We start from the raw sequence: 115,343 nt of genomic DNA, 5'->3' as shown, positions 1-115,343 counted from the left end.
ATAATATCTTTCGGTTCAATAATTACTTTATTTCCATCCAGCTTAAAAACTCTCGTTATTGTTTCTTCTGCATAATTGCTAAAAGGTACTTGTTCAACCGTAAAACCTTCATCATTCAACTTTATCGACGAGAAGTTATTTTCATCGTCTGCATTTTGATGACTTACCAAGATCAAACTGTGCAAACACCTGCTCAGCAAAAACTTATTTAACAGGCGACAGATTTCCCCATAAAAGTGAGACCTCTGGCACCGCTAAGAACAACGCCACCATGAGATATTTCATCTCCTACGCGAACGACGCTTTGCATCATTAATCTCTCTATATCTAAAAAAATTCCCCAACGCCCAAACCGCATGAAAACTAAAACGACCTGCTATAAAGAAAAAACGACGGGTGTGATTATATTAAATATATCAAATATGGTGTCATCGTCATCAGTATAAAGAACAGTAACCTTTCCTGAGTAGTTCATTTGAGTTTGCATACTTGAAAAGCCTGATGTGAACTCATGCCTTACGCCTTTATCGTCAACATACTCAACCACAGGCTTATATTGAGTACATCGTGATACCCCTGAATTAGTATGGTGATATATAGCCGGACAGATTCTTTTACTATCAACCACATAACCAGTCGTGCGTTTATATACAAATATATATTGATAATCACGATATATAAAGTACGGTAAAAAAACAGCAGATAGAGTCAGCACTATTACAAAAAAAGCCAGCATGCATTTCTCAGCAATAAGATTATCTGCTTCGATAACTCTGCGCCTTCTTCTTTTTTTATGTTTCATTTTTTAATTAAATTTATTTTACTGGCTCAGGACTATTCACCACGCAACGAACCGTTTTATCCAATGGGATATAATTTTTAGTATTTGGATCTGCATGATATCGAATAACCGTTAATCCACGCCCTGGACCAGAAAAATCCTGACCTCGCATGACTTTCTCATAATCACCACTGCTACCTTTAAATATCGGTTTATTAGGACCTTGAGGATTATTTATTGGAGAGTACGAATAATAATCAGGATCGTACCAGTCTTTTATCCACTCCCAGCCATTTCCTGCCATATCGTAAATACCCAATGGATTAGGCGGACGAAAATCACCGGGCATCGGCGATAATATTCCTAAACTTGAGCCTATTTTACGGGAGTAGTCTTCCCTATCAACTTCACTAGCAACATTAATTCCTTTTCTATTCTCAATCTGTATTGTTCCGTCATTTGTGGGCGCTATTACATACTGTCCGCGGTTACGCGCAGCATATTCCCACTGTGCTTCCGTGAGCAGTGAAAATGGTAGCTTTGTTACTTTGGCTAACCACTGACAGTATGCATCGGCCTCATGCCAATCAACGTGCGCAGGTGTATTATCCATACTACTATACTCTTCCCACATTTCTTTCAGACCTGAGGATTCTGGGATTTCCCTACCACCAGAGCCAATAAAGCTAAGGTAGATCTTATACTCACTATTATTCACTTTGAATTTGCTTATTGAATAACTGTTCAATTCAACCTTATGAAGTGGTTTGCTATCTGGTTTAGCATCATAGGGCAAATGCTCTTTGCCATATTGCTCACCAAAATCCCCCATATTAAACTCGCCACCTTTAACATAAACCAGTTCTGATTTTACTTTATTAATAATAGTATTCAGCTCTGCTTCACGGCTATTGTCCGCCTTCGTGTTGGCTGCTGTTTGATCGCAGCCACTGAGGATGACGATGGCAAAAGATAAGAAACCTGCTATCCTTATTTTTTTCATTTCACTAATCCTTACTCAGCCTTTATTTTATCGGCTCAGGGCTATTCACCACACAGCGGGCGGTTTTATCGCTAGGTAAATAATCTCTGCTTTTAGGATCTGCTTTATACCGAACAACGGTTAACCCGCGTCCAGGTCCTGAATAATCATAGCTACGCATTGACTTATAAAAATAGCCATCATCATCATCTTTATATACTGGCTTATCTGGACCTTGAGGATCTTTCACTGGCGATGATTTATAATAGTCAGGGTCGTACCAATCTTTTACCCACTCCCAACCATTTCCGGCCATATCGTAAATACCCAATGGATTAGGCGGACGAAAATCACCTGGCATCGGTGATAATATTCCTAAACTTGAGCCTATTTTACGGGAGTAGTCTTCCCGATCATCTTCACTAGCAACATTAATTCCTTTTCTATTCTCAATCTGTATTGTTCCGTCATTTGTAGGCGCTATTACATACTGTCCGCGGTTACGTGCGGCGTATTCCCACTGTGCTTCCGTTGGCAATGAAAATGGTAGCTTAGTTACCTTAGCTATCCATTGGCAATAAGATTCGGCCTCATACCAGTCAACGTGTGCAGGTCCGTTGGCTATACCGTTCTTCTCTTCCCAACGAGTCTTAGTTCTCACTCCACCATTAACCACTCTTCCCGGAAGATTATTGTAGTCCAAGTAAAACTTATATTCTGTATTATCCACTTTGAATTTGCTGATCGAGTAGCCCGTTAGCTCCACTTTATGCAGTGGTTTACTGTCTGGATTCGCGTCATAGGGCAAATGCTCTTTACCATATTGCTCACCAAAATCCCCCATCAAAAACTCACCGCCTTTAACGTAAACCAGCTCTGATTTTACTTTATTAATAATAGTATTCAGCTCTGCTTCACGGCTATTATCGGCCTCAGTATTGGCTGCTGTTTGATCGCAGCCACTGAGGATGACGACGGCAAAAGATAAGAAACCTGTTATCCCTATTTTTTTCATTACGCATATCCGTGTACGGCATAGATTTATAAAAATATCCATCATAGTCATGTTTATAAACGGGTTTGTATGGACCTTGCAGGCCCTTCACCAGAGATAGTTAACAATAGTCAGGGTCTTACCAATATTTCCCCAAAAACATATCGTAAAAATCCAGAAGACTAGATGGATGAAAATAATCTGACATCAGCAATAAAATTTCTAACCTTGTTCCTATTCGATTTTACGTGAGTAGTCTTCTCTATCATCTTCACGAGCTGTATTTATTCTTTTTCTATTCTCCACCTGACAAACACCATCCTAAATTACTCCTCCCCCAACACGCTGTTATTACTGACCATCGCATCTGACGCGCCCGCGTTCACCACAAAAATTTTGCTCGGCAAACTGAACCCACGCAGTTTAAGCAATGCCAGCGGGCCGCTGCCCAGTTGAGTGCGCAGGATCCACGACAGCGTGAGGCCGTCCGGCGTATCCAGCGCTAAGCGGTAGCTGCTTTCATCCAGCTTGGTGACTTTGGCTTTTTCTAGCCAATGGATTAGCCCCCAACTGCCCTGATAGTCGCCGAACAGGCGAGCGCCGCCGTTAACGCTGGTCCACGTCAGCATCACGCCCGGCTGGTAGGTGGCGCCCGGCCAATTGAAGCTCTGCCAGCTTTCCATTTGGTTGAAATAGCGCAGACGTTGGCCGTCAATAGCCAGATTGGTTTCCACCACGTTGCGGGCAGGCTGGGCGCGCAGCTCAAAGTGCACGCCTTGGCTGCCGTCGGTGAACAGCACGTCTGCCAGCTGGCTTAGCTGGTTGATGGCCTGTAAAAACTCAGGATTAAACTGAAGCCCCTGACTGTTGATTTGATCCGGCACCCACGTGTTGCCCTCTTTGTGCAGCACGCCCGCCAGCTGACGCGTGAGGAACTGTTCGATTCGCCCAGAGTTCGCGCGAATAAACTGGCCAAGCATCGGCAGAGAAGCGTCGTTACCGCTATTGGCAAACGGATAGCGTCCAGCAAAGGCGCTGTTCCAATTCGCCACAATCGAGGTTTGCCATTGGGTATTTAGGCTGGCGGCAGAAGGTTGCAGCACCGTTTGCCAAGCCTGAGTCAGCGGCTGCACAAACATTTCACGGCCAAAACCGCTCCATTCTTCGCCCAGACTGGCCGCCATCAGGCTGCCGTAATCCTGCGTTTCCGTCAGATCGACCGTTTTACCTTGAAACACCGTCTGCGCCATTTGCTGCGTCATCTGCTGCGGATCGGACGCGTTCGCCACCTGTTGCAGCTTCAGCCGCACCCGCGTAACGCGAGTTAAAAAGGTTTGTAGGCTCAGCGAACTATCAGCATTCATCACGCCGTTCGTGGTAGCGCCCTTGCCCATCAACGAAAGCAAAGGCCCGAAGGTGCTATCCAGCGGCCCCGTTGGCCCGCTGACGCGCTGATCGATCACCGGCGCTTTCTCTTTATGCAGCAGGTTTTGCGCCGATTTCATTAACGAATCCGATAGCGCTTCGCCGCGCTGTCCGGTTTGTCCCTGATAGGCCAACGTATTTAACAAAGCGATCAGCGGAGACTGGCGCACATCGCTCATCAGGGTAAGTTGGTCGGTCACATCAGATAAATTCTGCGCTTTCTTCCAGTGCAGGCTGTTTAAGAAATCCAGCCACGCGCCGCTGAAATCGGTGAAGTAACGCTCGGTGAGGCGCGCTTTGAGCGCGTCAGGAGAGACATCCGCCGAAGCGGGATGTTTGTTATCGCTCAGCACCCAGTCGATCTCTTCACGCCGCGACGACACCGCATCGTCGATGGCTTTCTGCACCTGACCGTCCCACGCCTGGCGCGTAAACATCCCCGGCACCACCTGATCGGTGGTAAACAGCGACTGCGCATCGGTATCACCCACCATCTGCGCCAGCCCCATATCCGCGTAGTTTTGCGCGACGGACTGCAACATGTTTTGATACAGCGTGGCTTCGGCGTTACGCTGCCCAATCTGATTGAGCAACACCTGCCGAACCTGCGCCACCAGCGCGGTATCAGGCTTAATCCGCCACTCAGGATGAGCGGGTAGATTTTCGGCATAAAACGTCCACAGGCTTGGCGCAATTCCCCGCCACAGGCCAGGGGCAACGCCGGTGCGCGTTGGCTCATTGGCGCTCAGCACGCGTGTAAGAAATTCGGCATCGGCTTTGTCTGGATTCGCCATCATCAAATAGGCTTTCAGGCTGTCGTATCCGGCGCGTGCCAGCTTGGCGCGCTTAGGGCTATCGGGCGGCAGCGCGGCCATTTCACTCAGGTTACGATGCAGCTCGGCGGCGGCCTGCTCGCGAATCAACCGCAGACTGGCCGCGTCGTAATGTGGCCACAGCGCGCCTTCTAGCGCGTCATTTTGGCTTAATCCAAACTGTTGATACCACGGCACCGTATGCGCGGCCCGATACTGCAGCTGACCGAGCGTATTGCCAAACAGCTGTAGCGCAACCAGCTGTTCCATCGGTTTAGCATTGGATTTATTCAACAAATCAACCTGATCGCGCACCGTGGCAATCTGTGAACGGTTGGTGAAAAACGACAGAATACTGCCCGCGAACCACAGCAGCGCCAGCGCCATCACGGCATAATAAGCGCTCTGCTCCCAAGAGACCCCCACCCGACGGCCACGCACTGCGCGATCGTTCAACACGCCCTGCCACGCCGCATCCGGCAGCCAGCCGTGCTGAGCAACGCCGGATTTGGCCGCCAGCGGCAAACTGAACATTAGCCCACGCAGCGACAGCGCCGACGCATATTCGCGCAGCATCGGCGTTAGCGCCTGCTGCCAATGAGCGATGCCCTTACGCTCTAAACGATTTGCCAAACGTAATAAAAAGTCATGGCTGTTTTTCAACAACACCTGCGTCATACCGCGCTGACGCAGCGGCGCGACCAGCTTCTGTAAACTGGCGGCCAGTTTCTCCGGCGAGTTTTTCTCGGGGAACAAACACCCCACCGGCTGGGTAATCCGGTCGTCCTGCTGCCACGCGCTGTCACACACCTGCCACAGATAAACCGGTGCCTGCTGCTTTAAAATCTGCCCACGTTTTTGCAGCTGACGGCAGCCCTGATCGATAACGCCAGCCTGCGCGCTCTGCTGCTCATTCATCACCCACACCACGCCATCCAACGGACGGCGACGGCGCAGCTTACGCAGCCCCAACAGCCACGCCTCATCCGGCTCCGCCTGCACACCACCGCCCCACAGCAATAATGTGCCCTGCCCCTCCAGCCATTGCTGGGTGGTTAACCCCGGCGCGATAGCTTCCGCCGCCGTGTTTTCGCCAACGACTAGCAGGATGCGAATTTTATTGCGCCATAGGAGGCCGTGGCGGGCGCGGAGGTGGGTGATGAGTTGCACCCAATCACCCTCTTTTTTTGTCTCTACACTTTTTTTCGTTTTTATATCTGACAAAACACGCGAACGGGCAAGCTTATCCCAAATAAAAATAAACAAGGGACAAAACCAACTCAGTATAAACCAGCACCCTACACCCCATAATAATAACGTTGGCAAAGATAATTCTGGAAATTTAAAATAGGGTCCAACAAATAAATATAGAAAGATGCCAATAACCACTAATAGGAAAATAACGATTAAATAACCTATAACTAAACGCACCAACGAGCTCGGATTATCTTTTTTATCGGTTGCCATAAGGAACGGTCACTCCAATAACCATTTTATTTTCTGTACACTGACTCATCCAGCCACAAGGCTGCTGTATATCTAGCGTGTGAAGAAGCGACATTGATATCGCTATATAAGGAGATATTTCACCTAGCGCCCCCCAATAAGGGGTAAGAATATGTTCAATGGCCGACCATCCTCCAGGCTGAAATTCAGCCATACTTTTCTGGTCCATAGCGAGGCAACATTCTGGCATATCATCCAAATGGGCATAGCGTTCTAGGTGACGAGCAGCTATACCAGCCTCTACATCCGATGCAACATCCATTTCCTCAGCACGATGTAATAGGGCTTTACCTGCTTGGCTCGCTATCCAAGCAAAACCAGCCTCTCCCGCAGGAATAGCGTCAGCAGATTGAGATAAACTATAAGTGCCTGCACAAAGCATCCATTTATTAGCATCGACACTCTGCTGGAAAACATCAATAACGTGGTCTATATCATCAATGCACTTTAAATCTAATCGTACAAATGAAATATTATTGACCGCAGACTTTATTGTCTCAATAAATACCTGAAAACTTGCCTCATCGCCGAACCAACTAACATAAGCAAGGCTTTGCCATCGTGATTTTATTTCTGGACTATTAATCAACTGCTGAGCCAAATGGCGTGCTAAACCCTGTTCTCGTACCATTGGCATATTTAATAACAGTGGATAACGTAGAGATAACAACGTTGGATTATTGGGAGGAGGTGTTCCCCCTGTCATTATTCCAGAATATAACGATTGCTCGTCACCTAATGGGCCTATTAAGTAAACCTTTTCAATGGCAATACCTAGAGAACGTTCTTGCCACCAATCATTTTGCTCTTGTTCAACAACCTGCTGATAGCTGCTGCGATTCTTCAATCCAATCTGTAGCAGTAGGTAGCGGATAGCAAGTGCAAGTGCCCAAAATAAAGTAGGAAAACCTATGATGAAGAACCAAAAGGCCAAACCGGAGGGAGCTTGCTCTGTTGAGCGTAGAAGTAGTGCCAGAAACGAACCGATTAACCAAATAGCAGCGAGCAATATGCCCCATCGTCGCCAACCAATAGGCCCAGGAGTGATATAATCGGGGTATTCTGGCGGGAATTTCATGGTGCAATATCCATCTGAGCCAACGAGCTAACCAGCGTACAACCACATTCGCAACGGTGGCCGTCCAACGCTACGGCCTTTCCATTAATCGTGCTGCCCGATGCGCCTTGAGCAATGCGGGTTGCGCCATGTTTATTACATACTGCGCTGTCACCCACGCAGGATATCGGCTTGCCAAAGGCGTTATAACTGCCGCCCGTCACTTTGCCACCATATTCTTTCAAGGTGTCACCCACACGAATCACCTTTTTCATTTCACCCCCCTATGCCACTTTAGTCACATCACTGGGTTCATCAATGCCGAGGTAGCTGCTCAGATAATCCATTCTCTGATTGTGCTGAGCGCCTATCGCCTGCTGTTTTTGGCTGCTGGCAAGTGCACCAATATCTTTGGTCGGCGCAAGCAGTTCCATCGCATTCGGGAGCAGTGGCACATCCAATCCGGTTGCTAAATCGACAATTTTATACTCTGCCGACATCACACCGATGGTTCCCGCCACGCCACCGAGCACGTTCTGTACGTTTTTCTGCTTCACCGTATAAATCACGCCACCGACCAACGTTGCCGTACCAACAACTTTGCCTGCAACGGCTATCAGCGACAGATCTTTATTACCTTCACTACCGCTGTAGATCATGCGATAGCGAAAATAGCCTGCCCACATTTCACGTGAATCTAATTCATAGTGCATAAACCACGCGCGTGAGTCGTGAATTTGCTCATCATATAGCGCACAAACCAAGGCCATTTGCGGATCTTTAGTCACGCTTCCCAGTCGATCGATAAACAGTTTGGAATACAGGCTGTTACCAGCCGCTTTCATCTCGTTGTATTCAACTTGCACATCATCGCTATTAATGAGGTATATGGCATATTTTGGGATCGTATCGAGGATCACCTGTGCCACGCTATTTTGCTCACGATTCCAATCGTAATAATCGTGTTCAAACTCACGGGCGGCTTCGCGTAGCTGCTGTTTATCCAGAGTGGGTTCAAAACTTGGAATACCTTGCTTATCTTTATCACCCTGAAACTCAGGGTTATCTGGATATTTTCTGGCCATTTCTCGGTCGTTTTTAATACCCTTGACATCAGCTATATACTTTTTCTTTGCGGCTTTCTGCTTCTCATCATCCCACTGCGTGGCATTTGTATAAAAGCCCTGCACCTGATAGCTACCGCGTGCATAACGCCCAATACGCCACGCGGTGATCCACCCCATCTGCTCCGCAATCTTGGTTTCAAGCGAATGGCTTAATAGATGAGGCTCATAGCCCAATACAGTTTTGGTTTCACCACTCTGCTGCGTTTCTTGTTCGGCAAGGATAGTTTCACGCCATGCGTTGAACCGCTTAATCGTTGTTTGGCTAAAATCGAATTCATTTTTAACTTCATTGGGGATATTTCTACTAGGCTGCATAGATTTAAGCGCATCGGGTACCACTTCCTCAGGGACTAATAAAGGTGCCCCTGCCTCAAAAGCGGCCGCATACATATCATGTAATATGATTTGCGATAGTAATTCACCATCTCCCCCCAGAGACTTACCCTGATCTCCCTTAGGATACCCACCGCCGATATCCGAGTGCATACCCGGGTATATAACCTCTTTTGCATAGCTCGGGTATGTGCCATTTGGCCTGCGAATAGTATCGAGGGGGAAGCTTAAGCGCTGCTCATGGGCGGCCACGAAGTGTTGGCAGCATTTCACATACCCAGGATATTTTTTTTCATCAGGCAGTTGCTGGGTACCATCCGCCCAGCCCATATGCCCTGCGGCAAAAGGCGCAACGTGTGCAATACCCACTGAGGGTACGGTATCCAAAATACCGAGAAACTCGATGCTAAGCGGCAATCCTAAAATAGTTTGCTCCGGCAGCTCAGCGCCCTTCGGAGTTGTAAATATTTCGCTTAGCCAATTTACAAATGTGCGTGCTTCCGCCGCCCCGCGAGAAAAGCCATAGACGAACAGTTTAACCTCCAATATTTTAGGGGTTGCTGTATTGATTTCACTTCGAAGTGACTCTAACAAATTATTAAGCACGTTGCGGCGATTCACCTCGCCGGTAAGCGGCCAATGTGCACGCATATCAGCAATTTTCTGCTTAGCAATGGAGTCATCGAATCTTTGCTTAGTAGCTGCAAATGTGAGGGCATCAACTAACATCATCAATGCCCAGTTAATTCTATCTTCTCCCCCGGATGCGAATGCCAATCCTGAACTTGAATAATCTAGTTCACCAATTTTGGGAAATGGCGTTCCAACTCCGGGCATATAATACGAGTGGTATCCTTCTGCCGCACCAGCTTGTATTGAGGCATGATACAACTTAGCAATATTAGTCGGGTGCACTGGATTAGCTTTTGAATCATTTTCGTCATTATTTCCTGTGCCATCAAAAAACAGACTGATATGCAAACTATGCTTACAGGAAAAGCCATTTTTTTTATCTGATGACTGATTGCACTCAAGCAAATATTTTTTCTCTTCTTTTTTTTGCTTAAGATAATTATCTTCAACCTGAAGTTTAGTTACAGGTAGTCGTCCTGTAACCGGAAATAATGGTGGAGCCCACGCTGCACTTTTATTTATCTCGGACATGTTTTCGGCTCCGGCATATTCAATGGTTCTTTTATTGGATACTCAGGACTACCATATCCCCAGCATGATGTTGTGACTTTAACGTTATTGCAGGGCAAAAAATGCACTGTTAGCCCACACCTTTTTTCGCCATATTTCGGTATCTGAACCATCGCACTATGACTTGTATAACGCGATGCATGCTCCGCATAAGCCTTCCTATACTCGTCCGTTCCTAAAGGCGGTAATCGTTCATATGGTTTTGGATCTACACTCCATTTAACCACCGCACTCATACCCGGATTCCATTTATTAGGTAACAAAACACAACATGTATTTCCTCCAACAAAACCGCCGTAACCATTTACTGAAAATCGAGTTATTCCCTGTTTTGTATGATTTACCCCCCTTAAATTTCCACCGGTCATATCATCGTCACTGGCGAATGAGCAGCCCGTTGTCAACAGCGCCAGAAGCACCAGTACACCACCGCAATTCCTTAATGTTTTATTCATTACCCTCTCCTGTTTGGATTAGCACCATTATGGTTATTTACTCCACATTTTAATAAATAGTCATAATGGTACGCATGATATTTATCTCGGACATGTTTTTGGCTCCGGCATATTCAGTGGTTCTTTTATTGGATATTCGGGGCTACCATATCCCCAGCATGACGTTGTGACTTTAACTGTGTCACAAGGTAAAAAATGGACTGTTAAACCGCATCGTTTAGCGCCATATTGAGGGACATCAACTACAGCTAATTTATTGACGGAGTGAGCAGAAATTTTCTGTTTCCATTCTTGAAACTTTTTCTCATCACCATAACCAGGGAAATCAATATTCTTAGTATCAACTGATTTCCATTTTACTTGAACCTTCATTCCAGGACGCCATTTATCTGGTAATAAAATACAGCAAGTATTTCCTCCCACTAAACCTCCATATCCATTTACTGAAAACCGAGAAACTTCCTGTCTAGTATGATTTACACCTCTTAAATTCCCACCGGTCACATCATCGTCACTGGCGAATGAGCAGCCCGTTGTCAACTGCGCCAGAAGCACCAGTACACCACCGCAATTCCTTAATGTTTTATTCATTACCCTCTCCTGTTTGGATTAGCACCATTATGGTTATTTACTCCACATTTTAATAAATAGTCATAATGGTACGCATGATATTTATCTCGGACATGTTTTCGGCTCCGGCATATTCAGTGGTTCTTTTATTGGATATTCGGGGCTACCATATCCCCAGCATGATGTTGTGACTTTAACTTTGTCACAAGGTAAAAAATGGACTGTTAAACCGCATCGTTTAGCGCCATATTGAGGGACATCAACTACAGCTAATTTATTGACGGAGTGAGCAGAAATTTTCTGTTTCCATTCTTGAAACTTTTTCTCATCGCCATAACCAGGGAAATCAATATTCTTAGTATCAACTGATTTCCATTTTACTTGAATCTTCATTCCAGGACGCCATTTATCTGGCAATAAGATACAACACGTGTTCCCTCCTACTAAGCCTCCATATCCATTTACTGAAAACCGAGAAACTTCTTGCCTAGTATGATTCATCCCTCTTAAGTCCCCACCGGTCATATCATCGTCACTGGCGAATGAGCAACCGGTCGTCAATAGCGTCAACAGCACCAGCATGCCACCGCAATTCCTTAATGTTTTATTCATCACCCTCTCCTATTTGGATTAGCACCATTATGGTTATTTACTCCACATTTTAATAAATAGTCATAATGGTACGCATGATATTTATCTCGGACATTTTTTCGGCTCCGGCATATTCAATGGTTCTTTTATTGGGTAGTCCTCTCTACCATATACGGAACATATCGCCGTTGCTTTAACTTGATCGCAAGGTAAAAAATGAATAACTAAATCACATGCTTGGTTATATTTAGGTATATCTATTACCTCACTATGATTTTTATAGTTAGCAGCATGTTTCGCGTAAGAGGTTCTGTATTCATCAGTACCCAGTGGTGGTAGTTTCTCGTTGGGATTGGGGTCTGACATCCATTTAACTTCTACTTTTAGACCCGGCCGCCATTGATCAGGAAGCATTACACAACAGCTATACCCGCCCATTTGCCCCCTATAATCATTGACCATAAAACTGCTAATTCCCTTTTGGGTATGGTTCACTCCGGTTAAATTTGCGCCACTGGAGCTTTCACCAGAAACCACCGTCCCTGAGGTTAATAATGTGGCAAGCATGACCATATTTCTTACCACTATCGTTTTTTTCATTTTATAACGTCCTTGTTGTAAAGATGAGTGAGTATTAGCACTCTAAATGGTGCTGCTCGATAAAATCAGCAATATCGCCAAGAAAACCTTGTTCGGTTATGCGCACTGCCACACGATAGTAATGGGAGAAATTATGTTCCTTGGAAAAGGCGTTATTGCGAAACCGTTCTGAGCTGGCAATATTTTCGGCATCACTCATACAGGCAATTCTCTCAAACTGATTATCATCCAGAGATATCTCAAAATCACTCATGACAAAATTCACTTCTGGATTAAAACTGCCAGCCAGCCAAACAGGTGATTTATCCCTATCCATCCAGCTCCAAAAAAGGGCAATATCCGTTAGCCGTTTCTTTTGTTCAAGATTAAAAACATCCGTTACTAAAAGAGGAAATACGCGGGTATCATAAAAACGCAACAGGCCAAATTGTTCCCCCCATTTAGCGACGGATATTTTTTTCAAATGCTCGCACAACAGATCAAAAGAGAGTGGTGAAACCAGCATTAACAGTCTTGGGGTTCCAGAGAAATGTTCCATTAGCTCAGACAGCCATGCTTTATGCTGCCATATATCCAGTTGAACGCGCATAAGCAAAGGGGCTTGTTCAAGCAGCCCCTCTTCGGGCGTATCATCGAATAACGAAAACCATTTTATTTCTGGTTGCATACGCTGCAAGGACGAGACTATGGGCTGCTGCCAAGCAGCCTGATCGACAAGAATATCGATATAGTTTAAATCCGTCGTCGTACACACTTTTTCGATTTGAGACAGCCAAAGCTGGCGTTTTTCACTCACGTTTTCGTTCCTTCTATTGACGCAATACAAATCCGGCAGCTTCTTCCTGCGCCTTTTTCAAACACTCTTTGCACACCGATTGAGGGAGCTCAGGCAGAGGAAAATCCTCACTCGCAGGCGTATCCCAAACGTGTGTGCCTTTCAAACTTAAACGGCTTGGCCCGTGAATCTCAATCTCACCCTGTGGCGTTAAACGAATATAAGCCCCGCCGCAGCCAATGGTGATACCGTTTTTTGCAGTCAACTGTAGATGCCCTTGCACCGACTGTATGGTAACGTCTTTCAGTGCGGTTAAGGCCATCGTATCAGCATGGGATTCAATGGTTAATGCGCCTTTACCTGAAACTAAACGCATACCTTCCTGCTGAGCCAATAGCGATATTGCCTGACTTGAATTTGCAGAAATACGCTGTGCGCTCGCTAAGTTTATCTCTCCTTGGCTTTGCAGATAGAGCGCTTTGCCGCTTTGTAGCATCACGGTTTCTGGACTGACGGCACCTATTCCCTGTGGTGCACTCATCAGAAGTGCCGCACCGGTTAGCTGCGTTGCTTGTGTCAGATAGTTTTTTAAACTCTCGCTTTCAGGCTGTAAATTGTGATGGGACTGGGTGATGGTTCCCCAATCCGTCATTTGGCTTATGGCTCCCTTGATCAAGCTTACCGCCTGATCCATCTCCAACACCTTCCCACCCGCCTTTGGCTGGCCGTCGGCGCTGATGAAAATTCCCTTGCCCGCCCTTATCGCGCCCCAGTCGTCGGTGCGCAGTTCGAAGCCTTCGCCGCGTTGCTGTTTTTGGCTGTCGACCAAATGGCCGAGGTTGAGCTGGGTTTTGCCGCCGTATTCGGTGCTGAGTTTGATGTGCTCTTTACCGCGTTCGTCGTCGAGGCGCAGTTTGTTGTTGGCGGGGGTGCGTAGCACGTTGCGTTTGTAGTTTTGCAGCGTGACGTGGTCGCCGTGTTTGGAGTCGTGCAGCGCGTAGGCGATGTACGGTCGGTCGGGGTTGCCCTCTTCGAACGCAATCGCCACTTCGGTGCCCGCCAGCAGCGGTGCGTGTAGCCCGTAGGTATCACCGGCATACGGGCGCGCTTGGCGCACCCATAGGCTTTCGCAGCCGGCCTGCCATTCGTCGCGGTCAAAATCAAACGACACGCGGTAGCGGCCATCTTTGTCGATGTGGCTGTAGGTGTCATTCACCACGGTGCTGGTGACGCGGGCCGGAATGGTGCCCGCCATCACCGGCTTGGCGCTGGGCTCGGGGCGGAAACAGACGTTTTCAGAATACGGGATGGCGGTGAATTCAACTTCGTAACTTTGGTCACGGCGCGCTTTGCTGCGGATTGCCACGATCACCGCGCCTTGGCGGAACGCCTCGGGCGCATCGCCATCCACTTTGAGCTCTTGCCCTGGCGACAGCGCCGCCGAAGTGGTGAAGCCGTGCAGCAGGGTCTGTTGATTCAGATAGCGTTCATGACGCAGGCGCGCATAGAACGCGCCGCTCTCAGGATCAGACTGCGGGCTGTTTTTGTCGCCCGCCGCCAGATAATTATCCGCGTAGTGATAGGCTTCGCCGTAGGTGGTTGTGTCGCCGCGGGTGACGTCAACGTCGCCATCCATCCACGATTGGGCTTGGCGGTAGTTGTAGTCTCTGGTGGTAACGCGGTTTTCAACCACCTGATGAGCGCTGGTTAATCCCCATACCGATTCAACGCCAACGTCATTCATGCCCGACGGATTACGCAGCGGCAGGCTGGTGCCGAACTGGTAATGCTGTTGATCGTCATAGAATTCCACAACGTCGATATTAAGTTTAGGGTCAGCGGTGAAGCGGAACCAGATGCCGATTTCGGCCAGCAGGCGGCTGATAAATTGCAGATCGTTTTCGCCGTACTGCATCACCAGTTCACGTTTTGGATAGGTGTGCGCCAGCGTGAACAGGAAATCTTGCCCTTTGAAACCGTGGCGATCGCGCAGGATCTTTTCTACGATCTCCGGCACCGAAAGGTTTTGGTAAATCGCGTGCTGATGGCTTTTCGCCAGCAGCGCCAAGCGCGGAACCAAGGTCACTTCGTAGCGGCTTTCGTCACGGGAAGTAGACAGACGCTTGAAGCGCTGGATCACCCCGTGCACCGTGCGCAGCGGCTGCATAACCGGCGGCGTCATCGACAAAGAAGAGGCCAGCACATTCGGCGTGGCGTTCAGGGTGAACGTGGCGTCCTGCATCAGCATCTGCGCGGGCTGGATGTCTTTGGCCGAGCTGGTGAATTCGATGGTGTAGCGATAAGGCTGGCTGAGATGCTCTTCGCCAGTGAACGCCAGCACGTCCAGCGGAGCCGTGTTGTCCCAGACCTTCAGCACATGGTGGCTGTGGTCGAACATCAGTTGAGCCGCAGTATTTAACATGTCACCCTCGCTTCGGCGGTTATCGCGCCGTCTGAGTTAGCGTTCTTTTTGTCAGCGTTCTTTTCGTCAGCGTTCAGTTCATCACCGCGCTCTTCGTCACCAAAGTCCAGCGTAATGCCGTCTTCGTCGCTGTAACCCAACGTCAGGCGGTTCGGTTTTCGCTGCTGCGCTAAACGCTGTAATAGCTGCTGAGAAAGCACCGGTAAGATCTGCTGATTGAGCAGGCTGTCGATATTGCGCGCGCCGGTATCCGGCAGCAGGCAGGCCTCGACCAGCGTGTCCATCAGGCTTTCTTCGATGTGGCAAGTCAGTCCGTAATGACGCTGAAGACGTTTTGCCACCTGCCCTAATTTGATGGCCACAATGCGGCGGAGCGCCACGGCGTCTAGCGGGCGATAAATCAGCGTCTGGAAACGGGCGAGCAAGGCTGGCTGGAAATGATCGCGCAGGATCGGGCGCAGCAGCTCTTGCAGCATACCGTCCGAGGCCTCTGGCTGTTGTTCTAACAGCGCCATCAGCTGATCGCTGCCCAAGTTGGCGGTCATTAAAATCACGGTATTGCGGAAGTCGATCTCGCGCCCTTCGCCGTCGCGCATAAAGCCACGATCGAATACCTGATAGAACAGGTTTAAAACGTCGCGATGCGCCTTCTCAACTTCGTCGAGTAGCACTACGCTGTATGGTCGCTTGCGTACCGCCTCGGTCAAAATCCCGCCCTGACCATAACCCACGTAGCCCGGAGGTGAGCCTTTAAGCTGGGAAACGGTGTGCGCCTCTTGATACTCGGACATATTAATCGTGATCAGCGATTTTTCGCCGCCGAACAGGTCATCGGCCAGCGCCAATGCGCTCTCGGTTTTGCCCACGCCGCTCGGGCCAACCAGCAGGAATACGCCGAGCGGGCCGTTCTCCGAGGTTAAACCGGTTTTAGCGGCGCGTAACCGCTGCGCCAGCGCGCCTAACGCAGCCGGTTGGCCAATAACGCGTTCGCCCAGCTGATCTTCTAACTGAAGCAGGCTGGTTTGTTCATCTTTCAACAGGCTGCCCAGCGGCACGCCCGTCCAGTCGGCGATCACGTTCGCCACGGTGCGCACGTCAACGTCGAGAGAAAGCAGCGGCTGATTGCCCTGAATTGCACTCAGTTGCTGTTGAATAGCGGCACGTTCGGACTGGCGGCTGAGGTCTTGGCGCACCTCCAGCAGCGTTTGGGTGAGCTCACGCTCTTGCTGATATTGGGCATCGAGCTGCGCCTGTTGGCTGAGCAATTCGGCGCTCAGTTTTTCAATCGTGCCAAGTCGTTCGCTGTCGGCGCCGCTGCTGAGCACCAAATCTTGCTCGATAGCCAGTTTCTCCATCTCCAGCGATGCTAACTGAGCGTTAATCTGGGTGAGCTGTTCAGGCACGGTATCCAAGCTCATACGCACGCGGGCGCTGGCGGTATCCAGTAAATCCACGCCTTTGTCCGGCAGTTGTCGTCCGGTGATATAACGGCGCGACAGCGTGACCGCCGCTTTCACCGCCGCATCTTGGATATGCACGCCGTGGTGGGTGGCGTAGCGCTCTTTCAAGCCGCGCAGCATCAGGCACGCCATCTCATCGTCGGGCTCGTCGACTTTGACCATCTGGAAACGGCGTTCTAACGCGGCGTCACGTTCGAAATACTGTTTGTATTCAGACCAGGTGGTAGCCGCAATGGTGCGCAGCTCGCCGCGTGCCAGCGCCGGTTTCAGCAGGTTAGCGGCATCTGCGCCACCGGCCTGATTACCCGCGCCGATAATGGTGTGTGCTTCGTCGATAAACAGCAGAACCGGTTCGGGCGCTTGCTGTACCGCTTCGATGACGTTTTTCAGTCGCTGTTCGAATTCACCTTTCACGCCTGCGCCTGCCTGTAGCAAACCGAGATCCAGCGTGCGTACGCTCACGGTTTTTAAGCTATCGGGCACATTGCCTTCGGCGATACGTAGCGCTAAACCTTCCACCAGCGCGGTTTTGCCCACGCCGGGTTCGCCCACCAGAATCGGGTTATTTTTGCGGCGGCGCGAAAGAATATCGACCATCTGGCGAATTTCCATATCGCGGCCAAATACCGGGTCGATGCTGCCAGAACGCGCTTTTTCGGTGACGTCGAGGGTGAACTTGTTGAGCACCGCCAGATGCGCTTCCTGCATCGGCGAAACGCCGCTGGCGTTGGGTTGACCCGAGGCCGATTCAGCATTAGACGTTAGCTGCGGTTCAGAATGTGGCTGCGGGTGTTGCAGCCCAGTTTGCAGCTCAGGACGTTCTTCCGACTGGGCATCAAGCAGCGGTAGCAAACGGGAGAGCTGCGTGGTGCTGATACTCAGCAGCGGCCACACGGCGTCCGTCGCCAGTAAATTAGGTTTATTAATCAGCGCAGCGAGCAGATGTGCAGAACGCACGGCGTCGGTGTTTTCCTGCAACGACGCGTCTAACCACGCATTTTTGATCAGCTGTTGGAGCTTGTCGGAGAGCTGCGGTTTTCCCTGAATGGTATGCGGAAGACTGTCTAAATGATTCAGCAGCCCCTGCCATAGGCCGTCCATGTCCCATTCGTAGCGGCGAGCGATCACCGTAATGTCACCCTCACCCTGCTCTAACAGCTTGAGCAGCCAGTGTTCTACCGTGATTTCCGCATGGGCGCGGGTTTGGCATAAGGTGGCGGCGGCGGCAAGCGCCTGAGCACAATATGGATTTAACCGACGCAGTAAGCTTGCTGAATTATTTCCCATTACATTCTCTCTCCCGTTTATGCCCATTGCCTTATTAGGCACGCTACCGCCCATAGCCGTTTTCCATACTCGGAAGCCAAGGCCCATAAGGTCATCAAATTAAATTGTGTTAAACCCGTTCGTTGTTGTGCTCAGCGTCCGAACAAGACCGTTTTGGCACTGAGCAGAAAAACGAAAAGGCAGACGATTTCTCGTCTGCCTGTGGTATTACGCTGAAGCGCGCTCATTCCAAGAGTCAGAATGAATGATGTTGCCGTCTTTGAAGGTCCAAGTGATCTTCTCGTAACGGAACTCAATCTCTTCCAGATGGTTGTGTTTTTCTTTCGATGGGTCTTTGATATCCCACATTTTTGGCGCAACTTTCACGACTTTGACGTTTTCGAGCTTGGTGTTGAAGTATTCCACTTCTTGACCCGCGTCATCGATCTTGTACCATTTGATTTCGGCAGACTTCAGGGTCTGGCCAGAAGTCACGGCTTTGTAGAGATAAGGGCTAGACGCGTCCACTTCTTTGGTGAAGACCAGAGGAGTATGGATACGAGTACCGGTCAGTTTGCCGGTGTTGTTGTCGGTAGGGATGTACAGAGAGTGTTCCAGCGCCACCATTTCGATGCTGCCTTCACGTTTTTGTACGTCTACTGAACCTTTAATGTCTGCGCCGCCGTCGTCTTTCAGCCACAGATATGCTGGAATTGCCATGTAAAACTCCTTGTTACTGGGGAGGTACTTATCGGTACTTGGGGTACTGATAAGTACGCTGTTGTAAGCCGCCACACTGGCGGCTGGTTAAAAATCTGATGCCTTGGCGGGCAGCTTGCAGGCTCCCGCCTCTGGCACCAGACGAATATCTACCCGTCGATTAGCCGCACGGCCAGCGTCGGTTTCATTGCTGGCAATGGGCTGACTCGCGCCATATCCCTGCACCGCAAAACAGGTCATCGGAATATCACCCATGCTGCGCATCCAATCGCGTACCGCTTCGGCGCGTGCTTGGGAGAGCGTGACATTGCGCTGTGGATTACCGGTGGAATCGGTATGTCCGGCGATCACAATCAGCCAGCCCGGCTGCGCTTTGATGTCGACTAGCGCACTGACCAACACCTTGGTGGAACCCGCTTTTAGCTTCGCGCTGTTGGTATCAAACAGCGACAGGCTGTCTAAGCGCACCGCTTTGGGGATCACCACCTTGGCTTTTTCCTGCACTTTTTCCGGCGGCGGTGGCAAATAGGTGGCAATCGTTGCCAGTAACGGCTGGCGCAAGCGCTCACCCGGATACAAACCTAGCCCCATGCGCAGCGGAACACCCTGCCGATAGTTGTTATCCAACAGCACTGCGTCTTGGATCAGCACGTCAACCGCGTGTTTTTTCGCCATGTAGTCGGTCATACGAATCGCGCTGTAGCGCTGGATATCGTCACTTACCTGCCGCAAAAGTTGGCGGTTATGCCACGCGGAGCTGCCTAAGGCGGCAACCGCTGCCAGCGTAAAGAGGCCGATGCCCCATGCCTGCGTGCGGCGCAGCGGCGTAAACCCCGACTGCTGAGGTAACAGGCGTAGTAAGCGATCGGGGAAAGCCAATCCGCCGCTCGTTTCAGCGTGGGTCGTTTCGCCCTTCGCGCCATCGCCGAGCGTGGTTTTACTTTCCAGCCACTGCTGCCAAAGTGAGTTATTGCCCAGCGTTACTGGCAGTGCCGCAATCGGCGAGAGTGCGATCGCCACCGGTCGGCAGGCCGGAGCCGAATGCTCCTGACGCTGGCAGTGTGGTAAAACAAATTCAGCCATCCATTCACGCCAGCTTTTTAGCGTAACCGCGCACTGGAAGCGTTCGGCGCGCTGCGTTTCGTCTTCATCGCTACGATTTGCCGCCAGCCAGTCAGCCAGCGCTCGCGGGGCCGAACGGCCAATGCCAACGCTGCTTTCCGCCTGCCCTGCCAGCCACTCAAACCACAGTTCATCGGGCTGATGCGAATTGGCGATCGCCAAATAGCTGGTGAACAGTACCGGCGTGTCTCGGCCACACAGCTTGCTGACGCGTGAAACCTGATAGCAAAACTCGCGCATTTGCCCAGCCAGCACGGCGGCATCGCTTTGCTGCTGTGGGTTAATCACCCGCAAGATGCTGATTTGTTCACTCCAGCCCGCGCGCTGCGCCAGCATAGAATCAACAAAATCCACCAAGCGTAGATCGGGGGGTAAACGCAGATAACAGCCCTGCGGGGTTTCCCGTACGCTAGCGTTGCCAAACAGCGCATCAACGCCGTCGCCGCACACCACCACCACCGGATGACGGAAATGCTCCGGCGGTAAATCAGCGGTAGCTTCCATCACATGAACATCAACACGCCCTGCGCGTCGCCAACCGATAACCACCACCAGCAAGACAATCACGATGGCGATAATTTGTCCCAACAGCGTCAGCGGCAGCCAAACCAGACACAGTAACAGCGCGAGCAATCCGCCCCATGTCCATAAGGCGCGCTTGTAGGTGGTACTCATGTCATCGTCCCTTTATGGCTTAGCGGGTAGCAGCGTGGTAACCAGCGTCGTGAGATAGCTATGGAAGCCCCACCAAACACCGGCCAGAATCACCACCGCAGCAACAACATGAACCCAGCGCGAGTGCAGCCAGCGGTAACGACGCGAAGCCGCGGCGTTGACCAGCAGCGGTGCGCTTTGATCAACGTCCAGCGGCGCTACGCGCTGGCTAAGTTCAGCCACCAGCTGCTGACGCTCCGGCGTATCGTTTTCGCCATAGACGCCGCGAAACCCCAGCATCAACACACGGTGAAAACAGGTCAGCACGGCCATGTTTGGCGCAGGCTCACGCAGCACTTCACGCATGCGTTGATAGAGCAGTTCACCCGCCTGTAGGGTTTGAAAGAAGTGGGCCTGCAGCGGCATCGAGTGCCAGGCAGAGTAGCCATCGTCTTGGGGACGCCCCAGCACCGTTTCATCCAGCAAAGCACACTGGGCGTAACGAATATGATCGATGGCACTCTGATGCATGCCCGCTTCTTTCAAAGTCTGTTCGGTACGTTCGATATTTTTCGTGCAGTGCTGCCAAAGGGTTTGTCCATGCTCGACCGGAACCCCTTGACGCAGTTGGACCACCAGCAGCCAGGTGTCTTGCAGCAGGTCGTCGATATCAATCACACTCTTTTTACTCATGCTCTCAGCACCGCATACAGTTCAAGTTGCACATCCGATAAGGTTCCCGGTACGTAAAACGCGCACACGCCAGAAGCCAACATCGCCGTCGCCGTTGGATGTTTGAGATCCAAAGCGAAATACTGATTTTCCAGACGTAATGGAATGGCCGCAGGAACATGGCTGAGTGGAATAAGCGGAACGCCGTTAAGGGCAACGTTGATCAAGTTATTGACGTCATCCGGCGCGCCCACTTTGCACAGCAGCGGGAACTGGGTTTGCAGCAGATGAGCCGGCAGCGCAGAGCGTACCGAAAGATAGAAATCTGCCTCTTCGCGCAGACGAGCGTCGTTTAACGCGGCCTGCCACTGGTTTGGACGGACCTTTTCCAGTTCGAGGGCGATCACGCGTGACGGCAGGCTGGCTTCCAGCAACGTGCTAATCAGGCTGAACAACGGCGGGAATACTGAGCCTAAACGCGCGTGGTCATAGGCTGGAATAGCATCCATATCGTGCTCTAACGAAAAAGTGAGCAACGCGCCGGCCAGCTTCACCAGTTCGCGGTAAACCAGTTCGGGATGTAACGCCGGATGGGTGAGGAAATCATTCAGCACCGGCTGATAGCTGTTCAGCGCATTGAGCAACCAAAACAGCGACACATCGGCGACGGCAAAATCGGCCATCCGCTGATTACTTTCACGGCGCATGCCCATCAGACGTGTGCGTTTGGCATGTAGCTGGGTTAATAGACGATCCAAGTAGCTGAGCAGCGCAGCGTGCGCGCCGAACTGAAGCAGTGGTGGTACAAACTGTGGATCGACGCCCCAAACGCCCTGCACGTCGCGAACTAACCGCACGGCGGGACACGTTAGGTAGTCACCGTTTTCATCACCATCCAGACGCAGCGTAAGCGCATAACGCACCACCGCCATGGACTCGGTATCGTTACCAAAAATGTCCTGCACTGAAGTCCAATCCTGACGGTAACGAATCGGGCGATCGGCTTTGGCATCCGTCGGTAGGCAGTTACCGCCGTTGGCGTGTTCCAGCGGCAGCGCCAGCAGCAGCGTAGCGCTTTGTGCGTCGGCAGGTAACACCTGCGCTAAATCCAGCGCAGGTGGCAAAAGATCTGCTCGTTCACTGTCTAGCAGCGTACCGTCCTGAAAGCGGACGCTAATGCGATCCGCTTTCAGTTTGCCCAGCCGTAATGCGTCCTTGTCGAACTCAGCAGCCAAGATCCCCCAAGGGTGAACCAGCGCCAGATGAGCAATACACTCATTGGTGTAAGCCTCCCAGCGTGCCTGCTGTTGGAACTGCTGCGGAGACAGTAATGTCCCTGCAGCCCATAACGGACGGTCAATTTTCATCTTTGCGCTCGGTCCCGATTAGGCTTTGGCTTTAGGCATCTGCGAAACCAGAGACAGGTTCACATCCATTCCTTCAACTTGGAAATGCGGAACAGCAAACAGCTTCACGCGGAAGAAACCAGGGTTATCGTCGATATCTTCAACGGTCACTTTGGCATCGCGCAGCGGATGAGAGGCCTGCAAATCATCTGCCGGATCGGTCATTTCAGTCACCAATCCACGGATCCAGTTGTTTAGCTCAAGCTCCAGCAAACGGCGGTCTTTGGTGGTACCGATATTTTCGCGCTGGATCAGTTTCAGATAGTGCGCAATACGCGACAGCAGGAAGATGTATGGCAGACGCGCGTTGATGCGGCTGTTCGCCGTAGCATCGTGGGTTTCATACAACGCCGGTTTCTGGGTGGAGTTCGCCGAGAAGAAGCACGCATAGTCGCGGTTTTTGTAGTACGACAGCGGGATAAAGCCCAAGTTAGCGAATTCAAACTCGCGGGTTTCTGGGATCATCACTTCTGACGGGATTTTCACCTGATTGCCGGTGCCCAAATCGTAGAGATGAATCGGCAGATCGGTGACGGCACCGCCGGCCTGTGGGCCACGGATTTGCACACACCAGCCGTTGTTGATGAAGCTTTTCACCATGTTGGCTGCGAACGCAAACGAGGCGTTGGTCCACAGATATTTCTCGTGATCCGGGCCCTTCACCTCTTCCACGTAGTTAAAACTACGCACAGGGATGGTGTCTGGACCATATGGCAAGCGGCCTAATACGCGCGGCATCGTCAAACCGATGTAGCGCGCATCGTCGCTTTCACGGAAAGATTTCCACTTCAGGTACTCTGCACGGTCGAAGTAGTTACCGATATCTTTGATAGCAGCCACTTCTTCCATAGTGTCTTTGCCGAAGAACGCTGGCCCAACGGAACCAATGAACGGCATATGCGCAGCGGCGGCTACTTTGGAGATATTGCGCAGCAAAGCGATATCCTGCGGGCCACGACCAAACTCATAGTTTGAGATAGTGGCTGCAATCGGCTCACCGCCTGGGGTGTCGTATTCCTGAATGTAGGTATGGGAATACAGGCCGCTTTGCGCAATTTCAGGGGCGTCTTCAAAATCTTGCGCCAGATGATCTTTGCTTACGTCCAGCAGCTCAATACGAACGTTCTGGCGGAAATCAGTTTGGTCAATCAGCGACTTAACACCGCGCCATGTGGATTCCACGCGCTGGAAATCAGGGTGGTGCATCACGGCATCTAGCTGACTGCTAATCTGAGCATCCAATGCGGCAATATGGCCATCCAATAGGGTTTTATCCAGTTTTTCGACTTTTTGCGCCGACTGCTTCAGCAGATCTAAAAACACGCTCACGGCGGCGGTAACACGCTCGTCGGCGGAGGTTTCTGCTAGCCCTTCGTTATTTTGGAAGATTTCAATACCGGTCAGCGATGAGACCGGGCTGAGATTGATTTTTTCAAACAGCGACGCATAAACGCCCTGCATGATAGGCGCTTCATTTTCCAGCACAGCGGTAGCATTACCCTGCGCATTTTTTTCCTGTACAGACATCAGCATTTCCTTCTCTTATCCAACCCGGTGATTAACAGTCTTGCGGCGCTAATGCCGCCAATTCCGCGCGCAGTTCATCGCTCAAAGCGTCGTCTTTGAGAATATTTTCGAGTTCACGGCGGAACGTTGCGTTGTCGAGCAGGTTTGATTTGAGATCGCGTAGCAGGTTGCGCATGGCGAGCAGAGCACGTAGCTGAGGGATCTGGCGAGCTACCTGTTCAGGTTCGAAATCTTTCATATCGTTGAAAGTTAGAGATACCGCGGTATCTGTGCCGTCACCGGCCAAGGTATCTGGAACCGCCATTTTAATACTTGGCTGGAATTCACCCAGTACGCTATTGAAGTTATTTTTATTAATATCGATTTTGCTACGTTCTGAAAGTGGACGTTGTTCTTTACCGTTGCTGTAGTCGCCCATTACCAGTAATTTCAGCGGCAGTTCAACTTTCTTCTGAGCTCCACCGGTATGCAAATCCAATTTGATATTGACGCGAGCCTTGGGTACTTCATTTTGGAAACTTGATGAAGCCATTTACTGTCCCTTACAACTGAAAATTAAGGATAACTGCCAGTCGTGACAAACATTCCCTGCCTTAAATTAAAGCACCGTTGACAGGTGGATTAATTGCGAATAAACGGCGTAGTCAAAACGTTCATCGATTGGCGATATTTAGTATTTCTAGTACATATTTAATTAATAAGGAAAGGTGAGTAAGCAAAATACTCGTGGCTGAGTTTAAGAAGTTTTAGCGTCTATTAAGAAATGGTTAACTGTTACAGGATGTAACGAAAAGATCGTTTTGTGACATAGATCATCTAGTTGAAATGTAAGATATTTCTTACGAGAAAAAGCAATACCCCTTGCGCTGCAAGGGTTTAAGGCATATCGCCTCAGGCTTAATCCTAGTCATTTATTAGAATGTAAAAATAAGATATTTCCTCTATAGCGAGAACGAAGAAATGGTTATCAGGCCACACTAGGAACTTTGCTATGAAAATATAAAAACAGAATAGAATGGGCAAAATCAATAGTGTCAACGGCATTAATGACTTTGTTTAAATTCGATGAAGATAACCAATATGTCCATATAAATCGGCAGATCTGCCACTATTTACAGAACTGTGATAAATAATTACAAACCATTTAGCCTACGTTTAAAAATAGGAGTTTTCATGCTGTCCGTACAGATAATCCGAAATACTCTACTTGAGAGGAGTATTCTCCGTTTATGTCTGATGTATATATCAACCTTATGAATTATCGATAAGTCATTTATATAACCTTTCGCCGTTTGCAGACCCATATAGCGACCTTTTCACTGGGTTTGGCATATTTAGCTTAGAAGTAAATAAAATGCATCAAAGCGCGGGATAAAATAGAGATCAAAAAATAGGCAGATTAAAATTTGAGGCAAAAAAATAGCCCCGCGGTCGGCGAGGCTGATATCTCAGGTTGCTGCGATTGACATAATGCGCAGTGGCTTAGCGTCTAAATGCTTTGACGCAGAGGAGAAGCGGTTTCATTGGGACGATTGGGCTCTTTTAGCATGCCAATCAGAAGATCAATCTCTGTTTTGTTCTTGAGCCCCAGCTTCTTCTTGAGATAAGAGCGTCTGTTTAAAATGTTTTTGTAGTCGTTGCCCTTATGCTTCGCCTGCGAACATGCCGCATCCCAGTCCATCAATAACGCCGCAAATTTATTGGAGATATGCTTTTGCAAGCCAAGATAAATTTGCGAAGACAGCGTATTCACCAAATACCCGTGTGAGCTGCTCTGAATGATGTCAGATAGCGCTTGTAGGTTGCCGATGCACGATATGTTGAGTTCAGGAAAATCTTGCGGGTAGCGGCGCGCTAGCTGAGCGTCTTTATTGTCAACGATCAGAACGATACGGCTGCGATAGCTCTCATCCGCCAAGCGCTGCAGTAGATACTGAATATCACTGTCGCAGGTTAATACCGTATCAACCAGCAGTAGTTTAGGCCGAATGATCAGCACCGCTACGGCAGTTTGGATGGGATTTTGAAACTTGAAGTTGGGGCTGTTTCGAGAAGAAGCTGAACGACATCCTGTGATGTTCGCGATAGCCGACTGCATGATGTGCGAGCGACTGAATAAGAATATGTCATCCATGATGTCCCCCTAGCAGGGTGCTTCAGCGAAGCATTCACTCAACACCGCATTAACAAGATAGAATATTCACCCATTCTATCAATGGGTATTTCGATAATCAATTTCGATCAAATCTGATCTATTGATCGTCAGCATCAATCACAACCAATCAAAATCGCTCAATTGATCGTCATAATCTATCTTTGATTCTTGCCAATAAAATGCATCTAATTGATTTACAATTAAAAAGTTAATAGCCTTATAAATTGCATGCATAAATTGCTCAACATTAACAATGCTAAGCGTTAGGGATTTATTTTTTTCATCCATAAAAAACAAAATTTAATACTATTTAGAAAGTTCTTGGGAATAAACAAAACTATAAGAAAAGTCTAGGCCAAGCAGCTTCAAGGCGGGATAGCAAACCAATCTCTTGCTTTATTGCCGTGCCATACATTGACTATAGTCACTGTGTAGCCAAAGCGGGGAAAATTTGAACATTTCTTTTTGGCGGGGGCGACGCACTACTTTGCCTGCACGGCGAAATCCATTTCAATGGAATAAGATTCTAATAGCCAGCAAAAGGCTACGCCCAGCGGCGTGGCCTTTTACTGACGTTTTCAACGTGCATTACCAATCAATACCTGCCTGTGCCTGAATACCGCTGTCAAAGGCGTGTTTCACCGGCCGCATTTCACTGACCGTATCTGCCAACGCAATGATTTCACGGTGGCAGGCTCTTCCTGTGATCACCACATTTTGTTGAGCAGGTCGATTTTCTAGCGCGGTTAACACCTCATTGAGTGGCAAATAGCCATAGGTCAGCATGTAGGTCAGTTCGTCTAAGATAACCAGCCCATAGGTGGGATCGGCCAGCATGCGCTTGCCTTGTTCCCACGCCGTCACCGCAGCCTGGGTATCCGACAGCTTATCTTGGGTATTCCAGGTAAAACCGGTTGCCATAATATGAAACTCAGCCCCGGCGCGTTCGAGTAGATTTCGCTCGCCGCTCTCCCACTCTCCTTTGATAAATTGCACCACGCCCACCTTCATGCCGTGACCGATTGCCCGTGCCGCTGTACCGAACGCCGCCGAGGTTTTGCCTTTGCCATTACCGGTAAAAACAATCACGATCCCACCGCGTTTCGTGGCTGCCGCAACCCGCTGTTCAACGCGCTCTTTGAGCTGTTGTTGACGTTGTTGATAGCGTTCCTCACTCATGACGATGCTCCTGTTGGCTATTTCTGACAGCCTGCACATGCCTTCATTTGAATCTGGTCGAAGAATGAGTGGCCTTTGTCATCGACCAAAATAAACGCAGGGAAGTTTTTGACGTTCATTTTCCACACCGCTTCCATGCCCAGTTCGGGATACTCAAGGCACTCCAAGCTTTCAATATATTCCTGCGCCAGAATTGCCGCCGAGCCGCCAATACTGCCCAGATAAAAGCCCCCATGCTGGGCGCAGGCGTCGGTTACCTGCTGGCTACGGTTGCCTTTGGCGAGCATCACTAAACTTCCGCCGTGAGATTGGAAAAGTTCAACGTAGCTATCCATTCGCCCACCGGTGGTTGGCCCCATGGAACCTGACACATGCTCGTCCGGTTTTTTTGCCGGCCCCGCATAGTACACGGGGTGATCTTTCATGTATTGCGGCAGCGGTTCACCCCGTTCTAAGCGCTCTTTGAGCTTGGCATGCACGATGTCACGCGCCACAATCAACGGCCCGTTGAGCGACACACGCGTAGAAACCGGATAGCGTGAAAGCTCTAGCTGGATCTCCGCCATCGGGCGGCTGAGGTCAATATTGACCACCTGCCCTTCTTGCTGCTGGCGCATCGCCTGCGGGATCAGGCGTTCGGGATGGCGCTCTAATTTTTCCAGCCAGATCCCCTGTTTATTGATTTTTGCTTTGATATTACGATCGGACGAGCACGATATCGCCATGCCAATCGGGCAAGATCCACCATGACGTGGCAAACGAATCACACGCACATCATGCGCAAAATATTTGCCGCCAAACTGCGCCCCCAAGCCAAACTCGCGTGATGCCTCAAGCAAGCTCTGTTCTAAGTGCGTATCGCGGAATGCCTGACCATATTCATTGCCGCTCACCGGCAGCGCATCGAAATATTTGGTTGAGGCCAACTTGGCGGTTTTTAGCGTTTGTTCCGCCGATAAGCCCCCAATCACAAAGGCTATGTGATACGGCGGGCAGGCTGCCGTGCCCAAACTTTTCATTTTTTCGATCAGAAATGCTTTTAGTTTTTCCGGCTCAAGAATGGCTTTAGTTTCCTGATACAGCGCGGCTTTGTTGGCTGAGCCGCCGCCTTTATTCACGAACAAGAATGAATACTGTGCGCCCGTGGTGGCAAAAATATCAATTTGCCCAGGCAGGTTGGTCGCGGTATTCACTTCGTTGTACATATCCAACGCCGCATTTTGTGAATAGCGCAAATTGTCTTGGCGGAAAGTGTTAAAAATGCCGCGCGACAGCGCTTCAACGTCGTCAGTATCGGTCCAAACATACTGGCCTTTCTTTGCAACAATCGTTGATGTTCCCGTATCTTGGCAGTTGGGCAAAATGCCTTTGGCCGAGATTTCAGAATTACGCAGGAGTTGTAAAGCGACATATTTATCGTTTTCACTGGCCTGTGGATCTTGCAAAATAGCCGCTACCTGCTGCTGATGCGCGGGGCGTAGGAAAAATGATGCATCATGAAACGCCTGTTGAGAAACCAGCGTTAACGCCTCGGGTTCTATTTTAAGCACTTCCTTGCCATTAATCGTGAAGGTAGAAACGTATTTATCGGTAAGTAGGTAATATTCCGTTTCGTCTTCAGAAAGAGGAAATATCTCTTGGTAAAAAAAATCATTTTTATGCATTATTTTTACTCAATAAATTGAAAAAAGTGGCAAAGCGTTCTTGCTAGCCATGGGCGCAACAAAAAAGATTGGTTGAAAATTGAAAATATAAAAGCAGTTCCAATTATTATTTTATTAAATTAAAAATCAAATGTTCAATTTTCAACATATAATGCTTAACCGTGAATACGTGTTTTCTTTAACTCTTCATCCTTTGATTTTTCATGAACCCAGTGGCTAAACTTCTGCAAACTACGTAATCCTCGTTTGCCTTCTTTATAGGTTAAAATAAAGTGATTACCTGTACTCATCGGTAAATCACACGGGATCACCATATCGCCATTTTCAAGATCTTTATGAATCGCAAAGCGCGGCAGCAGCGCCACGCCTAAATTAGAACGCACCGCAGAAATCAGCATAGAGAGCAGATCGAAGCGAGGCCCCATGCGCACCTGCGGGCTACTCACGCCAGATAACGCAAACCAGTCGTGCCACGAATCTAGACGTGTAGTCTGATGTAATAGCCTATACTCATCCAGTAACTGGTCTGCGCGCATCACTTCTTTATCATCACGCCACAGCATTCGGCTACAGACCGGAACTAATTCCTCTTCAAATAAATGTTCATTTTCGGCCCAGGGGCTACAGAAGTCTTCTCGCATAATCACGGCGTCATAGCGTAGATTTAAAAAATCAGCCGGTGTGGTTAACGCAATTAAGTTAAGCACTATCTCTGGATTATTTTCATGAAAGTCACTGAGGTTAGGAATAAGCCAGTGCGTGCTAAACGTCGGCGTCACCGCTAATTCTAAAATCTGCTGGGTAGACTGATAAGACATAATACTTTGTGTATCACGCTCCATCTGCTCTAACGTATCTCTGACGAGGTCGAGATAATAACGGCCTGCGTCGTTAAGAAAAATGCGCTTACGCACATGATGGAATAAAGACACGTTAAGAAATTCTTCTAATGCGGTTATCTGACGGAATACCGCACTCTGTGTTAACGCTAATTTCTCTGCAGCACGCGTGTAGCTTTCATACTGAGCCACGGCTTCAAACGTCACTAATAGATCGGTCTTAGGAATTTTACAGCGCATTTTGATACACCCATTAATTCATAATTTAAAAATCAGTTACGTAACGGCGACGGCGGCAAAGTAAAACCACTGCTCGTTTGCTGGCCCATATCGCAATACATGGCGCAGGCGGCGCTAATCACTGACATAGCCACTGCGGCGCCGCTGCCTTCCCCCAAACGCAGATCCAGATATAAATACGGAACAAGGTCGAGATGCTTCAGCGCCACCCCTGCCCCTTTTTCAGCCGAAAAATGAGAGGGAATGCAGTAATCTCGCACCTGTGGCGCCAGACGGTACGCGGCAAGCGCCGACGCATAAGAGAGAAAACCATCCAGCACCACCGGTACTCCGGCGGCGGCGGCGCCAAGGATCACCCCGGTCATCCCGACTAAATCAAAGCCACCGATTTTAGCCAGCACATCTACGGCATCATCGGCACGCGGTTGATTAACGTCGATGGCCCGCCGCACAACGCTTTCTTTATGTGCCACTCGCGCCAGTGGAAGGTTCGCGCCGATACCGACGACGTCATGAGGGTCGGTGTCGGTCAGCACGCTGATCATGGCCGACGCCGGCGTGGTATTGGCAATGCCCAATTCGCCGACGCCAAAGATCGAGATCCCCTGCGCCACGCGCTCCTGCACCAGATTTGCGCTGGCTATCAACAACTGTTCTGCCTGCTGATAGCTCATTGCTGGCCCGCGAGCGATATTTCCACAGCCGCGCGCCAGCTTCAGCGAACGCAGATCGGCGATAGGATCGGCATCAATACCAATATCGATCGGCAGCACGTGCGTATTGCTACTTTTGGCCAGCGCGCACACCCCGGTAAGCCCCTTTTGCATGTTTCGAGCCTGGATCGCCGTGACATTTTTAGGCGTTACGGCAACCCCTTCCTCAAACACGCCGTGATCGGCGCACATCACGATAATCTCTTTGTTGAGATTGGCTAAATCCGCAATCCCCGACATGCCTGACAGCTGGATCGACAGCTGCTCCAAGCGCCCCAGACTTCCCGGTGGTTTGGCTAACGCATCCACATATCCCGCAGCCTGCGCCATTTTTCCCTGATCTAAGGGACGGATCATTTGAATAATAGAGTCCAATGTGTTCATGCTTTTTCTCGTTATGGTGGCGCATAAGGCGTAATACCGATTCGTTTAAAAGATCGAGATACACGGGTCTACCACACCGCGGGGCGGTTACGGAACACATCCATGTGTTCCTCCCTAAAGGGCAACGCTTCCGCGTTGTTCAACTTTGCTCCAGGCAAAGTTGTCGGCGGCTTACGCCGCTACGACCCCATCGGTGTGTTCCCCCTAAAATCGGGCTTAAGTGAACGACATTACGCATAAGGCGCAGGTTATTATCCGGTGTTGTGGTGGTGCTAAACCCAAAGCAGCGCTAACAGGAAAATCATTTCGCCCATCTCTTCTGCTGCGCCCAGCGTGTCTCCGGTTTGCCCACCGAGGTGATGGCGGAAATAACCCGCCAGCGCGTAAATAGCCACGAAAGTGATCGCCATCGCCGCCAGCGCCTGACGACCGCCCAGTATTGCCACCAGCAAACAGCCGATGACTAACGTCGTCGCTGCCTCAAAACGCGATATTTTACCGATATAAATATTGCCCATGCCGTCGCCTTGGCGGGCGTAGCGCTGCCCATACATCACCAATACCATCGCGGTTCGCCCCGCCACGCAGGCGCAGCTTAAAAAGCCGAATAATACCCATGGCGATGAATCGGAAAGCGACACCACCGCCAGCGTTTTCGTTACCACGCAGAAAATCAGCGCGAGGCCTCCGTAGGTTCCAAGCCGGCTATCTCGCATAATTTCCAGCATTCGCTCGCGTTGGCGGGCAGAGAAAATGCCATCGCAGGTGTCGGCTAATCCATCCAGATGAAAACCGCCGGTCAGCAACGTCAACGCAAACACGTAACCCAACGCGCCAATAAAAATACCGCCGCCTGATTGGCTGATAGCCAGCGAAACCGCAGCGGCTAGCATTCCCACCATCAGCCCCACGATGGGAAATGCTGGAACGCCACGCCCGTATTGCTGAAAATCTACCCCCTGCGCCCAGCGGCTTGGCACCGGCAAACGAGTAATGAATTGCACCGTGGCCCAGAACATCGTTAGCGTCATTAGATGTTGCTCCTGCAAGCCTGACTCATCGCTGTGGTTCCTGATGCTGGCGCATCAAGGCATAGATGCGGTCGATATCCAAATGCACCCGCATGTTGGATGCCAACGCGTCAAACTGCGTCTCTTTGTGATGCGCATAGTCAAAGTTTTCGCTGTCTAGCGGCGTCAGACCTTTTTTCTGCCTTAGCTGATTAAGCAGCGATCGGGTGAACCGATTTTGTTCAAACAGGCCATGCAAATAGCTGCCTGCTACGCTGCCATCGTGATTTAGCGCCCCGTCGAGCCACTGCTGCGCCTGACCATTCTTAACCTGCATATGCGCAAACGGACGGGCATTTTCACCCAGCGTGGAAACCCCCATATGGATTTCGTAGCCCGTCAGGGGTTGGTCACAGCATTGAGCTAACAGACCGTTAAGGTGGGAGCCTGAAACGCCAGCCACCTGCGCGGTTTTTTTACTCGGTTCAAAACAGGTATCCACGTCCAGCAAACCTAAACCGCACATATGGCTTAGGCCCGACTCCACCTCATCGAAAATCTGATTACCCAGCATTTGATAACCACCGCAGATCCCCATAATTGCGGTGCCTGCGCCGTGGGCTTTTTTAATCGCGCGATCCAGCCTTTTCGCTTTTAGCCAACTAAGATCGCCGAGCGTATTTTTGCTGCCCGGCAAGATAATCAGATCCGCGCCCATGATTTCCTGTGGGTCGACGGCGTAGCGCAGGCGCACATCTGGCTGCACCGAGAGCGGATTAAAATCGGTGAAGTTGGCGATGTGCGGAAACTGAATCACCACCACGTCGAGATCGGCTTCTTTGGCGGAGGAATATTTCCCGACCTGCAGCGCCACGCCGTCTTCATCTTCCAGATCCAGCGATAACCAAGGTAGAACGCCGAGAACCGGAACCTGAGTCAGCGCTTCAATTTGCTTAATGCCGGGCTGCAACAGCGTGATATCACCGCGAAATTTATTGATGATGACGCCAATAACTCGCGCCCTTTCTTCCGGTTTGAGCAACGCTAAGGTGCCATAAATAGAAGCAAATACTCCGCCACGGTCGATATCTGCCACCAGCAATACCGGTGCGCCAGCGGCCTCAGCCATGCCCATATTCACAATGTCTCGATCGCGCAGATTGATTTCTGCCGGGCTGCCCGCCCCTTCCAGCACCATGATGTCGGATTCGCTCGCCAGCTGTTGATAGACGGTTCGAATCTGCTGCTGTAGCTGAGGTTTATAGTGGTGGTATTCCACGGCATCCATGTGACAGGCGACTTTTCCCATCACAATAACCTGCGCTTTGCGATCGCTCGTCGGCTTGAGCAGCACCGGATTCATCCGTACATCGGGCGCAACTCCCGCCGCCTGCGCCTGAAAAATCTGCGCTCGGCCCATTTCATCGCCCTGCGCGGTAATCCCTGAATTCAACGCCATATTCTGCGATTTGAACGGTTTACAGCGATAGCCATCCTGCATAAAAATCCGGCAAAATCCGGCAACTAAAACGCTCTTTCCCACGTCGGAGGCGGTACCCTGAACCATGAGTGAAATGCTCATTCTTGTTTCTCCTTCCAGTGCCGCAGCACCGCAATCATTTCCTGTTCGGTTTTGCACAGCGGCAAACCCGCCTCGCAGTGCAGTTTCACCAGCCAAGGCTGTTCTAAACCCGCACTTTCCAGCAGCGTTTTATTCACCAAAACCTCCTGCGGCGAGCCGGAACTCAGCACTTCGCCATCCGATAGTAGGTACAGTCCGTCACAGATTTGATAGATGAGATCGATATCGTGGCTCGAAATAATGATGCGTTTGCCCTGCGCCACGATCTGCTCAATGATCTCCAACATCTTGCGTCGCCCCGACGGATCGAGTCCGGCAGTCGGTTCATCCAAGAGTAAATAGTCCGATTGCATGACCAGCGCTCCGGCAATTGCCACCCTTTTTTTCTGCCCGAAGCTCAAGCATTGAACCGGCGTATGGCGAAAATGTTGAGCGTCAACCAAGCGCAAAGCCCAGTCGGTACGGCGCTTAATCTCCGCTTCCTCAATACCCAGATTGCGCAGGCTGAAGGCAATATCATTTTCTACATCGCTGTAGAAAATCTGCTGGTCAGGATCTTGAAACACCGTCACCACGCTTTGGCGTAGCGCTCGAAGGCCCTTTTTGCTGTAGACCAACGGCTCATCGTCCCACCACACCTCGCCCTCTTGGGGCTGATAAATACCGGAGAGATTCATAAACAGCGTTGATTTTCCACTGCCGTTCGCGCCGATAATGCCGGTGACGTTGAAGTGGCTAAAATCTAACGTTAGGTGCTTTAAAACCGGCTTATCTTGATAGCTAAAACACAGCGTGCGCGTGGCTAATCCACCGTCGATATGAGGTTTGGTGTCCGTTTGCATACTCATAGATGAAAATCACCCTGATAAAGCTTGAGTTCGAGCGCCACAGACATTTGCTGGTAGCGGCTCAGCACGCGAGAAAACAGCATCGAAACCAGCATGGCCAAAGACCGATAGCTGCTTCCCAAAGAGCAGTAACCAAAGCGCAGCGTCTGAGCGTTGTGGATCGCCGCCGCCTCTTCAACAAAAATGAAAATGAACCGCCACGTCAGCAATATTTGTTCAATTAACAGATGCGGCACGCGGCAAAACTTCAGCAGCTTAATCAGCTGTTCAAACGGCATGTTCAACATGAACCAAAAGGTGGCGGCCAATGACGCGAGGCTGCGCCAGAACGTCTGATTAGCGGTCTGTATGCCTAAGGCATCAATTCCCCACCAATAGCCTGCGACCGGATACCCCCACAGCAGCGTTTCTGGATGCTGCGTCCCCGTTAGCACTATCGCGAGAACGCCTACGCACAGAAAACCAATGGGGATCAGCAGCCATTTCAGGTAGCGGAGCACGCTAATATGCAATAAATAGCAGGTCAGAACAGCCAGTCCACACAGCACGCCAATCTGCCCTAACGGCGGTAAAACCATGGCTAGTGCCATAAACACCACGTACATCGCGAACTTGATGCGCGGATCTTTATGGCACCAGCGGCTCTGATAGCTCAGAGTTTCAAGATTCAGCATTTTCGTTGCGGCCACGACGGTAATAGCCCAAGACGTAGAAGATCACCGCCGTTCCCAGACACCCTTGTAAGGTGAAAAGCAGGCTTTCAATCTCGCCGCTTGCCGGTTCATAAATCGACTCAAACCAAGGCTGATAGTGCGGGGCAATCTGTAAGATTTGTGCTTCGGCCTGATCGTCTGAGCCGCCATATTCCCCGCCGTGATCGATAAAAAACGGCATGATAAATAATGCAATCACCAACGCGATCAAGATGTATGTTCTCTTCATTGTGAGAAACTCCATGCGTGGACTAAGCGTCTTTTCACCAACTGGTCATAGATAAGAACGGTTAACAGGCCTTCAGCGATGGCAATCGGAACCTGCGTGAAGCAGAAGATCCCCATAAATTTCAATATCGCCGCCGTCATGCCTAGCTGCGGATCGGGGAACGCTACGCCTAACTGAATCGAAGTCACCGCGTAGGTCACAAGATCGGCAAAGAAGGCACAGAGGAAAACGCCCACGTCTTTGCGCAGCCCCGCTTTGCATGAAATTCGCCAGATGAGATATCCCACCATCGGGCCAATGACCGCCATCGACATGGCGTTTGCGCCCAGCGTGGTGACTCCGCCGTGTGCCAGCATCAGCGCTTGGAACAGCAGAACAATGGCGCCCATCACGGCAACCACCGACGGGCCAAATAGGATCACCGCCAGCGCAACGCCGGTTGGATGTGAGCAGCTGCCTGTAACAGAAGGGATTTTTAGCGCCGACAGCACAAAGATAAAGGCGCAGCACAGCGCCAACAGGACCTTTTGGTTACTGTCTTGTTGCACAATATGGCGTAGCCGAACTATTCCGGCCGCTAAAAATGGCAGGAAAATCAACCACCAGCCAATGGCCCACATCGGCGGTAAGAAGCCTTCCATGATGTGCATCGCGAACGCCTCTTGGGGCGCTAAAATCAACAACACCGCAATGACAAAGCCGGTTAGTGAAAATTTCTCTAAGCTCTTTTGCATGACTTACCTCGAAGCATTCCAATTTTTATTCACTAAGATGGTTGAAAAATAAGGCAGTTCGAGCTGTCGGTCGCACTCATCAAGGTGATACCAGCATTGCTGTGTGGGCAGCGTGGCGTCAGACATCATGATGGCGTGGTCGAGTAACCCCATTCGCCCGAGTAAAGTACGTATCGTGGTGAAGCGGCCATACACCTTCATCAGCACCACGCAGTCATGGGTGCGTAAAGCCTGTTCCAGCTCGTTTTCCGGCGACGTGCACGAGAGTACGGCCAGCGTTTGATTCTCCATCGCCAGCGGCATCGCGCTGCTGGCGGCAATCGCGGCGAAAGACGTCACGCCGGGAATAATCTCCAGCCACGGTTGGTGTCCAATACGCGCCAGCAGTGATACCCAGGTGCTAAAAAGCATGGCGTCGCCCAGCGTGATAAACCCAACCTGTTTGCCCTGCGCGACTTCTCGCTGCATGGCGTCGGCAACCCGATCCCAAACCGCCTCTTTTCGCGCCTGTTCGGCTTTCATCAGGAAGTGATAGGTGCGTATTTCGGTGTTTGGGGAGAGGTACTCGGCCACAATGCGGTGCGCTAAACTCTGCGCATCGGCTTTCCCTGCAGGGGTGTAGAGCACATCAAGCTGCGCAAGCGTGCGCGCCCCGCGAACGGTAATCAGATCGCTTGCGCCGGGGCCGACGCCGATGGCGTATAGCTTGCCGGTCATAACGCCACCGCCGCACAACGTTGCGTCAGTGCAACGGGCTGGTAGCGCCGCGCGTGCATAACCGAACTTATTGGTTTCATAAGAGATGTCCTTTTTTAGCGGGTGTCTGTTCATCTTGATAACAACCTGCGCCGCGCTAGATAACGTACCCGCGCGGCGTAATCATCAATCCATCACTCAGATAGGTTGACTGATTGCCGACGATCACCAGACTGGTCATATCCACCTGTGAGAAATCCATTTGGCTAAAGGTAGTGACCCATTTCTCCTGCTTTTTCCGTCCTGCTGCCTTCACGACCCCCACCGGAGTGGTATCCGTTTTCCACGGCGTCATCAGCTCAAAAGCCTTGGCGAGATGCCCCTCGCGCCCGTGGCTGCGGGGGTTATAGAAACAGATGACGAAATCGGCCTGCGCCGCGGCGATAATTCGTTTCTCAATCACCGGCCACGGGGTGAGTAAATCACTGAGGCTGATATGGCAAAAATCATGCATCAGCGGCGCTCCGAGCAGCGCGGCGCTGGCGATACTGGCCGTGATGCCGGAAACCACGCGCACTTGGACATTCCGGCGTTGTTTGCTGACAAGTTCCAAAATTAGACCCGCCATGCCATAAATGCCGGCATCACCGCTGCATACCATGGCAACATTTTTTCCCTGCTCGGCAAGATCGATAGCTATCTGGCAGCGTTCGATCTCTTTGCACATGCCGGTTTTGATCACCTCTTTGTCGGCGGTCCACTTTTTGACTAAATGGGTGTAGGTTTTGTACCCCACCACGATATCGGCCTCTTGCAAGGCAGCGATAGCTTCTTGGGTCATCATCGCTTCGCTGCCCGGACCTATGCCTATTACGCTCAACATGCCGTTGTTACTCCTGTCATCATGAGGATCATGCTGTTAAGCCTGACGATATTCGTGGCTGAAATCGGCATCGTAGAGTTTTGAATAGTGGAACTGGTCACCGAGAAAAGCGCCGACTAAGATCAGCGCCGTTTTGCCAATCCCGGCGTTATTGACCTTCTCTGAGATATCGGCCAGCGTGCCGCGCACGGTTTGGCTGTCTGCCCAAGTGGCTTTGTAGACCACCGCCACCGGCGTATCGAGGGGATAACCTCCCGCAAACAGCTGGCTGACAACGCCGCTAATGTTTTGCACAGAAAGGAAAATCGCCATCGACGTTTGGTGACGTGCAAAAGCCTGAAGCGTTTCCTTCGGCGGCATCGGCGTGCGCCCTTCAATGCGCGTGATAATCAGACTTTGCGCGATCTCGGGTACGGTATACTCCACGCCAAGCTGAGCGGCGGCGCCTAAAAATGAGCTGACGCCCGGCACTGAGACAAAGCCAACCCCGTGTTGGCTCAGCACCTCGCCCTGTTCACGAATAGATCCATACAAAGAGAGATCGCCGGTCTGTAAACGCACCACCAGCTTTCCGGCGCTAACGCCCGCCAGCATTAGGTTGGTTATTTGTTCTAAGGTGAGCCCTGCGCTGTCATGGCATTGTGCCTCGGCTGGGCAATATTCCAGCAGTTCGGTATTGATCAGAGATCCGGCATAAATCACCACCTGCGCCTGTTGCAACAGTCGGTAGCCTTTGAGGGTTATCAGCGATTTATCACCGGGTCCGGCACCAACAAACCATACTTTTTGGGTATCAAAACGTTCAGGCACAGCCCTTCTCCTTGCGGCAAGAAATGAGGTAAGAGAAATTATTTGGTTTGAAATAGTGACCTTGTCCCAGCGGCGTTAGCGTATTCACCTGAATCTCACGGCAATCGAGGTCTGCGACCGATCGCTGCTGCAGATAGGAAAGTGCCAGTGAGAGGTTTTCTAATAAAATGAAGCTCATCACTAAACGGCCATCCGGCGTTAAGCGCTCCAGCGCCCAGTCAATCAGCTCCCGCAGCATTCCGCCGCTGCCGCCAATGAAGACGGCATCAACCCTCTCGTTTAATGCCATCGGCGCGGTACCGGCCAAAATGCGCAGATTGCCGCAGCCAAAGCGTTGGCTATTTATCGCGATGAGATCCAGCGCATCCACGTTACGTTCAATGGCGATGACGTCTAGATCCGGATAACGTAGAGCGGCCTCTAAACTTATGCTGCCCGTTCCCGCGCCCACGTCGACAAAACGGCGAGCCTCAGCCAGCTCGAGCCTTTCTAGCGCGAGTAATCTCACCGCCTCTTTCGTCATTGGCACACCGCGCTCGCGGATAAATAATTCATCTTTCATCAACACGGCTCCTCATGGGTTCTCATGCCGTTACGTCTGCGGGGAAACGCCGTGAGAAGTCAGCCAAGATGTCATTGACGGGGCGATTTGCACCCAGCATAGGGTTGTCTAAAGAAAATAAGATGGCGTCACATACCGGGCGGTTATGCGAAAACCGCAACATCTCATCGATGCGTTGGCAGATTTTTTTGGCTATTAATTCAAAAACGTTTTGCCAACCGCGCTTGTTAATCAGGTCGATGGCGGCCTCTGTGGTGGCGCACTGCTCTACTGCGTACAGCAATTCAAAAGGCGCACCGAGCAATGCCAAATTGGCGATCAGCACTTCCCTACCGCAATCGGCAACGTGGCTATGGGTATGGAAAATACCCGCGGCTATCTTGACCAGCTTTCCGGCATAACCGACCAGAACCACATGGCGAAATCCCAGCCGCACACACTCTTGCAGCATGTAGCCAACGAAGTTGCTCATCACCACCGCGTGATGCCCACAGGCGGTGAGGTGTTCTGCAATCAAGCACTCTTCGTCATTGCTGGGAACTAAAATGATCTGCTCTAAGCCCTGGGCTCGTTTGGTCTCCAGCTCAATCGCCAGAGCGCGTTTCCAGCTCTCTTCCGACATCGGGTTTACACTATCGCTAGCGCCGATGATGGAAATTCCACCTTCGATCCCCAAATGCACGTTGTAGGTTTTGCACGCGCGCTTTTCCCCCTCTGGGGCAAAAATAACAATATCCGCACCTCGACCAGAGCCAATCACCTCACGAACCGCCAATTCAATCATTTGGCGCGACGTTTTGTGAATGGCCGCGGTTCCCACGTATAGCCCTAGCCCTGCGCGAGTGATGCGCCCAATGCCTTCACCGCCGTCAATCGTAATAACGCCGCTGTTGTTCAAACTGACCCGCGCATAGATCAGCATGTCGTGGGTGGCATCGATATCGTCACCACCGTCGGTGCATATTGCCGCTGTGGCTTGCTGTCCCTCGATCAAAGGATGCTCTACCGATAAGAACAGCGTGACGCCAGCGGATGTGGTAAGCGAAATTTGTTCAATAATCTGCTGACGCAGGATCATCAAAGCCGCGATACGTGCCGCCGCCGTGGCACATGACCCAGTGGTATAGCCTTTGTGCAAGGTTCTTCCTTTATGCCTCTCCATCATTGAATACCCTCGGCTTATCACGGTGCACAAACACCACTGGCTCATTTATATGTTTTATGTTTCGATTTTTTGGTTTCGACGTTTTCGCTTTACACCCTTTATTTTTATTTCGTCAAACACCCTGGTTGTATTTTCCATGTAAATAAAAGGTGGTAACAATTAATTAACTTAACATTTAATTTAACAAATTAGTTAAAAAACACGCTGACACACGCCAATAAAATTGCAGCGTAATATATATAGAAAGCGTATTTTTATTGCATATTAAGAGCCATTTAAATCTCGGTATTTAAAATACACACTTTCATATTTACAAACATAGCAATTGGTTTTTTTTGTGACCAGCATCTTAATAATAATTAAAGTTCATTAATTGCCACAAAAAATCAAAATTTATAAAACAAAAACATAGCCGAGGACATAGCAGATTTAAATACCCAGTTTGCAAAGTAATTACTTTACTCATAAAACCTTAAAAACTAAATGAACAGTAAATAAATTAACTATTAACTTCAACGAGATATAAACAAAAATCAAGAACCTCAAATAATATAAAGAGATCATTCCGTAAAATGATTAAATATTGCGAGCGGCGTCAAACATATATTTTTTTTAGTCATTAATAATAGCGTCGCATCAGTAAGACCCATGAAAATTTATATAATTATAAATCTAGCGGTAATTTTAATTACCCGAAACTTCAGCCATAAGTTTTAGCCATAAAGGTTTGTCTAATGAGGAAAGGAAAAGTTTTACTAGTGGGAGCTGGACCAGGAGATGCATCACTCATCACGGTTAAAGGATTAATCGCTATTCGTGAGGCTGACGTTATTGTCCACGATCGTTTAGTTAATCTTGATCTGATTGCGCAGGCTGCGTCGAATTGTCAAATTATTAACGTTGGGAAAAAACCTAATAATCATCCGATCCCTCAAGAGAATATCAACCAAATCCTCATTGATCATGCCCTCATGGGAAAAAATGTCGTTCGCCTAAAAGGGGGCGACCCGTATGTTTTTGGGCGCGGCGGCGAGGAAGCAGAAAGTCTGGCGCATTGTGGGATCCCTTTCGAGATTATTCCGGGGATCAGCTCGTCTATCGGCGGGTTAGCCTATGCAGGTATCCCCGTAACGCATCGTGACTATGCCTCCAGTTTTCACGTAGTGACGGGTCATATGTGTCAAGGCAACGAACCGCAAAATTGGCAGGCGCTGGCACAGTTGGAAGGCACGCTGATTGTGCTTATGGGGATGACCCGACAAGAGGAGATTTGCCAGTTGCTGATCGATGCCGGTAAATCTCCCGATACGCCTGCGGCGGCCGTTATGTACGCCAGCCAGCAGAAACAGCAGATGGCGAAAGGCACCTTAACCACCCTCAAGGATGAAATTCAGCGTAAAAATCTGCATGCACCTGCGTTACTGGTTATCGGCCAAGTGGTCAATCTCAGCGAAATTCTGTCATTTGCTTCCAGCCAAGTTGATATCAGCCAAGAATTATTGCTGCAGGCGGTATAGCCAACAACATCCGACGTGAAACTGGCAAAATAAAATCTGTTTAGCCTTGCGAACAGACTGTTAACCATCGGCATCAAGGTGTGATTTATGGCTGAAGCATCCTGTCCGGCCTCTTGTGGTGAACTACTGCAGGGGTGGATGGTGGGAGGGGAAAAGCTGATCTCCTGCCCTATCAACTGGTATAGCACCGTTTACGTGAATGAAGGAAAACCGGGTCCGCAAGAGCGCCCGCGAATGCGGCAAATGCTTCAGCAGGTATTGTCCTTTCTCGGTGAATCGCCACGGCTAGCTGAAAGTCTGCGCATTGAGTTTGACTCAACCATTCCAGTAGCCAAAGGTTTAGCGAGCAGCACCGCAGATATCGCCGCCACGGCAGTGGCTACTGCGCGTTTGCTTAACCGTTCGCTAAGCCCCGAACAGCTGGCTGTACTTTGTGTTGCCATTGAGCCAACGGACAGCACCATCTTTAAAAGCCTCACGCTTTTTGACCATCAGACAGCGCAAACCCAGCAGCATTTTCCGTGGCTGCCTACGCTGGATATTGTGCTGCTAGAAAGCCCGCAGCGCGTCATTACCGAAGAGTTTCACCGTAGAGATCGCCAGGCGCTGTTACTCAATCAGGCGCAAAATTTAGAAAATGCCCTGATCCAGTTTCACCTTGCCAACCATCGCCGCTGTTATTATCGCCTTGGCGAAGCAACCACGCTTAGTGCGATTGCCAGTGAATCTTTATTACCCAAACCTGAATTTAACCAGCTGCGCGATTTGGTCGAACATTGGGGACTTTATGGTTTGAATGTGGCCCACAGCGGGAGCATCGTTGGCTTACTCTGCGATCGGCGTAAACATGATATCGACAAAATAGTCAGTGCATTACAGCAGCGAAAAATAGCTGAAAGCTACCCGAGAATTCATGTCGTTAAAACCGTTGCCGGTGGCGTACTTTAGCGACGATATCTAAATAGCAAGTGACTGCATCTCATTTATACCCTTCATTCTTTAAATGAAGTGGTTAAATTTAGGTGTTATTTAAACAGGAATGATCTCTGGTTTAAAATTTCACGCAGTATGGTCTTATCAGTATTGCGAGGTGACGCATTGATAATTATCAATGGTATTTATTCACGGGTGGCAAATTTACGCTTACCTTTTTAATTTTCTTATTTTTTTGAAATTATAAAAACACCCCATAAATATGACAAAGGTCACACTCCACTAAATACTAAGTAGATCACAAAAATGGATAATCATTTAGCACCCTAGCGGGGGGTTATGTATTTTCACAAAAAGCAATAAACACATAACACCATGTTATTGAACGATTTTATTTAATTTTTTTATTTTTAAATAATAATTTATTTATTTTTCAAGAACTCCTGACGAGATATCAATTGTGTTTGATTGGCGCAAAAAGCACATTGTAATGAACAAATATTCAGCGGTTTTTTTTGAATTTTTATCGTCGCGTTATCGCCAACACTTTATATGCAGCATGTCACAAAAAATAACCTCTGGTGAGTTTCAATCATGATTTTGATCATGGCATTAACTTTCCAGTCACCAAGCTAAATATGGACCGTTATCTAAATAGAGGGCTTATTAACATGCAAAATCCAACAATTGTTATTGGCGTCATCGGTGCTGATTGCCATGCTGTTGGTAACAAAGTATTAGATCGCGTATTCACCATGCACGATTTCAACGTCATTAATCTCGGCGTGATGGTTAGCCAAGATGAGTATATTGATGCGGCCATTGAAACCGGCGCGCAGGCTATCGTCGTTTCCTCTATTTATGGGCACGGTGAAGTGGACTGCATCGGCATGCGGGAAAACTGCATCGAGCGCGGCATCGGCGACATTCTGCTCTATGTGGGCGGTAATCTGGTTATCGGTAAACATGACTTTTGCGATATCGAAGCCAAGTTTAAAGGGATGGGCTTTAACCGGGTCTTCGCCCCTGATACGGATCTGGAGCTGGTTTGCTCGCTGATGAGAAAAGACATTGAGCCCGTCATGCAAAACGAACGTGTTGCAGAGGGCGTGCAATGATCAACGTCTCTATCGATATCGGCTCCACGTGGACGAAAGGAGCAGTGTTCGAGGTGGGAGATAATGACCATATTGAAGTCAAGAACTGTGCATTATCTCCAACAACACCGCACCATCTGGCTGAGGGATTTTTTACCGTTCTGAATAAAATCCTCAACGTTGACGATGCACGTCCGCTCTTGGCGTCGGGAAAAATCAAACTCGATTATTCCTCGTCGGCCAAAGGTGGACTGGCCGTTGCCGCCATCGGTCTGGTGCCCAGCATTACGTTAGAGTCGGCGAAGGTCACGGCGCATTCTGCCGGAGCAAAGGTTTCACAGCATTTTGCTTATAACCTGAACAAAGCAGATCTGCGTGCTTTAGAGACCACGCCGCCCGATATTTTGCTGTTTACCGGAGGCACCGACGGCGGTGACTGCGTGCATGGTTTAGCTAACGCCAAGCTGTTGGCCAAATCTAATCTCGAATGCGCCATTATTTATGCGGGTAATCGCGACCTGCAAGATGAGATTCAAGATCTGCTCGGCGATAAGGATTTAACCATCGTCGATAACGTTTTACCAAGCCTGGATAACCCGAGTCCATTGGGTGCTCGCAGCGCTATTTGCGATATTTTCCTGCATAAAATCGTTAAGGGTAAAGGGCTAGACGTCATTGTCGAGCAAACCGGCGAAGAACCTTTACCGACCCCCTACTCCGTTTTCGAACTGGTGGAGCAGATCCGCCGGCACGTCGTGGGATGGGAAACCTTCATGCTTCTCGATATGGGCGGCGCCACGACCGATATTTACTCGGCGAACCAGAACAGTCTGGCACCGGATACCGTTATGCATGGGCTACCAGAGCCCATCGTCAAACGCACGGTAGAAGGCGATCTGGGGATGCGAGTTTCAGCCATCACGGCAGGTGAAACCGGAGCACCGCTGATTGCTCATTATTTTTCTCATCAAGAAAGCAAAATTGCGGCCTTTCATCATTACCTGAAGCATCTGGTGGCTCATCCGGGCTATCTGCCACGTACCGATGAAGAACGCGTCTTTGATCAACTGCTGGCGGGGATCTGTGTGGGTTATGCAGCCGAACGCCACGCGGGCAAAAAAGTACAGGTCTGCACCTGCGCCGGAAATGTCGACCTGCAAGTGGGCCGAGATCTCAATCCGATCAGAAAAGTGATCGGCACCGGTGGCTGGCTCTCGCGCGCCAATGATTTTGATATTCACCACTGGTTGAAATATCGCGATCTGGACGACAACGGCAAGCAAGTGCTGCTGCCTAGTCAGTTTGAATATTACCGAGATACACAGGGTTTACTTCCGCTACTCGCCAATGTCGCTCGTCGCTTTCCTAAAGCTGCCGCCCAGACTAGCGTTCGTATTTTGAACAAGTAAAAATTGGAGTCATGATGGAACTTCGAAACAAAAAAATTACGTTAGACGATTTTATGACCGAGCGTGCCGGTGTTTTACAAACTTGGCATACCGGAAAGGATGTTGAAAAATTTGAGGACTGCGTCAAATACCAGCAAACAATTCCTGAATCCAAAAACTTTGCCAAGGCACTGTTTGAAGCCGACAACCAAGGTATTACGCTCAGCCAGCCACGTGCGGGGGTGGCGTTAATTGAAGAGCATATTGCGCTGCTCAAAACGCTGCAAAAAGACTGCGATCTGCTGCCCACCACGATTGATGCTTATACCCGTCTGAATCGTTATGAAGAAGCCGCCATCGGCATTCAGAAATCCATTGAAGCAGGAACGTCAAAGCTTAACGGTCTGCCGGTCGTCAACCACGGCGTAAAAGCCTGCCGCGGCATTACCGAATCACTCGACAAGCCCCTGCAGATCCGTCATGGCACGCCCGATGCTCGCCTGTTAGCCGAGATTGCGATGGCCAGCGGATTTACCAGCTACGAAGGCGGCGGTATCTCCTACAACATTCCGTACGCTAAGCGCGTCACGCTCGAAAAATCCATCCGTGATTGGCAGTACTGCGACCGCTTGATCGGCGTGTATGAAGAGCACGGTATTCGGATCAACCGAGAGCCTTTCGGCCCACTGACCGGCACGCTGATCCCACCGTTTGTTTCCCATGCGGTGGCCATCATTGAAGGGCTGCTCGCGCTGGAGCAAGGCGTTCGCTCTATTACCGTCGGCTACGGTCAGGTCGGTAACATCGTGCAAGACATTGCCGCCATTAAATCACTGCGCGATCTGTCTCATGAATATTTCCGTGCCAACGGCTATGAGAATTATGAGCTGAGCACCGTTTTCCATCAGTGGATGGGCGGTTTCCCTGAGGATGAGTCCCGCGCATTCGCGGTTATCTCGTGGGGTGCTGCGGTTGCCGGTATGGCTGGCGCCACTAAGGTGATTACCAAGAGCCCGCATGAGGCTTATGGCATTCCAACCGCAGAAGCTAATGGGCAAGGGCTACGCGCCTCTAATCAGATGCTGAATATGGTTCGCGATCAGAAATTCCCGCCGTGCCTAGAAGTCGATCGCGAAGTGGAGCTTATCAAGCGTGAAGTGCGTGCCGTGATGAACAAAGTGCTGGAGCTGGGCAATGGCGACATCGCAATCGGCACCGTACGCGCCTTTGAAGCCGGTGTACTGGATGTGCCGTTTGCGCCAGCCACCTGCAACTCAGGAAAAATGCTGCCGATCCGCGACAACAACGGGGCGATCCGCGTATTCGATCCGGGCTCAGTGCCGTTGCCTAAAGACGTTTTGACGCTGCACCACGACTTTGTTGCCGAACGCGCCAAGGAAGAAGGCCGCGAGCCCTCTTTCCAAATGATCATTGATGATATTAACGCTGTATCCCATAGCAAATTAATAGGAAGACCATAATGAAAATCAAACACGCACTCTTTACCGCTGGCAATTCATCCTTCTATTTTGACGATCAGCAGGCGATTAAAAATGGCGCTCAGTTAGATGGGTTTATCTATAAAGGGAAGCCGGTCACGCCAGGATTTACCTCGATCCGTCAGGCCGGTGAATGCGTTTCTATCCAATTAATTTTAGAAAATGGCGCGGTGGCCGTGGGTGACTGTGCGGCGGTGCAATACTCTGGCGCTGGCGGTCGCGATCCGCTGTTTGTGGCTGCCAACTTTGTTCCGTTCTTGGAAAAACACATTAAGCCGCTGCTTGAAGGCCGCAGCGTAGATGAGTTTTTGCTTAACGCCCGCTTCTTTGACGACGTGACCATTGAAGGCAAACAGCTGCATACGGCGATCCGCTATGGTCTGTCACAGGCGTTACTGGACGCAACCGCGTTAGCCACCGGTCGTTTAAAAGCCGAAGTTGTCTGCGACGAATGGCATCTGCCGGTGATCGCCAAATCTATCCCTCTGTTTGGCCAGAGCGGTGACGATCGCTACATCGCCGTCGACAAAATGATCGTGAAAGGCGTTGACGTGCTGCCTCACGGCCTGATTAACAACGTGGATGAAAAACTGGGCCGCAACGGTGAGAAGCTGCGTGAGTATGTGAGCTGGCTGGCAAAGCGCATTGCCGATCTGCGCGTCGATCCTAACTATAAACCGAATCTGCATATTGACGTTTACGGCACCATCGGTCTGATTTTTGATAAAGATCCGATCCGCTGTGCGGAATATATTGCCAGCCTGCAAGAGCAAGCGGGCGATCTGGAACTGTACATTGAAGGTCCAGTTGACGCCGGTAACAAACCCGATCAGATCCGTCTGTTAACCGAGATCACCCATCACCTTAAAAAGCTGGGCTCTAAGGTCAAAATCGTGGCTGATGAATGGTGCAATACCTATCAGGACATCATCGATTTTACCGACGCCGGCAGCTGCCATATGGTTCAGATTAAAACGCCAGATCTGGGCAGTATCCATAACATCGTCGACGCCGTTCTTTACTGTAATAAAAAAGGCATGGAGGCTTATCAGGGCGGTACCTGTAACGAAACCGACGTTAGCGCCCGCACCTGTGTGCACGTTGCCATCGCCTCGCGCCCAATGCGTATGCTGATCAAGCCGGGGATGGGCTTTGATGAAGGGATGAATATCGTATTTAACGAGATGTCGCGTACTCTCGCTCAGTTGAATACAAAGGCGAACTAACATGTCTAAAACGTTTAAGATCTTGTCGCCAACCGCCATTCTGGGATACGGGTTCCCAGAAGAAAGCTTTATGTTGGCGATGGAGGAATCTCCCGATTTGATCGCCGTTGACGCGGGTTCTTCCGATCCGGGTCCACATTATCTCGGCGCAGGCAAAGCCTTCACCGACCGCGCAGGGGTCAAGCGTGATTTGCGCTATATGATCACCGCCGGTGTTCAGCACAATATTCCGGTGGTGATTGGCACCGCAGGGGGTTCTGGTGCCGCGCCTCACCTTGAGTGGTGTCGCCAAATCATTCTTGAGATTGCCAAAGAAGAAGCGCTCGAGTTTACCATGGCAGTGATCCCTGCCGACGTGGATAAGGCGGTCGTTCACGCAGCACTCGACGCCGGAAAAATTACCGCGCTGGATTTTGTTCCTGAACTGACCCACGAAGCCATCGATGCAACCACCTATATCGTGGCGCAAATGGGTATCGAGCCGTTCCAAGAAGCGCTGGCGGCGGGTGCGCAGGTGGTGCTAGGTGGTCGAGCCTACGATCCTGCCTGCTTTGCAGCCCTGCCTATCATGCAAGGATTCGACGAAGGTTTGGCGTTGCACTGCGGCAAAATACTGGAGTGTGCGGCCATCGCGGCCACGCCGGGATCAGGGTCTGATTGCGCCATGGGCATTTTGGACGAAAGCGGGTTTACCCTGAAAGCGTTCAACAAAAAACGTCAGTTTACCGAGACCTCTGCGGCGGCGCATACGCTGTATGAGAAATCAGATCCTTATTTCTTGCCGGGTCCTGGCGGAGTGTTGAACCTGAAAGCCTGTCAGTTTAAAGATGCTGGCAATGGCCAAGTCCGTGTGACCGGTTCGGTACATGAAGAAACACCTTATACCGTGAAGCTGGAAGGCGCTCGCCCTGTGGGCTATCGCACGCTCAGTATTGCCGGAACCCGTGATCCAATCATGATTGCCAACATTGACGATATCTTGGTGGAAGTGCGTCAAAGCGTAGAGAAGAACTTGAGCATCGCTCCAGACGCGGTGAAGCTGAATTTCAATCTTTACGGCAAAAATGGCGTTATGGGCAAGATGGAGCCCGAGCCGAATACCACCTCTTATGAGCTGGGGATTTTACTCGACGTCGTGGCGCCTACTCAGGCGATGGCCGACAGTATTTGCTCTCTCGCCCGCTCCACCCTGCTGCATTATGGCTATTCAGGCCGAATTGCAACCGCGGGTAATTTAGCGTTCCCATTCTCTCCGTCAGATATTAAAGGCGGCGTGGTGTATGAATTCTCCATTTATCATTTAATGGAATATACGCCTGAGATTAAATTTAAGTTCCGTTTAGAAAACGTGACGCCTGAAGGAGCGATCGCATGAAACAATCAATCCTAGAGTTGGCTCATGTGGTCAGATCTAAAAATGCGGGTCCTTATGAATTAGTGTTGGATATTTTATTTAAGGATAAAAAAACATATTCCCACATCAAAGAATCAGGACAATTTAAAAAAGAGCTGATTGCTCAGATTTATAAAATAGATCCGAAATCAGTTCATCGCATTGTGTGGTTCGACCCGGCGAATGCCGTTAAGGTGGTAATGCCTCGCAGCATTGTGTCTGGTTCCGTAGGCGATACCGACGTCTATGGCGCTCAGCAGCACGCACCGCTGTTAAAACTTGAATTCGCGGTTTAGCTTTTTAAATATCAAACTGAAACACACGGTGCGAAGCGCTCCGTCGTTCGCTGTGCTTTGCACCGTTTTACCCTGAAAGTACTGTTTTTCTTTACGGCATTTTTTAGCAGCATAACTTTACAACACAACTTTGCACCATGACTTGGCAATAAAGAGGAAATATTTAATACACAAATATGCCGTGGGTAAAAATTTCATTCAATGAAGCACAACATCAGCTCCGTTATTAAATAACGTTAGAGAAATGATACTACCCTACTTATAAATGGAATCATTATGAAATCGAAAAACCTAACCACAATGATCATATTGGGTCTGATAATAGGTGTTATTGCTGGTTTTTTAATAAACGAGTTCTGTAGCCAAGAATTCGCCAAATCCTACGCCTCCGAGATCTCTATTTTTACCGATATTTTCCTGCGTTTAATCAAAATGATTATTGCACCGTTAATCATTTCAACGCTGGTGGTCGGGATCGCGAAAATGGGCGATGCCAAAACCTTAGGGCGTGTTTTTTCTAAGACGCTATTTTTGTTTATCTGCGCGGCGTTCATCTCCATTTTACTGGGTCTGGTCGTGGTGAATCTGCTGAGACCTGGTGATGGTATCAACTTTGTCGCCGCGGGCGCAGGTGTCGTTGATGGCATTGAGCCGGTACCGTTCTCGGCGAAAGTGTTCATTGCTCACGCGATCCCAACCAGCATCGTTGACGCGATGGCGCGTAATGAAATCCTTCAGATCGTGGTGTTCTCTATCTTTATGGGGATCAGCCTTTCCGCCATCGGCGATAAAGCCCAGCCGATCGTCTCCGTGCTTGATTCGTTAGCGCATCTGATGCTGAAACTCACGGGCTACGTCATGCTTTTCGCGCCTCTAACCGTATTCGCCGCCATCTCTGCGATGATCTCAGAGCGCGGTCTTGGGGTATTAGTAAGCGCCGGGATCTTCATGGGCGAGTTTTACTTCACGCTGGCCGGCCTGTGGGTGATTCTGATTGGCTGTTCAGTATTGCTGATTGGCCGCTGTACCCTGCGACTGATCAAAGGTATTTCTGAGCCAGCCCTACTGGCATTCACCACCTCAAGTTCTGAAGCGGCCTTCCCTGGTACGTTAGAAGCGTTGGAAAAATTTGGCGTCAGCAACAAAATTGCCAGCTTCGTGTTGCCGATTGGGTATTCATTTAACCTAGTAGGTTCAATGGCCTACTGCTCGTTTGCCGTTATCTTTATTGCCCAAGCCTGCAATATCCATCTTGGCATGGGCGAGCAAATTACGATGCTGCTGATTTTAATGCTGACATCAAAAGGTATGGCGGGTGTTCCAAGAGCCTCGCTGGTGGTTATCGCAGCCACGTTGAGCCAGTTTAATATCCCTGAAGCGGGCTTGATTCTGCTGATGGGCGTCGATCCTTTCCTCGATATGGGACGTTCAGCCACTAACGTGATGAGTAATGCCGTCGGTGCCGCTTTAGTCGGTCGTTGGGAAGGTGAACATTACGGCGAAGGCTGCCACGGAACCGCTAGGAGCCTCGACAGTATGGTGGATGATAGCCAGCCTTCAGAGCAATTCATCATTGAAGCTGAAGCCAAATAACATTTCATTTGTCATTACCTCAAGGGAGACATGCCGCGGTGTATGTTTCCCTTTTCCTGCCTTACCGTCCCGCAGCAGTTCAGCCTGTTAGGAAACTGATATGAAAACGCTTATGAAAACCAAATCACTTATGCAAACCAAAATACTTATGAAAAATAAGGTTATTTCAGCCTTTTTTATCACCGTGTGTTTGATGGGAACTGGCTACGCAAAAACGGCGCCGAATGCCGAACCTTCGACCACCAACTATTCAGCCATAGTGCAGAATGCCTACACGCAATTTAAAAATGACAAACGTGGTGACGTAGCCGACTACATTCCCGCCTTGGCGAAATATAGTCCTGATAATTACGCCATCGTTGTCGCCACCGTGGATGGGCAGATTTTTTCCGCAGGCAATAAAGACGCACTTTTTCCACTCGAATCGCTTACCAAAGTATTTACTCTGGCGCTGGCAATGGAACAGCAAGGGCAAAAGCAGACGCTGAATAAGCTGGGGGCGAATGCGACCGGCCTTCCCTTTAATTCAGGTTTAGCCGTTGAACTGCGTCCAGAACGCCCACAAAATCCGCTGGTGAATGCGGGGGCTATAAGCTCGGTGAGTTTGCTTAACGCCAAGAACGCTGAGGCCAAATGGGAGCAGATTATGGGTAATTTGAATGCCTTTGCCGATAATCAGCTGCACGTTAATCAAGAAGTGTATCAGTCTGAATCAGAAACCAATCAGCATAATCAGGCACTCGCTTTGCTGATGCAGTCGTACGGTAGGCTGTATAGCAATCCACGTGAAGCCGTTGATCTTTATACCCGCCAATGCTCCGTGGATGCCTCTACCCTCGACTTGGCTAAAATGGGCGCGACGCTTGCCAATCATGGGCAGTCACCTTATAGCGGTAAGCGTCTTATCGCCGAGGAGAATGTGCCAAAGATTCTGGCTGAAATGGCGATTGCGGGCCTGTACGACGGCTCGGGCCAGTGGCTGTATAACGTGGGGATCCCAGCAAAAAGCGGCGTTGGCGGCGGAATTTTTGCCGTCGTTCCGGGCAAATATGCGGTTGCGGTCTATTCACCGCCGCTGGATAAAGAAGGAAATAGCGTGCGCGCGCAGGAAGCCATTGAGTACATCGCCCATGCAACCCAGGCGAATGTGTTTCGCTAGGGGGCTTTCCCTCATGAGATAACGCATTTGGGTTAGCAAAATACCAAAGCAAAAAGGCCACGCTTAAAAGCGTGGCCTTCGAATTTTGGCGGAGGAGTAGTCCGCCAAATAATGCTCGAAAATATAAGCAATAGTTAATTTTTTCATTAATAAACAATATGTTATAAAAAACCATTCGGGGATGTCTTGATACCTCCGAAGAAATCCGACACTTTATGCTGTACCGTATGCCCGGAGATAGAATGAAGGCCGGAAAAGAACACCGTATACCACTGTCTGATACTGCTGTTACCCTATTAAAGGATTTACAATGCTTTAAAGACAATAACAGTGTCTTCCCTGCTCCTCGTGGTGGGAAACTATCAGATATGTCATTGCTAGCTGTCTTGAAACGAATGGGTCATTCAGGTTTAACCCAACACGGCTTCAGTTCCACTTTTCGTGACTGGGCTGGTGAAACAACAGATTATTAACGCGAAGTGATTGAACATGCTCAGGCCCATCAACTTGCAGATAAGGCTGAAGTTGCATATCAATGTGGGGCGTTATGGCCTAAGCGTGTGGCGTTGATGGATGACTGGACAAGGTATTAGTATTAACTCAAGGCCCTCATATGAGCATATGTTAATTCACTGCACCAAAAACAGAACATTTCTAGCCATAGAGTAACTATTTTAAACTCCAATCTCGTTTTTTTTGAAAAGAATTAGACCTCTGTAATTGAAGTGTTTTAAAAAACATGCACCCATGTCAACATCCTGTAAAAAACACATGTTTTATTTATATGTAGAGTATAAAATACAAAAACTATAGTTCTACAGAGAACACGTAATGGCTAGATATTTTTCAATTGGTGAAATGTCAAAGCTTCATATGATAAGCGTACAGGCATTAAGATATTATGATAAAATTGAATTATTCAAACCAGCATATGTTGATAAGGAAAGTAATTATCGATATTACACAATAGAACAATTTTCCGTTCTCGACACTATAAAATACTTGAAGTACTTAGATATACCACTTAAAGAAATTAGAAAGCACTTGACCGATAGTGATGATAAAATATTAGAACTTCTCAAGCGAAAAGTAGAATTTGTTGAGAACAAAATAAGACATCTCGAACTCATTAAAAAGGTTTTAACGACTAAGAAAGAAACCATCCAAAATAGTATATATGCTGAAAATGTAGGGGAAATAACTAGAAAACACATTCCTAATAGGAGTGTTTTATCCATAGGATATGAGCCAGGATTAAACTACGAAGATGCAATGGAATTTTCGAGAAGAAAAATTGCTAATATTTTAGAGGAAAATATATCTATATTTTATGGAGGTGTTAGTGGAATACTTTCAATAAAAAACATTACAACCAATAAAAAAGTAACCTACGAAAATAGTTTTGTTGTTGTAGAACGTGATCTTTTCAACGAAAAAGCGAAAAAGAAAATCATTGAAATTCCTGACGGCGATTTTATCTGCATAACTTATCGAGGGCCATATAAAGATAATTATAACAGTTTAAAAAAAATAATTAATTACGTTGAATACAAAAGAATTCCTGTAGAGGATAATGTATATGAGATTCCTATAATAGATCCGCTATCAACAGGTATAAATAAGGGCCTATTAACTGAGATACAAATAAGGGTTCAAAAACGCGAAATTGATCTCAGATGTCTTGTGTAAAGGTACAGGTCTTAGGGATTGCCGGTATTACTAATTCATTTCAATGATGAGTAACATTACTCACACCAACACAACAAAAAAAGGCCACCAGCAACAGTTCGTTAACAGTCGTAGTGCAACGAATGAAATTAAATAAGTGTGATGCAGCTCTATTATGCTTCTATTGACTCTATAGCAACTATAGACTTTATAGTTTACCGCATATCAATGCTATTTATCCTACTGAATATAACAAGTTATATAACCTACACATGACTTATATATAAAAAGTCAGTGTTACTAGGAGATTAGAAATGAATGATGCTGGTCATGATCTTGATACAAAAATAATTCATTGGGGGCAGCAACCTGATCCAACAACTGGCGCACTTGCCACTCCAATTTTTCAAACAGCTACCTTTGCAGCTACATCTGTTGAACATTTTGAAGAGCTATGTCAAAGCTGGGGATATGTATATACACGCGAATGTAATCCAACACTTACAGTATTAGAATCCAAACTAGCCATGCTCGAAGCAGGAGAAAGCGCAATTGTTAGCACTTCTGGCATGGGTGCTATTGCCTCAACTCTACTTGCACTGGTGAAGGCTGGCGATCACATCATCAGTTCCAACGGGGTCTTCTCTCACACAAACATTCTAATGACCCAATTATTACAAAAATTTGGAGTAGATATAACTTTTGTTGATGCAACAAACGCAGCAAACGTTGAAATAGCACTAAAGCCTAATACAAAACTGGTTTATATAGAAAGTCCTTTAAACCCAACGTTAGATTTAGTAGACATAAAAAAAATCTGTGATTATGCACATGCAAACAAAAGTCTAGTCGTCGTAGATAATACATTTGCGACTCCTATTCTACAAAAACCTATCTTATTAGGCGCTGATTTAGTCATCCATAGCCTAACAAAATTTATTAACGGGCATGGTGATACTTTAGGTGGAGCAGTCATTGGTTCGAAAGAACTTATTGAGGTGATTAGATGGCCAAGCCTATGCTGTTTCACTGGAGCATCCTTGCCTCCAATGAGCGCATGGATGATCTTAAGAGGAATGAAGACATTAGATATGCGTGTAAAAAAACACTGCGAAAATGCGGAGGCCTTGGCAGAGTATCTTAGCAATGAGGAGTTCGTTGAAGTTGTTTAATACCCATCACTTATATCACATCCTCAATATGAACTTTGCCAACAACAAATGAATGGTCATGGCGGCGGAGTGGTCTCTTTCAAGCTAAAGGACGGAATAAATGGATATACAAGAGATCAAGCCAGCAGAAAACTTATCAATGCTTTTGAGCTTATCACCATCGCTACCAGTTTAGGCGAAGAGCACACGCTAGTTCAAATGAATGGAGAAAATTTAATTAGAATATCTGTTGGGCTTGAGTCATCAAGAGATATTATTGGTGATATTCATCAAGCGTTAAGTTTTTTTTAACGGGCTTGGATATGCTATAAGAAAATTTTATATCTTATAGCCCCAATAAGTACGCCAATGATTTTTCATATTTAACATATAGAGTTTTAAAAATGAAAATTAAGAATAACTCAAAAAAGCTTATTATTATATTCTTGTTAGCGTTTGGCACAACAGCAATGTATAGCCTTCCATACATGAAGTCATCATTTTATGAACCTATGCAACTAGCTCTTTCACTGTCGCATACTCAAATAGGTAATGCACTCAGTTTGTATGGTTTCATAGGTATGTTTTCATATTTTTTAGGCGGCTGGTTTGCAGATAGATTCTCGGGTCGAAATCTAATTACGTTCTCTTTAGTCTCCTCTGGTGGTCTAGGTTTTTATTACTCAACTTATCCGTCATATAGTATAATATTGTTAATATCAGGTTTATGGGGAATCACAACGATTCTCACTTTTTTTGCAGCATCAATAAAAATTGTCCGAATGCAAGGAACTGAATCAGAGCAGGGCCGCATATTTGGATTTTATGAAGGACTGTCAGGTGTTGCTGGTACATTGATATCTTTTATTGGTTTGTATTTTTTTGGTAAATTCGCTGAAATATCATATGGATTTAAATGTGTAATATGGCTTTACTCATCCGCATCTGTTCTATGTGGCATTTTTCTATTCTTTCTGATTGAAAAAGAAAACTCCACGCAAGATGCCAATGAAAAAAACCGCTTAAGGTCAATATTTAACGTTGTATCAATGCCTAAAGCGTGGCTCATTGGTGCAATCATATTTTCCACTTATATGATCTTCTCCAGCCTAACCTATTTAAGCCCCTATTTATCTGACGTTTATGCTATGCCACTGGCGTTAGTTTCTATAGTTTCAATTATACGAACCTATGTCATCAAGATGGGTGCATCACCCGCTGCTGGTATTGTTACCGACAAAGTTGGTTCTTCCATTAAAGTGTTATTTTTTGGCTTCATTCTCATGTTATTTAGCTGCGCCGCATTTATGCTCATACCTAAACATGAAAGCTTTATGTGGATTGCAGTTGTTAATATGCTTATTCTTAGCATACTTCTATTTGCATTTAGAGGTATCTACTTCGCATCTGTATCCGAGTCTAAGATTCCATTAGAAAAAACTGGTGCTGTTGTTGGCTTCGCTTCCTTCATTGGTTTTTCTCCCGATGCATTCTACTACACTTTGGCAGGAAATTGGCTCGATAAGCATGGTTCTGATGGCTACACTTATATTTTCTTGTTATCAATTGCCTGTACAATACTAGGAATAATTTCTACGTATTTGCTTTATCGAATGAATCAAACACAGAAAAATGATGTTCCAATGAAACTGCAGCAAGCATAAAACGCCAACGCCAGAAAACAGCTTGCCCGTCGTTGGGCTATACAGCAGCGTGGCATAGCGATTGAACCTATACTGCTCAGCAAGGAACAGTTGATTACAATCCTGTAAAGAAGATCTGCAGCAAGGGTGTATCACCCGACTTTACTGTTTAAACGCTATACGGAGCTAATTACCCGTATTGATGGCTACCTTACACGGTAGCCATCAGGTTCACTTGGATAGGTTTTTGATGAAAAACTCAGATTTTAGATACAAAAAAAGCCCGTTATCACGGGCTTTTTTTGTATCACTTCATGCAGGATAAACCAAAAACTCATTGTAAGTTATTGACTTCCCTAAAATCTGGCGGAGGAGTAGAGATTCGAACTCTAGGAGCTGTTACACTCGACGGTTTTCAAGACCGCTGCCTTAAACCACTCAGCCACTCCTCCGCAACGGGACGAACTATAACGGCACAGGAATTTCTTGTAAAGCACGAGAATGTTCGAATGCCGATAAAATCGCCAATTATTAGTTTGTTTGTTTTATTTTTCAGCGCACTGGTGAAAACATCAACGTTATCGCGCTTTTCTTTTGGATAGTTTCCCACTGTAATCAAAGTAAAGAAGGGTAAAACGCCTTTCGTGCGCGCGTGCTCCTCTCTATTATTTTGCTCTAGATCAATAATTTTCCGATCGATTCATTACACAAGAGAAAAATTCTATGGACCGTATTGTTGTTTCCAGCTCATCTTCGCGCGACTCTCTGCTGAGCACGCATAAAGTGTTGCGCAATACTTATTTTCTGCTGGCACTGACGCTAGCGTTCTCCGCATTAACCGCCACGGCTAGCACGGTGCTGATGTTGCCTGCTCCGGGTCTGCTGTTGATGCTGGTTGGTTTCTATGGCCTGATGTTCCTAACCTATCGTTTGGCCGATCGCCCTGCCGGTATTTTGGCGGTGTTCGCGCTGACCGGGTTTATGGGCTATACCCTTGGCCCAATTTTAAGTTCCTTTATCGCCAGCGGCGCAGGCGATCTGATTATGCTGGCGCTGGGCGGTACGGCGGCGGTGTTCTTCTGCTGCTCGGCCTACGTGCTGACCACGCGCAAAAATATGTCATTCCTTTCCGGGATGATGATGGCAGGCTTTGTTATTTTGCTGGTTGCCGTGGTTGCTAACCTGTTCTTACAGATCCCAGCGTTGTCGCTGGCGATTAGCGCGCTGTTTATTCTGTTCTCTACGGGTGCCATCCTGTGGGAAACTAGCAATATTATTCATGGCGGCGAAACCAACTACATCCGTGCCACCGTTGGCCTGTATGTTTCCCTGTATAACCTGTTCATCAGCCTGTTGAGCATTTTGGGTTTCGCACGCAGTAACTAATTCAGCCCAGCTGAATATGTAGCACGGTTTTACCCAACAAGATGTTTTACCCAACAAAATGTGCCCCGCCAAAAGCGGGGCTTTCTTGTTTCTGAGCTGCGCCCTTCTCCTTCCCTTATTGCTCATTTTGCCGCGCTGCCGCTCCATGAGTTACAATAGCCGCTGATTTGTCGATGAGAGATACAATCCCGATGTTAGAATTTGCTGGCCGCCAGATTGAGACGGATGCGCAGGGTTACTTGCTGAACAGTAGCGATTGGAGCGAAGAGCTGGTGCCTTTGCTGGCGATGGAAGAAGGTATTGAGCTGAGCGAAGCCCACTGGGAAGTGGTGCGTTTTGTGCGTGAGTTCTATATGGAGTTCAATACGTCGCCCGCCATTCGCATGCTGGTAAAAGCCATGACACAAAAATATGGCGAGGAGAAAGGAAATAGTCGCTATTTGTATCGTCTATTTCCTAAGGGCCCCGCCAAACAAGCCACCAAGCTTGCGGGTTTGCCAAAGCCGGTGAAATGCATTTAATCAGTATTTGATTTTAAACTGGCTGAAATTCTGTAGCGAACGCGGTTCTGTGAGTACCTGATCGACTCGGGCACCGCGTGGACCGCCCTGCTTTATCCACTCAATCAATTGCTTGACCGCGTCGGCGTCTCCTTCCGCCACCACCTCCACTCGCCCATCATCCATGTTGTAGGCATAGCCGGTAAGATTGAACGCCCGCGCCTGACGCTGCGTGTTATAGCGAAAACCGACGCCCTGAACGCTACCTGCAACATAAGCCGCCATACTGACTTTTGACATATTGCCTCCCTAAGCTCCGAGTGATTTGGGTATTTGCTTTTCTTGTCCCATAACCGGACAATGTCGCACCTTATTTGTCTGATTCATCATAGATCATAGAAAACTAACATGACCGCACGTTTATTTCTTGCCAAAGGACGCGAAAAGTCCTTACTCCACCGCCATCCATGGGTATTCTCCGGTGCAGTGACCCGCGTTGAGGGTAATGCTGCTTCAGGTGAAACCATCGACGTTTGCGATTTTCAGGGAAAATGGCTGGCCCGTGCCGCCTTTTCGCCTCAGTCTCAAATCCGTGCGCGTGTCTGGACATTTGATCAGCAGGAAGCCGTGGATCGTGACTTTTTCATCAATCGTCTGCAAACCGCTCAGCAGTGGCGTACATGGCTGGCCGAGCGTGATGATTTAACAGGCTATCGCCTGATCGCCGGTGAATCTGACGGCATGCCGGGAATTACCATCGACCGATTCCAAAATTTCATCGTCCTGCAGTTGCTTTCAGCAGGCGCTGAATACCAGCGTGCTAATCTGTTAGCCGCGCTGCAGCATTGCCACCCAGAGTGCTCAATTTACGATCGTTCAGACGTTGCGGTACGTAAAAAAGAGGGGTTACCTTTGGCGCAAGGTTTAGTGCTGGGCGACGAACCACCCGCCTTATTGCCTATCCGCGAGCACGGCATGCAGATTTTGGTTGATATTAAAGAAGGCCATAAAACTGGCTTTTATCTCGATCAGCGCGACAGCCGACTCGCCGCGCGTCGTTTTTCCGCCAACGCCAAAGTGCTGAACTGCTTCTCTTACACTGGCGCATTCGCGGTGTCCGCGCTGATGGGCGGCTGTGAGCACGTTATTAGCGTAGACACCTCACAGGCGGCGTTAGATGTGGCTCGCCAAAACGTGGAACTCAACCAGCTAGATTTGAGTAAAGCTGAATTCGTCCGTGCCGACGTTTTCCAACTGCTACGCAAATACCGCGATGAAGGTCGTAAATTTGACCTTATCATCATGGACCCGCCAAAGTTTGTAGAAAACAAAAGTCAGCTGGCGGGTGCGTGCCGTGGTTATAAAGATATCAATATGTTGGCAATGAACTTGCTGAACAGCGGTGGCATTTTGCTGAGTTTCTCTTGCTCAGGATTGATGCCAATCGAATTGTTCCAGAAAATTTTAGCCGACGCCGCCATAGATGCTGGACGTGATGTACAATTTATAGAGCAGTATCGTCAGGCGGCCGACCATCCGGTTATCGCATCTTACCCTGAAGGTCTGTATCTGAAAGGCTTTGCTTGCCGTGTAGTCGGTTAATCAAAAAGCGATCGCCGCTGCCATGAACGGTTTCATGCAGCGGCATATACCATGGATAAGGTTGAAACGTTCGTCTCCGCCCACATATTTATAGGTAAACCCTGTTCGTGCGACCCGCAACGACAGGGGAAAGAGCAACGGTTTCTCAGGAGGTCATTATGATTACCAGCAAATTTGGCATCGGACAGCAGGTACGCCACAAACTGTTAGGCTCATTGGGTGTGGTGGTAGATATTGACCCTGAATATTCACTCGAAGTCGCACCTGACGCCGACGAGTTAGCCGCAAACGAACATTTGCGTCATATGCCGTGGTATCACGTGGTGATGGAGAATGATGATGGTGAGGCGGTGCATACCTATTTAGCGGAGGCGCAGCTTGATGGCGAAAACAGCGACGCCCATCCCGAACAGCCTTCTATGGATGATTTAGCCGAATCAATCCGTCATCAGCTACAAGCACCGCGGCTGAGAAACTAACGTTCTGAATCTTTCTTTAAAAAGCCCAGTATTCTGGGCTTTTTTGTCTGTGTTTTACGCCTTTTCTAACCCGAAGCGCGGAATATCAATTTTAGGGCAGCGATCCATCACAACCTGTAATCCGGCCTCTGTCGCCAACTGTTCAGCCTGTTCGTTGATAACACCAAGCTGGAGCCACAACACTTTAGCGTTAATCGCAATCGCCTCCTCCGCTACGCCATAAGCCGCTTCCGAATTCCTAAATACGTCTACCATATCAATGGGATGTGGTATTTCAGCCAAGGTTGCATACACTTTCTGGCCTAGCAGGTTTTGCCCTGCCAATTTGGGACTGACGGGCGTAACCTGATAGCCTTGCTCTAGCAGATATGCCATTACCCCATAGCTTGCCCGATGCGGTTTATCGCTCGCACCGACTAACGCTATGTGCTTTACCTGTTGCAGAATAGATTTGATCTGTTGTTCGGTCATGCTGGCTCCATAAGTGGCAAATACAAAGAGTAAGCGAAACGGGTCATTCTTATCACTTTGCTTGCCTAATTGAGTCGTGGTTGTGGCTCTATTTGATATTCATCGGCTAACATGTAAATAAGTATTAACAACAAAATACTTTGACACACCATGAAGGCTACTGAACAATGTCCTTCGCACAGTCTATAGTTGAGGGTTTCATGAGATATCGCGTTTTACAGACAGGTGCGTTGCTATTTTTGCTCAGCCAGTCCGTTTTTGCTACTACCTTAAAGTTTAGCTCAGAAGTTGAACTCCTGGCCGTTGATGGCCAGCAGCTGCCTAGTGCCCTATTTAAAAGCGCCGATAGTTTGGAACTCAACGGCGGTGTTCATCAAATATTGTTCCGCGTGGAGAAAATGGTTCCCCCTGCGGGACAGCACCAGCGGATGTTCACCTCGGTACCTTTAGTGGTGGTCTTTGACGTACGCGACTACACCTCAATCAGCATTAAAATTCCCAAGCTGCTTAATGAACATGACGTTCGCGCGTTTGAGAAAAACCTCAGCTTCGATTTATTGAATAACCGTGGTATTCCGGTGGAGTATAAATCCGATGTTTTGCATATCAGCCAGCCGCTGTTAGCCAACTATGAACAAGCTATGCAGCGCTATAACCTCTCCGATGCCTCAGCCGCTCTGCCTGCGCTGATCAAAAAAACACAAAAGTGATGAATTAATCGTCAAGCAGCCTTTTTTTTTGCGTCTTGTCTGATTATGGTGAGCAACCTTATTGTATTGTGTGTGAATTCATATGATTGGCTAAAGGTCTAGACATGGAACTCACCACCCGCACTATTGCTAAGAAAAAACATATCGCGCTTGTTGCTCACGATCACTGTAAACAGGCGCTACTGAGCTGGGTGCAAGCAAACCGCGATCAGCTGGCACAGCATCAACTTTCTGCTACCGGTACCACGGGTAATCTTATCCAGCGCGCAACCGGCATTCCTGTAAACAGCATGCTCAGTGGCCCAATGGGCGGCGATCAGCAGGTGGGTTCTCTGATTTCGGAAGGGAAAATCGATATGCTGATTTTCTTCTGGGATCCTCTTAATGCGGTTCCGCACGATCCCGATGTCAAAGCGTTGCTGCGCTTGGCTACGGTTTGGAATATTCCCGTCGCTAATAACCGTTCAACAGCCGATTTTCTGATTAGCTCCCCGATGTTTAAAGACGAAGTCGAGATCGCGATCCCCGACTACCAGCGCTATTTAGCCGAGCGTTTGAAGTAAATCTGGGAAATAGATACAAAAATGGGGACTTAAGTCCCCATTTTTTATGGCTTGCGCTGTACCGCTGCGCCCAGCCGCTTGAGCTGTTCAACAAATACCGACGGCTTATCGACATCCTGCATCAGCCACACTTGATGGCGTGCTCGCGTTAACGCAACATAAAGCAATCTACGCTCTTCAGCGTCAGGGAAATCTTCACTCTGTGGCAACAGAACCTGTTCAATGACTGACTCGCCCGTTGTCGCTGGGAAGCCATCTTTACCCTCTTGTAAGCCTAAAATAATCACATAGTCAGCCTGCTGTCCTTTGCTGGCGTGAATAGTCGTAAATTCCATATTGAGTTTAGGCCAGCGTGTAGCGGCTTTATCTAATACATCCGGTTTGAGATACCGGTAGCGCGCTAGGATCAGGATCCGCTCTTCAGGTTTTACGTAGCCGCTGAGCTTGTTTAGCAGATCCTCTAACCGTTCTTGCGGCAGAATCGTCACCGCTTTCTTCGGCCCTTCAGACAAGCTATTTAGTGCTTTGCGTAGCTGATGAGGGTTTTGCTGGATAAAACCATTGGCTATCTCACCGATCCGGCGGTTAAAGCGATATGTGGTATCGAGTTCACGCCGGTCGCTGTCACCAAAATGCTGAGTAAACGCAGTGGTGAGCGAAAGTTCAGCACCGCTGAAACGATAGATCGCCTGCCAGTCATCTCCAACGGCAAACAGGTTTGTGCGTGAGTTTTGCTTACGCAGCGCTTCAAGCAACCTTGCGCGCTGCGGTGAGATATCCTGAAATTCATCGACCAAAATATGTTTCCACGGGCTAATAAATCGCCCTTTATCCAGCACCGCAATCGCCTGCTGTATCAAACCAGGGAAATCCACTGCGCCTTCATCTTTCAGTGCCGCTTTCCACGCTTTGAGTAACGGAGCCATCAAGCGAATGCGCTTTTGGAATAAATCGCGGATTTCTTCTGGCGCACCTTCAATCATCTGCGCCTGCGAACCACCATGCTCACGCATCAACCCTACCCAACGCTCCAATTTGGGGGCTAAACGCATCGCCAGCTTTTTGTCTTGCCAGTAGTTTTCCTCTTCGACCTGCCAATCCAGATCTTCGGTTAACCATTGGCGCCAGCCCTTGGCCTGCGCTTTTTTGGCCGCACACTCTTGCTGCCAGGTTTTCACCAACAGCTTTTGCCTAGCCTGCGCGTCGCCCTCAAGCTTACTGATGTTGATGGTTTTCTTGCCGGTATGATTGATAATTTGCAGCGCTAAAGCATGAAAGGTTTTGGCCTGAATATCTGCCGTATGCAAGCGCTCTTTGATACGATCGTTCATCTCTTCTGCGGCTTTACGCCCAAAGGCGAGCAGCAGGATCTGCTCTGGAGTGGCCTCCTTGCGCAGCAATAACCAACCTGCACGCGCCACCAGCACGGATGTTTTTCCACTTCCGGCGCCAGCCAGCACCAGAACGCCATTTTCACCGTTCACCACGGCCTGTGCCTGAGACGGATTTAACGGCTGGCTTTCTACCTGCTCGAAGAAATCGGCGTGCTCTGACAGCATGCGCTTGGTCCATTGTTGATTACGTTCATCAACCATTTTTAAGCCATACTTCAGCCACTTCAGGCAATAGCGGTAGCGTTCACGGCAGCTGTCAAACTCTTCAAGGCGCTGCTGCGGCAAAGGGATGGCTTCGAAACAACCCTTAATCATGGTGCCAATATCGGTGAGTTCACTGCGTTTGAGCCAGCGATCTTGTTGATTGAGCTGTTCTAGCTCGGCGACCTGCGCAGAAAGTACGTCGGCGCTGATCTGCGCCATTTCATCGCTCCACGTCTGCCAGCTTTGCTGGAGGTGGTGATAAAAGCGCTGGGTTTCTTGCCAATCGGTGCCGTGCAGACGCACCACTTTGGCTTCAGGCAGTTCAAACTCTAATTCGCCCCACACAATGCCTCGTTTGCAATGAATGGCGACCAATTGGTTAAACGGAATAAGGTACTCATGGCGATCGCCGCTCACCTCAACGCCCGCATTCAGCAATCTGACGCGGTTATAAGGATGCTGAGCCAGATGTTGGCCCATTTTGGTTGCTCTCAGTTCCATTGTTTCGCCACTGTATTTTCGTTCTTCAGTATCACTATAGTTTACCTGTGATCCTGCAACATACCTAGAACCTGCGTTATAGGGCTTATCTTTATGAATTTTCCCTCTTTTACGCTGTGGGTATAGCAGATGAATATCAGAGAAACTCAAAACAGGGTAAACTGCGCGGTAAAATGCATATTGTTAATGTTGTTATTTAGGTAAAGATCTATGAGAACTGTACTTAATATTCTTAATTTTGTTCTGGGTGGTTTCTTCACGACTTTGGGGTGGTTATTAGCGACGGCAGTCAGCGTTATTTTAATTTTCACTCTGCCACTAACGCGCTCATGCTGGGAAATAACCAAACTTTCTCTGCTGCCGTTTGGCAATGAAGCCGTTCATGTGGATGACTTATATCCAGAACGTAAAAATACGCTGCTTTCTACCGGTGGAACCTTGCTGAATATTGTCTGGTTTATTCTCTTCGGCTGGTGGCTGTGCTTGTCACATATTGCCGCGGGTATTGTGCAGTGCGTTACTATCATTGGAATTCCGGTTGGCATTGCCAACTTTAAAATTGCTGCTATTGCATTATGGCCAGTGGGGCGTCGTGTCGTACCCGTTGAAGTTGCGCAGCAGATGCGTATTGCCAATGCAAGTCGTCGTTTTAAATAAAGGGTCACAACGTGCTCTCTTTTGCACCAGGTTTAAGGCGCTATGCATACAGTAGCGCCCTGCTTTATAACTTTCGTATTTTTATTGCACTTGCAGGAGCCGCTGGCCTGCCGTGGTTCATCGGCGAACCGCGGTTAACCATTCCGCTCACGCTTGGCGTTGTGGCGGCTGCCTTAGCCGATCTTGATGACCGCCTAGTTGGACGACTGCGTAATTTAGCCATTACCCTGACCTGCTTTTTTATTGCATCTGCCTCGATTGAAATTCTTTTCCCTTATCCGTGGCTATTTGCCATTGGGTTGATGGCGTCAACCATCGGATTTATTCTGCTCGGTGCGTTAGGGCAACGCTATGCAACTATCGCATTCGGCGCACTGCTGATCGCGATTTACACCATGCTGGGTACCTCGATGTACCACATTTGGTATCAGCAGCCGTTGCTCTTGGTTGTTGGCGCGGTGTGGTACAACGTCCTGACATTGTTGGGCCATCTAATTTTTCCGATCCGGCCACTGCAAGAAGCCTTGGCTCGTAGCTATGGGCAACTGGCCGTTTATCTCGATGCAAAATCTAATTTGTTCGACCCCGATCAGGAAGGGAACTTCAATCAGCCGCTGATTGACGTCGCAATGGCTAACGGTAATTTGGTCACTACGCTCAACCAGACTAAAGCGTCTCTGCTCACGCGTTTAAAAGGTGACCGAGGTCAGCGCGGCACGCGCCGTACTCTGCATTACTATTTTGTCGCGCAAGATATTCATGAGCGCGCCAGCTCTTCGCATTTTCAATATCAGCAACTGAGTGAGATGTTCCGCTATAGCGATGTTTTGTTTCGCTTCCAGCGGCTTTTGATGCTACAGGCTCAGGCCTGTTCCCAGTTATCACAATCCATTCTGCTTCAGCAGAAATACCAACATGATTTACGCTTCGAACGGGCCTTTACCCATTTAGAGGCAACGCTGCAACGTATCGCCACGCAGCACGGCCATCAGCATATTTTGGTGAAATCGCTGTTTAACCTGTTGCTAAATCTCAAAGCAATAGATGCACAGCTTGCCAATATTGAATCTGAACAGTCTCTAGCTGCCGTGCGAGAAGAGGAAAATACGCTGTCTGACGATCGCATCAGCGGTTGGAATGATATGAAGCTGCGGATCGGTCGGCATCTAACGCCGCAATCGGCCCTCTTTCGCCACGCGGTACGTATGTCGATAGTCTTAGGCGTGGGCTACGGGTTTATTCAATTTACCGGTTTAAATCATGGTTATTGGATCCTGCTGACTAGCTTGTTCGTTTGTCAGCCTAACTACAACGCCACCAAGCGAAGATTAGCGCTGCGTATCATTGGCACGTTGGCTGGCGTGCTATTGGGATTACCAATCCTCTATTTTGTGCCATCACTTGACGGCCAAATGCTGCTAATCGTGATAAGCGGCGTGCTGTTCTTTGCGTTTCGTAATGTGCAATACGCACATGCCACCATGTTTATCACGCTGTTGGTATTGCTATGCTTTAACCTGTTAGGCGAAGGCTTTGAAGTCGCGGGACCGAGAGTTTTCGACACGCTGGTGGGATGTGCTATCGCATGGGCGGCGGTTACCTTTATTTGGCCAGACTGGAAATTCCGCGCATTGCCTGCGGTGGTGCAAAAGACCCTTAACGCAGATTGCCGCTATCTCGACGCTATTCTGGTGCAATACCATCAGGGGAAATCCAACGCGTTGGATTATCGAATCGCGCGACGTGACGCTCATAACTGCGATGCGGAACTGGCGTCAGTGATTTCAAATATGTCCGCAGAGCCGAAAAATGATGCTCAAACGCAAGAGTCCGCTTTCCGCCTGCTGTGCCTAAACCATACGCTGCTTAGCTATATTTCAGCATTAGGCGCACATCGGGAAAAGTTGGATAACGGCGAAGTACTCAGCATGCTTGACGATGCCGCGTGTTATATGGACGATGCGCTCAACTACGATGATAGCATTGCTAAACGTACCGAAGAGGCCATTCAGGGGCTTAAGCAACGTCTGGAAGAATATGCATCTCCCTCTGATAACGCGGAACAGCTGGTTGTACAGCAGATAAGCCTGATGATGGGCGTGTTACCGGAACTAATGCAGCTCAAGCGTGAACTTATTCCGGCCTAATATCTCTATCCTAATTAACTATCTGACGGGAGCCTAGCTATGGCTCCCTGTTGTTGGGCAAACCCCAGTATTATTTCTGCCAGCGATAGGTATTTTGCTTTAGCCATTCATCCAGCGTGGCTCGCACCTGATATGAGAGCGCCGCTTCATGGCATTTTCTCACCGCCCCCGCCAAATCAAAGAGAAGCCGGTTGTGCAGATTGGCATTCATTTTTTTAGTCGAATAAATACTTCTGTCTCACCGATGCTAATCAACTGTTCAGGGCTCGTAATGCCTATTTTTCCCAAGAGGCGCTCCATCGTATTGTTAATGTTTGGCAGCGATCGCAACCCTGTGCTTTCTGCCGCCCGCAGCGATTTTTTAAGCATCACCGATTGCTGTAACGAGGCATTCGCAAGATGCTGCAAGAAAGCCGGGTCATCCCACATGCTATGTTCAACGCGGTAATAGCTTAAACGTACAGGGATCCCTCGTTTGGTATAGATGAACGCCTTCATGCCATAAGTCAGAAATCGAGATTTCAATTCGTTATGCGCCCGTAGATATAGCTCCCCTTCAGAGACCACACCAAACATGGTTTTGTCTAGCCATACACCAAATCCTCCAAACTGCGAGCGCAAAGTCACCGCACCGAGCGAAGAAAAAACTTCATATGCAACGTCGGCCCTTTCAGTCAATAGTCCTTTCATATGTAACTCCCTTAATATGCATTCACAACACTAATAATTACTTTATTTAGCAATAACAGTGAATTAAGAACATAGCGAATTACCGAAAAGCATCCAAACTGAAAGTTAGTTTTCGCTCGTTTTCATCGCAGATTTGCGAAGAGCATTGTAAAAAAGAGGTTGATCTCTGCCGATCACCCATGTACTGTATATTCATACAGTACACACAGCGAGAACATATCATGCGCACACAGTCACTGCATCACTACACCGAACGCTCATCATTTTTAAGCCCGTCAGCGCATCATGAAACTGAAGAGCAAGGGAATGCCTATGCAGGCGTCATCAGTGAATTGGTCTATAGCGAACATCAGCCTATGTTATCTCTCCTTCTGCTGCCGTTACTGCGTCAGCTCGGTAAGCAATCTCGCTGGTTACTCTGGTTAAATCCGCAACATCGGCTGAGCAAACAATGGCTTGCTGACTCCGGCTTACCAGCAAGCAAGGTTATGCAGCTCAATCAGATTGAGCCAATAGAGTCTATCTATGCGATGGAATGCGCACTACGTAGCGGTAACTATAGTGTTGTATTAGGTTGGCTGCCGCCGTTGACCCAAAATGAACGCACAAGATTAAGAAAGGCTGCGCAAGATGGAGAGTGTTTTGGACTGGTTATGCAGCCCGATCTGAATTCGGAACCAGAGCAAGGACAACGAAATCTGCTAAAAATTCAGTCCAAATTGTTTCATTAAGTAAATTTAAGAGAAATCTTATCAGCGCTATTTTTTCACTGCTAATTATTTAATTTTATAGCAGAAACCCGCATTACGCCTGCATTACTGCTCTTTTTTGCGAAAAAAACGACGTTTATTTTTTGAACAAAACGTTAAATGAAGTGTACACGTTAACGGTTTTTTTGTTGAGCTATATCACATCGTACTTGTAAGTTTCTAATCTCGTTGTAGACTTGTTATCGCGAAGGTTGCTCTATAACGCCGAGAAAATTGGCACAGTATTTAATCGAGCGAAAACCTAGCAAAGGATTTTAACCAAGGGCTAATTGTAGCAATCTAGCTCTTTGGCCTATTTGGATGATAACGAGGCGCAAAATGAAAAAGACAGCTATCGCATTAGCAGTGGCACTCGCTGGTTTCGCTACCGTAGCGCAAGCAGCACCTAAAGATGATACTTGGTATGTTGGTGGTAAACTGGGCTGGTCCCACTACTACGACAACAGCATCAACCATTTTGGTAGCACCAACGTACGTCCTGACCAGATGGGTGGCGGTGCGTTCTTCGGTTACCAAGCAAACCCATACCTGGGCTTTGAAATGGGCTACGACTGGTTAGGTCGTATGGAATACCGTGGCGACAACAACGGTGCTTTCAAATCTCAAGGCGTTCAGCTGGCTGCTAAACTGAGCTACCCAATTGCTGACGATCTGGACATCTACACTCGTCTGGGTGGTATGGTATGGCGTGCTGACGGTTCTGCAAACTCTGCAACCAAAGGTCGTTACATCGACAGCAACGACACCGGTGTTTCTCCACTGGCTGCAATCGGTGTTGAATACGCACTGAACAAAGACTGGGCAACCCGTCTTGACTATCAGTTCGTAAGCAACATTGGTGATGCTAACGAAACTGCTGCACGTCCAGACAACACCCTGCTGAGCGTAGGTGTTACCTACCGTTTCGGTCAGGATGAAGCTGCTCCAGTTGTTGCTCCAGCACCAGCTCCAGCTCCAGTTGTTGAAACCAAGCGTTTCACTTTGAAGTCTGACGTTCTGTTCAACTTCAACAAAGCAACTCTGAAACCACAAGGCCAGCAGGCTCTGGATCAGATGTATTCTCAGCTGAGCAACTTGGATCCTAAAGACGGTTCTGTAGTTGTTCTGGGTTACACCGACCGTATCGGTTCTGAACAATACAACCAGAAACTGTCTGAACAGCGCGCACAGAGCGTTGTAGATTACCTGGTATCTAAAGGTATCCCTGCAGACAAAATCTCTGCACGTGGCATGGGCAAAGCTGACCCAGTTACTGGTTCTACCTGTGACAACGTTAAAGCTCGCGCAGCTCTGATCGACTGCCTGGCTCCAGACCGTCGCGTAGAAATCGAAGTTAAAGGCATCAAAGACGTAGTAACTCAGCCACAGGCTTAAGTTAACTCGTTGGTCCTTTAATCAAAAAGCCTCGCATTGCGAGGCTTTTTTTATGCGTTGTTTGTAGGAGTCATTGTTGATACGGGTTCATTGTCACGGTGATTAATGGTAACAAATCAGTGCTATTCTGGGGCCTTACCCAAAAACGACTGCAAATCTTTTTTCAACGATGACATCTTATTCGCATACTGCTCTTTGCGTTCCGCATCCTCAATAAGCTGCACGATAGTTTCAGAAAGCGTACTACCGCGTCGATGCGCCAGCCCTGCCAAACGTTGCCAAACCAGATATTCTAAGTCGATAGACTTCTTACGTGTATGTGTGTGTTCGGCGTTGAAATGACGCTTTCGCCGCGCACGAATGGTTTGTTTCATCTTGTTTTGCAGATCGGGATTCATATGTTCCCTAATCCATTCGTGAACATTAACAGGCTCACTCTCAAGCTTTAACAGCAGATCAACAGCCTGCTGAGCCATACTGGTTTCTAGATAGCGGGTGATCGCTTCCCCTTCTCGGTGTTTCTTCACCAAGTATTTCCACTTCCACCCACTTTCCAGATTTTCAAGCTGTTGGTATTTCATTGAGATATCTGCCAGTGACACGGTAACTTCCCATAAGAATAACAACTTTTTTTAGTTTTGCAGATATTTCATGTTTTATTATTGATTGTTTTTTATTCAGGTCGGCATCGAAATCACTTCCTTTTAACTCTTCTGCCGTTGTTTCCTGTGCAGGGCGGTGGAATCTTGTATAATTGCGGTTTTCCTACTGACAATAAAATTGACGACTTTGAGCAATTATCGACTCGACTGGCAATCGCTACTGCCCGATACGACACCTTATCAGTCTGTTTTCTCTGCGGCGGCACAACAGCCTGCGCTGACGTTCTCAGAATATCAGCCTCGCTTGGAAAACAGCTTGGCCCATTTCTGTCATCCGCAATCGCCTTCACCTTTTATGATCTTGAAGGCAGAGGAGACCTATGAGTATTTGGCAATCCTGCATCGTGCTACCGCAGAGTTATTGCCGGAGCTCAGCCTGCGAGGCAGCCAATATCACATCGATGGTATGCACGTCAGCATCATGCCAGCTGACAATCCTCAGGCGAATTTTGCGGCAACCACAACGTCACTTTTTGCCGACTGGTACGAGGGTGAACAATTGTTTGGCACTGTTCGCCAGTCCAATGGAAAAATCACCCTTGAGCCGGGCATGGTTCATAAGGCAAACGGCGGTGTGTTAATCCTGTCATTGCGTACGATGCTCGCTCAGCCGCTTCTTTGGCTGCGATTGAAACAAATCGTTCTTGGCAGAAAATTCAAATGGTTCTCACCTGATGAGAATAAACCGCTGCCGGTTCATATTCCTGATATGCCGATCGACCTTAAGGTCATTCTGGTCAGCGACCGTGAAGGATTGGCTGATTTTCAGGATATGGAACCTGATTTATGTTTCAACTCAATTTACGGTGAGTTCGAAGCAGACATGTCACTGGTGGATAGCGAGGATATGCAGCGTTGGTGCTCATTGGTAACAACCATTGCCAACGAATACCAACTGCCTCCGATTGCAGAAGATGCATGGCCCATTCTCGTCAATACGGCCATTCGTGCAATTGGTGACCAAGGTACGTTGCCGCTTAGCCCAACGCTCATCGCTCGTACGCTGCGTGAAGCCGCGCTGCACAGCAATGAGGTTATCGATGCTCAAGCTATCAATGAAACACTCGCCTCTCGCCGCTGGCGTGAGGGCTATCTTGCCGAGCGCATGCATGATGAAATTGAGCTAGGCCAAATTCTGATAGAAACCGAAGGTGAGGTCATTGGCCAAATCAATGGCTTGTCGGTATTAGAGTATCCAGGTCATCCGCTGATGTTTGGCGAGCCTTCGCGTATTACCTGCGCGGTGCATTTGGGCGATGGCGAATTTACTGACGTGGAGCGAAAAGCAGAGCTAGGCGGGAATCTGCATGCCAAGGGCATGATGATTATGCAAGCCTTCCTAATCTCTGAATTAGATTTAGAGCAACAGCTTCCCTTCTCTGCCTCAATTGTTTTTGAGCAATCTTATGGCGAAGTTGATGGTGACAGCGCTTCACTTGCTGAGCTTTGTGCGTTGGTCAGCGCGCTTTCTCTCGCGCCAATCAACCAACAGATCGCAGTCACCGGCTCTGTAGACCAATTTGGCCACGTACAGCCTATTGGCGGCGTTAACGAGAAGATTGAAGGCTTCTTTGAGGCCTGTCAGCGTCGTGGCTTAACGGGCTCTCAGGGCGTGATTATCCCGGCAACCAACGCTCGTCATTTATGCTTAAGCACAGACGTTATCGAAGCAGTTAAAGCTGGAACGTTCCATCTTTGGGCCGTCGAGAATGCAGAAGATGCGTTGCCAATTCTGACCGGCGTAGTATACCGTAGTGAGACGGGGCCTAGCCTAATCGGTGCAATTCAAGATCGAATTGCAGCTATCAGTCCACTGGACAAACGTCAATTGCCTTGGCCATTACGCTGGCTAAACTGGTTCAACCATGGCTGATCGGACTTGTTCAGCGTACACGTGTTAGCTAACATGCACCCTTCATTAAAATAAGGCTTACAAGAATTATGGTAGATAAACGCGAATCTTATACTAAAGAAGACCTTGAAGCGTCTGGACGCGGCGAACTGTTCGGTGCTGGTGGACCACCACTGCCGTCTGGCAACATGCTGATGATGGATCGTATCGTTAAAATGACCGAAGACGGCGGTAACTACAACAAAGGCTATGTAGAAGCTGAGCTGGATATCAATCCTGACCTATGGTTCTTTGGTTGCCATTTCGTTGGTGATCCCGTGATGCCCGGATGTTTAGGCTTAGATGCCATGTGGCAGTTGGTTGGTTTCTACCTTGGCTGGTTAGGCGGCGAAGGTAAAGGACGTGCACTTGGCGTTGGTGAAGTGAAATTTACCGGTCAGGTTCTGCCTACTGCGAAAAAAGTCACCTACCGTATTCATTTTAAACGTGTTATCAACCGTCGTTTAATCATGGGTATGGCTGATGGTGAAGTATTAGTTGATGGTCAGGTTATTTATAATGCATCTGATCTGAAAGTAGGTTTGTTCAAAGATACCAGCGCATTCTAATGCGTTAGCGTCTGTGGCTATTGCCATTAACGCATAAGAAAAAGCGCAGCTAGCTGCGCTTTTTCTTTTCTATAGGACCGACACTCCAATATTTACCCTAGCGTAGAACAGAAGTGTTCTGCGTAATAAGAACCTCTTTAACTTTATTCACTAGATCTAATAGCGCCTTATCTTGTTGTGCCTTTTTACTGTAAGACATATAGACTTCATAGGTCCCCAAGTCAGCCTCACAATCTAGGCGCTTAATATTATATATATCTTTAAACTTTTCATACATTGACTCAGGGCAAAAGCCGACATCGTTTGTTTTTTCAATCACGGCTAAAGACGTAATTAATGATGGTGATGCAAAAGACACGGTTCTTTTACCTAAAAGGATATCTATTTTTGTTCTGAACTCATTAATTTTTTTTCTATTTTTGGTAATTGTTGTGTAACGTTCATCCTTTATGCTGCTATTAGTCACTTCACCACTAATTCTTGGGTGGTTTTTAGAACAAACCATCACGATTTTTTCACTATAAATTAGCTCAGACTCAATAGCCGAATTATAGATTGGAACAATATCAAAAATGATGTCCGCTTTATGGTACAGCAGCGCATGCTCTACTTCTATAGGATCCTCAGGCAATAGATTGTGAGCAATTCGACACTTAATCTTTGCCGATGACATAAGGTGACTACAAACATCCGGTATCAATAGCTGTGCTAGATGAGGATCACTCCATATCACCAGATTTCTGATGCTATCCCCCTTATCCGCAAAAATATCAATAATACCGTTTAAGCTTCCCTTTATATTTTCATGCATGCTATCAGCAAAAACCGTAGCAGATATCCCCTTTCCATCCCTAATAAATAGAGGATCAGGAAAATACTGTCTGAGTCTCTGAATACTCTGACTTACCGCTGGAGATGTCATGCCTAAAATATCAGCAGCTTTACTGACGCTTTTATAAAAATAAACAGCTTCAAAAACCGTTAATAAATTTAGATCAAACTTCCTTAATGATTTTAAACTATCCTGATGTTCAAACATCCCTATAACTCCAAATAGCAAACTCCATTTTTGGCGTCATACAATTCATTAAATTAATAATAATTTAAAATATGATAAAGCCAAATTATTCGTCCATGTAATGAATTCACAACACAATAATAATTCATTCAATAATACATTATCTGATAGGTTACAAAAAATAAAGCCCAATTTAACCTAGGATTAAAAACATAAGAAATTGAATTCTACATATATAAATTTTAAATATTTTCTACATATATTCATAACTCAATTAATTCACTGAATAAAAACCTCTGCGTTAACAGAGGTTTTTATTACTAATCCGAATTGATAGCGATGACCATCAGGCCATTACCGACCTGTCTTCCATAGCCTGCCGCCAGCCTCCCAACCAATGTGACCTTGCATCTACCGATTGATATGGGCAAAACTCCTTTGAGCGCCCAATAATACCAGCCTGATACCCACGTGATTGAGCCCGTTCTAGGCGATCGCGTTTTTGTCTCTTCATGCCTCGCTTCCCTCATTTTCAGTTCTGCTGGAAAGAAAACAGTGATGACTTTTTCGCCATCACACATAATCAATAGCCGCTTTTAGCCTGAGGGTCAATGCGCAAAATTCATACCAGTGTCACAAATGTGAGCGACAAGACGCCGCTCTACAGCTGTATTTAACGCGATATCTCACAATCGCCTGTTCTACATAAAGAAAACCCCGGTCAGCAAGATTTGCTCTGACCGGGGTTTATTTAGACAATTTTAGTCTAGGGTATCACTGAACCTGACGTGCGATCTGCTGCGCTTCCTGCTGCCAGCCTTCCGCAAGCGTCTTCACCAGCGCATCATAGCCGTCTTGCGGCACAGGAAGCACCAGATTGAACGCTCGCTTAGTCAGTTGACCATTACGCGTTAAAATCCATTCGCCACTGATAACAGCCTTGCCATCATAGCGGCCATGGAAGCCCGTCACGCTGATATTTAGCGTATCCTGAGCATTACCCAACGGCTGAGATGAAACAATCCAGCCCGGCATTGCCACACTCAGATTCGCGACCATCGTTTGTTGAAGCTGCTGCTCCAACGGGCTTGCCCAAAGATTATTGCCGGCGGTGACAAACTGCACGTCGTTAGTTTGATAAACCACGCCGAGGGCACTCAGAAAATCTGCCACGCTAACACGCTCAAGCCATAGCTGGTGCGTGTCGCTGTTGACAGGCGCTTGCACCACCGCCGTACTAGCCACGGGAACAGGAAGCTGATAGTAACTTTTCTGTGGTTGGCTACTACATGCACTCAGCAGTAACGCAGCCGCTCCCACCATCCAGATTTTCATTATTTTGTCCTCTTAGGCTGCGGATCTTTGCCAGCTGGCGCTTCAAACACCAGTGAATTGCTCTTCTCATTGAGCGTACGTAGTACCGGCTGCAGCTCACGTAACACCTGATCCAAACGCTGCATGTCGCCGACCATATTGTTATAGGCTGGAGACCCCGGCTGGAAGCCTTTCACACTTCGATTCAACTCAGTCAACGTTTTCTGCATATCGCCTGGTAATGCTTGCGCTTCTTTGCTTGAAACCAGTTTATTCAACGCATCCAACGTTTTCTGCGTTTCTGCCATCGTTTTCTGGCTGGCCTTCAAAGTATTAGTCGCTTCATTGATCATTGGCTCAATTGGCAACGAGTTGATTTTATCGAGTGTCGCGGTCAGTTTCTGTTGCAGCTGCGCCAAGCCACCACTTACCGTCGGCACGACCGGCCAACCATCAATTTTGCGAGGACCTTTCCAAGGCTTAGCCTGTGGATAGAAGTCCAAATCAATATACAGTGACCCGGTTAGCAAGTTGGCAGATTTAAGTGATGCACGTAACCCTTCACCCACGCCGGAGAACAGATGTTGCTCAACGTTAAAGTTATCGCCCAATTTTTGCTGAATACGGCCTGGCTCGATATTAACCAAGACCGGGATCTGGTAATCGGAGTCCAACTTCTGGCTTAGGCCAGTCACAAAGTAAGGCGCTTCAGCCACAGTACCTAAGCGAATACCGCGGAATTCAACCGGAGCACCAGCCTGCAAACCACGAATAGAATCACTAAAGAACATCAGCACGCTTTTATGTTCTGTGTATAGCGACTCCTGAATGCTGCGCTGGTTATCAAACAGTGCAAACTGAGACTGATTTGCCGCGGGCTTACCTACTGACCAGCCTTGAGGCACATCAAAGCTTACGCCGCCGCTAAATAGCGTGGTCAATGAGCCCATTTCCACACGCATGCCCTGAGCAGACATATCGAATGAAACACCGCTGTCGATCCAGAAGCGAACGTTTTCCGTCACCAAGGTGTCATACGGCGCAGTGATAAAGATCTGATAGTGGATCTGGCGATTTTTGGGATCAAACTGGCTGGTCTCAACGGAACCAACGCGTAAACCACGGAACAATACGGGATCGCCAGGGCTAAGCTGCCCTGCCTGTTCGCTGTCTAACGTGACGCGGATCCCTTTCGCATCCGGCGGCGCTAGCGGCGGCTGATCAAGCAAATTGAACTCATCATGAGCCTCTTTATTTGAGCCCGGCTGCAGCTCAATATATGCGCCTGAGAGCAAGGTTCCGAGCCCTGAAATACCCTCACGACCAATCTGTGGTTTCACTACCCAGAACACGCTGTCTTTACGCAGAAGCTTTTCCATTCCTGAATTCAAGCGTGCTTTTACGATGACCTGCGTCAAATCCTCATTTAACGTAACGGTTTCAACCATTCCCACGTCAACGCTACGACTTTTGATCGCCGTTTTGCCACCCTCAAGCCCTTCTGCGCTAGAAGTAATCAACGTCACTTCCGGTCCTTGGTGGCTAAAATGATAAAAAATCACCCATGCACCGATCAATGCCGTGACGATAGGGACAATCCAGACAGGGGACCAGCGTTTGATTTTTTCAACCTTAGCTACGCCAGTTTCTTGCTCATTCACTTTGAGGCTCCTTGTACGTTAAGCCACGTTCACGATCCCAGATCAATCTAGGATCAAATGTCATCGCTGAGATCATGGTAATAATCACCACCATCGCAAAAAGTAACGCTCCAATATCAGGGTAAATGCTCATCAATTGCCCCATATTTACCAACGCAGAAAGTACCGCGATAACAAACACGTCAATCATTGACCAGCGCCCAACAAATTCCACAATTTCATAAACAAAATGCATACGCTCACTGTCACCGCGCGTGGCATATTTGGCATCCCAGCATAACCACCCTATCGCTAATATTTTTAGCGTGGGAACCATAATACTGGCGATAAAAATAACCATGGCTACGGGGTAAGAGCCTTCGCCCCAAAGCAAAATAACCCCAGCCATAATCGTTGAGGTGAGCTTGGTGCCAAGTGCTTGCGTTACCATAATCGGCAGAACGTTTGCGGGGATATACAACATGATTGCCGTGACGAGTAAAGACATCGTCCATTGCAAACTATTACGACGTCGCGCGTGGCCTTTGCTATGACAGCGGGGGCACGACAGCTGATCGGCGGGTAAAATAGCAGAACAACATGAACAAGAGCGTAGCCCTTGTTGAAGCCCGGTCAGGCCAACACGTAAATTTTCTGGAAGGTGCGGGGCGGGCGCAATATCACGCCATAGAAGTCGTTTATCGATGACTTGGAATACGCGTACCTGCAGGACGCAAAATAGGCAATAAGGCAGGAAACTGGTCCCCACACCGACATCACCATAGGCCATCAGCTTCACGAAGCTAACCAGAACTCCCGCTAAGAAGATTTCAACCATGCACCACGAGCGACATTTGAAGAGGATCTTCGCCATCATGACCTTGAGTTCTGTCGGCATCGGTATCCGCAAATTAAGCAGAATAATCGAAACCATACAAAATGCAGGCACCAACTGGACGAAAATCATAAACAGCGACGCCATGCTGGCATAGTCTTCTGACACCAGCGTCTGTGGGATCTGAATCAGCGTAATGGCATTGCGGATCCCAGCCACCGACATGTTCACAAAGGGGAAAAGGTTGGCTAAGACCAGCATAAACAACGCGCAAATGGCGTACAACACGGGCTGGCGGCGCGGCTCTCGCCACTTCACCATCAAGGTCGTATGACAACGAGGACAGCTACTTTTAGAGCCCTCTGGCAATACGGGCAGCTCCACCAGCATGTCACATTGCGGGCATAATATTTTGTTTTCTGAATCCTGATGATGTTCAGAACACATGATTTTTTCCCACTATTTGGTTGCTACATAAAATGCACAAAAAAGCCTGACACAACACATCACTCCGCGTTAGTCAGGCTTTATTCCGTCTTAGGCAGATCGATTAAGCATTCTTCATTGCTTCTAGCTCTTCCCAACGCTCAAACGCTGTTTCAAGCTGCTGCTCGACTTCAGCCATCTTTTGCAGAACGTTCTGAGTCTCTTCATGAGATTGGTTGAAGAAATCAGGTTTAGCGACTTTTTCCTGCAAAGTAGTCAGCTCGGTTTCCAACTCTTCAAGGCGTGCAGGAAGCTGCTCTAATTCACGTAGCAAATTATAGCTCATCTTATTGCTGCGCTTTTTCACTTCCGCTTTAGGTGTATTTGCACTCGCCTGAGGTTTAGACGCAGCCTGTTGGCTGAAAGAACGCATGTCGGCTTTTTGCTTGTGCGCGTCATAATAGCCACCCACGTAGCTGTTAATGACGCCGTTACCCTCGAAGATCCAGCAATCAGTCACGGAGTTATCGACGAATTGACGATCGTGGCTAACCAGCATAACCGTGCCTTGATAACCATCAACCAGCTCTTCCAGCAATTCCAATGTTTCGATATCTAAATCGTTGGTTGGTTCATCGAGAATCAATAGATTGCTTGGTTTTAGGAACAACTTCGCGAGCAACAAACGGTTACGTTCACCGCCTGACAAGGCGCGTACCGGCGTCATCGCGCGCTTAGGGTGGAACAGGAAGTCCTGCAAATACCCTAAAACATGGCGTGGACGGCCGTTAACCATAACTTCTTGCTTACCTTCAGCCAGATTATCCATCACGGTTTTGTCTGGATCTAACTCTGCGCGATGCTGATCAAAGTAAGCAATTTCTAGCTTGGTCCCGCAACGCACTTTCCCGCTGTCTGGCGGCAATTGGCCCAACATCAGTTTCAGCAGCGTAGTTTTACCACAGCCGTTTGGCCCAACCAGCGCGATCTTATCGCCGCGGTTAACCTGAACGCTGAAATCACGCACCAGCGTTTTACCTGCGACGCTATAATTGACATTCTCCATCTCGAAGACAATTTTGCCGGAGCGCAGCGATTCTTCAACCTGCATCTTGGCATTACCTTGCACACTACGGCGCTCGGCATGTTCGTTACGCATCGCTTTTAACGCGCGAACGCGGCCTTCGTTACGGGTACGACGCGCTTTGATACCTTGGCGGATCCAGACTTCTTCCTGCGCTAATTTGCGATCGAACTCGGCGTTCTGCATTTCTTCAACGCGCAGCGCTTCTTCTTTTGCAATTAAATAGGCGTCATAGTTGCCAGGCCAAGAAACCAGCTTACCGCGATCCAGATCGACGATACGGGTCGCCATGCTGCGAATAAATGAACGGTCATGGGAAATAAATATGATGCTGCCGGTGAATTCCTTCAGGAAATCTTCCAGCCACGTGATCGTTTCGATATCCAAGTGGTTTGTCGGTTCATCCAGCAACAGCACATCGGGCTCACATACCAGCGCACGGGCCAAAGCCGCTTTACGCAGCCAACCACCCGATAGCGCAGACAGGTCGGTATCCGCGTTCAAGCCCAGCTTAGTCAGCACGTCGCTGATGCGGCTATCAATACGCCATAGGCCTTGATGATCCAAAATCTCCTGCAGCGCAGAAAGCTTATTCAGGTTCTGTTCGCTAGGATCGGATTCGACCTTTTTCAGCAAATCATGATAAGCCTTAAGGTGCTGAGCCTGCTCGGCAACGCCTTCTGAGACAAAATCAAAAACCGTTCCACCGATATTACGCGGCGGATCTTGCTGCAAACGCGAGACCACTAAATCTTGCTCATAGATGATACGTCCATCATCTAGCGGTAACTCTTTGCCCAGTACTTTCAGCAAGGTTGATTTGCCTGCGCCATTACGGCCTACCAGACAAACACGTTCATTTGGCTCGATGTGTAATTCGGTGTTATCGAGCAACGGCGCATCACTAAATGAAATCCATGCACCGGAAAGACTAATTAACGACATATCTTACTTTTCCTCGCCAGCATGACGGATCAGCCAGCAGTTATGGATCTGACGGTTACGGGCAAAGTCCTGAGACAACGTCTGAGCGGTAATTTCTTTCGCTTCCAGACCTAATGCACCGAGCGCTTCAAGATCCATTTTAAATCCACGCTTGTTGTTGGAGAACATAATGGTGCCACGGCGACGCAGCATACGTTTAAGGTTGCGCATAATGTCAATATGATCGCGCTGCACATCAAACGTGGCTTCCATACGTTTTGAATTCGAGAACGTAGGTGGATCAATAAAGATCACATCGTATTGTTCATCGCTGTTATGCAAATAAGATAAACAATCAGCCTGAACCAAACGATGTTGACGTCCGGTTAACCCATTCGCCCGCAGGTTTTTCTCTGCCCACTCAAGGTAAGTGCGTGACATATCCACCGTGGTGGTTGAACGTGCACCGCCTAACCCTGCATGAACGCTCGCCGTTCCGGTATAAGCAAACAGGTTCAGGAAGTCCTTACCGTTGCACATTTCGCCCAACATGCGGCGGGCAATGCGGTGGTCAAGGAACAGACCCGTGTCTAAATAGTCAGTTAAGTTAACCCACAGCTCAGCGTTGTACTCTTTAACCAGCATGAACTCTTCTTTTTGTGCCAGTTTTTCATACTGGCTTTTGCCTTTCTGGCGTTCACGGGTTTTCAAGATCAAGCTGTTAGACGGCAAGTTCATCACCGACTGTGTCGCGTTAATCACGTCAAACAGACGCTGACGTGCTTTTTGCGCATCAACGGTTTTCGGCGGCGCATATTCCTGCACCACCACTTTGTCGGCATAGCGATCGACGGCAACGTTGTATTCTGGCAGATCGGCATCATAAACGCGGTAGCATTCAATGCCTTCTTGCTTCGCCCACTTATCAAGCTTCTTCAGATTCTTACGCAGACGGTTCGCATAATCTTCAGCAATTTGGCCTGCTGGCGCACCCAGCGGGTTCTCTGCGAGCTGATAGTTTTTCTGCACACAGTCCAGCGGGCCGTTTTTCGCCTTAAATTGACGCTCTGCACGGAGCTGTAAACAGCTTAGCAGTTCTGGAGATGCGCTGAATAAAGAGAGCTGCCAGCCGCCAAATGCACCTTTCATGATACGGCCTAACGCATTGTGCAGCGCAATCAGGGCCGGTTCGCTTTCTAAGCGTTCACCGTATGGCGGGTTGCTTAGCACGGTTCCGGTTGGGCCTTCTGGCAGCGGGTTTTTCAGGTTGCTGACGTCAGCCACGTTGAACGTAATCAGTTCGGAAACACCAGCACGACGGGCGTTAGCACGCGCCATTTCAATCACACGGCGATCGTTATCTGAACCGAAGAAACGTGACTGACCTTCCTGTTCTTGCAGACCACGACGGGCACGCACCTGTGCTTCCGCCATCAGTTCACGCCACAATTCAGGGTTATGACCATTCCACGCGGTGAAGCCCCAGTGCTGACGGGTCAGACCCGGCGCGTGATCGGAGGCCATCATTGCGGCTTCAATCAGTAAAGTACCGGAACCACACATTGGGTCGACCATCGGCGTACCCGCTTTCCAGCCCGAACGCAGCACAATAGCCGAGGCCAACGTTTCTTTAAGCGGTGCCGCACCGGTAAGATCGCGGTAGCCACGCTGATGCAGGCCTTCTCCGCTCAGATCCAACGCCACGCTGGCCGTTTCACGCTGTAGGAAAACGTTAATACGAATATCTGGCGTTTGTTTGGCGACGGTGGGACGCGCATCAATTTTGCGCGTGAAGCTATCCACGATCGCATCTTTGACTTTCAACGCGCCATATTGGCTATTGCGAATTTCTTCGTTGGTACCGGTGAAATGCACGGCAAAGGTCTTATCGACGCCAAAAATCGAAGTCCAGTCGATTGCCTGTACACCTAAGTACAGATCCAGATCGCTATAGACTTTAAACTCATTCAGCGGCATCAAAATGCGCGAAGCTAAACGGCTCCAGAGCAGGCTCTGATAGAGCAAACGATCATCCCCTTGAAAATGCACACCGCCTTGAACAATTTGACAGGAGTGCGCACCGAGGGCTTCGAGTTCATTTTTTAACAGTTCTTCTAGACCGCGCGCGGTGCTGGCAAACAGAGATTTCATGTTTTCACTATCACTAAAGAGAATTTACGGAGACTAAAAGCCAGAAAAAGCTTAATAATCAAATGAGTATGCAACTCCATGCATTATAACTAAGCAGCAAGTTGCACCGTTTGCTAGGTTCTGACAAGTGAACATCAGTCAGTTAATTGGCTATTTTAACCTGTAGGACCCTACATTTGATACTTTTCTATGAAAAACCGCCATCCTTCATTTTATCTTTTTGCCATCCCCCTTTTTTGGCCTGTTTTTACGCGATGTCTAATGCATCATTTTTAATCCTTTTTCTTCTGCGAAAAATGTTCAAAATAAACGCCGTTTTAAAATTATAGTTAACGATTTCATAGGGATAAATATTTTTAAAAATTTGATCTAAATCATTTTTTTTGCAAACCGATGATTTTAAAATCTCACACCGAATTCATGATGTACCGATGATATACGATGAAGGAGGAGCTGAAGATGACCCAAGAAAGCGTGACGACATACGATCGCAACCGCAACGCCATTAAAGTTGGCAGCCGCGTCATGGTGAGTGGTACCGGCGAGATTGGTGTAATTACGGCTATTCACGGTGACAACCTACCATCAGCACAAATCCGTCGCTCAAAATGCGTAGATATCGATAATCTCAGCGATCGTTACGTTCCGCTCGACCTTGTTCGCTTAGGGATGAACTAATCCTATCTTGCACGTGAATACTCACCGTTAAGTGCCGGTCGCAGACCTCTTGATCGGCACTGCATCTCTTCCCCACCGCTTCTACACCTACTGATAGCTCTGTACCCATAAAAGAAAACGCCGCGCTATCTGTTCAATATGAAGCAGGTGTCATAAAGTGATCGGCTGAAATTCTTTTAAAACGACGGAACGAGGAAGTGCTGAAATGATCACGTTATCAAAGCTGTATGTTCATCCGATAAAATCCATGCGTGGCTTACAGCTTTCACAGGCTCAGGTTTTGCCAAGTGGTTTAGCATTCGATCGTGCGTTGATGATAACTGAAACTGACGGCACCTTTATTACCGCTCGCCAAAATCCACTGATGGTGACATTCACCCCCTCCTTATTACCGAACGGTATTGCTCTCACCGCGCCCGATGGTGAAAATATTATGGTGTTATGGCAAGACTTTATTAAAGAACAACAGCCTACCGAAGTTTGGGGCAATCACTTTACCGCGCTCATTGCACCTACCCAGATAAACGTATGGCTGAGCCGTTATTTTAAGCGCGACGTTCAGCTTCGTTGGTTAGGTGATGAACTCAGTCGGCGTGTAAAACATCACCCGGAAATTCCGCTGACGTTTGCCGATGGCTACCCTTTTTTATTAATCAATGAAGCTTCGTTTCAAAATTTACAACAGCGCAGCCCAAGCGCTATTCGCATTGAGCAGTTTAGACCGAATATTGTCGTTAGCGGCGCTCAGGCTTTTGATGAAGATAGCTGGCAGGTTATTCGCATCGGCGAGATTATTTTTGATTTAGTCAAACCATGCAGCCGCTGTATTCTGACCACGGTGAGCACCGACCGTGGTCGTAAACACCCTGCAGGTGAACCGTTAAAAACCTTGCAGTCATTCCGCACCGCAGACAATGGCGATGTGGATTTCGGCATGAATATGATCGCGCGCAGCGGTGGGGTTATTCGCCAAGGAGATAACGTTGAAATACTCAGCGTTCGCCCTCCTCGTCTTTATTCGGCTGGAGAAACAAACGAATCTCTATCGGTAGCCAATGTCGGTGAAAAAAGCGTCAAAATTGAATATCAAGGAGAGGTATTTACCGGCAATAACCAACAAATACTGTTAGAACAGCTGGAAGCTCAAGGTATCCGAATTCCCTATTCTTGTCGGGCAGGATTATGCGGTGCTTGCAAATTAACGCTAGACGAAGGGGAAGTTACGCCGTTGAAGAAAAGCGCCGTGGGCCCGAATGGCCGCATTCTTAGCTGTAGCTGCATTCCCAAAAGCGATATTAAATTAGCTTAATGACCGTCGCTCTAGAATAGCTATCGTTCTAATAGTAGAAATATGCGGGATATTCACTACCCGCATATATTAAACGGCGTAGGCTAAAATATCTTGAGCATCACTAGACGGCTGCACCGCAATTAATCTGTCGTGCATCACTTTAATGGCATCGCCAAGCTGCATCGCTTTGCCTGCAAGTTGCAAATAAGGCTGGGCTAAAAGACATAAACTGGCACTATCTCCAGACTCGACCACCAGCAAACGCGCCTGTTCGGCAGTATTAGAAACCTGCACGGCAACCACTTCACCTAACGCCGGATTCACCGAGCAAGACTGCGGGGCAAAATGCCAACTCTTTGGCATCAGCGGTTTAAGAAAACGCTGCGCAACTAACGCATTGAGTATTAACTCTGCACGTTGTTCTTTTTTTAATCCCGTCTGCCGGCTTCGTTCTTCAAACTGATAATAGAGCGCTGCATCATCAACGCAAAATGAGCTCTCTTCAAAAGCATCTGGAGTCAACATTTTGGCTGCAAAGCGGGATCGAAAGATCATTCCGTTGGCTAAATCCAACATCAAACGATCGTGTTCCTCATCAAAATACCAGCGCCAGTTATCGCCCGGTTTTATATTCATAACATCCCTCTTCTGCATCGACCATCAGGATCGTGATTCGACTGTTGCCCATGTCATTAATACGACCAAATCATGCGTTGATTAAATTAGCGTGATTCGTTTGGACAATTAATTGGCAGAACGGTTGAAATATAGACTACCCCGGAGAAGAAATAAACCCCCGGGGCAAATAGGCAGGCAAATAATTAGATGTAGTTAACGATATCTTTAATCAGACCAGGTCCTTTAAAGATAAAACCTGAATAAATTTGAACCAATGAAGCACCGGCATCTATTTTTTCTCTGGCTGCAATGACGGAATCAATCCCGCCCACACCAATTATCGGTAAACGCCCCTGCAACTCGTTAGATAGCCGGCGGACAATTTCCGTACTGTGCAGCTGTAAAGGACGCCCGCTAAGCCCTCCCATTTGATCACAGTAATTAAACCCGTTAACTAATTTGCGATCTAAAGTGGTGTTCGTGGCAATAACCCCATCTATATTATGGCGAACTAAACTATCAGCAACCTGAATCAATTCCTCATGGGAAAGATCCGGCGCGATCTTCACCGCAATAGGAACATATTTATGGTGTTTCTGTTGTAGCTCGATCTGTTTTGCTTTTATCGCGGTTAATAGATCGTCTAATGCTTCACCATATTGCAACGTTCTTAAACCCGGCGTATTTGGTGAGGAGATATTTATCGCAATGTAACCGGCATAGGAGTAAACCTTTTCCATACAGATTAAATAATCGTCTTTTCCCTGCTCAACCGGCGTATCTTTATTCTTGCCAATATTGATCCCTAACACTCCGCCAAAATGAGATTTTTTGACGTTCTCGACCAGATTATCGACCCCATGGTTATTAAACCCCATGCGGTTAATTAAGCCTTCAGCTTCAACAAGGCGGAATAAACGCGGCTTATCATTACCCGATTGAGCGCGAGGCGTTACGGTGCCAACTTCGATAAAACCAAAGCCCATTGCGCCTAGCGCATCGATACATTCACCATCTTTGTCTAAACCCGCGGCAAGGCCAAGCGGATTTTTGAAAGATAATCCCATGCATGTTACCGGCTTAGAAGCCACTGACTGACGAACCAGAAACTCCAATGGAGTACCCGTAATACGGCGAAGCTGCTTAAAGGTGAATTCGTGCGCGCGCTCTGGATCGAGCTGGAAAAGTGCCTTTCTAACGAAGGGGTAAAGCATGGTATCTCCTGAGTCCCGGTGGCAAGTCTGAGCTGTATTCTTCACAACAAATCATATTATCGTATCAATTCAGCGTGTTAGCAGGTTTATCCATCATTTCAATTTCATTATTTCTGTACATTTTTCGACGTTTTAGTATATTTTTTTACTCTCAGCACCCCACACTGCACCCCAAGGTTTTCAAATGGCGTACTTTAGTATTGAGAAAAGAGAGCGAGCCGATGGAACACCACGTTATCGCTGTACTGTTGGTGTTCGGCAAAATGGTAAATATCTTTTCCGAGAAAGTAAAACGTTTGCGCGTCAAGCTCAGGCAAAAAGCTGGGGCGCTCGCATGGTTCAGGAAATTGAAACCAATGGCATACCTGATGCCAGGTCCTCTAAAACAATTGGTGATTTAATCCGTGATTACTTAGAGCACCCCAATATAAAGCAAAAAGTCGGGCGAGATAAATTGGATGTTCTCACTAGACTGCAAAAGTTTGCGATCTCCAACGTACCTCTATCCTCCATCGTTTCAAATACATTTATTGAGCACTGCCGCTTCAGATCAGCTTCCGGCGCATCACCTGCCACTGTTTCTCATGATCTAGCCTATATGGGCTCTGTTTTATCTGCTGCAAAACCTCTCTTTGATATCGACGTGAACCTAGATAGTTTGAGCGTTGCTAGATCAGCTCTTTCGAGCATGGGAATAACTGGACAATCTAAACGGCGCAGTCGTAGGCCGTCAGCTGAAGAGTTCGATAGGCTCTACGATGGAATGCGCGACCGCGCCAAAAGATCTTATAAGGGTATTCCGTACGACGATATCTTTATGTTTTCAATTCTGTCATGTATGCGCGTTGGGGAAGTTTGTGCAATTCGCTGGGATGATATTAGCGAAGAACAGAAGGCGGTACTGGTTCGTGACCGTAAAGATCCACGTAAAAAAGAAGGTAACCACATGATGGTACCTTTACTTGGTGAAGCATGGGAAATTGTTCAGCGGCAACCAAAAAGTGATGACAGAATTTTCCCTTATCCGCCTAAGGGGATCACGCTGGTCTATAGGGATGTTCGAAACGAGTTAGGAATTGAAGATTTGCGCTATCACGACTTACGCAGGGAGGGTGCTAGCCGCCTATTTGAAGCGGGATTTAGCATCGAGGAAGTAGCGCAAGTGACTGGGCATCGAACTCTAAACGTTTTGTGGCAGGTATATACTGAGCTATACCCTAAATCACTCCATGAAAAATTTGCTGCTCTGCAAAAAAAACCGCTTTAATAAAAAACAATCCCTCTCGACAATACTGTATGAATACACATTTACTGTGTAAATCAACAGTGATTAACGAGAGGCGATAACATGGCAGATGTAAAGAAAAAATCCACTAGTGACGTAGCCCAGATCACAAACAAAGACGACAAAGCTAAAGCTCTGGCCGCTGCAATTGGTCAAATTGAAAAAGCATTTGGCAAAGGCTCCATAATGCGTCTGGGTGATAATAAAACTCTTGATATCGAAGCTATCTCTACTGGCTCAATCACTCTAGACGCCGCTCTTGGTATTGGTGGCTTGCCTATGGGCCGTGTTGTTGAAATCTTTGGACCTGAATCATCAGGAAAAACCACGCTTACTCTATCTGTTATCGCTGCGGCGCAAAAAGCAGGGAAGATGTGCGCATTTATCGATGCTGAACATGCCCTCGATCCAATTTATGCGCAAAAACTTGGTGTAAACACAAACGAGCTGCTCATTTCTCAGCCAGATACAGGCGAACAAGCATTAGAAATCTGTGATGCCTTAGTCCGCTCTGGTGCTGTGAACGTGATTATTGTCGATTCAGTTGCGGCATTGACACCTAAAGCAGAGATCGAAGGCGAGATGGGGGACTCTCACGTAGGTCTACAGGCTCGCCTTATGTCTCAAGCTCTGCGTAAAATGACGGGTAACATTAAAAATGCCAATTGCTTGGTGATTTTCATCAACCAAATTCGTTTGAAGATTGGCGTAATGTTTGGGAATCCAGAGACGACCACTGGTGGCAATGCGCTAAAATTCTATTCTTCCGTTCGTCTTGATATTCGACGTATTGGTGCGATTAAAGATGGTGACGAAGTTCTTGGCAATGAAACCCGCGTTAAAGTGGTCAAAAACAAAGTTTCGCCGCCCTTCCGTCAAGCTGAATTCCAGATCCTTTATGGGCAAGGAATATCACATGAAGGCGAGCTCGTTGAGCTTGGCGTAAAGCTTAAACTTATTGGTAAAGCTGGTGCGTGGTATGAGTATAACGGCGGGAAGATTGGGCAAGGTAGAGCTAATGCGATGAAGTATTTAGCGGAGAATTCAGAAGTAGCGCAAGAGATCGAGCAAAAAATCAGAGATCTGGTTCTTGCGAAACCACTCCCTGTCACTAGTGATATTGGTGAGGAGATTGTAGAAAGTACCGCCGAGGAAGAAGTTGAACTTGCCAATATTTAAGGCTGCTTTTCTGAGGTAGATACGGGGAAATCCCGTATCTACACACAATAAAATATCCCATTGATTCTCGTTGATTTCTTAGTTTTACTCCGTACAATCCGCGCCTGACAATATCCATTTGAATCACTTAAACGCATTCACGGTCACGCAATAAATTGCGCTCCCGTTCACCATTTTTGACTGGTTTGGGTGTGAGCTTTAAGTCCTTCGACCTGAGTTCAGACCAAAACCTACCGCCAGTCAGTCTGGTGTATAGTCATGCATGCCGGCTAGAATCGCTGAGCGCGTTTCTGCCGCTTTTTTGCAGGGTAAGCTGCGGCTTTTTTCTTTGTCTTCGCTCTCAAATCGCGCTGAGGGCGTTTTAGCAGTACGGAAAACGGATGTTATGTTCAATGCCATTTTTATCTATGGGTTTATTCACGCACCGTTATAATGTCGTTCTGGATGGATAACAGGCGGTAATCATGGGATTTTTTGACAGGCTTGAGCGGGTTGATGGGACAGTCACCCGGTTTTATGCCCGCCGTAAAGTGTGGATTTGGGGCGTGCTGTCGCTGCCGGTGGTGTTTCTGCTCGGATGGATTGTGTGGGTGATGGTCTGGGCGCCCCCGATGGGCGGCGTGACGCTGATTATTCACAGTAAAATCGATCGGCCTATTCTGGGCTTCAGCGTAAACGGCGTCGCGGGAGGGAATGCCAGTGCCCATAACCCGAATAATAAGTACACAAGTGAAAGTGGCGGAGCAACAACCTGCTGCGGCAGCATCCGCGGGAAGACCGCCGAGGTGATCTGGACGCTCAGCGTCACAGGACCCCAGTACGAGGCGGGGATGCGGCCTGAGCAGCGGCGGGTGGTGATGCCGCTGCCAGAGCGTCAGCGGGGCGAGAATGACCTGCACGTTTACTTTTTACCGGGAGATAAGGTGCTGCTGGGGTGGAGTGATAACGCGTTCTCGCCCTACGATCCGCGTAGCCCGAAGTATACTCCGCCACAACGGCACACAGAGGATAAGTGATCATGGAGATAGATTTAGATGCGGTTATCGCGGCGGCGCACCGGGCGCAGCAGTCCTGTGACTACCGACTCGGTAACTGCTCACGGATACTGCATGTCGGGTTCTTCTTCGACGGTGTGGAGCGCAATATCGAGCAGGATGCGCCGGCAAACCGGCTGAGCAATGTTGCTCGTTTGTTCAGAGCTTACCCAGAAGAAGAAAATAAAACGGACTTAGTGGCATATAAAAAACACTACATATCTGGGCTGGGGACGCCGTTTGACGAGGCAACTGCGGAGCGGCTTCAGGGGATGATGGATAAGTCCCTGGGCTCGCTGCTGGATGACCTGAAGGACAAGCCCGCGGATATGGCGAAAGAGGCCTTTCAGTCGTCGCTGGGCGGCACCAGCGGCAAGGACGTCCTGACGGAGATGAAGGACACGCTGCTGACCCCGAAGGGGCGGCTGGGGCTGCTGAAGGACTCGGCGGTGAACGCGCTGAAGCGGGTGAGTATCGAGGCGACGCCGTGGCTGCGCGACTCGGCCTTTATGGCCTACAATTTTGTGACCGGCGCGGACACGCGCCTGAACAGCACGAAAGCGCGCTTTGTACGGTCATTCGAGGATGCAGTAAAAGACGGGGAGGTTCCCGTGCGGCTGATTTCGGTGTCCGTCTTTGGCTTTGACATGGGTGGCACGCTGGCCCGGCAGTTTATCGATATGCTGCTGGGTGAGATATGTGACAAAAAAACGGGTGGAAACCCTACCTTTCGCGGCGTCCCTGTCGATATCGTGTTTGCCGGGCTGTTTGACTGCTCGCGAGATACGCCGGAGAGCAGCGATGACGGTCTGGACTACGCGGCGTCGGCGGTCAGCTGGCTGCCCGGAGCGGTCGCGAAAACGGCGGGAACGGTGGGGGCGCTGTTTGGGCGTAAATACCTTGAACATATGTCACCCCTGCCGGCAGCCGTCAAAAATTCGCTGCATCTGGTGGCGGCCCATGAGCGGCGGCGCTGGCGGTGCATTTACCGCACCGGTCGGGACGGTTTTGAACATCAGGAATTGCTGATGCCGGGGTGCAGTGAGGATATCGGGGGCGGGCTGAAACCGGATGTACAAAAGCCGAGCGCGGAGCTGTGCAGGGTGTCGCTGCGGAAAATGTACACTGAGGCCATGAAGGCCACCGTACCTTTTCCTGATTTCAGCACGCTGTACAAGACTGACCGGCTAGTATGGGCGTATTTCGACCTGAGTGACGAGGTGGGAAGTCAGTCGGCTGAACAGTGGGTGAAATCGTATCAGAGCGCGGTCAATGCCACCGCGCTGAGTTATGGGGCGATGAACCGGCATCTTGACGGTTATTTTGAGTGGCTGGGGCGGCAGTTTTACGAATACAAGAGCGAGCTTCGGCGGCTGGAGAGTATTCACTCGAGCATTCTGCTGTCTCCGGGCGCCTCGATGGGACTGTCGATTACCCCGCAGGCCAGACAGGCGTCGGGTGAGACGGCAGAAGAGATCCGTATCCTGGAAAAACACTGGGGCTGGCTGTCGGATGTGGCGAATGCGGCCCATCTTTTGCTGACTCAGAAGTACCACTATCCCCCTCAGCTTTATCTGGACAATATCCTTATGCCTGCGCGTGTGCGTGCTAAGTATTTTCTGGAATGCGGTGTCGCTGGACACGATGGAAAATCGCCGCCGATCAGATGGTGTGTAGATTCGTCGGTACTTTATGCGTGGTTTGTGCATGATGTGCAGCGTGCTGAAGGCATCAATGACGGGTATTTTTCCGTGCGCTGGATGGAGCCACGAGGATAACAGAACCGACGCTCTGCGGCGATCCGCTGGTGTTGTCACTGCGCCGGAGTCTTGCATACGCTCCGGCGCAAACTAAACTACTCTTCTGGTTTTTTCAGGCCATTCAACATCCGGCGCTTTACTTACATCCACTCGGCTGGGTAACACAAAGTAGGTTTCCCACACTTTGAGCTTCGCTAATTCTTCATCAGTCGCCATGCCTACGTCTAATGCGGCTTGTAGCGGCGCGATTTTTTGATTCGCCTCCGCCATCAAAGACTCAATTACCATCGAGGCGCTCCATCCTCGCCACTTTCGTGCCACAAACAAATTGACCAAACTGTTCTATATCGTCAAAATACTGATATTCGTCAATGTGATAAATATTTATTTAAAAAATCTTATTTGGGGCTCTATGGGACATTGCAATTATAAATATGATGAAATAATGCTCATCAAGAATAAACTATCGGAAAGCAAAACGCTAAATATTACATTTTGCTTTGATAATAATTTTGCGATGCCATGCGGTGTAGCTATCACATCTGTGATAAAAAACAACCCAAATATAAACCTACATTTCCATCTATTCTCTGAGGATGTTAGCGACGATAGCTTAACCCGATTCTCTAAAATAAAGGGAGATAACGTGTCGCTCACTGTGTATAAGATACATGGTGATATGTACATAAATGAAAAGACATTAACTCAAGGATTATCTAAAGCAACATGCTTAAGATTCCTTGCACCCGAAATTATTGATAGTTCCATTGAAAGAATCCTTTACCTCGATGGTGACATGATATGCTTAGGCATGCTTGATGGATTGTTAGACCTAAATCTTGAGAATAGAATTGCGGCCGTTGTTGAAGATTTAGCGGTAACACAAAAAAAATATGAACTGCAGACTCACTTACCCCCTATAGATAATTATTTCAATGCAGGATTCATGTTTATAAACACTGTTGAGTGGAAAAAAAATAATATCACCGAACATTGCTTTGAAATGATAAACAACGGTACTATCTATAAATTTGCTGATCAAGACGTATTAAATATACTACTTAATGATAAGAAGCTAGTTTTAGCTCGTGAATATAACAGAATTATAACTCTAACACCGTTAAAGTTTTTGGATTCAGAATTTGAATTCAATAGCATTATTATTCACTACACTACCGAAAACAAGCCGTGGTATACAATTTTTGAATCAAGGATTTTTTCAAGATATTTTAATGCATCACCTTGGTCTGATTTCCGTTTAGATGAAGCGCCAACAGCTACTGCCTTTAGACTTAAGGCGAAGAAATATCTAAAGGAAAATAATTATATTTCTTATCTTAAATACTACCTCCGGTATTTAATTAAAAAGCATCAAAGCTGATATAGAACGAGTAAAATGATAGCTAGCCAATTGCTCTGGCTAACTATCATTATAGGCGTCTATGCAATACTAGGTTCTTGTGGCCAATCAACATCCGGCGCTTTGCTTGTGTCCACACGACTTAATAACACGCGGTACTTACGCCAAGCCTTCAAGCTCTCAACCTCAAAATCCGTTGCCATCTCTAAATCAATCGCATCCTGTAAGGTGTTTATACGGTCTGTTGCGAGATTTATCCGCTCTTTATGTTCGCGTACCGCCGCCTCGGTATGAAAGTCTTTCTCTGCCTGTGTATCCCTTACCCACTCTGCACCATCCCACAAATCAAAATCACTGGTCGGTGCTTTTTCAGTAGTATCGATAGGTACATCCCCCAGCGCATATATTTCCTGCACTTGACGGCTTTGGGTGTTCCAGCGAATTTCACCTCGATGATCAGCAATGTATTGCCAAGCGTTTGTATCAGCATCAAACACTAACGCAAAACCCGCTTTTGCCTTTGGCGGTTTAATATTAGTACAGTGGGCAGGTAATCCTGTATTTGCAGGAACAAAGCAATCTCCCACTCCAATCAGTTCGTTGGTATCAGAAGATAAGTTGTAGATAGTTAACGTCTGGTCTTCATTCGAAAATTTGAAAGTAGTCATTACGCAAGCCTCACAATATAGTTATAAGCGATGTTTTTTACGGTGTTCTCTGGGTTGCCTGCGGCATTTACCGTGATGGTGTGACCATGAGCACCTAGGGCAACGGTATGGCTATGTGCGCCAATCGCTACCGTGTGGTTATGTGCACCTATGCCGACCGTATGCGCATGATTACCGGCGTTTTTCGTATTGATATTAAATAACCGGTTATTGATATCACCACCGGCGAAAGCATTATTATCAGCATCTCCAGCCGATCCATTAGTACCGTGAACGTGGTCACCAGTGGTATTAGTCGTCTTTGTGCCATAGTCAAAGGTGCTAACAGTTTTGTTGCCGTAATTAAAACTGCTGGTTGTCTTGGTGCCTAAGTCGGTATTTGAAGCACTGGCGCTGTGGTTATGCGATTTAATGCCGTCTTGCTCTTGCGATAACACGGCACGGCCGCTGGCTGGTTTGCCTTTGATTGTCCAGCCACGCATATCAGGGATAACACCAGCCGGGTAAGCAATTGCTAAAAGTCGATAAACATTTTTATCAAACGTTTGCCCTTGCATCAGTGCATAGAATGGTGGCGCTGAATCTGACGGCCACGGTATAGGCGAACCTACTGGAAAACTATCTTGCGGTGTCCACGCAGTCCACGCACCATCCATATACTGGCTGCGGGTATAAATGCGGCTGCTGTTATACACGAGATATTCTTGTGTGATACCCGCATTCTTGTAGACAAGCAACGTACCAGCCAGCGCTTCAGGATAGTTCAGCGCTAGCGAACTATTAGCGTTTGCCGCTTGGTAATAGATACCCGGTGTTTTGAAATTATTCAGGTTTTGATTAGCGCCAATACCAACAGCCTGAACGTCAAAAATATCCGTTGATGTCACGTTGATGTCAGCACTTAATGCTTTACCATTAACCTTGCGCCCACTCGGTACGCGTCCGTTGGCGTTATCATTAGCAGCTTTAACAGCTTTGGGGGTTGCCGCTTGCGTCTCACTGTCACTATTGGTAGCACTGTTAAGCTGGACAATCCCTTTTCTGGCCGTTGTGGCGTCCTGCGCGGTGTACTTGGCATTCGCTAAATCATAGGTTGCCTTCACCGCTGCCGGTGTTGCAGCCTGAATTTCACTGGTGCTGTTTGTGGCACTATTAAGTTGTACCAGCCCCTTTTGCTTTGTAGACGCATCCACAACCGCCAGCGATTCACGCGCGGTCTTTTGCGCCTGCGCACCGCGTCCGCGGATTTCCGACAAATCCTGATCGATTCGCAAAAACAGTCCATCACCCGTCGCGACATTTAACGTGATATTGGCCGTATCTGACACCGCCAGACGAAACTGCATATTGACGCTGACACCACCTACCGGCTTTTCAATTGCGGCACAGTTCGCCACGGCATACAGCTCACCGGCATCAGTCAGTATCCCGATTTCACGCACGGTAAAGCCGCCCACGTCGGTCGGGAGGACTATTTTTGCCATCATCTGGGTCGACTGATCGGGAGAAACGCTGAGATCCCCAATATCGCCGCGATATTTCTCGTTCACCAGCTTGGTTTGCGTTGGCTTTGGCGGCGTGGCCTGTCCGTTGCCGTCACCGACGACAAATTTCACCAACGTGATTTTAGTTCCACTCGCCAGCGCTTCGGCCTCGAGCTCTTTGCCGCGATTCGTAATAATGCTGTAAAAGTTAGCCATTGGGCTCCCCTGCAAATATATCGATATCAATGTGTGCGGTCGCAGCACCTGAAATGTAAAACGCGCCCTCAGTTCCTACGTCGGTGATCACATCTATTTTGCTCAGGTGGCTGCGGAGGTTCTTTGCGCGATCGGTAAGGTTACGGATCTGCGTGTACAAGGCTTCGGTCACCCCCTGAGTGCTGTAGACCTCAATACGAAAGGTGTACGGGTCTTGCTGGGGTTGGTCTTGCCACCATTCCACCACGGTAGTGGGTAGGCCCACCGCGCTTAGCGATCGCCGCACTGCACCTGCCGTTCCTCTGTGCTGGTGAACATAGGCCGCGTCCGCAATAACCTGCCGCTTTTGTGCCTCGTCCCAATCCGGGTTCCAGTAATCCACTGCATATTCCCATGCCAGCCACGGCAGCAAATGTGCCGGACAGGTCGCGGGATCTTTGACATGACGAATAGGAACCGGCAGCGCAAGAATTTGTTCGCCGTTGGCCTGTTCGAGCGCGCGCTCTTCGGACTTAGCATTAGGCGGAAGTAACGACTTAAACATCATCCGCCTCCAATAAGGTCAACGTGACCGTGCTGCAATACGGCGCGGCGCCTGTTTTGGCTTCAATATCCGCGGTGGGCTGTGCCAAATGAACGCGAGTCACGCCCGGTTGATGCAGGGCGCGGTAAATACCGGAAAGTGGTGCTACGCCGCCAATGCGATGCACCTGCGCCACATAGGTTTCGAGTGCTGCTCTTGCACTCTCCAACACCGTCTGGGCGTCAGGGCCGTCGGGAATATCCAACGTGGCCACCACGGCGTATTCACTCAGGACCGCGCTTTGCACCGTCACGTAATCCGTTAACGGTCGCACTTCATCTTCATTTAATGCGTGACTGACGGCATCGAGCAGCGCTTGGGGCGCGGTACCGCTTTTCGTTCGAGACAACACATACACATCCACTTCACCGGGACGGTTGTGGGTCTGGGGTCCATAGGCTTCCGCATCTAACACATCGGGATCGGCGGATTTGGCGTAAAACCGGTAAGCGTTACGCGCACCGGCGGTGCTGAGCTGTGACCATGACAACTGGATGCGTCCCCGATATGCCTCATCCTCCTCCATCTTGGCTTCAACCGGCGGAATGGCCTCGGGCTGGGCGGGAGTTATTACCTGCCTCGCCACGTTAAATCCGGCGCCAATCTGATCCAAATCCGCACCCAGCGCACTGGCTAGCAGCACGCCACGCACCGCGTCATTGATACGCTGCAATAACAAGACGGTTTGATACGCATTGGCTTCGCCCTGCTTGTAGACCGGATCAGACTCCACCAGCGCGTCATACACCGTATCCAGATCGCGGAGCTTCTCGAGCCAACTGTTAAAAATAGTCGTCGCATCAGGGACAAGAATGGCATCCGGTACCGGGATAGCCGAGAGATCGATAAGGTTAGGACTTGTTGCCATAAATGGTTATCCCTTCAAGCGTGACCGGCTGACCGGTCTCTTTGTTAATGCCCTCGATGGTCAGCTCAAACACACCATCGCCATCACGCACCACCTGTACGCGCTTGACGGTTAACCGCGGTTCCCAGCGTGCCAGCGCAGAGGCCGTCGCCCCCACAATGCGCACCCGCGTGCTTTCATCCTGCGGGTTATCAATCAGGTCAGGTAAATCACTGCCATAATCACGCAGAAGCACACGACTATTTTTAGGCGTACTAAGAATGTCGATAACGGATTGGCGTAGATGCGCATTCCCCGCCAGTCGTTTGCCCGTCTGAGCGTTTACACCCTGCATATCACCTCCATAAAAAAACCCGCCGGAGCGGGTCTAGTTTTTCTGCTTGCCGAAATATTCGGGGCCGGTTTTATCCTTCTTCTCTTTCTTTTTCTTACCGCTTGTCGCCTTGGGTTTGATATCCGTCGCTAAATTAAATGCCACCGAGAGTCCCCCACTGGTTAGGCTGTAGACCATCGACTCAATCAACCATGAGCGATCCTCACGCTGACCAAACCCTTGTGTCGTCACGCGCGCCTCGGCGGTCAACGGTAAGTGTTGAGGACGGCAGGGCGCGGTGATATTCATCCGCTGCTCGTTGCGTTTGGCCTGCGTCTTTTTCGCCTTGGCCTGCTGGTCTGCCTGCGCTTTATGCGATTGGGTATAGGGGTTTTCGAGATCGGGGCCATCATGCTCGGTCTGCGCCACTTTGGTCTGCCCGGTATCCTCATCGTAGTAGTTGACCCCAATCTTACCCTTCTTCTCTTTTCCACCGGACGACGGTTTTCCCGTAGTCGAACCGCGCTGTCCTTCACTGTAAGTCCAGTTCGATACCTCACGCGGGACAAGGGTGACATCAGCAAGCGCCTTGCCGCTGGCGGTTAACGCAGCGCCTTGCTCCAAGAACAACCAATATCCCCCGCTCGGTTTACTCACGGCGTTATGACTCCGAGCCAGCCGCGTCAAGAGATTGGCATCCGACTCCGACGCCTGATCCACATGCGACACCGCAATCGCCGCCAGCGCCGGTGCAACTTTGGGGATCAAACCATTGTCGGTGGCCACCGTTTTCACAATGTCGCCCAGCGTCAAATTATCCCAGCTGCGCGTTTTGTGGCTTTGCACGTTCCCGCTTTGCTTCTGGGCATTCATCGGTGCTGCCGTGGCATAGATCACCACTTTACGCGGTGGACCACTGCTCGAGACACCGCTGACCACAAACCAGCCCTTGTCCACCAGATTGCCGTTAAATCCCAGTCCCAACTGTAACCGCGCCCCATTGCTGGGCAACGGTAAGGTTTCTGATATCAGCGTGATTTGTAGCTCATCGGCTTTGCCTGTGGCCCCGCCGTTGTCGGTGAGTGTCAGTTCTTGCAGGCATTGGCGTAACGCTTTAGAGATGTCTTTACCCTCGGCGGTCACGCTAAACTCAGGCCGGTGCTCTTCTACACTGTTCATGCCTAATCCCACAGTTGAAGGGGTGACGCGGCTACCGGCGTATCCAGATCCGGCAGTGTTATCATCACGCCGGCGCCCTAAACAGCGCCAAGGTCCGCAAGACCCGGATTCGCGTCCAGCACCAGCACTACCGCATCCCCTAAATCAGGCCAGCCATAATGCGCGGCGCAAATCGCATCAAGCATGTCCCCCTCACGGGTTTGATAGATCGTCGGCATAATGTCGTATCCCTATTGAGAAGGTTTTGTGGCGCGGCGTGCCGGCGGGGAGAAACTTCGTGGTGCTGTCGTTAAATTTCTCAATCACCCAATAGCCCAGCACATCACCCGCTCCGCTCACTAACTGCTGCGGGGTAGCCTTATCCGCCAAGTCGTATAAATCATCAATGGCGCCCACCCCCTTGCGGTAAAAAGCATGGGCCTCACCGTGAAGCGTGACCGTTCGTCGCTCTTTGCCGGTAAACTGCAATAAATCCGCCTGCCCGATCCGCTCTTGCGCACTCCAGCGCCAGCTGGCTTCACGCGAAAGTTCGTTGTAGGTCAACGCATCGATAGAGAACTCGAAGCCGCCCAGTATCAGCATCACCCGTGGCGGATCGCTGGCAGCGGACGCACGTTGAACCGATGAGGCGCTTTGTTCAACCGCCGCTAACACTGAAAAACCGCTCATCACCACAGCCCCCCTTTGTCGTACATCGCGTTATTACCGTTAAAATATCGGTCGCTTGCGCTTTGTTGATCACCTCATCAGCAATGGCTGAACCTTCCTGCTCGTTGCTCACATTGATTTCAATCTTGAGCTCCTGCCGACGGCTGTCCGTTATCGCGGTGGGTTTCTGTTCGGTGTCCACACGCTCAATCTGCTGAATGAGTGTTGGCCACGATGATGCTGACTCAGGATCAAGTGTGCCAGAAGGTTCGGCTTTATCATTGCTGTGGATCTGTGGCTCTCGAGGCAACAACGGTGCATCAGGCGTGCGTGGCGCCACATCGAGCAATGTTGTTTGAGGCAATGGCAACTGCAAGCTATTAGCCAGATCGGAGAGTGCTTCTTGAGGCAATGAGAACTGCAGGCCCTGAGTCTGTTCAGGCAGAGGCGTTCCGCGCCCGACATCAGGCGAAGGAAAGGTTAAGCCCAATCCTTTTTCCGGCGGTGTTGTGCCCGTACTTGGGTCGCTCTTCGGCGTGTTTTTGCTCATCTCTGCGGCCCAATCCAACGAGAACGGGCCGTCATTGCTTTTACCGTCCACACTTTCAAGCAGTTGCTGGCGCTCTTTTCCCTCCTGATCTTTATCCCAGAACAACGGGATAGCACCGAGTTTGGACTGTGAGCCCGACCACTGATCACGCAATGATTTTTCCATGCCGGGTTTATTCACATTTTGCGCAAACCAGTCCCCTAAACCGTCCCCCTCGGCTTTGATTTTTGCCACCTCCATCGGCATACCCGAACCGATCGCCGTGAGCACATCGGTTTTGGACTCGTTTTCGTCCGGCAATAGCCATGACAGTTTTTTCGCCGCGGCATAAATAATCTTGCCCACGAAGACCACGCCGTTCCCAAACGTCAGCACGCCGGGGTAAAGCTCGTTCTTCATAAAGTTGACTATCTTGCTAATCCCGCCGTTTTTAAACCACTCCGCTAAATTATTGGTGAGGTCTTTTATCTGAGGAGAAAGCTGTCCGCCGAGTTGCCCCGAGATTTCATCCATCGCAGAAGAGAGTACCGTCTGCAGGTTACTCACCGCGCGATTGCCTTCCACCGCACCCCGCGCACCTTCTTCCGTGACCAGTTGATAGCGTTTCTGTTCGTCCATCAAATCGCGATAGCTTTTGCCGGATTGCTTGAGCAGCATCAGCATTTTGCTCGCCTCGCCCCCAAACAGACTATCGAGGGCAAACGACGCCTTAGACTGATCTTTTAAGGTCAGCGCCCGCTCTACAATTTTGCTGAACTGGTCTATATCACTCAGACCAGCAAGATCACCGGCTTTAAATCCCAGCGTTTCAAACGCATCCTGCAATCCACCCTGCTTGCCGTTCTGTTTGTACTCCCCGGCTTTATGCAGATACTCTTCAAACAGATCGCCAAAGTTCTCGCCGTTCATGCCGTATTGCTTGCCCACCGAGTCCCATGCGTTAAAGGTTTCCACCCCCACGCCATAACTCTTGGCGATCCCCGCTTTCTCGGCGGTTTGTGCATTACGGGCCGCAGGCGCAATCAGTGATCCCAACGCCCCGGCAATCAGCCCGCCGCCACCCAGCGCCAAACCACCGGGAAACATGGACGCGGCGATATTACCCGCTTTAGCAAACGCCCCTTTGCCTAACCCTTGGACGCGTTTAAATTGTTCGGCGCGTTTCAGATCACGATTCAGAGCCTCTTGCGCCGCGCTGGCTTTCTTAATCTCTTTCGTGACACCGGTATAGTCACGTTTAAGCGCGCTGATATCCTTCCCAGCAAGCTTGCTCTTTTTGATTTCACTCGCCAGCGTCTGTTGTTGCTTGGTCAGCTTCTGGGTTTGCTTTTCAACATCTTTAATGCCTTTGTTGATCCCCTGCGTGGAGCGGTTCCAACTGGCATCAAGATTGCCGCCAAAGGTGATGACGGCTTTAAGGTTTTGGTTTAAGGCCACGTTTTACCGCCTCCACTTCATCAAAGAGAAAATCCTTAAACGTGCTAAACGGCATATCGAGGTAGTCACTCATCGCAAAGTGCAATCGACGCCCCAAAAACCTTATGCCTCGTCGGATTTCGCTTTCGGGCGCTTGTCGGGCGGCAGCATAAAAACATTGAATGCCTCCTCAAGCTGCAGGTAATCCGCTGCGGTTAACGCATACACATCCTGCTCATTCATGTTGCACAGCAGCGCCAACATGCGCGCATCTTTTTCCCCTTCGCTGCCACGATCTTTTTCACGCGTGATACGGTCGCGCACCGTGGGCTCACGCATCGCTACCTCGGTCAGCGGCGAACCATTGGCAAGGGTTAACGGGGTATACAAGGTGATCGTTTTTGAATTGGCTGGGTACATAATAGGCTCCATAAAAAAACGGCCCGCAGGCCGTCTGGATAAGAATAATGATTGAGGTTAGAGGCGGATTTTTGCCGCCAGCCCACCCAACTGATCAACACCGTTGATGCGTCGGGTAAAGCGTTCGGTATCGATCTCGATAAGCTCACGGCCCTCTAGCGTCTGCTTGTAATAATTGAGCGCAAGATCGACCGTCACCGACACTTCGGATAAGGATTCGCCCGAGCGAGCATCGCGTGTCACTTTGGACACAAAGCCTTCAAACTCTTCAATCGTGCCGAGCGCGGTGCCGTTGCTCATGTAACCTTCATAGGCCGTAAAGCGTGGCTTTTGCCCCACTACACAGCCCAGCAATGCCAATACGTCGGTATCAATCCCCCAGAACTTCACCTGACAGGTCAACGCCTCCATCCCATCATCCACCGGCGTCGGGGCGTCTTGGGCACCGCTACGTAAATTGGCGACCTGAATACTTAGCTCCGGCGGCGTGTATTCGTGTGCCCCTTGAATGCGCTGGCCTTTGGCAAAAAAGACCAGGCACGCATTGTGCTTTTGTTTCCCATTAGGCGGTCATCTCCTCAACGGCATAATCATTATTGACGCGAACGCGCAGGGTAATGCGCTCGGTTGGCGACTTCGGTCCAAAGTCGTAATCGATATACAACTGACCTGCCGCCAGCGATTCGGCGGTGTTAAGCTCTTCGTCAAGCCATGCTTTGCCCCCGAAAATCGCTTTTAGGCCAACGAGCTGGCGCATATAGGCATTGATGGTGCCGATAATGTCGTCGGCAATATCACGATCGAGCGGTCGGTCGTTATACAACAACACCGTTTCCTGAATGCTGTCTTCGATAACATCCGCCGAGCGGCGTACCGATTCAAAACGCCACTGCGGATCGGTCGTACACAGACGGTTGCCCCAATGCTTAAACCCGTCACGACGCACAATGGTGCTGATATTTTCCATGTTCAGCAGGTTGGCCTGACAGTTCGGCTCACCCAAAATAAACTCGTCAACCTGCTCCACGCCGAGGATGTTGTTAATATCCTGATTGGATTTACTCCACCACCAGCCCTTCTCTACGTCGATACGTGCACGCAGACCCGCTGCGCGTGCCGAATACGGCATATAGACGTTTTCGCCGGAAGCATTAGTGACCAGCACACGAGGACGTAGCAGCTCGACGCGCGCACCGTATTGCTGGCGACGCTGCACCACCTCCTGTGCGGTCGCCATCGATGCACAGTCCACATAGGCCACGCCCCGCAGTTTGTTGGCCTGCGACTCTATGCCTTTGCCCACGGCATCATCTTCACTAAATCCGGTGGCAATCAGCACCCGCGGTTTATAGCCGGTGATTGATTCGCTTTGCGCCCACGCCTGCATCCCCGCAAGTATGGCAGCGCGCTGTTTGGCTTCCTCCGTGACCACCGGCACGCGCACCACGATAATGAGCGCCGCACGCTGATCGTTAATATCGGTGATAGCTTGCTTAAGTGTCCCAGCAGCACCGAGTTTATTCAGTTGGCTCGTTCCCACCATCGCCACTGGCGTATTGATCGGGAAGGGCTCATCTTCGCCGCCGGTGAGAGTGACGCTAAACGGGCTAATAAGGCCCTCCGCCTCGGTAGCCGCCAGCGTGATTTTGCTGTCCGCAATCGCGGCAACTAGCGGGGCCAGCTCGCTGGCTTTTGCCATCACGACGCCACCGGCATCACAGCCGAGCGTCAACGTTAGTACACCGGCGTTATATTCCGCTGACGAGGCCACCGCTTCGGGCGTTTCGGGATCGGGAACGGCGGCAACCGCCACCACCTTGTATTGATTGCCTAAGCGCCCCGGCAGGCTTGCTGCAAATGACAACACGTTATCGAGCAACGCGGTACCGACCGTCGCGGTAGCGTTGGTACCCGCCGAGGCATCTGGGGCCGTTCCGACAAGGCCGATCACGGCGGTCTGGATAGTGGTCACCGCCACCGTCCCCGACGTTAGTTCAATGGTTTCAACGCCATGAAGTTCTGACATAGTTTCTCCTGACATAAAAAAACCCGCCGGAGCGGGTTACATCTTCTGGTTGGGTTCTTTCGTAACGCTGTCGGTTTCCGTGTGCGTATGACCGTTATAGGTCATGCGGATACCACTCATTTTTCCTTTGCCATCCGAGATCTCTTCGGTGGCACCAATATTGCCTTTAACGCTGACACCCGCATTCATCGTGCTTTTTCCCTGCACCGTCAGCGTGTCGGTGATTTCCACCGGTCCGTCGAGCGTCCCTTTGCCGACAATTTTATAGGTACCTCCTTCGGCAATAGTGATGGTCAGCGCATGGGCTTCGCGGTCATAACGCACTTCGGTCCCGTCACCGTAGACCGTAATATGCTCCGACTCACTGCCCTCGGGTACCGGTGCACCACCGGTGGCCCAGCCCGGAAAAACACGCCCGTTGTTCAGGTCGCCCCCTTCTGACAGGACCGTCACCGCATCCCCCACCGCACACGGGTTCACATCAGAGCGAAAGCCCCCAGAGAATCCCTGACACAGCGGTAGCCAATCGGTAACAAGCTCACCAATTGAGACGCGGCATTTAGGGATCTTGCCGTGCTGTGTAGAATGAATCACACCACGCCGCACGATATTGGCAAGACGGCGCTGTAAATCACCTTCCATATCACTCATCGGGCGCCTCATAGATTTTGCGATAATCGGCTACGTGCGCGGCGCCGACTTCTGGCACCTTGCCTAGCCATACCCCTTTCACCGGTACACCGCCGCGCGCAAACGGATCTGCACCAAAGGCGGCGCCCTGCTCAAAGGTGATACGCCACACAAGATACTCATCCATACTGGGGTCGAACGCATCGGGTTCCGCGGAGACAAACACGGCACCATCGATATACGACAAACCAAACTGCTGGCCGTCAATCCACTGAGTTAAATCCGCCGCGGCGGTACATATGTAAATATCCGGTTTGGTGATGGTGGCGCTGGCACGATCGACCACGATATACAGCGATACCGAAAGCGATACGCTCGGCTGTCCGCTGGTATTACTCTTGGGGTCCCAGCCATCCACGGAAAGGTAAACAGCAGGGGTCATCAACTGCGTGGTGTTCTCGGGATAGGTATCTGCGTCCGCCACCCACGGTAGGGCTTTTAAGGTCCCGATCACCGCGTCATGATAAGCCGCCATCGATAAGGGCTCAGCCATTGCGCCTCCTATAGACTGATTTTGGCCTTCACGCGGCCTTTAATATCGGATTGGAAGTGGTGCATAAAAATCGCCATCACATCGGCAAAGGCGTTATCTTCCACGTAATCAAGCATCGGGGCATAAATGTCGATTTCAGCCTCTTTTGCTCGCCGCGTCACCGGATCACGGATAACCACGGTGCGCCGATTTTCACGCCGCGAACGCGCGACTTCGCCGTTGGCAAAGGTGTGTGCTTGCAACATCGTGCCTTTTGGGTCAAACCCCGCCTCGCCGGTAGATTTACGTCGCGCAGCAATATAGCGGCCCGTCGTCGGATCGCGTCGGTCATGATGGGGACGAATACGCCCCCGAACGCGACCTTTCAGATCTTTGACCTTGATGGCGTTTAACCCAAACCAGAGCTTGGCCTCATCGAGCATTGCGCCGCGAGAAATACGAAAAGAGAGCAGACGTTTACGCACCATCGCCAAACTCCGTGGCGCCAAACCGGTTTTTAAATCGGCCAACGCTTGTTTACGCAATGTCACCGCGGTACGTTTCAACGCACGCGAATAAGCATTGCGGTACTGCTTGTGTGTGGCACCGACGGCATCGGCAATTTTCCAGAGTGCGCCGGTATCAATATCCACCAACATGTCACGGCGTAACCGGCTGTCTCTTGCCATCTCATCGACTCCACTGTGTGATATCTTCCGCCGGCTTACCCGGCTCACCCCGCGCCAGTGTTATCGTGCAGGTACCGCCATCATCAGGTCCCACTTTCACGACCCAAAAAGACGATGCCCCCACCCGAACCAGTGCTCTTTTCTTGACCCCCAGTACCAACACCGTTTTTACAAAAAGTGAGGGCGCCACGTCCTGAATCTCACCGGCCTTATGACGTAGACTCACATCCGCGGCAGGCTCATCAAAGACGGCGAGGATAGGTTTCATTTCACTATTAATTTCAATATGAATGGAAGGCGATCCCATGGTGTCCAAAATCACATCGTCAGCACCGCAGAGCGCCTCATCAAAAAGGTTATCGAAAGCCTCGCTCATAGGGACCTCACTGCACCAACGTCACCAGCCCCGCTGTCGCTAATGCATCCGCTTCATCCGCCGCGACGCGCAGCAACTCACCGGTATAAATGAGAGTTTGCACCTCATCACGCTCAGCATGCAGCGCTCGGACATGCAGGGTTTTACACGCTACCGCGCAAACCCATGATGACTTCTCCACGAGGGTGGGCTCATCACTGTTAATCTTTACAGGTAGAACGACGCTAGCCTGTTCATCGCCATCATCGTCATTTAACGCATCTAACTCGTCCTGAGCCTCTCGAATACGCATCTGTAATTCGGCCGCGGTACCACTGATATCAGCATCACGTCCCAGTTGTGCGCTCAGCGCCTGTAGTTGGCCAATCAGCTCATCTTTATTCGGTGTTGCCATACTGCCTCCTAACGCGGGGCGATTGCCCCGCCCTGAATTAAGCCAACGTCACCACAACAAACTCATCCGCATCCGCCAACAGCATTAGCGGCGCCGACTGGGTCATGGTGTACTCGCGTGCAGGGTCACCCGTGGTGATCCAGTTTTTAGGATAGCGACGCGCTTTAGTAATACCTGCCGCCAACGCCTCGGCATCCTGCAAGGCACCATAGGTACGAATACCGCGCGCTTCGGTGTTGCCCAACACCAGTGTGTTATCCGGCAGGAAATTGGTTTTCTTCTGCGTTTTCGGATCGATGTACTGGCCGGAATAGACCACGATGGCCACATCGCCATACATCCCTTTGATGGAAACCACTTTATTGAGGTCTTTCAGCGCGGTTTCCAGATAAGCCACCGAGCCGCGACGGGTATCGAGTTTCTTCTGGACTTTGTCAAAGCTGGTGAACAGCGCCCATGCTTTCGGATCCATCACCATGATATTGATGGCGCCTGCTGCATTGAGAGCATACTGTTCGATATCGGCGGTAGGGTCATAAGTCGCCTTATCTTGCTTACTCCAACCTGCAGCCCCTGCTTGGGTGATATTGTTGGCCGCCGAACGCTGCATATCCACTTCCACCGCGTCAAACTGCTCGCCGTTCATCACGAATTTACCGAACAGCACCCCATCCACCGCCTGTTTTTCTTCCACCTGCTGGATCGCCAACTCCTCATCTTTGAGGTTTTGCATAATCAGGCGTTTACGGCGATAGACCGGATCTTGCAACAGCATCGGATCCTCATCCGGCAGACGGCGCAGCAGCATTTTCGGGTTGATTTCGTGCTTTGGTTTAACGTATCCCGGCTGAAATTGGGTTTGAACACCGCCGCGCGTACGTTCAATTTTTCCGTTGATCGTTGGGGAGATATACACCGCCATCGCGACTTCACCGGGGATTTGGGTTAGGTCCACTTTTTCGGTATCAAACTCGTAGGTTTCACGGAAAAACAGACTTAAAAATAACGGGTCGAACTTGAATTTCTTCTCAGTAACGGCAATCAGTTTACTGGTCGAAAAGAGAGAGACAGGCATGTCTTTTCCTCATAAAAAAACCGCGCTAGGCGCGGCTTGGGAGAATTTAAAATAAACGAGCAGATAATTACGGCGTTACACCACGCTCAATGCGGTACCGGCAAATGCGTTGTATTTCAAGGTATCGCTGACCCCCTCAGGCCACTTCACTACATCAATCCGGAACGTGCCTGATTTGTAATACGTGAGCGTCGTAGCCCCTGCCGCAGCATCAAGCGCCAGCACCCCAATAACTTGGCCTGCATGCGCGCCATCCCAGACCACCAGCGCGTTACTGGTTGCATCCAGCATCAGTGGCGTAAATGCAGGGGTATCCGCGGTCATTGCACCCATACCAACGCCGGTATAGGCAGGGTCATTACTGCCGAGGGGTTGGAAATGCTCAAAATTTTCCTGATTCATCTGTGTGTCCTTATACCGGAATATTGTCTAAGTCATCGGCATCCGACAACGCCGCCGCACTGCCCGTGCCTAACGTCTGTGGCGCACTGGCCATCATGGTGTCGAGCGCGGTATCAGTGCGAGCTTGAGCACTGATAGACGCCGACGCCAGCAAACGCTGCGCATCCGCAACGCTCATCCCCGGCGTATTCGCCAGTTCGGCCGCCAGTCCTTCACGTCCTTTGGCCTCTGTACATCCCAAGATCCCCGTCATACGCTCACGTTCAGCGGTGACCGCGGCGTTTAACTGCTCGGTGGTCAGGGTGGCGCTAGCACTTGATGCTGCCGGCACCACATCATTCGTCGTTTGTGCCACAACCTCGGTGGTTGTCGCATTTGCTTTCTGGGGCATTCTCCCTCCTGTCGGGTAAATTTTAGTGTTTAACGTATCGGCCATCAGATTGAGCGCATCGGCATTAATCACCAACGCATCGGAAAGCCCCACATCGATGGCTTCCTGACCGGTAAATACCTGAGCCTCGGTTTTCATGACGGCCTGCAACGATAATCCGCTGTGCTCAGAGACTTTCTGCGCAAACTGCAAGCGGGTTGCGTCGATACGACGCTGAAAATCTTCTCTTACGGCGTCTGGCAATTTTTGATACGGATTGCCATCCACTTTATGGTTACCGCTATAAATCAACGTAATCTCTATGCCAGCCTGCTCCAACTGACCGGCATAGTTGCTGTGCGCCATGATGACCCCGATAGACCCCACGCGCGCAGTCTGGGTTATCAGGCGATGACTGCACGCACTGGCAATGAGTTGCCCCGCCGAACAGTGCATATCATTGGCTAACGCCCAAATAGGTTTATGCTCTCGAAAGCGCGCAATCATGTCGGCGGCATCAAAGGCCCCCGCCACCATCCCGCCCGGCGTATCCATATCCAGCAAAATGCCCTTAACATCCGGATCGGCTATCGCCATTTCAATCCGGGTGATGAGGCCGTTATAGCCCGTCATTCCCGAATACGGTCGCAACGATCCGGCTTTGCTCACCAACGTGCCCGAGACTGATAGCTGAGCGATACCTTGCTGTACGTCATAACCTCTATCTGTACCGATCGATGAGCTCCCCAAATATCCGGCCGTGACCTCCGGCATCTGGGCGGACTCAATCACAGCGCCGCTGCTGTCAATCAATCGGCCTGCCCCAATTTCCTGCCCGAGCGCGCAAAAGAAAACCCGCGCATAGGCGGGTTCAAGTAACAGCGGCTCATTAAAGGCAAGACTGGCAATATGCGGCAAATTACGCGTTTGCATTTTTCTCCTCTTGTGCTGATGGTTGGGACTGTGCACGCATGACATCGGCAACCCATGCCGGCGGGGTTAAGCCCGCCGCTTTGCGTTCTTCAGACTCTCGGCACTGCTGGCGGAAAATATCCTGATAATCTTCCCCGTATTTGCCGCATTCTTTCTCGTAAGTGCTCAGTCCAGCCTCGATAAGCATGATAGATTCTTGCACCTCCTTCACCCCATCGATCGCCATACGCCCTGCACCAATCCACTCTGCATTTCCCCATGCACAGCGAGCCTCTTGGAAGGAGAAACGGGCATTTTTAGGCATCGTGACCACACGCCGCACTAGCGCTTCTTCTAACCAACATCCAAACATCTGGCTCGCCTGACGTGCAGCAATGAATTTGCGACGCCCTAAGAAATAGCGCCACGACTCGTTAGCCGAGGCTCGCGCACTCGAGTAGCTCACTTGGCTGTAATCACGAGAAAGTTGCTCGTATGACACGCCAAGCCCTGCCGCGATATAACGCAGCAATGACTTTTCAAACACCGAATAACCGTTATCAGCATTCTGGGCGGTTTGTAATTGGAGCTTATCGCCGGGGAACAAATGCGGAATTTTAGCCCCGTTAAATTTGACCTGTGCCGCTTGGTAATACACAAGGTACTGTTCGAGCATTTGATTGAGCGGGGAAGCCGTCCCCGGCCCTTTATCAGCACCGAGGATAAACTCAAAGGCTTTCTCAGAATCTAACTCAGACTCAATGGTTGCCGCATACATGGCTTTTACGATGGCACTTTGCAGTTGGGTGTTTTGCAGCGTATCAAGCATTTTCATTTGCTCCATCACGCTGTAGAACTGATTAGCACCTCGCGTTTGCCCATCCTCCACCGGCTCAAAAATGTGGATCATGCTGGGGCGACCGTTCGGTATCTCACGGGGAATACGGACCCATTTCTGTGTCCCAAAATGAGGATAACTGTCCTCACTCACCCAATAAGCTACCGCGGCACCATGGCGATCAATATCTACCCCTGCACGACGCTGCTGCGTATCGGTTCCGTTGTAAGGATTACTGATACGCTTGGGGCTAACCATCTTAAAACGTGTGCGGAATAAGTCGCCATGGCTCTCACTCCAGCACGGCTGCACGCCCAACTCACCATTAAAAGCATGCATGGCCACGCCTTCGCGGATCATCATGGTAAAGGTGCGTTTGCGCTCAACGTCCAAGCAACAGTTATAGTCTTCGGCATATTCTCGCCATGCGGCTTCAACCTCATCCGAAAACGCGCGTGCATCTTGCTCATCAATCCCGAGATAACGCCAGTTTGGACGATGGCTCAAACGAAAGAACGACCCGACGATATGATCCTGGTGTAGCTGAACGCCATTAGCCGCAAATCCATTATTACGCACCAAATCATCAGCGCGTGCATTGCCGCGTTCTAACGTAGGCAATAATGCGGCATCGACACTTTCAGTTTGTGGGATCCACTTCGCGAGTTGCCCCCCAAAGCCACTACCGCCCCCATGGTATCCGGCATATTCACGTAGCGCCGTGCGGCCATCCGGCCCCAACAGTTCCGGTGCTGATGGATTCATAACACCACCCCAGATGGCGGGCGGCGCCGGGAATATTGCCCCAGTTGGCCTTTTAAGTTGTCGATATAATTTTGTAATTGATCGAGAGAGGCGGAAGTAAAATCGACTTTACGCCCGTCTTTTTGCACGGAAACCACACGTTTCCCAATCAGTAAGTCATGCAGCGCACGCTGTGCCGCTGCCAAATCATTTTCAAGGCTCACATCATCCTCCTAGGCTTGCGGCTAAAGCGGCCAAATCTTTAGACGGGGTCTTTAGTGTTGTCGGCGACTGCTGTGCCTCCCAAAGCGCATTCAGGTCTAATTGCCAACGCGATACGCTGATGCGCAGTGCCGCCAGCGCATAAACAAAACAGTCCAGCGCCTCATTGCGTCGTTTTTTAGCATCCCACATGAGCTTCACCTTGCCGTTTTCGTATTTTTCCACCAGCTCTTCAGCGGTTAATTGCTGTGCTTCAATCAGATCAAAAACATCAGGGTTTTTTGGGAAATGGACCACGCCCGCACCCGATTCACTTTCGGCTGGCGCAATCTTAAAGCGGGAATAAATCACTTCTTTCGCCGTATCGGTGCCGATTTCCGTGAGAAACACGCCATCTTTATTTTTCTTACGTGGCATATTGGCCACTGGCTTGCCATATACGCTTGCTCCCTTGATGGGAATGACGCGAAAGAGACCGAGCCTCTTCGAACGCTTATAGACAATGCTGGGGTCAATACCGCCGGAGTCCCAACAAATACGCCCAATACTGACTAACGAGCCATCTTTTCGCGTGTATTGCCGCGCTATCGCCGCATCCACACGTAACAAGGTTTCCTCTTCGTCATGCCGCCCCATGACAATGATGCGATCGATAAGAAAAGCCTCTTCATCCGGCCCCCATCCCCATACTCGGCACTCGTAACGATCGCGTTGGGAGTCGATCCCCATCGTAAGATAGACTGCACGATCAGCGACCTGTGCAGGATAAAACTCAGCGCGTTCATACAGCACATCGGCATCAAGGCGATCGCCAATATCCTCCGACCACGTCTCCCCCAGCGTCGTATTCACAAAGGTTTTACGCTTTCCCGGATCCCCCAACGTCTTACGAAACTCTTTCACCATTTGTACCCACGTGGTGAATGGGCTGTACGCGGTCCAAATGTGGAAGGACACCGAATCAGGCGGGTCAATCTCCGTCCCTGTGGAGCTAAACCATCGCAAACCGTCCGTTGTGGTCATGCCAGTGGTCTCGCAGATGTACCGTCCATCAGCAAAATTCACTTCGTTCTGATGAATAACGCAAGCATTGTGCTCACACAGGTAATAGACGCTCTTGGGTTGCCCTGCCTCCCATTTGAAGCCAAACGGGGTTTCTTTGTCTCCCCACTTGAGAAACTGTTCACCACCGCAGTGTGGACATTTAATGTGGTAACGCATTAAATGCTCAGACTCTCGCGCCGCGCGCTCTATCTGGCAGATGCCTTTAATTTTGGGCGTTGAGCCACGGATCGATTTAGGCCAAACCGAGCCCTCAATACGCTTATCACCCAGAAAGGTGGGGGAGCCCTCTTTCTCGATGTCTTCATCGAAAGCTGCCAACTCGTCGTAACTAACAAAATCAACTGACTTTTCACGGTAGTTCTTCGCCGCTTTGCCGCCCAAACACCAAAAACCGCGCCCATTAGAAAAACGCTTCATCGACAGCGTATTATCTCGGTTCTTTTTGCCATACCACGGCGCTAGCGCAAGTAGTCCGGGCACATCACGGATCGTCGGTTCAATATGCGATTTCATGAAGTTCTCAGCATCACTATCGGTGGGTTGCCAGATAAGCCCGTTACGCTGTTTATGCTCAATGAAATAGCTGATCACGCCCAGCAGCATCTTGGAGTAACCAACACGTGCTGACTTAATAAGATTCACCTCTCGGATATCATCGCTGCCCATGGCGTTCATGATCGCCACCTGAAACGGTAACGTTTCCCACCGCCCTTCTTGGTAAGAAGACTCTTTGGGGAGGTAATAATTTTCGTTGGCCCACTCCACGGCGCACACCGGCACGGGACGAAACAGAACACGTAATCCCGCAGAGACCGTTTGCTGCAAACTACGAATTTGTTTGCTCGATATATTCATTCAACAGCTCCGGCACTAGCTCCCCTGTTGCCGCGGCTTTATTCATCGCTTTAACCACATCGCGCTTTAAAAACTCGATATGCCTATTCTCTAACTCAGGGAAACGACGCTGCATGGAAAGAGGAATACCATCTAAAATACCGGCGATTTCGGCGGCAACACGGGAAAGGACAAAAACACAAAAGGCAGTCTCTACCACTTCCGCCATATCTTTTGCATTCTTTAGCTCTTGGGCGTCAGCTTGCGCTTTTGTGAGTCGCCAACGCTCAAAATCAATATTGACCGCGGGATCATCTTCAGCAGCCGGTTGTTTTTGGCTCTGATGCTCGAGCCGGTTTTCCAAAACAGTGCGCACATCGTAGAGCACTTCGCGACCACGGCGTTCGGTGGGCGTGACACCCCATTTATCAAATGCCTGAACAGAAATCCCGAGACTCGCCGCCATATCTCGCTTATTGAGGCAGACGGTCATGGATCACCTCCTCAGGTTGGTGTTAGTTGTTATGTTTTTTTACGAAATGCGCGCGGGACAAGGCCTGAGGGGGAACAACGAAACAACAACCAACTCTCCAAAAAAGCTCATAAATAGCGATATTTCGCGCGTCTACCGCCCCTCGGTGTATTTAGATGCTAGAAAGGACCCATAAAAAGCCGCCCGTAGGCGGTTATCAATTACTGAATCTTTTAAAATGATAAATTAAGCTCAAATCGATTAATTTCATATGAGTAAAAAAGCCTTGTTTTAGACCAAAATGCTTTCGCTGCATCATCAAGTGGCTCAGCAAAAATACTAGCGATATTCATTTCCATAGCCAAAGATATGATCTGAGAGACGACCTCCGATCCATACCCCTCACCTCGAAATTTATTAAAAATATAAAGTTTGGAGATTTCTAACATCGTTCCATTGTCGGTATCAATGCCGCAGCAAATAACATAACCAAGCAGATGTTTACTATCTCTACAAATGAAGCTAATAAATTCACTGCTTCCTATCAGTCTCTTATGGACGATGAATGGCGCTATGTTACAGCTTTCAGGCTCTTTCCTAAGCGCTTCATTTATCTCTAAAACTTCACTTTTATAGGATAAAATCTTTAGTACAACCAACTCAAAACCCACCCATTTCCAATCATTACAGGATATGCTGCAAGAACAGAACATATTACAATATATTAACAATTGCATGTAATTTGTTAAACATGTGGCGAGGTATATGTAAAAGGGCTGAACGATATGATAAATGACTCTAACGTGACTGAGCACCCCCATTTCACTTAGCGCTGCTCACATTTGATGATGACATTTCCATTTACACTCCGAATTCGGAAACGGAACCACATAAAGCTTTTAACGTTATCATTTGATAAATAGTTTATTTTTTCATTTTATGATTGAATATTTGACTCACCATTTTTAGAAATAGATGCAACGTTGTAACCTGATTTAGCAACCACACTACTAACAAAAATTTAAATCAACAAGCCTCTTTTGTGGTAATGGACATAAATAGCCACAACAATATAATTAAATAAAATCAAATGGTTAAGGAATTATTTGATATTGCTATAGCCTTAGCCCTGCAGGATTCAACATTCTCTTCTATGCTGAATAAGTCGTTTTTATTTTATAAGGAGGCAATTTATGGGTTTGTTTGAGAAAGCTAAAGGTGTAGCAAATGAAGCGGCCGGTCATGTAGAAGAGTCCTATGGTGAAGCTACCAATTCGCATGAACATAGATTAGAGGGGCAGGCTCGACAAATTTACGGTAAAGGTTTAGGTGCTGCATCTGACGTGGTGGATACAGCGAAACAGCAAGTAGAAACAAACCCTCTTGCTTCGGTAGCTATTTCAGCTGGTATTGGTCTAATTCTAGGCTACTTACTTGGTAGAAAGTAATCTCTGGCCCCTAATTTAGGGGCTCTTGCTCTAAATCTTTGAAAACGAAGATTGAGTTAATCGTATTCATACCATTCATGCTTTCGCTTCATTCTCCGTGTCATAAAATTAGGTAAGCCTGATAGCTGTGCACTCATGCGCAGTCGCCCTCTGTTAATT

110 protein-coding genes, 1 tRNA gene and 2 pseudogenes are annotated in these 115,343 nt (G+C 49.1%); 35 read left to right on the top strand and 78 right to left on the bottom strand.

Annotation, left to right across the window (positions count from 1 at the left end):
• Positions 1 to 376 precede the first annotated feature (376 nt).
• The 25 genes from BN1044_RS01970 to cobT all read right to left on the bottom strand — a co-directional run bounded on the left by BN1044_RS01970 (position 377) and on the right by cobT (position 31,634).
• Positions 377 to 802 (bottom strand): DUF3592 domain-containing protein, encoded by a 426-nt coding sequence (locus tag BN1044_RS01970; RefSeq protein WP_139130871.1) that lies wholly within the window; start codon positions 800 to 802, stop codon positions 377 to 379.
• Positions 803 to 815: 13 nt separating this feature from the next.
• Positions 816 to 1,784, bottom strand: a complete 969-nt coding sequence (locus BN1044_RS01965; protein WP_072307336.1) for a formylglycine-generating enzyme family protein — start codon at positions 1,782 to 1,784, stop codon at positions 816 to 818.
• Between the two features lie 22 nt (positions 1,785 to 1,806).
• Positions 1,807 to 2,778 (bottom strand): formylglycine-generating enzyme family protein, encoded by a 972-nt coding sequence (locus BN1044_RS01960; protein ID WP_072307335.1) that lies wholly within the window; start codon positions 2,776 to 2,778, stop codon positions 1,807 to 1,809.
• Between the two features lie 305 nt (positions 2,779 to 3,083).
• A complete protein-coding gene (locus tag BN1044_RS01955; RefSeq protein WP_072307334.1) occupies positions 3,084 to 6,461 on the bottom strand; it encodes an ImcF-related family protein in 3,378 nt (1,125 codons plus the stop codon).
• The gene (locus tag BN1044_RS01950; RefSeq protein ID WP_072307333.1) at positions 6,448 to 7,578 is read right to left on the bottom strand and encodes an eS19 family ribosomal protein; all 1,131 of its coding nucleotides are present in this window, start codon (positions 7,576 to 7,578) and stop codon (positions 6,448 to 6,450) included. The genes BN1044_RS01955 and BN1044_RS01950 overlap by 14 nt, the downstream gene beginning before the upstream one ends.
• Positions 7,575 to 7,832, bottom strand: a complete 258-nt coding sequence (locus BN1044_RS01945) for a PAAR domain-containing protein (protein ID WP_046457902.1) — start codon at positions 7,830 to 7,832, stop codon at positions 7,575 to 7,577. The genes BN1044_RS01950 and BN1044_RS01945 overlap by 4 nt, the downstream gene beginning before the upstream one ends.
• A gap of 9 nt (positions 7,833 to 7,841) precedes the next feature.
• Positions 7,842 to 10,181: a T6SS phospholipase effector Tle1-like catalytic domain-containing protein gene (locus BN1044_RS01940; protein WP_072307332.1), complete on the bottom strand. Its 2,340-nt coding sequence runs from the start codon at positions 10,179 to 10,181 to the stop codon at positions 7,842 to 7,844.
• Positions 10,169 to 10,675 carry a Tli1a family immunity protein gene (locus BN1044_RS01935; protein WP_072307331.1) on the bottom strand — a complete coding sequence of 169 codons (507 nt, stop codon included), beginning with the start codon at positions 10,673 to 10,675 and terminating at the stop codon, positions 10,169 to 10,171. Before BN1044_RS01935 ends, BN1044_RS01940 begins: the two co-directional genes overlap by 13 nt.
• 81 nt (positions 10,676 to 10,756) lie before the next feature.
• The gene (locus tag BN1044_RS01930) at positions 10,757 to 11,266 is read right to left on the bottom strand and encodes a Tli1a family immunity protein (protein WP_072307330.1); all 510 of its coding nucleotides are present in this window, start codon (positions 11,264 to 11,266) and stop codon (positions 10,757 to 10,759) included.
• An 81-nt stretch (positions 11,267 to 11,347) separates the two neighbouring features.
• Positions 11,348 to 11,857, bottom strand: a complete 510-nt coding sequence (locus tag BN1044_RS01925; protein ID WP_072307329.1) for a Tli1a family immunity protein — start codon at positions 11,855 to 11,857, stop codon at positions 11,348 to 11,350.
• Between the two features lie 81 nt (positions 11,858 to 11,938).
• Positions 11,939 to 12,436, bottom strand: a complete 498-nt coding sequence (locus tag BN1044_RS01920; protein WP_072307328.1) for a Tli1a family immunity protein — start codon at positions 12,434 to 12,436, stop codon at positions 11,939 to 11,941.
• Between the two features lie 34 nt (positions 12,437 to 12,470).
• On the bottom strand, positions 12,471 to 13,232 hold the full coding sequence (locus BN1044_RS01915) for a toxin Tle1 chaperone Tla1 (RefSeq protein ID WP_046450039.1): 762 nt from the start codon (positions 13,230 to 13,232) through the stop codon (positions 12,471 to 12,473).
• A gap of 13 nt (positions 13,233 to 13,245) precedes the next feature.
• Positions 13,246 to 15,633 carry a type VI secretion system Vgr family protein gene (locus BN1044_RS01910; RefSeq protein ID WP_072307327.1) on the bottom strand — a complete coding sequence of 796 codons (2,388 nt, stop codon included), beginning with the start codon at positions 15,631 to 15,633 and terminating at the stop codon, positions 13,246 to 13,248.
• A complete protein-coding gene (gene tssH, locus BN1044_RS01905; protein ID WP_072307326.1) occupies positions 15,627 to 18,380 on the bottom strand; it encodes a type VI secretion system ATPase TssH in 2,754 nt (917 codons plus the stop codon). Before tssH ends, BN1044_RS01910 begins: the two co-directional genes overlap by 7 nt.
• 207 nt (positions 18,381 to 18,587) lie before the next feature.
• Positions 18,588 to 19,079, bottom strand: coding sequence for an Hcp family type VI secretion system effector (locus tag BN1044_RS01900; RefSeq protein ID WP_025802740.1), 492 nt, complete (start codon positions 19,077 to 19,079; stop codon positions 18,588 to 18,590).
• 87 nt (positions 19,080 to 19,166) lie between these two features.
• Complete coding sequence (locus BN1044_RS01895; protein ID WP_072307325.1) at positions 19,167 to 20,876, bottom strand: OmpA family protein; 1,710 nt, start codon at positions 20,874 to 20,876, stop codon at positions 19,167 to 19,169.
• Between the two features lie 12 nt (positions 20,877 to 20,888).
• Positions 20,889 to 21,548 carry a type VI secretion system protein TssL, short form gene (tssL, locus tag BN1044_RS01890; protein ID WP_072307324.1) on the bottom strand — a complete coding sequence of 220 codons (660 nt, stop codon included), beginning with the start codon at positions 21,546 to 21,548 and terminating at the stop codon, positions 20,889 to 20,891.
• The gene (tssK, locus tag BN1044_RS01885; protein WP_072307323.1) at positions 21,545 to 22,894 is read right to left on the bottom strand and encodes a type VI secretion system baseplate subunit TssK; all 1,350 of its coding nucleotides are present in this window, start codon (positions 22,892 to 22,894) and stop codon (positions 21,545 to 21,547) included. The genes tssL and tssK overlap by 4 nt, the downstream gene beginning before the upstream one ends.
• Positions 22,895 to 22,912: 18 nt before the next feature.
• Positions 22,913 to 24,466, bottom strand: coding sequence for a type VI secretion system contractile sheath large subunit (tssC, locus tag BN1044_RS01880; RefSeq protein ID WP_072307322.1), 1,554 nt, complete (start codon positions 24,464 to 24,466; stop codon positions 22,913 to 22,915).
• Between the two features lie 25 nt (positions 24,467 to 24,491).
• A complete protein-coding gene (tssB, locus tag BN1044_RS01875; protein ID WP_025802730.1) occupies positions 24,492 to 24,992 on the bottom strand; it encodes a type VI secretion system contractile sheath small subunit in 501 nt (166 codons plus the stop codon).
• A 957-nt stretch (positions 24,993 to 25,949) separates the two neighbouring features.
• Positions 25,950 to 26,594 carry a hypothetical protein gene (locus tag BN1044_RS01870; RefSeq protein WP_072307321.1) on the bottom strand — a complete coding sequence of 215 codons (645 nt, stop codon included), beginning with the start codon at positions 26,592 to 26,594 and terminating at the stop codon, positions 25,950 to 25,952.
• A gap of 609 nt (positions 26,595 to 27,203) precedes the next feature.
• Entirely contained in the window at positions 27,204 to 27,794 is a 591-nt protein-coding gene (gene cobO, locus BN1044_RS01865) for a cob(I)yrinic acid a,c-diamide adenosyltransferase (protein ID WP_072307320.1), read from the bottom strand.
• Between the two features lie 17 nt (positions 27,795 to 27,811).
• A complete protein-coding gene (locus BN1044_RS01860; protein ID WP_072307319.1) occupies positions 27,812 to 29,458 on the bottom strand; it encodes a fumarate hydratase in 1,647 nt (548 codons plus the stop codon).
• Positions 29,459 to 29,613: 155 nt separating this feature from the next.
• On the bottom strand, positions 29,614 to 30,537 hold the full coding sequence (locus BN1044_RS01855) for a LysR substrate-binding domain-containing protein (protein WP_072307318.1): 924 nt from the start codon (positions 30,535 to 30,537) through the stop codon (positions 29,614 to 29,616).
• A 32-nt stretch (positions 30,538 to 30,569) separates the two neighbouring features.
• Positions 30,570 to 31,634 carry a nicotinate-nucleotide--dimethylbenzimidazole phosphoribosyltransferase gene (cobT, locus tag BN1044_RS01850; RefSeq protein WP_072307317.1) on the bottom strand — a complete coding sequence of 355 codons (1,065 nt, stop codon included), beginning with the start codon at positions 31,632 to 31,634 and terminating at the stop codon, positions 30,570 to 30,572.
• 102 nt (positions 31,635 to 31,736) lie between these two features.
• Here cobT and BN1044_RS23520 point away from each other — a divergent pair, with 102 nt between their 5' ends.
• On the top strand, positions 31,737 to 31,874 hold the full coding sequence (locus BN1044_RS23520) for a hypothetical protein (RefSeq protein ID WP_168780339.1): 138 nt from the start codon (positions 31,737 to 31,739) through the stop codon (positions 31,872 to 31,874).
• A gap of 32 nt (positions 31,875 to 31,906) precedes the next feature.
• Here the strand turns inward: BN1044_RS23520 and cobS are convergent, their stop codons facing one another.
• The 11 genes from cobS to cbiD form a co-directional block, all read right to left on the bottom strand.
• Positions 31,907 to 32,665, bottom strand: coding sequence for an adenosylcobinamide-GDP ribazoletransferase (gene cobS / locus BN1044_RS01845; RefSeq protein ID WP_072307316.1), 759 nt, complete (start codon positions 32,663 to 32,665; stop codon positions 31,907 to 31,909).
• Between the two features lie 25 nt (positions 32,666 to 32,690).
• On the bottom strand, positions 32,691 to 34,226 hold the full coding sequence (locus BN1044_RS01840) for a cobyric acid synthase (protein WP_072307315.1): 1,536 nt from the start codon (positions 34,224 to 34,226) through the stop codon (positions 32,691 to 32,693).
• Positions 34,223 to 35,068, bottom strand: coding sequence for an ATP-binding cassette domain-containing protein (locus BN1044_RS01835; protein ID WP_072307608.1), 846 nt, complete (start codon positions 35,066 to 35,068; stop codon positions 34,223 to 34,225). Before BN1044_RS01835 ends, BN1044_RS01840 begins: the two co-directional genes overlap by 4 nt.
• Positions 35,069 to 35,070: 2 nt before the next feature.
• Positions 35,071 to 35,748: an energy-coupling factor ABC transporter transmembrane protein gene (locus tag BN1044_RS01830; protein WP_072307314.1), complete on the bottom strand. Its 678-nt coding sequence runs from the start codon at positions 35,746 to 35,748 to the stop codon at positions 35,071 to 35,073.
• Positions 35,735 to 36,016: an energy-coupling factor ABC transporter substrate-binding protein gene (locus tag BN1044_RS01825; RefSeq protein WP_072307313.1), complete on the bottom strand. Its 282-nt coding sequence runs from the start codon at positions 36,014 to 36,016 to the stop codon at positions 35,735 to 35,737. The genes BN1044_RS01830 and BN1044_RS01825 overlap by 14 nt, the downstream gene beginning before the upstream one ends.
• On the bottom strand, positions 36,013 to 36,750 hold the full coding sequence (cbiM, locus tag BN1044_RS01820; RefSeq protein WP_072307312.1) for a cobalt ECF transporter S component CbiM: 738 nt from the start codon (positions 36,748 to 36,750) through the stop codon (positions 36,013 to 36,015). Before cbiM ends, BN1044_RS01825 begins: the two co-directional genes overlap by 4 nt.
• A gap of 3 nt (positions 36,751 to 36,753) precedes the next feature.
• Entirely contained in the window at positions 36,754 to 37,467 is a 714-nt protein-coding gene (locus BN1044_RS01815; protein WP_072307607.1) for a cobalt-factor II C(20)-methyltransferase, read from the bottom strand.
• Between the two features lie 136 nt (positions 37,468 to 37,603).
• Positions 37,604 to 38,329 (bottom strand): precorrin-3B C(17)-methyltransferase, encoded by a 726-nt coding sequence (locus BN1044_RS01810; protein WP_072307311.1) that lies wholly within the window; start codon positions 38,327 to 38,329, stop codon positions 37,604 to 37,606.
• Between the two features lie 36 nt (positions 38,330 to 38,365).
• Positions 38,366 to 39,139, bottom strand: coding sequence for a cobalt-precorrin-4 methyltransferase (locus tag BN1044_RS01805; RefSeq protein WP_072307310.1), 774 nt, complete (start codon positions 39,137 to 39,139; stop codon positions 38,366 to 38,368).
• A complete protein-coding gene (locus BN1044_RS01800; protein ID WP_072307309.1) occupies positions 39,132 to 39,701 on the bottom strand; it encodes a decarboxylating cobalt-precorrin-6B (C(15))-methyltransferase in 570 nt (189 codons plus the stop codon). Before BN1044_RS01800 ends, BN1044_RS01805 begins: the two co-directional genes overlap by 8 nt.
• Positions 39,702 to 39,723: 22 nt before the next feature.
• The gene (gene cbiD / locus BN1044_RS01795) at positions 39,724 to 40,866 is read right to left on the bottom strand and encodes a cobalt-precorrin-5B (C(1))-methyltransferase CbiD (protein ID WP_168780340.1); all 1,143 of its coding nucleotides are present in this window, start codon (positions 40,864 to 40,866) and stop codon (positions 39,724 to 39,726) included.
• 734 nt (positions 40,867 to 41,600) lie between these two features.
• On the opposite strand from cbiD, the gene cobA reads away from it, so the two are divergent.
• The 14 genes and pseudogenes from cobA (at position 41,601) to BN1044_RS01725 (ending at position 57,450) form a co-directional block, all read left to right on the top strand.
• Entirely contained in the window at positions 41,601 to 42,383 is a 783-nt protein-coding gene (cobA, locus tag BN1044_RS01790) for a uroporphyrinogen-III C-methyltransferase (RefSeq protein ID WP_072307307.1), read from the top strand.
• Between the two features lie 87 nt (positions 42,384 to 42,470).
• Positions 42,471 to 43,331: a GHMP family kinase ATP-binding protein gene (locus BN1044_RS01785; RefSeq protein ID WP_072307306.1), complete on the top strand. Its 861-nt coding sequence runs from the start codon at positions 42,471 to 42,473 to the stop codon at positions 43,329 to 43,331.
• 656 nt (positions 43,332 to 43,987) lie between these two features.
• Positions 43,988 to 44,434: a methylaspartate mutase subunit S gene (gene glmS / locus BN1044_RS01780; protein WP_046360770.1), complete on the top strand. Its 447-nt coding sequence runs from the start codon at positions 43,988 to 43,990 to the stop codon at positions 44,432 to 44,434.
• Positions 44,431 to 45,822, top strand: a complete 1,392-nt coding sequence (gene glmL, locus BN1044_RS01775) for a methylaspartate mutase accessory protein GlmL (protein ID WP_072307305.1) — start codon at positions 44,431 to 44,433, stop codon at positions 45,820 to 45,822. The genes glmS and glmL overlap by 4 nt, the downstream gene beginning before the upstream one ends.
• Positions 45,823 to 45,836: 14 nt before the next feature.
• Positions 45,837 to 47,282 (top strand): methylaspartate mutase subunit E, encoded by a 1,446-nt coding sequence (locus BN1044_RS01770; protein ID WP_072307304.1) that lies wholly within the window; start codon positions 45,837 to 45,839, stop codon positions 47,280 to 47,282.
• Entirely contained in the window at positions 47,282 to 48,526 is a 1,245-nt protein-coding gene (locus tag BN1044_RS01765) for a methylaspartate ammonia-lyase (protein WP_072307303.1), read from the top strand. The genes BN1044_RS01770 and BN1044_RS01765 overlap by 1 nt, the downstream gene beginning before the upstream one ends.
• A gap of 1 nt (position 48,527) precedes the next feature.
• On the top strand, positions 48,528 to 49,901 hold the full coding sequence (locus tag BN1044_RS01760; RefSeq protein ID WP_072307302.1) for an acyclic terpene utilization AtuA family protein: 1,374 nt from the start codon (positions 48,528 to 48,530) through the stop codon (positions 49,899 to 49,901).
• Positions 49,898 to 50,215, top strand: a complete 318-nt coding sequence (locus BN1044_RS01755) for a DUF4387 domain-containing protein (RefSeq protein ID WP_072307301.1) — start codon at positions 49,898 to 49,900, stop codon at positions 50,213 to 50,215. Before BN1044_RS01760 ends, BN1044_RS01755 begins: the two co-directional genes overlap by 4 nt.
• Positions 50,216 to 50,491: 276 nt before the next feature.
• Complete coding sequence (locus tag BN1044_RS01750; protein ID WP_072307300.1) at positions 50,492 to 51,808, top strand: dicarboxylate/amino acid:cation symporter; 1,317 nt, start codon at positions 50,492 to 50,494, stop codon at positions 51,806 to 51,808.
• A 148-nt stretch (positions 51,809 to 51,956) separates the two neighbouring features.
• Positions 51,957 to 52,967 (top strand): glutaminase A, encoded by a 1,011-nt coding sequence (gene glsA / locus BN1044_RS01745; protein ID WP_072307606.1) that lies wholly within the window; start codon positions 51,957 to 51,959, stop codon positions 52,965 to 52,967.
• A gap of 230 nt (positions 52,968 to 53,197) precedes the next feature.
• Positions 53,198 to 53,560: pseudogene (locus tag BN1044_RS01740) on the top strand (tyrosine-type recombinase/integrase); the annotation flags it as partial.
• Between the two features lie 238 nt (positions 53,561 to 53,798).
• Positions 53,799 to 54,656: a MerR family transcriptional regulator gene (locus tag BN1044_RS01735; RefSeq protein ID WP_072307299.1), complete on the top strand. Its 858-nt coding sequence runs from the start codon at positions 53,799 to 53,801 to the stop codon at positions 54,654 to 54,656.
• Positions 54,657 to 54,949: 293 nt separating this feature from the next.
• A pseudogene (locus BN1044_RS01730) lies at positions 54,950 to 56,098 on the top strand (trans-sulfuration enzyme family protein).
• 92 nt (positions 56,099 to 56,190) lie between these two features.
• Positions 56,191 to 57,450 (top strand): MFS transporter, encoded by a 1,260-nt coding sequence (locus BN1044_RS01725; protein WP_081329515.1) that lies wholly within the window; start codon positions 56,191 to 56,193, stop codon positions 57,448 to 57,450.
• Between the two features lie 343 nt (positions 57,451 to 57,793).
• Here BN1044_RS01725 and BN1044_RS01720 read toward each other — a convergent pair.
• Positions 57,794 to 57,881 (bottom strand) — tRNA-Ser (locus BN1044_RS01720).
• 271 nt (positions 57,882 to 58,152) lie between these two features.
• Between BN1044_RS01720 and yccA the strand changes: the two genes are divergently transcribed.
• The gene (yccA, locus tag BN1044_RS01715) at positions 58,153 to 58,815 is read left to right on the top strand and encodes an FtsH protease modulator YccA (protein WP_072307298.1); all 663 of its coding nucleotides are present in this window, start codon (positions 58,153 to 58,155) and stop codon (positions 58,813 to 58,815) included.
• Between the two features lie 191 nt (positions 58,816 to 59,006).
• On the top strand, positions 59,007 to 59,336 hold the full coding sequence (gene tusE / locus BN1044_RS01710) for a sulfurtransferase TusE (protein WP_046457935.1): 330 nt from the start codon (positions 59,007 to 59,009) through the stop codon (positions 59,334 to 59,336).
• Here the strand turns inward: tusE and yccX are convergent, their stop codons facing one another.
• Positions 59,337 to 59,615 carry an acylphosphatase gene (gene yccX / locus BN1044_RS01705; RefSeq protein ID WP_072307297.1) on the bottom strand — a complete coding sequence of 93 codons (279 nt, stop codon included), beginning with the start codon at positions 59,613 to 59,615 and terminating at the stop codon, positions 59,337 to 59,339.
• A 108-nt stretch (positions 59,616 to 59,723) separates the two neighbouring features.
• Between yccX and rlmI the strand changes: the two genes are divergently transcribed.
• Positions 59,724 to 60,917 carry a 23S rRNA (cytosine(1962)-C(5))-methyltransferase RlmI gene (rlmI, locus tag BN1044_RS01700; RefSeq protein ID WP_072307296.1) on the top strand — a complete coding sequence of 398 codons (1,194 nt, stop codon included), beginning with the start codon at positions 59,724 to 59,726 and terminating at the stop codon, positions 60,915 to 60,917.
• A gap of 158 nt (positions 60,918 to 61,075) precedes the next feature.
• Positions 61,076 to 61,396 (top strand): heat shock protein HspQ, encoded by a 321-nt coding sequence (gene hspQ / locus BN1044_RS01695; protein WP_025801019.1) that lies wholly within the window; start codon positions 61,076 to 61,078, stop codon positions 61,394 to 61,396.
• A gap of 54 nt (positions 61,397 to 61,450) precedes the next feature.
• Here the strand turns inward: hspQ and BN1044_RS01690 are convergent, their stop codons facing one another.
• Positions 61,451 to 61,867, bottom strand: a complete 417-nt coding sequence (locus BN1044_RS01690; RefSeq protein WP_072307295.1) for a CoA-binding protein — start codon at positions 61,865 to 61,867, stop codon at positions 61,451 to 61,453.
• A 200-nt stretch (positions 61,868 to 62,067) separates the two neighbouring features.
• Between BN1044_RS01690 and BN1044_RS01685 the strand changes: the two genes are divergently transcribed.
• Together BN1044_RS01685 and BN1044_RS01680 are read left to right on the top strand one after the other, a co-directional pair.
• Positions 62,068 to 62,577, top strand: coding sequence for a YccT family protein (locus tag BN1044_RS01685; protein WP_072307294.1), 510 nt, complete (start codon positions 62,068 to 62,070; stop codon positions 62,575 to 62,577).
• A 104-nt stretch (positions 62,578 to 62,681) separates the two neighbouring features.
• Positions 62,682 to 63,140, top strand: a complete 459-nt coding sequence (locus BN1044_RS01680) for a methylglyoxal synthase (RefSeq protein ID WP_043492573.1) — start codon at positions 62,682 to 62,684, stop codon at positions 63,138 to 63,140.
• Positions 63,141 to 63,184: 44 nt separating this feature from the next.
• Here BN1044_RS01680 and helD read toward each other — a convergent pair whose 3' ends face one another.
• Positions 63,185 to 65,239, bottom strand: coding sequence for a DNA helicase IV (gene helD, locus BN1044_RS01675; protein ID WP_072307293.1), 2,055 nt, complete (start codon positions 65,237 to 65,239; stop codon positions 63,185 to 63,187).
• A gap of 210 nt (positions 65,240 to 65,449) precedes the next feature.
• On the opposite strand from helD, the gene BN1044_RS01670 reads away from it, so the two are divergent.
• Positions 65,450 to 65,896, top strand: a complete 447-nt coding sequence (locus BN1044_RS01670; protein WP_072307292.1) for a YccF domain-containing protein — start codon at positions 65,450 to 65,452, stop codon at positions 65,894 to 65,896.
• A gap of 11 nt (positions 65,897 to 65,907) precedes the next feature.
• Positions 65,908 to 68,043, top strand: a complete 2,136-nt coding sequence (gene yccS / locus BN1044_RS01665; RefSeq protein WP_072307291.1) for a YccS family putative transporter — start codon at positions 65,908 to 65,910, stop codon at positions 68,041 to 68,043.
• A gap of 70 nt (positions 68,044 to 68,113) precedes the next feature.
• Here yccS and BN1044_RS23785 read toward each other — a convergent pair whose 3' ends face one another.
• Both BN1044_RS23785 and BN1044_RS01660 read right to left on the bottom strand, forming a co-directional pair.
• Positions 68,114 to 68,254 (bottom strand): hypothetical protein, encoded by a 141-nt coding sequence (locus BN1044_RS23785; RefSeq protein ID WP_254663908.1) that lies wholly within the window; start codon positions 68,252 to 68,254, stop codon positions 68,114 to 68,116.
• Entirely contained in the window at positions 68,251 to 68,733 is a 483-nt protein-coding gene (locus BN1044_RS01660) for a TfoX/Sxy family protein (RefSeq protein ID WP_254663907.1), read from the bottom strand. The genes BN1044_RS23785 and BN1044_RS01660 overlap by 4 nt, the downstream gene beginning before the upstream one ends.
• Before the next feature lie 221 nt (positions 68,734 to 68,954).
• Between BN1044_RS01660 and sulA the strand changes: the two genes are divergently transcribed.
• Together sulA and ompA are read left to right on the top strand one after the other, a co-directional pair.
• Positions 68,955 to 69,464, top strand: coding sequence for an SOS-induced cell division inhibitor SulA (gene sulA / locus BN1044_RS01655; RefSeq protein WP_072307290.1), 510 nt, complete (start codon positions 68,955 to 68,957; stop codon positions 69,462 to 69,464).
• A 357-nt stretch (positions 69,465 to 69,821) separates the two neighbouring features.
• Positions 69,822 to 70,877, top strand: coding sequence for a porin OmpA (gene ompA / locus BN1044_RS01650; protein WP_072307289.1), 1,056 nt, complete (start codon positions 69,822 to 69,824; stop codon positions 70,875 to 70,877).
• Positions 70,878 to 70,999: 122 nt separating this feature from the next.
• On the opposite strand, the gene matP is transcribed toward ompA, so the two are convergent.
• Complete coding sequence (gene matP / locus BN1044_RS01645) at positions 71,000 to 71,458, bottom strand: macrodomain Ter protein MatP (RefSeq protein WP_072307604.1); 459 nt, start codon at positions 71,456 to 71,458, stop codon at positions 71,000 to 71,002.
• Positions 71,459 to 71,666: 208 nt separating this feature from the next.
• Here matP and BN1044_RS01640 point away from each other — a divergent pair, with 208 nt between their 5' ends.
• Both BN1044_RS01640 and fabA read left to right on the top strand, forming a co-directional pair.
• Entirely contained in the window at positions 71,667 to 73,412 is a 1,746-nt protein-coding gene (locus tag BN1044_RS01640; protein WP_175421581.1) for an AAA family ATPase, read from the top strand.
• 68 nt (positions 73,413 to 73,480) lie between these two features.
• Positions 73,481 to 73,999, top strand: coding sequence for a bifunctional 3-hydroxydecanoyl-ACP dehydratase/trans-2-decenoyl-ACP isomerase (gene fabA / locus BN1044_RS01635; protein ID WP_072307288.1), 519 nt, complete (start codon positions 73,481 to 73,483; stop codon positions 73,997 to 73,999).
• Between the two features lie 97 nt (positions 74,000 to 74,096).
• Here the strand turns inward: fabA and BN1044_RS01630 are convergent, their stop codons facing one another.
• The 7 genes from BN1044_RS01630 to rlmKL form a co-directional block, all read right to left on the bottom strand.
• The gene (locus tag BN1044_RS01630) at positions 74,097 to 75,038 is read right to left on the bottom strand and encodes a LysR family transcriptional regulator (RefSeq protein WP_072307287.1); all 942 of its coding nucleotides are present in this window, start codon (positions 75,036 to 75,038) and stop codon (positions 74,097 to 74,099) included.
• A gap of 325 nt (positions 75,039 to 75,363) precedes the next feature.
• Positions 75,364 to 75,531, bottom strand: coding sequence for a ribosome modulation factor (gene rmf / locus BN1044_RS01625; RefSeq protein ID WP_004095659.1), 168 nt, complete (start codon positions 75,529 to 75,531; stop codon positions 75,364 to 75,366).
• A 260-nt stretch (positions 75,532 to 75,791) separates the two neighbouring features.
• The gene (gene pqiC, locus BN1044_RS01620; RefSeq protein ID WP_072307286.1) at positions 75,792 to 76,352 is read right to left on the bottom strand and encodes a membrane integrity-associated transporter subunit PqiC; all 561 of its coding nucleotides are present in this window, start codon (positions 76,350 to 76,352) and stop codon (positions 75,792 to 75,794) included.
• Entirely contained in the window at positions 76,352 to 77,992 is a 1,641-nt protein-coding gene (gene pqiB / locus BN1044_RS01615) for an intermembrane transport protein PqiB (RefSeq protein ID WP_072307285.1), read from the bottom strand. Before pqiB ends, pqiC begins: the two co-directional genes overlap by 1 nt.
• Positions 77,985 to 79,253 carry a membrane integrity-associated transporter subunit PqiA gene (gene pqiA, locus BN1044_RS01610; RefSeq protein WP_072307284.1) on the bottom strand — a complete coding sequence of 423 codons (1,269 nt, stop codon included), beginning with the start codon at positions 79,251 to 79,253 and terminating at the stop codon, positions 77,985 to 77,987. Before pqiA ends, pqiB begins: the two co-directional genes overlap by 8 nt.
• Before the next feature lie 103 nt (positions 79,254 to 79,356).
• Entirely contained in the window at positions 79,357 to 81,261 is a 1,905-nt protein-coding gene (locus BN1044_RS01605) for an ABC transporter ATP-binding protein (protein ID WP_072307283.1), read from the bottom strand.
• Positions 81,262 to 81,264: 3 nt separating this feature from the next.
• Entirely contained in the window at positions 81,265 to 83,391 is a 2,127-nt protein-coding gene (gene rlmKL / locus BN1044_RS01600) for a bifunctional 23S rRNA (guanine(2069)-N(7))-methyltransferase RlmK/23S rRNA (guanine(2445)-N(2))-methyltransferase RlmL (RefSeq protein ID WP_072307282.1), read from the bottom strand.
• 459 nt (positions 83,392 to 83,850) lie between these two features.
• Here rlmKL and ydfZ point away from each other — a divergent pair, with 459 nt between their 5' ends.
• Both ydfZ and BN1044_RS01590 read left to right on the top strand, forming a co-directional pair.
• Positions 83,851 to 84,069: a putative selenium delivery protein YdfZ gene (gene ydfZ, locus BN1044_RS01595; RefSeq protein ID WP_211095764.1), complete on the top strand. Its 219-nt coding sequence runs from the start codon at positions 83,851 to 83,853 to the stop codon at positions 84,067 to 84,069.
• A gap of 205 nt (positions 84,070 to 84,274) precedes the next feature.
• Positions 84,275 to 85,378, top strand: coding sequence for a YcbX family protein (locus BN1044_RS01590; protein ID WP_072307281.1), 1,104 nt, complete (start codon positions 84,275 to 84,277; stop codon positions 85,376 to 85,378).
• Positions 85,379 to 85,447: 69 nt separating this feature from the next.
• On the opposite strand, the gene BN1044_RS01585 is transcribed toward BN1044_RS01590, so the two are convergent.
• Positions 85,448 to 85,996, bottom strand: a complete 549-nt coding sequence (locus BN1044_RS01585) for a cell division protein ZapC (RefSeq protein ID WP_072307280.1) — start codon at positions 85,994 to 85,996, stop codon at positions 85,448 to 85,450.
• A gap of 185 nt (positions 85,997 to 86,181) precedes the next feature.
• On the bottom strand, positions 86,182 to 87,192 hold the full coding sequence (pyrD, locus tag BN1044_RS01580; protein WP_072307279.1) for a quinone-dependent dihydroorotate dehydrogenase: 1,011 nt from the start codon (positions 87,190 to 87,192) through the stop codon (positions 86,182 to 86,184).
• A gap of 184 nt (positions 87,193 to 87,376) precedes the next feature.
• Between pyrD and BN1044_RS01575 the strand changes: the two genes are divergently transcribed.
• The 4 genes from BN1044_RS01575 to BN1044_RS01560 all read left to right on the top strand — a co-directional run bounded on the left by BN1044_RS01575 (position 87,377) and on the right by BN1044_RS01560 (position 92,468).
• A complete protein-coding gene (locus BN1044_RS01575) occupies positions 87,377 to 88,459 on the top strand; it encodes a tyrosine-type recombinase/integrase (RefSeq protein ID WP_072307278.1) in 1,083 nt (360 codons plus the stop codon).
• Positions 88,460 to 88,540: 81 nt separating this feature from the next.
• Complete coding sequence (recA, locus tag BN1044_RS01570; protein WP_072307277.1) at positions 88,541 to 89,656, top strand: recombinase RecA; 1,116 nt, start codon at positions 88,541 to 88,543, stop codon at positions 89,654 to 89,656.
• 464 nt (positions 89,657 to 90,120) lie between these two features.
• Positions 90,121 to 90,672, top strand: a complete 552-nt coding sequence (locus tag BN1044_RS01565) for a DUF3304 domain-containing protein (RefSeq protein ID WP_072307276.1) — start codon at positions 90,121 to 90,123, stop codon at positions 90,670 to 90,672.
• Between the two features lie 2 nt (positions 90,673 to 90,674).
• The gene (locus BN1044_RS01560) at positions 90,675 to 92,468 is read left to right on the top strand and encodes a DUF2235 domain-containing protein (protein ID WP_081329514.1); all 1,794 of its coding nucleotides are present in this window, start codon (positions 90,675 to 90,677) and stop codon (positions 92,466 to 92,468) included.
• A 72-nt stretch (positions 92,469 to 92,540) separates the two neighbouring features.
• On the opposite strand, the gene BN1044_RS01555 is transcribed toward BN1044_RS01560, so the two are convergent.
• Positions 92,541 to 92,738: a tail fiber assembly protein gene (locus tag BN1044_RS01555; protein WP_004092407.1), complete on the bottom strand. Its 198-nt coding sequence runs from the start codon at positions 92,736 to 92,738 to the stop codon at positions 92,541 to 92,543.
• Between the two features lie 85 nt (positions 92,739 to 92,823).
• On the opposite strand from BN1044_RS01555, the gene BN1044_RS01550 reads away from it, so the two are divergent.
• Positions 92,824 to 93,831 (top strand): glycosyltransferase family 8 protein, encoded by a 1,008-nt coding sequence (locus BN1044_RS01550; protein ID WP_139130870.1) that lies wholly within the window; start codon positions 92,824 to 92,826, stop codon positions 93,829 to 93,831.
• Positions 93,832 to 93,890: 59 nt separating this feature from the next.
• Here the strand turns inward: BN1044_RS01550 and BN1044_RS01545 are convergent, their stop codons facing one another.
• The 25 genes from BN1044_RS01545 to BN1044_RS01425 all read right to left on the bottom strand — a co-directional run bounded on the left by BN1044_RS01545 (position 93,891) and on the right by BN1044_RS01425 (position 114,407).
• Positions 93,891 to 94,478 (bottom strand): tail fiber assembly protein, encoded by a 588-nt coding sequence (locus tag BN1044_RS01545; protein ID WP_072307275.1) that lies wholly within the window; start codon positions 94,476 to 94,478, stop codon positions 93,891 to 93,893.
• Positions 94,478 to 96,178: a tail fiber protein gene (locus BN1044_RS01540; protein WP_072307274.1), complete on the bottom strand. Its 1,701-nt coding sequence runs from the start codon at positions 96,176 to 96,178 to the stop codon at positions 94,478 to 94,480. Before BN1044_RS01540 ends, BN1044_RS01545 begins: the two co-directional genes overlap by 1 nt.
• The gene (locus tag BN1044_RS01535) at positions 96,171 to 96,722 is read right to left on the bottom strand and encodes a phage tail protein I (RefSeq protein WP_072307273.1); all 552 of its coding nucleotides are present in this window, start codon (positions 96,720 to 96,722) and stop codon (positions 96,171 to 96,173) included. The genes BN1044_RS01540 and BN1044_RS01535 overlap by 8 nt, the downstream gene beginning before the upstream one ends.
• On the bottom strand, positions 96,715 to 97,629 hold the full coding sequence (locus BN1044_RS01530; protein ID WP_072307272.1) for a baseplate assembly protein: 915 nt from the start codon (positions 97,627 to 97,629) through the stop codon (positions 96,715 to 96,717). The genes BN1044_RS01535 and BN1044_RS01530 overlap by 8 nt, the downstream gene beginning before the upstream one ends.
• A complete protein-coding gene (locus BN1044_RS01525; RefSeq protein WP_072307271.1) occupies positions 97,613 to 97,963 on the bottom strand; it encodes a GPW/gp25 family protein in 351 nt (116 codons plus the stop codon). Before BN1044_RS01525 ends, BN1044_RS01530 begins: the two co-directional genes overlap by 17 nt.
• 33 nt (positions 97,964 to 97,996) lie before the next feature.
• Positions 97,997 to 99,121: a contractile injection system protein, VgrG/Pvc8 family gene (locus BN1044_RS01520; protein WP_072307270.1), complete on the bottom strand. Its 1,125-nt coding sequence runs from the start codon at positions 99,119 to 99,121 to the stop codon at positions 97,997 to 97,999.
• A gap of 77 nt (positions 99,122 to 99,198) precedes the next feature.
• Positions 99,199 to 99,339 (bottom strand): tail protein X, encoded by a 141-nt coding sequence (locus BN1044_RS01515; protein ID WP_139130869.1) that lies wholly within the window; start codon positions 99,337 to 99,339, stop codon positions 99,199 to 99,201.
• Positions 99,314 to 99,790 (bottom strand): phage tail protein, encoded by a 477-nt coding sequence (locus BN1044_RS01510; RefSeq protein ID WP_072307269.1) that lies wholly within the window; start codon positions 99,788 to 99,790, stop codon positions 99,314 to 99,316. Before BN1044_RS01510 ends, BN1044_RS01515 begins: the two co-directional genes overlap by 26 nt.
• Entirely contained in the window at positions 99,759 to 101,756 is a 1,998-nt protein-coding gene (locus tag BN1044_RS01505) for a hypothetical protein (protein ID WP_247650378.1), read from the bottom strand. The genes BN1044_RS01510 and BN1044_RS01505 overlap by 32 nt, the downstream gene beginning before the upstream one ends.
• A 102-nt stretch (positions 101,757 to 101,858) precedes the next feature.
• Complete coding sequence (locus BN1044_RS01500) at positions 101,859 to 102,155, bottom strand: phage tail assembly protein (protein WP_081329512.1); 297 nt, start codon at positions 102,153 to 102,155, stop codon at positions 101,859 to 101,861.
• A gap of 57 nt (positions 102,156 to 102,212) precedes the next feature.
• Positions 102,213 to 102,626, bottom strand: a complete 414-nt coding sequence (locus BN1044_RS01495; protein ID WP_254663914.1) for a phage major tail tube protein — start codon at positions 102,624 to 102,626, stop codon at positions 102,213 to 102,215.
• A 91-nt stretch (positions 102,627 to 102,717) separates the two neighbouring features.
• The gene (locus BN1044_RS01490; protein ID WP_072307267.1) at positions 102,718 to 104,181 is read right to left on the bottom strand and encodes a phage tail sheath C-terminal domain-containing protein; all 1,464 of its coding nucleotides are present in this window, start codon (positions 104,179 to 104,181) and stop codon (positions 102,718 to 102,720) included.
• 36 nt (positions 104,182 to 104,217) lie between these two features.
• Positions 104,218 to 104,832, bottom strand: coding sequence for a phage baseplate assembly protein V (locus BN1044_RS01485; protein ID WP_072307266.1), 615 nt, complete (start codon positions 104,830 to 104,832; stop codon positions 104,218 to 104,220).
• Positions 104,825 to 105,364: a hypothetical protein gene (locus BN1044_RS01480; RefSeq protein ID WP_072307265.1), complete on the bottom strand. Its 540-nt coding sequence runs from the start codon at positions 105,362 to 105,364 to the stop codon at positions 104,825 to 104,827. Before BN1044_RS01480 ends, BN1044_RS01485 begins: the two co-directional genes overlap by 8 nt.
• 8 nt (positions 105,365 to 105,372) lie before the next feature.
• Positions 105,373 to 106,032: a hypothetical protein gene (locus BN1044_RS01475; protein ID WP_072307264.1), complete on the bottom strand. Its 660-nt coding sequence runs from the start codon at positions 106,030 to 106,032 to the stop codon at positions 105,373 to 105,375.
• Between the two features lies 1 nt (position 106,033).
• On the bottom strand, positions 106,034 to 106,408 hold the full coding sequence (locus BN1044_RS01470) for a head-tail joining protein (RefSeq protein WP_072307263.1): 375 nt from the start codon (positions 106,406 to 106,408) through the stop codon (positions 106,034 to 106,036).
• A gap of 7 nt (positions 106,409 to 106,415) precedes the next feature.
• Entirely contained in the window at positions 106,416 to 106,802 is a 387-nt protein-coding gene (gene gpFI, locus BN1044_RS01465) for a DNA-packaging protein FI (RefSeq protein ID WP_072307262.1), read from the bottom strand.
• A gap of 37 nt (positions 106,803 to 106,839) precedes the next feature.
• Positions 106,840 to 107,877 (bottom strand): major capsid protein, encoded by a 1,038-nt coding sequence (locus BN1044_RS01460; RefSeq protein ID WP_072307261.1) that lies wholly within the window; start codon positions 107,875 to 107,877, stop codon positions 106,840 to 106,842.
• A gap of 75 nt (positions 107,878 to 107,952) precedes the next feature.
• Positions 107,953 to 108,279, bottom strand: coding sequence for a head decoration protein (locus tag BN1044_RS01455; protein ID WP_072307260.1), 327 nt, complete (start codon positions 108,277 to 108,279; stop codon positions 107,953 to 107,955).
• Positions 108,280 to 108,289: 10 nt separating this feature from the next.
• The gene (locus BN1044_RS01450; protein ID WP_072307259.1) at positions 108,290 to 109,582 is read right to left on the bottom strand and encodes a S49 family peptidase; all 1,293 of its coding nucleotides are present in this window, start codon (positions 109,580 to 109,582) and stop codon (positions 108,290 to 108,292) included.
• Complete coding sequence (locus tag BN1044_RS01445) at positions 109,569 to 111,164, bottom strand: phage portal protein (protein ID WP_072307258.1); 1,596 nt, start codon at positions 111,162 to 111,164, stop codon at positions 109,569 to 109,571. Before BN1044_RS01445 ends, BN1044_RS01450 begins: the two co-directional genes overlap by 14 nt.
• Positions 111,161 to 111,367: a phage head-tail joining protein gene (locus BN1044_RS01440; protein ID WP_072307257.1), complete on the bottom strand. Its 207-nt coding sequence runs from the start codon at positions 111,365 to 111,367 to the stop codon at positions 111,161 to 111,163. Before BN1044_RS01440 ends, BN1044_RS01445 begins: the two co-directional genes overlap by 4 nt.
• Before the next feature lies 1 nt (position 111,368).
• Entirely contained in the window at positions 111,369 to 113,285 is a 1,917-nt protein-coding gene (locus tag BN1044_RS01435) for a phage terminase large subunit family protein (RefSeq protein WP_072307256.1), read from the bottom strand.
• Positions 113,257 to 113,757 carry a terminase small subunit gene (locus BN1044_RS01430; RefSeq protein WP_072307255.1) on the bottom strand — a complete coding sequence of 167 codons (501 nt, stop codon included), beginning with the start codon at positions 113,755 to 113,757 and terminating at the stop codon, positions 113,257 to 113,259. Before BN1044_RS01430 ends, BN1044_RS01435 begins: the two co-directional genes overlap by 29 nt.
• A gap of 212 nt (positions 113,758 to 113,969) precedes the next feature.
• Entirely contained in the window at positions 113,970 to 114,407 is a 438-nt protein-coding gene (locus BN1044_RS01425) for a GNAT family N-acetyltransferase (RefSeq protein ID WP_072307254.1), read from the bottom strand.
• Between the two features lie 522 nt (positions 114,408 to 114,929).
• Here BN1044_RS01425 and BN1044_RS01420 point away from each other — a divergent pair.
• The gene (locus BN1044_RS01420) at positions 114,930 to 115,184 is read left to right on the top strand and encodes an ElaB/YgaM/YqjD family protein (RefSeq protein WP_227658306.1); all 255 of its coding nucleotides are present in this window, start codon (positions 114,930 to 114,932) and stop codon (positions 115,182 to 115,184) included.
• Positions 115,185 to 115,343 lie beyond the last annotated feature (159 nt).

It is taken from the genome of Hafnia alvei (genome assembly GCF_900095695.1).
GTDB lineage: Bacteria > Pseudomonadota > Gammaproteobacteria > Enterobacterales > Enterobacteriaceae > Hafnia > Hafnia alvei_B.
Note: the sequence above shows the minus strand (reverse complement) of the source record. Positions and strands in the feature narration are given on the sequence as shown.

Bases quoted from the DNA above. Each gene is read 5' to 3' on its own strand.
- BN1044_RS01970 (WP_139130871.1), bottom strand. From the start codon at position 802: ATGAAACATAAAAAAAGAAGAAGGCGCAGAGTTATCGAAGCAGATAAT.
- BN1044_RS01965 (WP_072307336.1), bottom strand. From the start codon at position 1,784: ATGAAAAAAATAAGGATAGCAGGTTTCTTATCTTTTGCCATCGTCATC.
- BN1044_RS01960 (WP_072307335.1), bottom strand. From the start codon at position 2,778: ATGAAAAAAATAGGGATAACAGGTTTCTTATCTTTTGCCGTCGTCATC.
- BN1044_RS01955 (WP_072307334.1), bottom strand. From the start codon at position 6,461: ATGGCAACCGATAAAAAAGATAATCCGAGCTCGTTGGTGCGTTTAGTT.
- BN1044_RS01950 (WP_072307333.1), bottom strand. From the start codon at position 7,578: ATGAAATTCCCGCCAGAATACCCCGATTATATCACTCCTGGGCCTATT.
- BN1044_RS01945 (WP_046457902.1), bottom strand. From the start codon at position 7,832: ATGAAAAAGGTGATTCGTGTGGGTGACACCTTGAAAGAATATGGTGGC.
- BN1044_RS01940 (WP_072307332.1), bottom strand. From the start codon at position 10,181: ATGTCCGAGATAAATAAAAGTGCAGCGTGGGCTCCACCATTATTTCCG.
- BN1044_RS01935 (WP_072307331.1), bottom strand. From the start codon at position 10,675: ATGAATAAAACATTAAGGAATTGCGGTGGTGTACTGGTGCTTCTGGCG.
- BN1044_RS01930 (WP_072307330.1), bottom strand. From the start codon at position 11,266: ATGAATAAAACATTAAGGAATTGCGGTGGTGTACTGGTGCTTCTGGCG.
- BN1044_RS01925 (WP_072307329.1), bottom strand. From the start codon at position 11,857: ATGAATAAAACATTAAGGAATTGCGGTGGCATGCTGGTGCTGTTGACG.
- BN1044_RS01920 (WP_072307328.1), bottom strand. From the start codon at position 12,436: ATGAAAAAAACGATAGTGGTAAGAAATATGGTCATGCTTGCCACATTA.
- BN1044_RS01910 (WP_072307327.1), bottom strand. From the start codon at position 15,633: ATGTTAAATACTGCGGCTCAACTGATGTTCGACCACAGCCACCATGTG.
- tssH (WP_072307326.1), bottom strand. From the start codon at position 18,380: ATGGGAAATAATTCAGCAAGCTTACTGCGTCGGTTAAATCCATATTGT.
- BN1044_RS01900 (WP_025802740.1), bottom strand. From the start codon at position 19,079: ATGGCAATTCCAGCATATCTGTGGCTGAAAGACGACGGCGGCGCAGAC.
- BN1044_RS01895 (WP_072307325.1), bottom strand. From the start codon at position 20,876: ATGAGTACCACCTACAAGCGCGCCTTATGGACATGGGGCGGATTGCTC.
- tssL (WP_072307324.1), bottom strand. From the start codon at position 21,548: ATGAGTAAAAAGAGTGTGATTGATATCGACGACCTGCTGCAAGACACC.
- tssK (WP_072307323.1), bottom strand. From the start codon at position 22,894: ATGAAAATTGACCGTCCGTTATGGGCTGCAGGGACATTACTGTCTCCG.
- tssC (WP_072307322.1), bottom strand. From the start codon at position 24,466: ATGCTGATGTCTGTACAGGAAAAAAATGCGCAGGGTAATGCTACCGCT.
- tssB (WP_025802730.1), bottom strand. From the start codon at position 24,992: ATGGCTTCATCAAGTTTCCAAAATGAAGTACCCAAGGCTCGCGTCAAT.
- BN1044_RS01870 (WP_072307321.1), bottom strand. From the start codon at position 26,594: ATGGATGACATATTCTTATTCAGTCGCTCGCACATCATGCAGTCGGCT.
- cobO (WP_072307320.1), bottom strand. From the start codon at position 27,794: ATGAGTGAGGAACGCTATCAACAACGTCAACAACAGCTCAAAGAGCGC.
- BN1044_RS01860 (WP_072307319.1), bottom strand. From the start codon at position 29,458: ATGCATAAAAATGATTTTTTTTACCAAGAGATATTTCCTCTTTCTGAA.
- BN1044_RS01855 (WP_072307318.1), bottom strand. From the start codon at position 30,537: ATGCGCTGTAAAATTCCTAAGACCGATCTATTAGTGACGTTTGAAGCC.
- cobT (WP_072307317.1), bottom strand. From the start codon at position 31,634: ATGAACACATTGGACTCTATTATTCAAATGATCCGTCCCTTAGATCAG.
- BN1044_RS23520 (WP_168780339.1), top strand. From the start codon at position 31,737: ATGTGTTCCTCCCTAAAGGGCAACGCTTCCGCGTTGTTCAACTTTGCT.
- cobS (WP_072307316.1), bottom strand. From the start codon at position 32,665: ATGACGCTAACGATGTTCTGGGCCACGGTGCAATTCATTACTCGTTTG.
- BN1044_RS01840 (WP_072307315.1), bottom strand. From the start codon at position 34,226: ATGAGCATTTCACTCATGGTTCAGGGTACCGCCTCCGACGTGGGAAAG.
- BN1044_RS01835 (WP_072307608.1), bottom strand. From the start codon at position 35,068: ATGCAAACGGACACCAAACCTCATATCGACGGTGGATTAGCCACGCGC.
- BN1044_RS01830 (WP_072307314.1), bottom strand. From the start codon at position 35,748: ATGCTGAATCTTGAAACTCTGAGCTATCAGAGCCGCTGGTGCCATAAA.
- BN1044_RS01825 (WP_072307313.1), bottom strand. From the start codon at position 36,016: ATGAAGAGAACATACATCTTGATCGCGTTGGTGATTGCATTATTTATC.
- cbiM (WP_072307312.1), bottom strand. From the start codon at position 36,750: ATGCAAAAGAGCTTAGAGAAATTTTCACTAACCGGCTTTGTCATTGCG.
- BN1044_RS01815 (WP_072307607.1), bottom strand. From the start codon at position 37,467: ATGACCGGCAAGCTATACGCCATCGGCGTCGGCCCCGGCGCAAGCGAT.
- BN1044_RS01810 (WP_072307311.1), bottom strand. From the start codon at position 38,329: ATGTTGAGCGTAATAGGCATAGGTCCGGGCAGCGAAGCGATGATGACC.
- BN1044_RS01800 (WP_072307309.1), bottom strand. From the start codon at position 39,701: ATGAAAGATGAATTATTTATCCGCGAGCGCGGTGTGCCAATGACGAAA.
- cbiD (WP_168780340.1), bottom strand. From the start codon at position 40,866: ATGATGGAGAGGCATAAAGGAAGAACCTTGCACAAAGGCTATACCACT.
- cobA (WP_072307307.1), top strand. From the start codon at position 41,601: ATGAGGAAAGGAAAAGTTTTACTAGTGGGAGCTGGACCAGGAGATGCA.
- BN1044_RS01785 (WP_072307306.1), top strand. From the start codon at position 42,471: ATGGCTGAAGCATCCTGTCCGGCCTCTTGTGGTGAACTACTGCAGGGG.
- glmS (WP_046360770.1), top strand. From the start codon at position 43,988: ATGCAAAATCCAACAATTGTTATTGGCGTCATCGGTGCTGATTGCCAT.
- glmL (WP_072307305.1), top strand. From the start codon at position 44,431: ATGATCAACGTCTCTATCGATATCGGCTCCACGTGGACGAAAGGAGCA.
- BN1044_RS01770 (WP_072307304.1), top strand. From the start codon at position 45,837: ATGGAACTTCGAAACAAAAAAATTACGTTAGACGATTTTATGACCGAG.
- BN1044_RS01765 (WP_072307303.1), top strand. From the start codon at position 47,282: ATGAAAATCAAACACGCACTCTTTACCGCTGGCAATTCATCCTTCTAT.
- BN1044_RS01760 (WP_072307302.1), top strand. From the start codon at position 48,528: ATGTCTAAAACGTTTAAGATCTTGTCGCCAACCGCCATTCTGGGATAC.
- BN1044_RS01755 (WP_072307301.1), top strand. From the start codon at position 49,898: ATGAAACAATCAATCCTAGAGTTGGCTCATGTGGTCAGATCTAAAAAT.
- BN1044_RS01750 (WP_072307300.1), top strand. From the start codon at position 50,492: ATGAAATCGAAAAACCTAACCACAATGATCATATTGGGTCTGATAATA.
- glsA (WP_072307606.1), top strand. From the start codon at position 51,957: ATGAAAAATAAGGTTATTTCAGCCTTTTTTATCACCGTGTGTTTGATG.
- BN1044_RS01735 (WP_072307299.1), top strand. From the start codon at position 53,799: ATGGCTAGATATTTTTCAATTGGTGAAATGTCAAAGCTTCATATGATA.
- BN1044_RS01725 (WP_081329515.1), top strand. From the start codon at position 56,191: ATGAAAATTAAGAATAACTCAAAAAAGCTTATTATTATATTCTTGTTA.
- yccA (WP_072307298.1), top strand. From the start codon at position 58,153: ATGGACCGTATTGTTGTTTCCAGCTCATCTTCGCGCGACTCTCTGCTG.
- tusE (WP_046457935.1), top strand. From the start codon at position 59,007: ATGTTAGAATTTGCTGGCCGCCAGATTGAGACGGATGCGCAGGGTTAC.
- yccX (WP_072307297.1), bottom strand. From the start codon at position 59,615: ATGTCAAAAGTCAGTATGGCGGCTTATGTTGCAGGTAGCGTTCAGGGC.
- rlmI (WP_072307296.1), top strand. From the start codon at position 59,724: ATGACCGCACGTTTATTTCTTGCCAAAGGACGCGAAAAGTCCTTACTC.
- hspQ (WP_025801019.1), top strand. From the start codon at position 61,076: ATGATTACCAGCAAATTTGGCATCGGACAGCAGGTACGCCACAAACTG.
- BN1044_RS01690 (WP_072307295.1), bottom strand. From the start codon at position 61,867: ATGACCGAACAACAGATCAAATCTATTCTGCAACAGGTAAAGCACATA.
- BN1044_RS01685 (WP_072307294.1), top strand. From the start codon at position 62,068: ATGAGATATCGCGTTTTACAGACAGGTGCGTTGCTATTTTTGCTCAGC.
- BN1044_RS01680 (WP_043492573.1), top strand. From the start codon at position 62,682: ATGGAACTCACCACCCGCACTATTGCTAAGAAAAAACATATCGCGCTT.
- helD (WP_072307293.1), bottom strand. From the start codon at position 65,239: ATGGAACTGAGAGCAACCAAAATGGGCCAACATCTGGCTCAGCATCCT.
- BN1044_RS01670 (WP_072307292.1), top strand. From the start codon at position 65,450: ATGAGAACTGTACTTAATATTCTTAATTTTGTTCTGGGTGGTTTCTTC.
- BN1044_RS23785 (WP_254663908.1), bottom strand. From the start codon at position 68,254: ATGAATGCCAATCTGCACAACCGGCTTCTCTTTGATTTGGCGGGGGCG.
- BN1044_RS01660 (WP_254663907.1), bottom strand. From the start codon at position 68,733: ATGAAAGGACTATTGACTGAAAGGGCCGACGTTGCATATGAAGTTTTT.
- sulA (WP_072307290.1), top strand. From the start codon at position 68,955: ATGCGCACACAGTCACTGCATCACTACACCGAACGCTCATCATTTTTA.
- ompA (WP_072307289.1), top strand. From the start codon at position 69,822: ATGAAAAAGACAGCTATCGCATTAGCAGTGGCACTCGCTGGTTTCGCT.
- matP (WP_072307604.1), bottom strand. From the start codon at position 71,458: ATGAAATACCAACAGCTTGAAAATCTGGAAAGTGGGTGGAAGTGGAAA.
- fabA (WP_072307288.1), top strand. From the start codon at position 73,481: ATGGTAGATAAACGCGAATCTTATACTAAAGAAGACCTTGAAGCGTCT.
- BN1044_RS01630 (WP_072307287.1), bottom strand. From the start codon at position 75,038: ATGTTTGAACATCAGGATAGTTTAAAATCATTAAGGAAGTTTGATCTA.
- rmf (WP_004095659.1), bottom strand. From the start codon at position 75,531: ATGAAGAGACAAAAACGCGATCGCCTAGAACGGGCTCAATCACGTGGG.
- pqiC (WP_072307286.1), bottom strand. From the start codon at position 76,352: ATGAAAATCTGGATGGTGGGAGCGGCTGCGTTACTGCTGAGTGCATGT.
- pqiA (WP_072307284.1), bottom strand. From the start codon at position 79,253: ATGTGTTCTGAACATCATCAGGATTCAGAAAACAAAATATTATGCCCG.
- BN1044_RS01605 (WP_072307283.1), bottom strand. From the start codon at position 81,261: ATGTCGTTAATTAGTCTTTCCGGTGCATGGATTTCATTTAGTGATGCG.
- rlmKL (WP_072307282.1), bottom strand. From the start codon at position 83,391: ATGAAATCTCTGTTTGCCAGCACCGCGCGCGGTCTAGAAGAACTGTTA.
- ydfZ (WP_211095764.1), top strand. From the start codon at position 83,851: ATGACCCAAGAAAGCGTGACGACATACGATCGCAACCGCAACGCCATT.
- BN1044_RS01590 (WP_072307281.1), top strand. From the start codon at position 84,275: ATGATCACGTTATCAAAGCTGTATGTTCATCCGATAAAATCCATGCGT.
- BN1044_RS01585 (WP_072307280.1), bottom strand. From the start codon at position 85,996: ATGAATATAAAACCGGGCGATAACTGGCGCTGGTATTTTGATGAGGAA.
- pyrD (WP_072307279.1), bottom strand. From the start codon at position 87,192: ATGCTTTACCCCTTCGTTAGAAAGGCACTTTTCCAGCTCGATCCAGAG.
- BN1044_RS01575 (WP_072307278.1), top strand. From the start codon at position 87,377: ATGGCGTACTTTAGTATTGAGAAAAGAGAGCGAGCCGATGGAACACCA.
- recA (WP_072307277.1), top strand. From the start codon at position 88,541: ATGGCAGATGTAAAGAAAAAATCCACTAGTGACGTAGCCCAGATCACA.
- BN1044_RS01565 (WP_072307276.1), top strand. From the start codon at position 90,121: ATGGGATTTTTTGACAGGCTTGAGCGGGTTGATGGGACAGTCACCCGG.
- BN1044_RS01560 (WP_081329514.1), top strand. From the start codon at position 90,675: ATGGAGATAGATTTAGATGCGGTTATCGCGGCGGCGCACCGGGCGCAG.
- BN1044_RS01555 (WP_004092407.1), bottom strand. From the start codon at position 92,738: ATGGTAATTGAGTCTTTGATGGCGGAGGCGAATCAAAAAATCGCGCCG.
- BN1044_RS01545 (WP_072307275.1), bottom strand. From the start codon at position 94,478: ATGACTACTTTCAAATTTTCGAATGAAGACCAGACGTTAACTATCTAC.
- BN1044_RS01540 (WP_072307274.1), bottom strand. From the start codon at position 96,178: ATGGCTAACTTTTACAGCATTATTACGAATCGCGGCAAAGAGCTCGAG.
- BN1044_RS01535 (WP_072307273.1), bottom strand. From the start codon at position 96,722: ATGTTTAAGTCGTTACTTCCGCCTAATGCTAAGTCCGAAGAGCGCGCG.
- BN1044_RS01530 (WP_072307272.1), bottom strand. From the start codon at position 97,629: ATGGCAACAAGTCCTAACCTTATCGATCTCTCGGCTATCCCGGTACCG.
- BN1044_RS01525 (WP_072307271.1), bottom strand. From the start codon at position 97,963: ATGCAGGGTGTAAACGCTCAGACGGGCAAACGACTGGCGGGGAATGCG.
- BN1044_RS01520 (WP_072307270.1), bottom strand. From the start codon at position 99,121: ATGAACAGTGTAGAAGAGCACCGGCCTGAGTTTAGCGTGACCGCCGAG.
- BN1044_RS01515 (WP_139130869.1), bottom strand. From the start codon at position 99,339: ATGCCGACGATCTATCAAACCCGTGAGGGGGACATGCTTGATGCGATT.
- BN1044_RS01510 (WP_072307269.1), bottom strand. From the start codon at position 99,790: ATGAGCGGTTTTTCAGTGTTAGCGGCGGTTGAACAAAGCGCCTCATCG.
- BN1044_RS01500 (WP_081329512.1), bottom strand. From the start codon at position 102,155: ATGTACCCAGCCAATTCAAAAACGATCACCTTGTATACCCCGTTAACC.
- BN1044_RS01490 (WP_072307267.1), bottom strand. From the start codon at position 104,181: ATGTCAGAACTTCATGGCGTTGAAACCATTGAACTAACGTCGGGGACG.
- BN1044_RS01485 (WP_072307266.1), bottom strand. From the start codon at position 104,832: ATGAGTGATATGGAAGGTGATTTACAGCGCCGTCTTGCCAATATCGTG.
- BN1044_RS01480 (WP_072307265.1), bottom strand. From the start codon at position 105,364: ATGGCTGAGCCCTTATCGATGGCGGCTTATCATGACGCGGTGATCGGG.
- BN1044_RS01475 (WP_072307264.1), bottom strand. From the start codon at position 106,032: ATGGCAAGAGACAGCCGGTTACGCCGTGACATGTTGGTGGATATTGAT.
- BN1044_RS01470 (WP_072307263.1), bottom strand. From the start codon at position 106,408: ATGAGCGAGGCTTTCGATAACCTTTTTGATGAGGCGCTCTGCGGTGCT.
- gpFI (WP_072307262.1), bottom strand. From the start codon at position 106,802: ATGGCAACACCGAATAAAGATGAGCTGATTGGCCAACTACAGGCGCTG.
- BN1044_RS01460 (WP_072307261.1), bottom strand. From the start codon at position 107,877: ATGCCTGTCTCTCTCTTTTCGACCAGTAAACTGATTGCCGTTACTGAG.
- BN1044_RS01455 (WP_072307260.1), bottom strand. From the start codon at position 108,279: ATGAATCAGGAAAATTTTGAGCATTTCCAACCCCTCGGCAGTAATGAC.
- BN1044_RS01450 (WP_072307259.1), bottom strand. From the start codon at position 109,582: ATGCAAACGCGTAATTTGCCGCATATTGCCAGTCTTGCCTTTAATGAG.
- BN1044_RS01445 (WP_072307258.1), bottom strand. From the start codon at position 111,164: ATGAATCCATCAGCACCGGAACTGTTGGGGCCGGATGGCCGCACGGCG.
- BN1044_RS01435 (WP_072307256.1), bottom strand. From the start codon at position 113,285: ATGAATATATCGAGCAAACAAATTCGTAGTTTGCAGCAAACGGTCTCT.
- BN1044_RS01430 (WP_072307255.1), bottom strand. From the start codon at position 113,757: ATGACCGTCTGCCTCAATAAGCGAGATATGGCGGCGAGTCTCGGGATT.
- BN1044_RS01420 (WP_227658306.1), top strand. From the start codon at position 114,930: ATGGGTTTGTTTGAGAAAGCTAAAGGTGTAGCAAATGAAGCGGCCGGT.